Origin of the sequence: Bacillus sp. XT-2, from assembly GCF_025696525.1 — a bacterium.
In the GTDB taxonomy this organism is placed as follows: Bacteria; Bacillota; Bacilli; order Bacillales; family Bacillaceae; genus Bacillus; species Bacillus halotolerans.
Genome location: NZ_JAHVOC010000002.1, coordinates 460,191 through 575,533, shown reverse-complemented (window position 1 = coordinate 575,533; position 115,343 = coordinate 460,191). Strand labels below are relative to the sequence as shown.

At 41.0% G+C, this 115,343-nt stretch carries 110 protein-coding genes and 2 pseudogenes (2 of these 112 cut by a window edge); 36 read left to right on the top strand and 76 right to left on the bottom strand.

Features of this window, described 5'->3' with window-relative positions; all coding sequences use genetic code 11:
- The 28 genes from KXD37_RS09010 to degS form a co-directional block, all read right to left on the bottom strand.
- On the bottom strand, positions 1-34 hold the 5' portion of the coding sequence (locus tag KXD37_RS09010; RefSeq protein WP_101864698.1) for a S41 family peptidase. The gene continues 1,409 nt to the left of window position 1, outside the view; 34 of the gene's 1,443 nt are visible here — the first part of the coding sequence; its start codon is at positions 32-34; the stop codon falls past the left edge of the window.
- A gap of 142 nt (positions 35-176) precedes the next feature.
- Positions 177-1,067: a permease-like cell division protein FtsX gene (gene ftsX, locus KXD37_RS09005; protein ID WP_024123007.1), complete on the bottom strand. Its 891-nt coding sequence runs from the start codon at positions 1,065-1,067 to the stop codon at positions 177-179.
- Complete coding sequence (gene ftsE, locus KXD37_RS09000; RefSeq protein WP_010332047.1) at positions 1,060-1,746, bottom strand: cell division ATP-binding protein FtsE; 687 nt, start codon at positions 1,744-1,746, stop codon at positions 1,060-1,062. The genes ftsX and ftsE overlap by 8 nt, the downstream gene beginning before the upstream one ends.
- 232 nt (positions 1,747-1,978) lie before the next feature.
- On the bottom strand, positions 1,979-2,317 hold the full coding sequence (gene cccB / locus KXD37_RS08995; protein WP_106019632.1) for a cytochrome c551: 339 nt from the start codon (positions 2,315-2,317) through the stop codon (positions 1,979-1,981).
- 48 nt (positions 2,318-2,365) lie between these two features.
- Positions 2,366-3,211: a YitT family protein gene (locus KXD37_RS08990; RefSeq protein ID WP_024123009.1), complete on the bottom strand. Its 846-nt coding sequence runs from the start codon at positions 3,209-3,211 to the stop codon at positions 2,366-2,368.
- Positions 3,212-3,382: 171 nt separating this feature from the next.
- A protein-coding gene (gene prfB, locus KXD37_RS08985) for a peptide chain release factor 2 (RefSeq protein WP_099043490.1) occupies positions 3,383-4,484 on the bottom strand; the annotation gives its coding sequence in 2 pieces (ribosomal slippage) (positions 3,383-4,411 and positions 4,413-4,484; 1,101 coding nt in all).
- Between the two features lie 68 nt (positions 4,485-4,552).
- Positions 4,553-7,078, bottom strand: coding sequence for a preprotein translocase subunit SecA (gene secA, locus KXD37_RS08980; RefSeq protein WP_103671263.1), 2,526 nt, complete (start codon positions 7,076-7,078; stop codon positions 4,553-4,555).
- 168 nt (positions 7,079-7,246) lie between these two features.
- Positions 7,247-7,816 (bottom strand): ribosome hibernation promotion factor, encoded by a 570-nt coding sequence (gene hpf, locus KXD37_RS08975; protein ID WP_044159437.1) that lies wholly within the window; start codon positions 7,814-7,816, stop codon positions 7,247-7,249.
- A 191-nt stretch (positions 7,817-8,007) separates the two neighbouring features.
- A complete protein-coding gene (locus tag KXD37_RS08970; RefSeq protein WP_024123013.1) occupies positions 8,008-8,385 on the bottom strand; it encodes a hypothetical protein in 378 nt (125 codons plus the stop codon).
- A gap of 9 nt (positions 8,386-8,394) precedes the next feature.
- Positions 8,395-8,736 (bottom strand): flagellar protein FliT, encoded by a 342-nt coding sequence (locus KXD37_RS08965; protein ID WP_024123014.1) that lies wholly within the window; start codon positions 8,734-8,736, stop codon positions 8,395-8,397.
- Positions 8,733-9,134 carry a flagellar export chaperone FliS gene (fliS, locus tag KXD37_RS08960; RefSeq protein WP_024123015.1) on the bottom strand — a complete coding sequence of 134 codons (402 nt, stop codon included), beginning with the start codon at positions 9,132-9,134 and terminating at the stop codon, positions 8,733-8,735. The genes KXD37_RS08965 and fliS overlap by 4 nt, the downstream gene beginning before the upstream one ends.
- Positions 9,135-9,155: 21 nt before the next feature.
- Positions 9,156-10,652 (bottom strand): flagellar hook-associated protein 2, encoded by a 1,497-nt coding sequence (locus KXD37_RS08955; RefSeq protein ID WP_106019633.1) that lies wholly within the window; start codon positions 10,650-10,652, stop codon positions 9,156-9,158.
- A 17-nt stretch (positions 10,653-10,669) separates the two neighbouring features.
- Complete coding sequence (flaG, locus tag KXD37_RS08950) at positions 10,670-11,002, bottom strand: flagellar protein FlaG (RefSeq protein ID WP_105954013.1); 333 nt, start codon at positions 11,000-11,002, stop codon at positions 10,670-10,672.
- A 229-nt stretch (positions 11,003-11,231) separates the two neighbouring features.
- Positions 11,232-12,146, bottom strand: coding sequence for a flagellin Hag (gene hag / locus KXD37_RS08945; protein ID WP_106019634.1), 915 nt, complete (start codon positions 12,144-12,146; stop codon positions 11,232-11,234).
- 146 nt (positions 12,147-12,292) lie between these two features.
- The gene (gene csrA, locus KXD37_RS08940; RefSeq protein ID WP_010332059.1) at positions 12,293-12,517 is read right to left on the bottom strand and encodes a carbon storage regulator CsrA; all 225 of its coding nucleotides are present in this window, start codon (positions 12,515-12,517) and stop codon (positions 12,293-12,295) included.
- Positions 12,511-12,942 carry a flagellar assembly protein FliW gene (gene fliW / locus KXD37_RS08935; protein ID WP_263463487.1) on the bottom strand — a complete coding sequence of 144 codons (432 nt, stop codon included), beginning with the start codon at positions 12,940-12,942 and terminating at the stop codon, positions 12,511-12,513. Before fliW ends, csrA begins: the two co-directional genes overlap by 7 nt.
- A gap of 20 nt (positions 12,943-12,962) precedes the next feature.
- Positions 12,963-13,538, bottom strand: coding sequence for a DUF6470 family protein (locus KXD37_RS08930; RefSeq protein ID WP_024123021.1), 576 nt, complete (start codon positions 13,536-13,538; stop codon positions 12,963-12,965).
- Positions 13,539-13,584: 46 nt separating this feature from the next.
- Complete coding sequence (gene flgL / locus KXD37_RS08925) at positions 13,585-14,481, bottom strand: flagellar hook-associated protein FlgL (RefSeq protein WP_106019635.1); 897 nt, start codon at positions 14,479-14,481, stop codon at positions 13,585-13,587.
- A gap of 9 nt (positions 14,482-14,490) precedes the next feature.
- A complete protein-coding gene (flgK, locus tag KXD37_RS08920) occupies positions 14,491-16,014 on the bottom strand; it encodes a flagellar hook-associated protein FlgK (RefSeq protein ID WP_095712911.1) in 1,524 nt (507 codons plus the stop codon).
- An 18-nt stretch (positions 16,015-16,032) separates the two neighbouring features.
- Complete coding sequence (gene flgN / locus KXD37_RS08915; protein WP_106019636.1) at positions 16,033-16,515, bottom strand: flagellar protein FlgN; 483 nt, start codon at positions 16,513-16,515, stop codon at positions 16,033-16,035.
- A 15-nt stretch (positions 16,516-16,530) separates the two neighbouring features.
- Positions 16,531-16,797: a flagellar biosynthesis anti-sigma factor FlgM gene (flgM, locus tag KXD37_RS08910; RefSeq protein WP_106019637.1), complete on the bottom strand. Its 267-nt coding sequence runs from the start codon at positions 16,795-16,797 to the stop codon at positions 16,531-16,533.
- A 79-nt stretch (positions 16,798-16,876) separates the two neighbouring features.
- Positions 16,877-17,296: a TIGR03826 family flagellar region protein gene (locus KXD37_RS08905; protein WP_024123026.1), complete on the bottom strand. Its 420-nt coding sequence runs from the start codon at positions 17,294-17,296 to the stop codon at positions 16,877-16,879.
- A gap of 73 nt (positions 17,297-17,369) precedes the next feature.
- Complete coding sequence (locus KXD37_RS08900) at positions 17,370-18,092, bottom strand: phosphoribosyltransferase family protein (RefSeq protein ID WP_127696434.1); 723 nt, start codon at positions 18,090-18,092, stop codon at positions 17,370-17,372.
- Positions 18,056-18,352: a late competence development ComFB family protein gene (locus KXD37_RS08895; RefSeq protein WP_024123028.1), complete on the bottom strand. Its 297-nt coding sequence runs from the start codon at positions 18,350-18,352 to the stop codon at positions 18,056-18,058. The genes KXD37_RS08900 and KXD37_RS08895 overlap by 37 nt, the downstream gene beginning before the upstream one ends.
- 56 nt (positions 18,353-18,408) lie before the next feature.
- Positions 18,409-19,803 carry an ATP-dependent helicase ComFA gene (comFA, locus tag KXD37_RS08890; protein ID WP_106019638.1) on the bottom strand — a complete coding sequence of 465 codons (1,395 nt, stop codon included), beginning with the start codon at positions 19,801-19,803 and terminating at the stop codon, positions 18,409-18,411.
- Positions 19,804-19,909: 106 nt separating this feature from the next.
- A complete protein-coding gene (locus KXD37_RS08885; protein ID WP_106019639.1) occupies positions 19,910-20,755 on the bottom strand; it encodes a DegV family protein in 846 nt (281 codons plus the stop codon).
- A gap of 96 nt (positions 20,756-20,851) precedes the next feature.
- Positions 20,852-21,541: a two-component system response regulator DegU gene (degU, locus tag KXD37_RS08880; protein ID WP_003219701.1), complete on the bottom strand. Its 690-nt coding sequence runs from the start codon at positions 21,539-21,541 to the stop codon at positions 20,852-20,854.
- A gap of 82 nt (positions 21,542-21,623) precedes the next feature.
- Positions 21,624-22,781: a two-component sensor histidine kinase DegS gene (degS, locus tag KXD37_RS08875; RefSeq protein ID WP_024123030.1), complete on the bottom strand. Its 1,158-nt coding sequence runs from the start codon at positions 22,779-22,781 to the stop codon at positions 21,624-21,626.
- Between the two features lie 216 nt (positions 22,782-22,997).
- On the opposite strand from degS, the gene KXD37_RS08870 reads away from it, so the two are divergent.
- Both KXD37_RS08870 and KXD37_RS08865 read left to right on the top strand, forming a co-directional pair.
- The gene (locus KXD37_RS08870) at positions 22,998-23,651 is read left to right on the top strand and encodes a YigZ family protein (RefSeq protein WP_044159478.1); all 654 of its coding nucleotides are present in this window, start codon (positions 22,998-23,000) and stop codon (positions 23,649-23,651) included.
- A complete protein-coding gene (locus KXD37_RS08865; protein ID WP_024123032.1) occupies positions 23,651-24,829 on the top strand; it encodes an LCP family protein in 1,179 nt (392 codons plus the stop codon). The genes KXD37_RS08870 and KXD37_RS08865 overlap by 1 nt, the downstream gene beginning before the upstream one ends.
- Positions 24,830-24,900: 71 nt before the next feature.
- On the opposite strand, the gene KXD37_RS08860 is transcribed toward KXD37_RS08865, so the two are convergent.
- The 12 genes from KXD37_RS08860 to KXD37_RS08805 form a co-directional block, all read right to left on the bottom strand.
- Entirely contained in the window at positions 24,901-25,977 is a 1,077-nt protein-coding gene (locus KXD37_RS08860; RefSeq protein ID WP_151174552.1) for a glycosyltransferase family 4 protein, read from the bottom strand.
- Between the two features lie 143 nt (positions 25,978-26,120).
- Positions 26,121-27,311: a teichuronic acid biosynthesis protein TuaH gene (gene tuaH / locus KXD37_RS08855; RefSeq protein ID WP_106019940.1), complete on the bottom strand. Its 1,191-nt coding sequence runs from the start codon at positions 27,309-27,311 to the stop codon at positions 26,121-26,123.
- Between the two features lie 28 nt (positions 27,312-27,339).
- Positions 27,340-28,098, bottom strand: coding sequence for a teichuronic acid biosynthesis protein TuaG (gene tuaG, locus KXD37_RS08850; protein WP_151174554.1), 759 nt, complete (start codon positions 28,096-28,098; stop codon positions 27,340-27,342).
- 23 nt (positions 28,099-28,121) lie between these two features.
- Positions 28,122-28,802 carry a teichuronic acid biosynthesis protein TuaF gene (gene tuaF / locus KXD37_RS08845; protein WP_024123035.1) on the bottom strand — a complete coding sequence of 227 codons (681 nt, stop codon included), beginning with the start codon at positions 28,800-28,802 and terminating at the stop codon, positions 28,122-28,124.
- A 29-nt stretch (positions 28,803-28,831) separates the two neighbouring features.
- On the bottom strand, positions 28,832-30,298 hold the full coding sequence (gene tuaE, locus KXD37_RS08840; RefSeq protein ID WP_255002066.1) for a teichuronic acid biosynthesis protein TuaE: 1,467 nt from the start codon (positions 30,296-30,298) through the stop codon (positions 28,832-28,834).
- Positions 30,299-30,382: 84 nt separating this feature from the next.
- The gene (gene tuaD / locus KXD37_RS08835; protein WP_024123037.1) at positions 30,383-31,768 is read right to left on the bottom strand and encodes a UDP-glucose 6-dehydrogenase TuaD; all 1,386 of its coding nucleotides are present in this window, start codon (positions 31,766-31,768) and stop codon (positions 30,383-30,385) included.
- A 61-nt stretch (positions 31,769-31,829) separates the two neighbouring features.
- Complete coding sequence (gene tuaC / locus KXD37_RS08830; RefSeq protein ID WP_106019642.1) at positions 31,830-32,999, bottom strand: teichuronic acid biosynthesis protein TuaC; 1,170 nt, start codon at positions 32,997-32,999, stop codon at positions 31,830-31,832.
- Complete coding sequence (gene tuaB / locus KXD37_RS08825; protein ID WP_106019941.1) at positions 32,996-34,447, bottom strand: teichuronic acid biosynthesis protein TuaB; 1,452 nt, start codon at positions 34,445-34,447, stop codon at positions 32,996-32,998. The genes tuaC and tuaB overlap by 4 nt, the downstream gene beginning before the upstream one ends.
- A gap of 49 nt (positions 34,448-34,496) precedes the next feature.
- Complete coding sequence (locus tag KXD37_RS08820) at positions 34,497-35,153, bottom strand: sugar transferase (RefSeq protein WP_024123040.1); 657 nt, start codon at positions 35,151-35,153, stop codon at positions 34,497-34,499.
- A gap of 223 nt (positions 35,154-35,376) precedes the next feature.
- Complete coding sequence (locus tag KXD37_RS08815) at positions 35,377-36,864, bottom strand: N-acetylmuramoyl-L-alanine amidase (protein ID WP_105954026.1); 1,488 nt, start codon at positions 36,862-36,864, stop codon at positions 35,377-35,379.
- Positions 36,865-36,953: 89 nt separating this feature from the next.
- Positions 36,954-39,107, bottom strand: coding sequence for a SpoIID/LytB domain-containing protein (locus KXD37_RS08810; protein ID WP_151174556.1), 2,154 nt, complete (start codon positions 39,105-39,107; stop codon positions 36,954-36,956).
- A 27-nt stretch (positions 39,108-39,134) separates the two neighbouring features.
- On the bottom strand, positions 39,135-39,458 hold the full coding sequence (locus tag KXD37_RS08805; protein ID WP_105954028.1) for a hypothetical protein: 324 nt from the start codon (positions 39,456-39,458) through the stop codon (positions 39,135-39,137).
- A gap of 214 nt (positions 39,459-39,672) precedes the next feature.
- Between KXD37_RS08805 and KXD37_RS08800 the strand changes: the two genes are divergently transcribed.
- Entirely contained in the window at positions 39,673-40,593 is a 921-nt protein-coding gene (locus tag KXD37_RS08800) for a LytR family transcriptional regulator (RefSeq protein ID WP_059353638.1), read from the top strand.
- 40 nt (positions 40,594-40,633) lie between these two features.
- Here KXD37_RS08800 and wecB read toward each other — a convergent pair whose 3' ends face one another.
- The 4 genes from wecB to KXD37_RS08780 form a co-directional block, all read right to left on the bottom strand.
- Positions 40,634-41,776 carry a non-hydrolyzing UDP-N-acetylglucosamine 2-epimerase gene (gene wecB, locus KXD37_RS08795; RefSeq protein ID WP_151174557.1) on the bottom strand — a complete coding sequence of 381 codons (1,143 nt, stop codon included), beginning with the start codon at positions 41,774-41,776 and terminating at the stop codon, positions 40,634-40,636.
- Between the two features lie 22 nt (positions 41,777-41,798).
- Positions 41,799-43,709 (bottom strand): glycosyltransferase, encoded by a 1,911-nt coding sequence (locus KXD37_RS08790; protein WP_106019646.1) that lies wholly within the window; start codon positions 43,707-43,709, stop codon positions 41,799-41,801.
- A 115-nt stretch (positions 43,710-43,824) separates the two neighbouring features.
- Positions 43,825-45,348: a glycosyltransferase gene (locus tag KXD37_RS08785; RefSeq protein ID WP_106019647.1), complete on the bottom strand. Its 1,524-nt coding sequence runs from the start codon at positions 45,346-45,348 to the stop codon at positions 43,825-43,827.
- A gap of 38 nt (positions 45,349-45,386) precedes the next feature.
- Positions 45,387-47,402: a glycosyltransferase gene (locus KXD37_RS08780; protein WP_106019648.1), complete on the bottom strand. Its 2,016-nt coding sequence runs from the start codon at positions 47,400-47,402 to the stop codon at positions 45,387-45,389.
- Positions 47,403-47,716: 314 nt separating this feature from the next.
- On the opposite strand from KXD37_RS08780, the gene galU reads away from it, so the two are divergent.
- Positions 47,717-48,595, top strand: a complete 879-nt coding sequence (galU, locus tag KXD37_RS08775; protein ID WP_044159515.1) for a UTP--glucose-1-phosphate uridylyltransferase GalU — start codon at positions 47,717-47,719, stop codon at positions 48,593-48,595.
- 38 nt (positions 48,596-48,633) lie between these two features.
- Here the strand turns inward: galU and tagH are convergent, their stop codons facing one another.
- From tagH to tagD, 8 genes are all read right to left on the bottom strand, one after another.
- Complete coding sequence (tagH, locus tag KXD37_RS08770; protein WP_106019649.1) at positions 48,634-50,217, bottom strand: teichoic acids export ABC transporter ATP-binding subunit TagH; 1,584 nt, start codon at positions 50,215-50,217, stop codon at positions 48,634-48,636.
- A gap of 19 nt (positions 50,218-50,236) precedes the next feature.
- Entirely contained in the window at positions 50,237-51,064 is an 828-nt protein-coding gene (gene tagG, locus KXD37_RS08765; protein ID WP_059353643.1) for a teichoic acids export ABC transporter permease subunit TagG, read from the bottom strand.
- A gap of 174 nt (positions 51,065-51,238) precedes the next feature.
- The gene (locus KXD37_RS08760) at positions 51,239-53,329 is read right to left on the bottom strand and encodes a CDP-glycerol glycerophosphotransferase family protein (RefSeq protein WP_106019650.1); all 2,091 of its coding nucleotides are present in this window, start codon (positions 53,327-53,329) and stop codon (positions 51,239-51,241) included.
- Entirely contained in the window at positions 53,322-54,485 is a 1,164-nt protein-coding gene (locus KXD37_RS08755) for a glycosyltransferase family 2 protein (protein WP_106019651.1), read from the bottom strand. The genes KXD37_RS08760 and KXD37_RS08755 overlap by 8 nt, the downstream gene beginning before the upstream one ends.
- Before the next feature lie 25 nt (positions 54,486-54,510).
- Positions 54,511-56,595 (bottom strand): DUF6270 domain-containing protein, encoded by a 2,085-nt coding sequence (locus KXD37_RS08750; protein WP_106019652.1) that lies wholly within the window; start codon positions 56,593-56,595, stop codon positions 54,511-54,513.
- Position 56,596: 1 nt separating this feature from the next.
- Positions 56,597-57,946, bottom strand: coding sequence for a glycosyltransferase family 2 protein (locus KXD37_RS08745; protein WP_223255264.1), 1,350 nt, complete (start codon positions 57,944-57,946; stop codon positions 56,597-56,599).
- Positions 57,947-57,982: 36 nt separating this feature from the next.
- Complete coding sequence (locus KXD37_RS08740) at positions 57,983-59,167, bottom strand: CDP-glycerol glycerophosphotransferase family protein (protein ID WP_106019654.1); 1,185 nt, start codon at positions 59,165-59,167, stop codon at positions 57,983-57,985.
- 100 nt (positions 59,168-59,267) lie between these two features.
- The gene (tagD, locus tag KXD37_RS08735; RefSeq protein ID WP_059353647.1) at positions 59,268-59,657 is read right to left on the bottom strand and encodes a glycerol-3-phosphate cytidylyltransferase; all 390 of its coding nucleotides are present in this window, start codon (positions 59,655-59,657) and stop codon (positions 59,268-59,270) included.
- A 517-nt stretch (positions 59,658-60,174) separates the two neighbouring features.
- Between tagD and KXD37_RS08730 the strand changes: the two genes are divergently transcribed.
- From KXD37_RS08730 to KXD37_RS08705, 6 genes are all read left to right on the top strand, one after another.
- Positions 60,175-60,948, top strand: a complete 774-nt coding sequence (locus tag KXD37_RS08730; protein WP_105954037.1) for a WecB/TagA/CpsF family glycosyltransferase — start codon at positions 60,175-60,177, stop codon at positions 60,946-60,948.
- 95 nt (positions 60,949-61,043) lie between these two features.
- A complete protein-coding gene (locus tag KXD37_RS08725) occupies positions 61,044-62,201 on the top strand; it encodes a CDP-glycerol glycerophosphotransferase family protein (protein WP_106019655.1) in 1,158 nt (385 codons plus the stop codon).
- A gap of 88 nt (positions 62,202-62,289) precedes the next feature.
- Complete coding sequence (locus KXD37_RS08720; protein WP_059353650.1) at positions 62,290-63,003, top strand: 2-C-methyl-D-erythritol 4-phosphate cytidylyltransferase; 714 nt, start codon at positions 62,290-62,292, stop codon at positions 63,001-63,003.
- Complete coding sequence (locus KXD37_RS08715; protein WP_059353651.1) at positions 63,000-64,025, top strand: ribitol-5-phosphate dehydrogenase; 1,026 nt, start codon at positions 63,000-63,002, stop codon at positions 64,023-64,025. Before KXD37_RS08720 ends, KXD37_RS08715 begins: the two co-directional genes overlap by 4 nt.
- A 3-nt stretch (positions 64,026-64,028) precedes the next feature.
- Positions 64,029-65,198 (top strand): CDP-glycerol glycerophosphotransferase family protein, encoded by a 1,170-nt coding sequence (locus tag KXD37_RS08710; protein WP_106019656.1) that lies wholly within the window; start codon positions 64,029-64,031, stop codon positions 65,196-65,198.
- A gap of 18 nt (positions 65,199-65,216) precedes the next feature.
- Positions 65,217-67,076, top strand: a complete 1,860-nt coding sequence (locus KXD37_RS08705; protein WP_106019657.1) for a CDP-glycerol glycerophosphotransferase family protein — start codon at positions 65,217-65,219, stop codon at positions 67,074-67,076.
- Positions 67,077-67,117: 41 nt separating this feature from the next.
- On the opposite strand, the gene KXD37_RS08700 is transcribed toward KXD37_RS08705, so the two are convergent.
- Both KXD37_RS08700 and manA read right to left on the bottom strand, forming a co-directional pair.
- Positions 67,118-69,760 (bottom strand): glucosaminidase domain-containing protein, encoded by a 2,643-nt coding sequence (locus tag KXD37_RS08700; protein WP_263463486.1) that lies wholly within the window; start codon positions 69,758-69,760, stop codon positions 67,118-67,120.
- 131 nt (positions 69,761-69,891) lie between these two features.
- Positions 69,892-70,842 (bottom strand): mannose-6-phosphate isomerase, class I, encoded by a 951-nt coding sequence (gene manA, locus KXD37_RS08695; RefSeq protein ID WP_127696419.1) that lies wholly within the window; start codon positions 70,840-70,842, stop codon positions 69,892-69,894.
- Between the two features lie 266 nt (positions 70,843-71,108).
- Here manA and KXD37_RS08690 point away from each other — a divergent pair, with 266 nt between their 5' ends.
- From KXD37_RS08690 to KXD37_RS08680, 3 genes are read left to right on the top strand one after another with little or no spacing between them, the layout of a single operon-like run.
- A complete protein-coding gene (locus KXD37_RS08690) occupies positions 71,109-72,560 on the top strand; it encodes a spore germination protein (protein ID WP_127696418.1) in 1,452 nt (483 codons plus the stop codon).
- A gap of 5 nt (positions 72,561-72,565) precedes the next feature.
- Complete coding sequence (locus KXD37_RS08685) at positions 72,566-73,672, top strand: spore germination protein (RefSeq protein ID WP_106019660.1); 1,107 nt, start codon at positions 72,566-72,568, stop codon at positions 73,670-73,672.
- Positions 73,669-74,793, top strand: coding sequence for a Ger(x)C family spore germination protein (locus KXD37_RS08680; protein WP_106019661.1), 1,125 nt, complete (start codon positions 73,669-73,671; stop codon positions 74,791-74,793). The genes KXD37_RS08685 and KXD37_RS08680 overlap by 4 nt, the downstream gene beginning before the upstream one ends.
- A 46-nt stretch (positions 74,794-74,839) precedes the next feature.
- On the opposite strand, the gene KXD37_RS08675 is transcribed toward KXD37_RS08680, so the two are convergent.
- Positions 74,840-76,213: a sugar porter family MFS transporter gene (locus KXD37_RS08675; RefSeq protein WP_095712878.1), complete on the bottom strand. Its 1,374-nt coding sequence runs from the start codon at positions 76,211-76,213 to the stop codon at positions 74,840-74,842.
- 330 nt (positions 76,214-76,543) lie between these two features.
- Between KXD37_RS08675 and KXD37_RS08670 the strand changes: the two genes are divergently transcribed.
- Together KXD37_RS08670 and KXD37_RS08665 are read left to right on the top strand one after the other, a co-directional pair.
- Positions 76,544-77,512: an LCP family protein gene (locus KXD37_RS08670; RefSeq protein ID WP_069486829.1), complete on the top strand. Its 969-nt coding sequence runs from the start codon at positions 76,544-76,546 to the stop codon at positions 77,510-77,512.
- Positions 77,513-77,667: 155 nt separating this feature from the next.
- The gene (locus KXD37_RS08665) at positions 77,668-78,528 is read left to right on the top strand and encodes a Cof-type HAD-IIB family hydrolase (RefSeq protein WP_103671240.1); all 861 of its coding nucleotides are present in this window, start codon (positions 77,668-77,670) and stop codon (positions 78,526-78,528) included.
- A 35-nt stretch (positions 78,529-78,563) separates the two neighbouring features.
- Here KXD37_RS08665 and KXD37_RS08660 read toward each other — a convergent pair whose 3' ends face one another.
- From KXD37_RS08660 to pgsB, 5 genes are all read right to left on the bottom strand, one after another.
- Positions 78,564-79,805, bottom strand: a complete 1,242-nt coding sequence (locus tag KXD37_RS08660) for a C40 family peptidase (protein WP_106019662.1) — start codon at positions 79,803-79,805, stop codon at positions 78,564-78,566.
- A gap of 158 nt (positions 79,806-79,963) precedes the next feature.
- Entirely contained in the window at positions 79,964-80,131 is a 168-nt protein-coding gene (gene edmS, locus KXD37_RS08655; protein WP_010332114.1) for an extrachromosomal elements maintenance protein EdmS, read from the bottom strand.
- 14 nt (positions 80,132-80,145) lie between these two features.
- Positions 80,146-81,288 (bottom strand): capsular polyglutamate synthetase PgsA, encoded by a 1,143-nt coding sequence (gene pgsA, locus KXD37_RS08650; RefSeq protein ID WP_101861396.1) that lies wholly within the window; start codon positions 81,286-81,288, stop codon positions 80,146-80,148.
- Positions 81,289-81,306: 18 nt separating this feature from the next.
- Positions 81,307-81,756, bottom strand: coding sequence for a poly-gamma-glutamate biosynthesis protein PgsC (pgsC, locus tag KXD37_RS08645; protein WP_010332116.1), 450 nt, complete (start codon positions 81,754-81,756; stop codon positions 81,307-81,309).
- A gap of 14 nt (positions 81,757-81,770) precedes the next feature.
- Complete coding sequence (pgsB, locus tag KXD37_RS08640; RefSeq protein ID WP_019715925.1) at positions 81,771-82,952, bottom strand: poly-gamma-glutamate synthase PgsB; 1,182 nt, start codon at positions 82,950-82,952, stop codon at positions 81,771-81,773.
- 798 nt (positions 82,953-83,750) lie between these two features.
- On the opposite strand from pgsB, the gene KXD37_RS08635 reads away from it, so the two are divergent.
- The 8 genes from KXD37_RS08635 (at position 83,751) to KXD37_RS08600 (ending at position 90,511) form a co-directional block, all read left to right on the top strand.
- Positions 83,751-84,740: a LacI family DNA-binding transcriptional regulator gene (locus KXD37_RS08635; RefSeq protein ID WP_106019663.1), complete on the top strand. Its 990-nt coding sequence runs from the start codon at positions 83,751-83,753 to the stop codon at positions 84,738-84,740.
- Entirely contained in the window at positions 84,733-85,614 is an 882-nt protein-coding gene (rbsK, locus tag KXD37_RS08630) for a ribokinase (protein WP_151174573.1), read from the top strand. The genes KXD37_RS08635 and rbsK overlap by 8 nt, the downstream gene beginning before the upstream one ends.
- Positions 85,611-86,006, top strand: a complete 396-nt coding sequence (gene rbsD, locus KXD37_RS08625; RefSeq protein WP_263463485.1) for a D-ribose pyranase — start codon at positions 85,611-85,613, stop codon at positions 86,004-86,006. The genes rbsK and rbsD overlap by 4 nt, the downstream gene beginning before the upstream one ends.
- Positions 86,007-86,020: 14 nt before the next feature.
- Complete coding sequence (locus KXD37_RS08620) at positions 86,021-87,502, top strand: sugar ABC transporter ATP-binding protein (protein ID WP_106019666.1); 1,482 nt, start codon at positions 86,021-86,023, stop codon at positions 87,500-87,502.
- A gap of 1 nt (position 87,503) precedes the next feature.
- Entirely contained in the window at positions 87,504-88,475 is a 972-nt protein-coding gene (rbsC, locus tag KXD37_RS08615; protein WP_024123073.1) for a ribose ABC transporter permease RbsC, read from the top strand.
- An 11-nt stretch (positions 88,476-88,486) separates the two neighbouring features.
- Positions 88,487-89,404: a ribose ABC transporter substrate-binding protein RbsB gene (gene rbsB / locus KXD37_RS08610; protein ID WP_106019667.1), complete on the top strand. Its 918-nt coding sequence runs from the start codon at positions 88,487-88,489 to the stop codon at positions 89,402-89,404.
- Positions 89,405-89,512: 108 nt separating this feature from the next.
- Positions 89,513-90,049: an SH3 domain-containing protein gene (locus KXD37_RS08605; protein WP_095712870.1), complete on the top strand. Its 537-nt coding sequence runs from the start codon at positions 89,513-89,515 to the stop codon at positions 90,047-90,049.
- 165 nt (positions 90,050-90,214) lie between these two features.
- Positions 90,215-90,511, top strand: coding sequence for a DUF3892 domain-containing protein (locus KXD37_RS08600; protein ID WP_024123076.1), 297 nt, complete (start codon positions 90,215-90,217; stop codon positions 90,509-90,511).
- 41 nt (positions 90,512-90,552) lie between these two features.
- Here KXD37_RS08600 and KXD37_RS08595 read toward each other — a convergent pair whose 3' ends face one another.
- The 3 genes from KXD37_RS08595 to alsS all read right to left on the bottom strand — a co-directional run bounded on the left by KXD37_RS08595 (position 90,553) and on the right by alsS (position 93,721).
- Positions 90,553-91,080 (bottom strand): NAD(P)H-dependent oxidoreductase, encoded by a 528-nt coding sequence (locus tag KXD37_RS08595; RefSeq protein WP_044159591.1) that lies wholly within the window; start codon positions 91,078-91,080, stop codon positions 90,553-90,555.
- Positions 91,081-91,178: 98 nt separating this feature from the next.
- A complete protein-coding gene (gene budA, locus KXD37_RS08590) occupies positions 91,179-91,946 on the bottom strand; it encodes an acetolactate decarboxylase (protein WP_024123078.1) in 768 nt (255 codons plus the stop codon).
- 62 nt (positions 91,947-92,008) lie between these two features.
- Positions 92,009-93,721, bottom strand: a complete 1,713-nt coding sequence (alsS, locus tag KXD37_RS08585) for an acetolactate synthase AlsS (RefSeq protein ID WP_024123079.1) — start codon at positions 93,719-93,721, stop codon at positions 92,009-92,011.
- A gap of 157 nt (positions 93,722-93,878) precedes the next feature.
- On the opposite strand from alsS, the gene alsR reads away from it, so the two are divergent.
- Positions 93,879-94,787: an acetoin biosynthesis transcriptional regulator AlsR gene (gene alsR, locus KXD37_RS08580; RefSeq protein WP_059292399.1), complete on the top strand. Its 909-nt coding sequence runs from the start codon at positions 93,879-93,881 to the stop codon at positions 94,785-94,787.
- A gap of 210 nt (positions 94,788-94,997) precedes the next feature.
- Complete coding sequence (locus tag KXD37_RS08575; RefSeq protein ID WP_106019668.1) at positions 94,998-96,326, top strand: arsenic transporter; 1,329 nt, start codon at positions 94,998-95,000, stop codon at positions 96,324-96,326.
- A 65-nt stretch (positions 96,327-96,391) separates the two neighbouring features.
- Here KXD37_RS08575 and KXD37_RS08570 read toward each other — a convergent pair whose 3' ends face one another.
- The 3 genes and pseudogenes from KXD37_RS08570 to cotH form a co-directional block, all read right to left on the bottom strand.
- Positions 96,392-97,069: a DUF2642 domain-containing protein gene (locus tag KXD37_RS08570; RefSeq protein ID WP_106019669.1), complete on the bottom strand. Its 678-nt coding sequence runs from the start codon at positions 97,067-97,069 to the stop codon at positions 96,392-96,394.
- 62 nt (positions 97,070-97,131) lie between these two features.
- Positions 97,132-98,378 (bottom strand): annotated as a pseudogene (locus KXD37_RS08565) (spore coat protein CotH).
- Between the two features lie 127 nt (positions 98,379-98,505).
- On the bottom strand, positions 98,506-99,594 hold the full coding sequence (cotH, locus tag KXD37_RS08560) for a spore coat protein CotH (protein ID WP_106019671.1): 1,089 nt from the start codon (positions 99,592-99,594) through the stop codon (positions 98,506-98,508).
- 138 nt (positions 99,595-99,732) lie between these two features.
- On the opposite strand from cotH, the gene cotG reads away from it, so the two are divergent.
- The 7 genes from cotG (at position 99,733) to KXD37_RS08525 (ending at position 106,122) form a co-directional block, all read left to right on the top strand.
- Positions 99,733-100,320 carry a spore coat protein CotG gene (cotG, locus tag KXD37_RS08555; RefSeq protein WP_263463484.1) on the top strand — a complete coding sequence of 196 codons (588 nt, stop codon included), beginning with the start codon at positions 99,733-99,735 and terminating at the stop codon, positions 100,318-100,320.
- A 163-nt stretch (positions 100,321-100,483) separates the two neighbouring features.
- On the top strand, positions 100,484-101,104 hold the full coding sequence (locus tag KXD37_RS08550) for a flavin reductase family protein (RefSeq protein ID WP_106021939.1): 621 nt from the start codon (positions 100,484-100,486) through the stop codon (positions 101,102-101,104).
- A 224-nt stretch (positions 101,105-101,328) separates the two neighbouring features.
- On the top strand, positions 101,329-103,419 hold the full coding sequence (locus KXD37_RS08545) for a BglG family transcription antiterminator (protein WP_106021938.1): 2,091 nt from the start codon (positions 101,329-101,331) through the stop codon (positions 103,417-103,419).
- A gap of 11 nt (positions 103,420-103,430) precedes the next feature.
- Positions 103,431-103,697, top strand: a complete 267-nt coding sequence (locus KXD37_RS08540; protein ID WP_024123087.1) for a PTS sugar transporter subunit IIB — start codon at positions 103,431-103,433, stop codon at positions 103,695-103,697.
- Positions 103,698-103,730: 33 nt separating this feature from the next.
- The gene (locus tag KXD37_RS08535) at positions 103,731-104,993 is read left to right on the top strand and encodes a PTS ascorbate transporter subunit IIC (protein ID WP_263463483.1); all 1,263 of its coding nucleotides are present in this window, start codon (positions 103,731-103,733) and stop codon (positions 104,991-104,993) included.
- 15 nt (positions 104,994-105,008) lie between these two features.
- Positions 105,009-105,707, top strand: a complete 699-nt coding sequence (alsE, locus tag KXD37_RS08530) for a D-allulose 6-phosphate 3-epimerase (RefSeq protein ID WP_188323342.1) — start codon at positions 105,009-105,011, stop codon at positions 105,705-105,707.
- Positions 105,708-105,780: 73 nt separating this feature from the next.
- A complete protein-coding gene (locus KXD37_RS08525; protein WP_095712858.1) occupies positions 105,781-106,122 on the top strand; it encodes a DUF4181 domain-containing protein in 342 nt (113 codons plus the stop codon).
- A 4-nt stretch (positions 106,123-106,126) separates the two neighbouring features.
- Here KXD37_RS08525 and ggt read toward each other — a convergent pair whose 3' ends face one another.
- Positions 106,127-107,704 carry a gamma-glutamyltransferase gene (gene ggt, locus KXD37_RS08520; RefSeq protein WP_106019677.1) on the bottom strand — a complete coding sequence of 526 codons (1,578 nt, stop codon included), beginning with the start codon at positions 107,702-107,704 and terminating at the stop codon, positions 106,127-106,129.
- A 213-nt stretch (positions 107,705-107,917) separates the two neighbouring features.
- On the opposite strand from ggt, the gene chrS reads away from it, so the two are divergent.
- From chrS to KXD37_RS08505, 3 genes are read left to right on the top strand one after another with little or no spacing between them, the layout of a single operon-like run.
- Positions 107,918-108,394 carry a chromate efflux transcriptional regulator ChrS gene (chrS, locus tag KXD37_RS08515; RefSeq protein ID WP_024123092.1) on the top strand — a complete coding sequence of 159 codons (477 nt, stop codon included), beginning with the start codon at positions 107,918-107,920 and terminating at the stop codon, positions 108,392-108,394.
- Between the two features lie 13 nt (positions 108,395-108,407).
- Positions 108,408-109,001 carry a chromate efflux transporter subunit ChrB gene (gene chrB, locus KXD37_RS08510; RefSeq protein ID WP_024123093.1) on the top strand — a complete coding sequence of 198 codons (594 nt, stop codon included), beginning with the start codon at positions 108,408-108,410 and terminating at the stop codon, positions 108,999-109,001.
- The gene (locus KXD37_RS08505; RefSeq protein WP_263463482.1) at positions 108,998-109,534 is read left to right on the top strand and encodes a chromate transporter; all 537 of its coding nucleotides are present in this window, start codon (positions 108,998-109,000) and stop codon (positions 109,532-109,534) included. Before chrB ends, KXD37_RS08505 begins: the two co-directional genes overlap by 4 nt.
- Before the next feature lie 25 nt (positions 109,535-109,559).
- Here KXD37_RS08505 and KXD37_RS08500 read toward each other — a convergent pair whose 3' ends face one another.
- Together KXD37_RS08500 and KXD37_RS08495 are read right to left on the bottom strand one after the other, a co-directional pair.
- Positions 109,560-109,784, bottom strand: coding sequence for a hypothetical protein (locus KXD37_RS08500; RefSeq protein WP_059292391.1), 225 nt, complete (start codon positions 109,782-109,784; stop codon positions 109,560-109,562).
- Entirely contained in the window at positions 109,781-110,326 is a 546-nt protein-coding gene (locus KXD37_RS08495) for a flavodoxin family protein (RefSeq protein ID WP_263463481.1), read from the bottom strand. The genes KXD37_RS08500 and KXD37_RS08495 overlap by 4 nt, the downstream gene beginning before the upstream one ends.
- A 122-nt stretch (positions 110,327-110,448) precedes the next feature.
- Between KXD37_RS08495 and KXD37_RS08490 the strand changes: the two genes are divergently transcribed.
- The gene (locus tag KXD37_RS08490) at positions 110,449-111,330 is read left to right on the top strand and encodes a LysR family transcriptional regulator (protein ID WP_106021933.1); all 882 of its coding nucleotides are present in this window, start codon (positions 110,449-110,451) and stop codon (positions 111,328-111,330) included.
- A gap of 89 nt (positions 111,331-111,419) precedes the next feature.
- On the opposite strand, the gene KXD37_RS08485 is transcribed toward KXD37_RS08490, so the two are convergent.
- The 7 genes and pseudogenes from KXD37_RS08485 to KXD37_RS08450 form a co-directional block, all read right to left on the bottom strand.
- Positions 111,420-112,136, bottom strand: a complete 717-nt coding sequence (locus KXD37_RS08485; protein ID WP_106021932.1) for an endonuclease V — start codon at positions 112,134-112,136, stop codon at positions 111,420-111,422.
- A gap of 78 nt (positions 112,137-112,214) precedes the next feature.
- Positions 112,215-112,708: pseudogene (locus KXD37_RS08480) on the bottom strand (hypothetical protein).
- Between the two features lie 104 nt (positions 112,709-112,812).
- On the bottom strand, positions 112,813-113,466 hold the full coding sequence (locus tag KXD37_RS08475) for a hypothetical protein (RefSeq protein WP_059335106.1): 654 nt from the start codon (positions 113,464-113,466) through the stop codon (positions 112,813-112,815).
- Positions 113,467-113,555: 89 nt separating this feature from the next.
- Positions 113,556-114,107 carry a hypothetical protein gene (locus KXD37_RS08470; protein ID WP_059335368.1) on the bottom strand — a complete coding sequence of 184 codons (552 nt, stop codon included), beginning with the start codon at positions 114,105-114,107 and terminating at the stop codon, positions 113,556-113,558.
- Positions 114,108-114,147: 40 nt separating this feature from the next.
- Positions 114,148-114,510, bottom strand: a complete 363-nt coding sequence (locus KXD37_RS08465) for a hypothetical protein (RefSeq protein ID WP_059335107.1) — start codon at positions 114,508-114,510, stop codon at positions 114,148-114,150.
- A 269-nt stretch (positions 114,511-114,779) separates the two neighbouring features.
- Entirely contained in the window at positions 114,780-114,989 is a 210-nt protein-coding gene (locus KXD37_RS08455; protein WP_059335108.1) for a hypothetical protein, read from the bottom strand.
- Between the two features lie 204 nt (positions 114,990-115,193).
- A protein-coding gene (locus KXD37_RS08450; RefSeq protein ID WP_106021931.1) for a hypothetical protein crosses the window boundary here: on the bottom strand, positions 115,194-115,343 show its 3' portion. 354 nt of this gene lie beyond the right edge of the window; 150 of the gene's 504 nt are visible here — the last part of the coding sequence; the start codon falls outside the window, past its right edge; its stop codon occupies positions 115,194-115,196.

Here is a 115,343-nt window from a genome sequence, read left to right as displayed (position 1 = left end):
CCGCCGCTATCACAGCGATTATTTTTTGATTCATCCTTTACTCCTCCTGTATGCCAGACTGTCTTTGCAAAACCTAGAGATAGTATATGTAAAGGATGGAGATTTCATGTAATCATAGAAGAAAAAGAAGGCAAAAGAAAAAAGCCGTCCCGCAATCGGGATGGCTTTTCTTATGTTTATACCCGCAAAAACTTGCGGATGGAAGTCAGACTTCCCCATACTCCAATCACTGCGCCAATTGCAATTAATACAAGCGAGACTTGGAATACAAACGGATTATATGGAAGAAGAGAGACAAATGATCCTTGAACCTTCGGAACGACCCATCCGATAACATATTGATAAGTGCTCAATACAAGCGCGATCGGAATGACTGAACCGAATACGCCGAGCAGCAATCCTTCAAGGAAAAACGGCCAGCGGATAAACCAGTTCGTCGCACCAACAAGCTTCATGATTTCAATTTCTTTTCTTCTTGCAAAAATCGTAATTTTGATGGTGTTGGAAATTAAGAACATCGCCGTAAACAATAAGCCGATAATTAACGCGATTCCGATGTTGCGGGAAACGCCGACCACTTTAAACAAACGGCTGACCTCTTCTTTTCCGTAAGTAACTTTGTAAACATGATCCATTTTTTCTATCTTTTTCGCGACACTTGGGGTATCATGCGGATCGGTCGTTTTCACGACAAACGCGTCATTCAGCGGGTTTTCCTGATCCTGCATCGTCAGGGATTTTCCGCTGTCTCCAAAACTGTCAACTAACTGGTCAAGCTCTTTTTCTTTAGATGAAAAAGTGACACTTTGAATGCCGTTCAGGTCTTTTATCTCGTTCTGCAGCTTGTCCTGTGCCTTCTTATCTGCAGTCAGATCAACCAATACCTTGATTTCGACTTCTTTTTCAGCATTCGTAGCCATGTTATTCAAATTCAGCATAATCACTAAAAACACGCCGACTAAAATCAGCGTAACGGTTACTGCACTAATGGATGCAAACGTCATCCATGTGTTTCTCCCGAGAGATTTAAAACTCTCACGCAAATGGCGCCCGAGAATTTTAATCATAAGAACCATACTCCCCTCTTGACTCATCACGCACAATGATACCATCTTCGATTGCAATGACACGTTTCTTAATGGTGTTTACGATTTCTTTATTATGTGTCGCCATTACGACTGTTGTTCCGCGGTTATTAATCTCCTCCAGCGTCTTCATGACTTCCCAAGACGTATCCGGATCAAGGTTTCCCGTAGGTTCATCTGCAATGACAACATCAGGGCTGTTCACAATTGATCTGGCTATAGAGACACGCTGCTGCTCCCCGCCTGAAAGCTGGTCAGGGAATTGTCTCGCTTTATGCTTCAGCTGCACCAAATCAAGCACTTCAAGCACCCGTTTTTTAATGACAGACGGCTGTTCTCCAATTACTTCAAGGGCAAAAGCCACATTCTCAAACACAGTAAGTTTCGGGAGAAGCTTGAAGTCCTGGAAGACTACACCTATTTTACGCCGCACGAAAGGAATCTCTTTTTCTTTAACTGATGCGAGATCTTTATGATTGAGTAAAATTTGCCCTTTTGTCGGCTTTTCTTCTCTGTATATCATTTTAATAAAAGTAGATTTACCCGCTCCGCTCGGTCCGACAACATAAACAAACTCTCCGGGATGAATGGTAACTGAAATCCCGTTTAGCGCCTTTACACCGTTCGGATAGGCTTTGTATACTTCTTTCATCTCTATCATGAAATCACCTAATCTTTTATATCATTTTATGTCGCACGGTCATACTCTTCGAAAGCATTCGACAGTTTATGACCCATTCATTTGTAAAAAGATGAAAAATCTGAAAGTTTGATTTTCAACACACTTCATTATACGTCAAATTTAGACATAATACTATTACAGTTTCTTTTCATTCATCATGATTTCGGCATAAAAAAATCCTTGCCTGAATCGCGGCAAAGATTTTCTCCTCTTACTTTTTCTCTGACAGCCATTTGGCAATTGAAGCGGCTTCCTTATCATCTACAAGCCCCTTCGGCATATTGCCCCGTCCGTTTTTAATAATGCTTTCAATTTTTTCTTCGTTGTATTTGCCTCCAACCTCTTGGAGATTAGGTCCTGAGACACCTTCTAAATCCTTGCCGTGGCAGCCTACACAGCTCTGCTGATATAATTCTTCCCCTTCAGACGCAGAGGCTTCTGTTTTGCTGCCGTTGTCTGTCTTCTCTTCTTTTGCATCGTTAGAACCGCAGGCAGCCAGCAGGGCAGAAATGGCAAATACAAGCATTAGTATCGATAGTTTTGATTTCATGTTGAGAAGCACAACTCCTTTACGATCTCTTCCATATTATAACCCCGTTTAAGCGCGTTTGAAACCCTCGCCCAGCACCTCGCTTGCATCTGCTACAATCACAAAAGCAGTCTCATCAATCTGTTTGACGATTTGTTTCAATTTCGTGAATTCAGTTTGGCCAACCACGCACATTAAAATCGGTCGTTCATCGTCAGTATATCCGCCGACTGCAGAAATTTTCGTAACGCCTCTGTCAATTTTTTTAAACACAGCTTCCTTCACGGCCTGTTCCTGTTTTGTAATGATAAGCGCCATTTTAGAGCGGTTGAAGCCAACTTGGACGACATCAATGGTTTTGCTTGATACATACACCCCAAGCATGGCATACAGTCCCTGCTCTATATTAAATACGATCATCGCCGTAACAACAATCAAACCGTCAATGATCGCGAGACAGGTCCCTAATGAGAGACCTGTGTACTTATGAATGATTTGAGCCGCTAATGCCGTTCCCCCGGTTGATCCTTTGCCTAAGTACACAATGCCGATTCCAATCCCGATGCCGACGCCGCCAAAAATCGCCGCCAGAAGCTCATGATGTGTAGCAGGCTGAATGTCTCTCGTCAAAAACACGACAAGAGGCAAAAAGACAGAACCTGCGAGTGTCTTGAGTCCAAATTTACCGCCAAGCAAAATGATGCCGGCAATAAATAAGGGAATATTAATGATCCACTGCACATAGGCCGCTTCAAAACCATATGACTGTAAAATGGTACTGATCCCGCTGACACCGCCTGCGGCTATTTTGTTAGGAAGCAGAAAGACATTAAAGGACACTGCTGTAATTGCTGCCCCTATCAGTATGTATACATAATCCCTTATAACCCGAAGACTTTTATTCCGTACATCCATCATTACAACCTTCCTCCGTTTCTTCCTATGCTCTCCGATAGCATTTTAATCCTTCCCCGATTAGATGTAAATAACACCCAAACACAGTGGTAATATGCTAAAGCAGCAGTGAAAGCAAGGATATGCAGGCAATAAAAAAACACACCTGTAGACACCAGGTGTGTTTCCTGCTTACGAAAGTTTAGAACGAAGGTATGCGTCAATAAATACGTCAATATCTCCGTCCATTACGGCTTGAACGTTACCCATTTCTGTATTGGTCCGATGGTCTTTTACCATGGAATACGGATGGAATACGTAAGAGCGGATTTGGCTTCCCCAGCCGATCTCTTTTTGCTCACCGCGAATTTCGTCCAGCTCGGCCTGCTGTTCTTCAATTCTGCGCTGATACAGCTTTGCCTTCAGCATTTTCATCGCTCTTTCACGGTTTTTAATTTGTGAACGTTCTGTTTGACATGTCACAACCACGTTTGTCGGCAAGTGGGTAATCCGAACAGCTGAGTCTGTCGTGTTGACGTGCTGTCCGCCTGCTCCGCTTGCACGGTACGTATCAACTTTAATATCCTCCGTACGGATATCAATATCGATCTCATCGTTGAATTCAGGCATAACTTCACAAGATACGAATGAAGTGTGGCGGCGGCCTGATGAATCAAACGGAGAAATCCGCACGAGACGATGGACGCCTTTTTCCGCCTTGATATATCCATAAGCGTTGTGCCCTTTAATCAGTAATGTGACTGACTTAATACCGGCTTCATCACCAGGAAGGTAATCGAGCGTTTCCACTTTAAAGCCGCGGCGCTCAGCCCATCTGGTGTACATTCTGAGAAGCATAGAGCCCCAATCCTGTGACTCAGTACCGCCCGCACCCGGATGCAGCTCCAAAATTGCGTTGTTTTTATCATACGGCTCACTGAGAAGAAGCTGAAGCTCAAACTCATTGAACTCCTTCGTTAAAGCCTTTAGCTCTTTTTCAAGCTCAAGCTGAAGATCTTGATCCGGCTCTTCTTTCAGAAGGTCATGAGTCATTTGCAGTTCTTCATGGGATTCATTCAATTTTTTATAGGAATTGACATAATCCTTTAAACCATTTGCTTCATTGATGACCGTTTGAGCTTTCTGCTGATCATTCCAGAATTCCGGATCAGCCATTTGCTCATCTAGCTCAGCAATGCGGGTCTCCTTTGATTCGAGGTCAAAGAGACCCCCTAAAGTCCGCTAAACGAGAAGCCATATTTTCGAGCTCAACTCTGATTTCTGATAATTCCATTCCATTCACCTCATTAAAAGATCCGCGGGCGCTCAAGGCGCCGCGGTCAGCAAACTTGCCCGAACGAACTATTCAGTCCGGCCGCAGCAATTTTTATATTTTTTTCCGCTTCCGCAGTGGCATGGCGCATTTCGGCCGATATCAACCACTTTACGAACCGGCGCTTTCTTTGCTTTTTTGTTTTCATCGCCTTCTTGCGGCTGATGAGCCGTGGTTTGGCCTTGTACAACCTCTTCACGCTCCAGATTATTTTCAATCTCAGCCTTCATCACAAATTTGGCAACCTCGTCCTCGATGGATTCAATCATATGCTCAAACATCGCAAAGCCTTCCATTTGATACTCACGCAGCGGATTTGTTTGCGCGTAAGCACGAAGGTGAATCCCTTGGCGAAGCTGATCCATTGCGTCGATATGATCCATCCATTTTGAATCGACGGCGCGAAGCACGATGACTTTCTCAAATTCGCGCATTTGTTCCTCGCCGAATTTTACCTCTTTGTCATTATATTTGGTCTTGATGCGATCCATAATGAGCTCAAGCATTTCATCCGGTTCTTTGCCGAAGATGTCGCTCTTTTCAAGCGCGCCTTCGTCAAGGTAAGTGGTGTTAACAAGCTCAACAAGACCGTCAAGCTTCCACTCCTCAGGAAGCTCTTCTCTTGGTGTATAGGCCGCAATTGCCCGCTCGAGAGAAGATTTGATCATATTTTCTACGATTTCACGCAGGTTTTCAGAGTCGATGACTTCGAAACGCTGCTTATAGATAACCTCACGCTGCTGGCGGAGAACATCATCATATTGAAGAAGCTGTTTACGTGAATCGAAGTTATTTCCTTCAACGCGTTTTTGAGATGATTCAACCGCGCGGGATACCATTTTGCTTTGAATCGGAGTGGAGTCATCCATACCAAAGCGGTCAAGCATTGCCATTGTCCGCTCAGCACCAAATCTGCGCATCAATTCATCTTCCATAGAAAGATAAAATTGTGTGATCCCCGGATCACCCTGACGTCCTGAACGTCCTCGCAGCTGATTGTCAATCCGGCGTGATTCATGGCGTTCCGTTCCGACAACGGCTAGTCCGCCAAGCTCTTTTACTCCTTCGCCAAGCTTAATGTCTGTTCCGCGCCCCGCCATGTTTGTCGCAATCGTCACAGCGCCTTTTTGACCGGCCTCTTCAATGATTTGCGCTTCTCGCTCATGGTTTTTGGCGTTTAATACCTGATGCGGGATACCCTTGTTTTTGAGCAGCTTTGAAATCAATTCAGACGTTTCAACCGCAACTGTACCGACAAGAACGGGCTGTCCTGTCATATATCGCTGGGCAACATCTTCTGCAACGGCCTTAAACTTCCCTTCCATTGAACGGTAAATTAAATCAGGACGGTCATCACGAACAACCGGCTGGTTTGTCGGAATCGTCACAACCTGCATGTTGTAGATGTTACGGAACTCCTCTTCCTCTGTTTTAGCCGTACCCGTCATACCGGCCAGCTTTTCATACATCCGGAAGTAGTTTTGGAACGTAATCGTCGCCAAGGTCATGCTCTCATTTTGAATTTCAAGCCCTTCCTTCGCTTCGATCGCCTGGTGAAGCCCTTCGCTGTAGCGGCGGCCTTTCATTAAACGACCCGTGAAAGAGTCAACGATGACAACCTGACCGTCTTCTACTACGTAATCAACATCCTTCTGCATGGCAACGTGCGCTTTTAAGGACTGGTTGATATGGTGGTTGAGCGCCACATTTTTCACATCAAACAGGTTGTCGATGCCGAACGCTTTTTCAGCCTTTGTCATTCCTTCTTCTGTGAGCTGTACACCTTTTGTTTTTACATCATACGTATAGTCCTTCTCTGCTTTTAACGTGCGTACAAAAGCATTTGCCTGTACGTACAGTTTTGTCGATTTTGCAGCTTGTCCTGAAATGATAAGCGGTGTTCTCGCTTCATCAATCAAAATAGAGTCGACTTCATCAATTACCGCAAAATGAAGCGGACGCTGCACCATTTGCTCTTTATAAAGAACCATGTTGTCGCGCAAATAATCGAAGCCGAGCTCGTTGTTTGTAGAATAAGTGATGTCAGCCGCATAAGCTTCCCTTTTTTCATCTTTCGACATTGAGTTCAAATTCAGTCCGACAGTTAAGCCGAGAAACTCGAAAATTTTCCCCATTTGCTCTGCGTCACGGCTCGCCAAGTATTCATTGACTGTCACGACGTGCACGCCTTTTCCAGATAAGGCATTTAAATAAACAGGCAGAGTAGACGTTAATGTTTTACCTTCCCCTGTTTTCATCTCCGCGATATTTCCGTCATGAAGAGCCACGCCCCCCATAAGCTGGACTTTAAACGGGAACATGCCGGTTACGCGGCGAGAAGCTTCCCGAACCACTGCGAATGCTTCAACAAGTAGATCATCAGTTGTCGCCCCTTTTTCAAGGCGCTCTTTAAATTCAATTGTTTTATGTTTCAGCGCATCATCTGAGAGATTTTCATAGTCTCCCCGAATCGCATCAATATCGTTAGCTATTTTTTCGTATCTATTCAGCGTACGTTTTGTTGGATCAAACATTTTATTTAAAATTCCAAGCATTTATAACGCTCCTCTATCATCACATGCCTGTTTGACAAGCATGTATAAATAATTTACTAGTCCATGTATACCTCTCATTATCATATCATACCTTCTCTTATTTCCAAAGAATTTGCAAATAAGAAAAAACAAAAACCTTCCGCGAAAATCACGGAAGGCTGCTCTTCATTATTCAGTCGGTTCAATCAGGCCATATTTCCCGTCATTTCTGCGGTACACGACGTTTGTAAGGTTTGTTTCCGCATTTGTGAAAACAAAGAAGTTATGGCCGAGCATATTCATTTGTAAGATCGCTTCTTCATTATCCATCGGCTTTAAATTAAAGCGCTTCTGACGGACGATTTCTAAGCTTTCATCTTCTTCTATTTCGTCCTGAACCGCAATATCTGTATCAGAGCCGAGGCCGTTTGCCACTGAAGATTTCGGAAGACCCTGCTCACGGAATTTGCGGTTTACTTTTGTTTTATGCTTACGGATTTGACGTTCCAGCTTGTTTGTAGCGAGATCAATTGCATTGTACATATCCTCGTTATGCACTTCAGACCGAAGCGCCAGATCTGTCATCGGAATCGTAACCTCAACCTTGGACTCCTTGTCATTGTAAAACTTCAAGTTGACGTTCACATCGGCATTTACACTATGCTCAAAATAACGCTCCAGCTTGCCGATCTTCTTCTCGACATGATCCTTTAACGCGGGTGTCACTTCAATATTTTCTCCTCTGATGTTATAGTTCATCAAAGAACGCCTCCCTTTTATTAAGGATATGTATCTATTTCTCCTTTACCCTTTACAATTCCTGCTGAAACGTAAACCTTTTGTGAAAATTCAGTGAACTTTGTCGAATTATGCCGTTTTATGCTAATGTTTCTATGGTTACGGGAGGTATATGTATATGCTGGCAATAAGAAAAAATGCCTTACACAAAGTCAATTAATCACAAAGGGCTCCATACATCGATGAATGGACAGCATCCATTTCCTATAGTGAATCAGAAAATGTCCTTTTAAATACTCGCAGAATTCATGAGAGGGGAATGAGAAAGAAACCAATTGATCAAATTCTGCAAAAATCTCGTCAAAAGCCTTAACGCATACTTCTGCGCACCGTGTGTTCATCACGAAAAGAAGAGTTGAATGGGTTGAATCCAAATAAAAAAAGGCTTGGATCAGATCTTGGTAGATCCGATCCCCTTCTGTTTTTGATAAATTCTGTTCCGCCTCTATCAAATAGCACAGCCCTTCCTCAATTGTAAAAAGAAGATGATAATAAGCTGATAAAAGCGTATAATCCTCAATGCTCTTCAAGGCACTCACCTATTTACGCTTGTCATAATATCTGCCGTCAATCGTGATGTTGTTATAAGGATTTAAATACGTCGTATGCATCGCACGTTTTCTTTTCACCTGCTGAAGTTCTGCTGCGATTGACTGCTTCAGTCTTTCCATTTCCTTCACAATAAGCTGATCCCATGTCAAGACAAGCTTCATCTGCTTTCGCTCTTCTTCTGAAAGCGGAAGAGATATCCCCTGAATAAGTTCAGACCGTTTAGACACAAAGTCTTCAATTTGCTTTAAAAGTTCATCGCTTTCCGGTGTATTTTGTATGTGTGACAGCATACTCTCCGTCTCAGTGTATAGTTGATCTATGTTTTTCATGCGATCCCGCCTGATCCGTGCCGGTCCTTCCGTTCACTTTGCATGGCTTGTTTCCAAGCATCGCGAAAATCTTTTACATAGCCCTCTACCTCAGCCAGCATGCTCGTATCATTTTTGATATTTGCCTGTACCAATCTTCGATACATATAATCGTACATCGCACCCATTGAACCGGAAAGCTCTATGTTGCGGTTAAGTGTACCATTTAATTCCTGAATGATATTTTGCGCTTTAATCAGATTTTCATTTTTACCTTCCATATCATTATTCTCAATGGCCTGAGATGCAAGTTTTATAAATTTCAAACAGCCATTATACAGCATAAGGGTCAGCTCCCCGGGCGTAGCGGTATTCACTGAATTTTGCTGATAAGCTGCATAAGGATTTTGGATCGCCATGTGTCATCCTCCAAATTACATTTATTGTACAAGTAGCTGTGATAAATAGGACGCTTGTTCGTTCATTTTTTGAATCGCAGAATCCATTGCACTGAATTTTTTATAATAACGGTTTTCTACTGTGTTCAATCGGTCCTGCATATCGGTGATTTCAGTACTGATGGAACGCAAATTTTTCCCAATTAAATAGTCGCTTGCTCCCATTGTTGAATTGCCGGCTTTTGCTTCAATGCTTTTCACTGTGCTTCTCAGTGTGTCGCCGATACGTTTCATAATACCTTTATCACTATAGTTGCTTTCGCTCGATCCGCTCGTAAACAAATTAGCAACACTTTGCGGATCTTCTTCTATTTTTGCTTTTAGTTTATCCTCGTCTATTTCTAAATGACCCCGTTTGAGATAAGCGCTTGAAGTGGTAATGCCGAATTGTGTCAATTGATAGGATTCACCATTCGCATTTACTTGAGAATAAAAATCAGTCCGCAACTGGTTTGTTCCGGTGCTTATACTAGTATCATTTCTAAGCAAACCGCTCTTCGCTTTCTCTTCCCAGAGCTCTACTTCTTTATCAGACATTGCTTCTTTTTGCTCACTCGTCAGCGGCGTATAGTCTCTGTATTTCGTTTCTTGCAGCTTTTCATTCAGACTGTCAACCAGCTCATTATATTTATCTACAAAATCTTTAATTTTGTTATAAATACCGTCAACATCGGTAGAAACAGATGTAGTAACGGGACCTGTTGCAGCGGTTGTATTTTTAATTGAGTAGGTTACGCCGTTAACCGTAAAGTTGTTTGTCAGCTTCTCCATTTCAAAGCCATTAATCGTGACTTTTGCATTTGTTCCTTCTTTGTAAGCAGTGAGCTTATTATCAGTATCTAATGAAAAGCCCAGCTGGCCAGACATAAAGTCTGCCGTTGCCGCGTCTGCTGCCTGTATGCTGCCTCCTGCGCCTGTCGCTTTTGAAGAAAATGCAATCGTTTCTACATACTCTGTGCCATTAAAAATTTTATCTTTAAATGCGGATACTCCTAAATCCGAGCTGTTAATCTTAGAAATAACGTTATCAATTGTATCGGCACTCGTCACACTTATATTCACTGATTTCGCTGCTGTCTCGCCAGGGGCAACCACGTTAAACGTCAAATTATAATCGCCCTGTGTGTATCCCGAATAATTGCTTGCCTTATATGTTGCGGCAGTTGCCAAGCTTGCTACTTCGACAGTAGAGGAAGAGTTCGGCGCGCTTGCACTTCCTGTAGCAGTCAGAACAGATTCATTTGAGCTTGTTACAGTTTTGCTCTGATACACACTCGGATATGTCATTGTATTTTTAGACATATAATCCTGCAATTCTTTTATTTTTGAGTTGACTTCTCGATAGCTGTCACGCTGCCATTCAAGGAGCTGCTTTTTTTGCGTCAGTTTATCAAGCGGCACTCTTTCTGTCTGCATCAGCTTTGATACGATATCATCTATATCCATACCTGACGCCAGACCTGTTATTCTCGTGACCATTTCAAACCACTCCTAATCTACTTTTTTTCATCAACAAATAACCCAAGAAATTCAGTCATAGCCGCATAAAAATCAAGCCATTGTTTGGGCGGAATCTCGCGGACAACTTCATTTGTAGAGTCTTCTATTACCTTTACATAGTATTCGTTTAGTTTTTCATGGAGCTCAAACTTCAAGTGGACTTGCGAAGGTTCCAAAAGCTTGTTCGTTTCTTCTACCATTTCAGTAAGGTCGGTATATGAAACTTGATGAACGGGAACCTGACTCTTCTCATTATCTTTTTGATTATGTATTTGAGTATCATAACGATCCCAAACAGGTTGTAACGTAGTGAGTCTTTCAATGTTCAATTGATCATCCCCTATGTCCCAATCTATCGTTTATATCGACTAAGTCGAGATAAGATTACACATATTTATGGAAAAAAACTCATCTGTTTTAGAATTCTTGTTTGGAAATACTTTTATAGGTTAGTGGAGAATCCGATTATTATATCACGAGTTATAGACAGCCAGGGGGAAGATTTGGAGTTAGGAATATAAAAAAAGACCCCGGCAAACGCCAAGGTCTTTTTCAAAATTAACGTAACAATTGAAGTACGTTTTGCGGCTGTTGGTTCGCTTGAGCAAGCATAGCTTGAGAAGCTTGAGAAAGAATGTTGTTCTTTGTGAACTCGCTCATCTCTTTAGCCATGTCAACGTCACGGATACGAGACTCAGCAGCTGTCAGGTTTTCACCAGAAGCGCTTAAGTTGTTGATTGTGTGCTCTAGACGGTTTTGTACCGCACCAAGTTTAGCACGCTGAGAAGAAACTTGGTTGATCGCTTCATCAACAATTTTCAATTGATTATCGAAACCAATATCAGTTGCATCTGCTTTATTATCAGCGAATTTTGTTACATCAAGATCATTAACAGAATGGAGAGCTGCAATTGAACCATCAGCTTCTTTAATTCCAAGAGCATCAGCACCCATATCCTCAATATTTACAGAGATTTGCTGTGTAGCATTTGCTCCGATTTGGAAAATCAAGTTCTTTTGATTTGCAGGAGTAGCTGCGTCAACTTTGTAAGTGCCATCTAGCAATTTCTTACCGTTGAATTCTGTACGATTTGAAATACCATCGATTTCATCTGTTAAAGCTGAAATTTCATCTTGGATAGACTGCAAGTCAGTTGCTTTGTCCTGAGTCCCAGTGTTTCCTGCTTGAACAACTAGTTCACGAACACGTTGAAGGATAGCATGAGTTTCAGTCAATGCACCCTCAGCTGTTTGGATAAGAGAGATTCCGTCTTGAGAGTTTTTAGAAGCCATTTCAAGACCTCTAATTTGCCCTCTCATTTTTTCAGAGATCGCAAGACCTGCTGCGTCATCTCCCGCACGGTTGATACGAAGACCAGAAGAAAGCTTCTCCATGTTCTTTTGGCTAGCACCGTTGTTTGAAGACAAACGGTTTAGTGTGTTAAGTGCTGCGATATTGTGGTTAATTCTCATTGTTTTGTTCCTCCCTGAATATGTTGTTAAGGCACGTCCTTGTGCCTTGTTTTTTTGTAACTGGCGGAGTGTTTGCGTCTCCTCCCGGCTACATCATTAATATCGGATTGTCTCTGATTTTGTTAATACAAAAATAAAAAAAATCCTCACTTTTTTTGTGAGGATAATGCGGAGATCACATCGCTGGATAACGCTGCCGCACGGTTATTTTCTTCCTGAATGGTCAAGTAAATTTCTTTCCTGTGAATATCAATATGCTTTGGGGCTTCAATTCCAATTTTCACTTGGTCACCCTCAACCGCAATCACTTTTACTTCAATATCAGCACCTATTTGAATCGCTTCGTTTATTTTCCGCGATAAAACTAGCATGATTCTCCTCCAATCGGATGCTTTGTCGTATATGGGGAGTCGTGTAAAACGATTTGCTTAGCCAGCATGTTCTTGCGATTCACAATAATAGGAGCTAATAAATTAGCAGTAGTTTTTTCGAATGGCTCTGCCATGGTCAATAATGTCATGACTTCTACGTCTTCAATATTATCGATATCCAAAAGTTCAGCAGTTGATTCATCAAGGTCAAATTCATAATTCTTAAAAAAGATAAACGGACTTACAACGATGAACGCAAGATTCTCTGAAGTGACGGACTGCAGCGCCACGAATGGAGAGTCTTCTGAAAGCGGAAGAATGACGAACTGTTTTTCTTCTAAGAAGCCTGGAATCCCGTTTTCAAAAAGAATGATTTGTTCTTCTTTTACATTCATTTGGCCATGGTATTTAGTATGAATGATCATTGTTCACGATCCTTTTCTTTTTACTTTTCGAGTGATTCTTTTAGGTTTTCTACCTCTATATTTAAATCAGGGTATTGGAGCATGTCAACCTTAACGTTTCCCGGCATATATTCAACAATCGGCTTATGCGGTTCAGCCTGAATAACAGGCTTTCGCGGCGTAATCTGAATATCAAGCTGTGACGGGGTATATTGTATTTTCACCCTTGAAAGAGAAGGAGCGTAATGTTCGCCTAATTGAATTTGGTGCATCTCAGAGTTTCTCTTTGCTTGTGAAGCGACTGGGTTCCCCTTATTTTCAATTCTCATAAGCTCGTCGCCTTCTTCTGCAGTACGGGCTATCCCTTCCATTACATCCTCATGCCCTTGTTGGGCAGCTTCTTCGATTCTTTTGAATACATGCTTTCTGTCTAATTCTTCCCATGCTTGCGTTTGGTCAATCGTAAGTTTTCCAGGTGTCACCGATATTTCCATTTCCGCGCTTGGCTGTTCAATCTCCAGATCGGCTTGCGGCTGCTCCATTTTTAAGCTGGCGGGCGTCGTTGTTAAACCAATTTTCCCTTGAACACTATGCATAATCAATCTGGGAATTTGCATCACTCTACCTCCTAAACTATAAAAAAAGCGAACTCCTGAGAGCCGCTTACTTTAAAAAGTCGATCAATGTAGGCTGAACAATTTGCGCATTTACAGCCAGAGTAGCCCTGTGCACGCTTTGCTGCGCAATAAATTCAGTTATTATTTCTTCCAGTTCTACGTCTTCATTGTCTGACAACACTTTTGTAGCTGTTTCTTCTTGAGCTGAAAGTCTTGTATTAATCAGTTCAAGACGATTATATCTCGCTCCAATATCAGATCGTTCTGAACTCATACCGTCAGAAAATTGATCAATATCATCTAAAACGCTGTCTATACCGTCCAAAGAACCTGAATTAAGTGCTGTCTCAAATGAATTTAGCATTTCAAACACATTTTGTCCGCTTCCAGAAGTACCGCCAAAGGCTGCCTTCGGATCTGAGTTTACCTTTAATGACATATTATCCGATATATTGACAATAACGTCAGCCGTATCAGAAATCGTATAAGTTCCGTCACCGTTGTCTTTAACTGGAGGTGTATCTGAATTAGTGCCATTGAAGATATATCTGCCGTTCACTTGTGTATTAGCAATATTTAAGAGCTGTTCTTTTAATTGTTTTACTTCTACACCAATAGCTTGCAATTCTGCTCCACCATTTGTGTCATTCTTAGCTTGAACAGCTAACTCTCTGACCTTTGACATAATGTCAATTCCTTCAGTAATGTTTGTTTCTGTGTTTTCAAGCCAAGTAAAGGCTTGAGAAGCATTACTTTGGTATTGCTGAACTTGAGATAACTGCGTATTGTACTTTAAGCTTTTCATAGCTACTACAGGATCATCGGAAGCTTTTGAGATTTTTTTTCCGGAAGAAATCTGTGATTGAAGTTTATCCAGCTTTGAGTAGCTTGAACCGATATATCTCAATGAGTTTTGCTGAATCATGCCTTGTGTTACTCTCATTTGATCTACCTACCTTCCCCCGACACCCATGCCATTAATTACTTTATCAAGGATTTCGTCTTGTAACGTTACCATTCTTGCGGCAGCATTGTATGCGTGTTGGAATTGAATCATATTGGTCATTTCTTCATCTAAAGAAACAGCGCTCATTTGCTGACGGTTTATGTCTGCATCATTCAGCTGTGTTTCTGTATTAGATGCCAGCCGATTCGCCTCTTGAGCTTTGATCCCCAGCTCGCCAATGAGACCAGCATAATAATCTAGCACACTCGTTTCTTTTCCGTTAATGGTGATGTCCCCAGTTAACACATTTGCTAAATTCGTTGCGTTTGAATTATCGTTTGCTGCTCCAGTAAGTGAGAAAGCGATATTCGCGCCTTTTGAATCTTTTATGCTGTCAGTGACTTTAATCTTACCTGCTGCGCCTTTTGCCGGCTCAGTTTCACCCCCGGTAAAATCAAAAAAGTCCCCGCCTTGTTCACCGCTCTCTGTCAGACCATTTCGGTGTACTTCATTGAAAGCTTTTGCAAATTCGAGCGCCATATTATCAAGATCTGAAAGCATCTCCGGATATATGCCCTTTTCTTTGCCGTCTGCCGTGACATATCCATAAGACTGTATAAATCCTAACAGTGATCCATTGCTGCTGAACGACTCAGCTTGAACCGCAGTGTCTCCAATTGAAATGCTTGTCACTAAGCCCGTTTCATTATCATAGTTAGCTTTCAGCTCTGAAACCTCATAATTTTTTCCGTCCAGAACAGTTCCCAGCGACTGTTTATTTTTATCCAGGATTTCGATCGATACAGTTCCTTCCGAAGAAGCAAGCGCATTCCCGCCTGATTTGTTGTAGCTCACTTTGACATCAACAATTGAAGATAATTTATCAATCAGCAAATCACGTTGATCGTATAAACCATTCGGAAGCAGACCGACTGGTTCTACCTGTGCAATTTGCTTATTGAGACTGTTTAATTGAGATAGCAGTGAATTAACATCTAGTACACTAGTATCTAGTTCTGCTTTTAAATTTGATTGAACTTTTGTAAGGGACTCAGAAATATGATTAAACGTATCAGCAACAGCCTGTCCTTTTTGAGAGACAACAGAACGCGCACTGTCCTCATTTGCATTATTGGATAGTTCTTGCAGAGAATTCCAAAATGAATTTAGCACACTGTTTAATCCGCTGCCACCAGTCTCATTCATAATCCCTTCCATTTGGGACAGGGCTTTAGCCTTCGTGTCATAATATCCAGAACTGCTGTTTTGGAGGCGGTATTGGTAGTCAAGAAAGATGTCTCTGATTCTTTCAACTGACTTGCCTTGTACACCCGTTCCCATTTGTCCCGCAGTTTTTTCTGCATTTTTTGATACAGCAGGGAAATAGTCCGTTGCCTCTAATGAGACTCGCTGTCTTGTATAACCATCAGTATTGGCATTTGCCACATTATTTGCAGTAGTGCTTAACGCTGCTTGCTGAGCGCTTAACGCCCGCCTTGCAGTTTCAAGACCCATAAAGGTAGATGTCATATTCTGAATTCCTTTCTGCTAAGCTTTTGAATCAAAAAGTTTCATCCGGCTGCTCTTTGGAAGCTCAGCTTTAATTGATTTGCTGTAATTGAAATTATTTTCCTTAGGAACCAGCATATCGTACGAAATAGAGATGAATTGCAGCGCGTCTCTCGTCAACTGCCTATTCATCTCATTCACTTCTTTCAGATGTCCGAGAACGTTAGAAAGAGCTTCATATAGTTGTTCCAGCTCTTCCTTTTCACTGCCTGAAGTTTTGGCGATACAAGCAGAAATGGTGTTATTTTCGCTGAATCCGAGAAAGGCGGAAGTCGCTTTGATCCGGTCATCTTCTGTCTGCCCGATAGCTTGAATATACTTTTGTTCCTTTGTCAAAATGTTAGAAAGCTCTTTTGTTTTGCCGGCTTTGAGCGCTTCCGTCTTTTCCTCAGACAGCGTGAGCAGATGCTCATGCAGAACGCAAAGTCGCTTCAATTGTTCAATAATTGGCTTTGCTGACATGGGCTTTCTCCTTTTTTATTGCTTTTTATAAAAATTAATCATATTTTTCGCTATATGATTTGCGTCTACTTTGTATGACCTGTTTTCAATTTGCGCTTTAAGCTGCTCAATTTTTTCCTGGCGTGAACCAGTGACTGCGTCGGATGCATTTTGCAGTTCCTTAGCCTGTGATGAAATTTCAATTTTATCTTTAGGCTGTGCAGCAGTTTTTTGCACCGCTTGCTTTTCATAATTTTTTTGGTATGGATTAACGGATTGTGTTCCAAATTGATTGATTTTCATAGGATTCCTCTCGCTTTCCGTTGCAGTCTTTAAACAATCTAACCCTTTTATCGACTGCGTTTTCAGTTAGTTTAGGGAATCAGCTGTTTTTGGTATTATAGGCATAGTATGTGTCTTTTTTACTATTTTCCCGTTCTGTTTTCAATGCGGATTCTTGGTTCAGATGATCTATTTGATCCTTTATATCGGACTGGCAAGCCTTGCAGAACTTGCCTTCCCTAATCGATGTCCCGCACCTTTCACAAGGGTATGCCAAATTCGGCAGATGAGTAATTTGGATTCGCTTTTGCCTGATGAATTTTAAAATCAGCTCTTCCTCCACACCTGTTTCCTCAGTTATGCGGCTCAGTGTTGATTGCCTGTTTTCCTGTTTCCTTAAAAATTTATACACAGTCTCAAATGATTTTTCTTCTTCCTTAATACACGCCTGACACACGGTTTGCAGCTTTGTTTTTAAAAATAAAGCATTGCATTTCGGACAATTCGCCAGTTCACCCATCATGTTTACTCCTTATTCATTAATATGCCTGCAGTAATTTCTAGACATTATATCGGCACAAAAATTGAATCATTTAGCTTCTCACTAAGGTAAAAGATGACACAGAACCAGCTTTGCCTTTCTCCAATAAACAGCGGGCAGCATAGTGCAAAGTGGCGCCCGTAGTATAAAGATCGTCGATTAAAACGATATCCATACCCTCAACGGAGCTGTTTTTTGTTTCAAAAACATGCTCTGAAAGCAGGCGCTCCGTTTTCTTTTTCTTAGACTGCTTTTCATTATTCAGGCGGATGAGAGGATTGAGGATGGGCCGGTTTAAGCATTCAGCAAGCATTTGTGACTGGTTAAAGCCGCGTTCTGCTTTCCGTTCTTCGCTTAACGGAATGGGAACGAGCACAAGGCGTTTATCTGGGTAGACAGCAGAGAATTCTGAGGAAAAGTCATTTTTAAAAGCGCTTATTATCGCTGCATCTCCCCTGAATTTCATTCGGGCGAGCGTTTCTTTCATCATGTCATTATATAAGTAAACAGAACGGTTTTGACTGAGCCTTAAGCCGTCATCTATTCTTGATTTCCATGCCTCGCAATCCGCACACACTTCATGAGCGGTTTGAGGCCTGCCGCAAAGCGGACAGATAGCCCCTTTGATGATCTGTAATTTGTTTCTGCAGAACTGACAGACCCTGTCGTCAGGTTTTAATAAGAATAGTGAGCACCATGAAACAGCTTGAGAAAATTGTGAATCACATAATAGACAGATCAGTTTTTTAGAGCCTCCTCCTGTCTCGTTTCGCATTGATCACTCGGATTCTCCGATACCACAGCAGCTGCTTCAGCCAAAATCACAAGCATAGCCGTGTTTTTCTGTTTATCTACCAGCTCAGCTTTCGTATATGCAATCTTTTTTAAATCAGTGACGTAAGCTGGTCTTACTTGGTTTAAAGAAAGTGCAAGTACATCATTTTTGCATACTTGGCAAGTGCAGGTCATATGAAGCTGATCCATATATCGGTCAAGAAGTTCTTCCATCATGATTTCTTTTGAATTGACAAGCATTTTTACAGCTCCTCATTAGTTATATGAGTATACTGTATCATGTTTTTAAATATTAACTAGTCTATCAATTTATTTTTTAAAGCCAATTCATTCATTATTTTTATATGTTTTCTTGCCTCAATCATACTCTTTGTTTTTCCGAAGTGAAAATAAATGACATCGCCGTCTGCATGTTCTTTATGCCGTCCTGTCCTTCCCGCGATTTGCACAAGCGCGCTTTCCGTAAAGATGGGCGATTCTGCCCCTAAGATGCCTGTTTGGACCATAGGAACTGTGACACCTCTTTCCAATATTGTTGTTGTGATTAACAGATCAAACTGACCGTCTCGAAATTGCTGCACTTTTTCTTTTCTGAGCTTATCTTCCGCATGTACAGCCGCTGTTCGATAATTCATGTTTTTAAAACAGGAAGCAGCTTTTACCAGAACAGAAATGGAAGGAACAAATAAAAAAACGGGCTTTCCTTCTTTCACATGCTGTTCTATCCATCTTTTTACCGCATTTGGGATTTTGTTTCGGGTTAATTTCTTTTTCCAGTTTCCGCACCACTGAAAGCGCGGTTCAGGCAATGGCTTCCGATGGTATCTGGCCGGTATGCGAACGGATTTTAACTCACCTTTATACGTTTTTCTTTTTAATTCTTTAGGAGGTGTTGCGCTTAGATAAACAAGAGTGCTGTTTTTCTTTCTCGCTTTTTGAACAGCGAATTGAAGAGTTTGATCAGCGGAATATGGAAAAGCATCCACTTCATCAACGATCATGACGTCGAATGCGTCTTTATAACGCAAAAGCTGATGGGTTGTGGAAATCATAAGCGGAGATAAACGCCCTTTGTCATCACTTCCTCCGTATAGAACTGAAATATCAGCACCCTGAAATGCAGCCTTCAGTCTCGGAGCAAGCTCTAATACAACATCGGTGCGCGGGGTCGCAATACAAACACGCAGTCTTAGATTTAATGCCGATTCTATACCCGGGAATAATAATTCAGTTTTACCTGCGCCGCAAACAGCCCAAATAAGGAGCTCTTCTTGCTTCGAAATTGCTTCAATTAAGACGTCAGCGGCCTTTTGCTGTCCGCTTGAAAGCTTTCCATCCCAAGTCAGTTTTATAGGCTTCCAGTTTGCCTCTGCCTCCTTGCACCAGGAATATAAAGAAATATCCTCACTCACTCTGCCCATCATGACACAAGAGCGGCAGTATACTTTATCTTCTCCTGATGAATGATACGAAGAAAAATACTGTTGATCATTTTGACCGCATCTATTGCATCTATATCCCCATTTATTTTTTGATATAGACTCCTCGGCAGATATATAACCATGCTCGATATGCCAATCAATGATCTCGTCAGAAAATGGGATTTCTGTTTTAAGCAGATGACGGCCCTGAAGCTGCTGCTGCAGTTCTTTAGAGAATGGGCTGTTCGATTCTGATGTCTTAGTCTGCATAGTACGGCCTCCTTGCGAGATATTATGCCGGAATGAAAATATTCTGTCTAACAGCTAAAAAGAGAATATAAAAAAATCTCCGCTTCTAAAACGGAGATTTCATCATTTATTTAAAACACCAGCAGATTCCTATTGCACCTTCACCAAGATGAGTGCCTATAACCGCACCAAAGTAGCTGTTATAAAAATCAACATGCGGATATTTTGCAGAGAGCTCTTCAATAATACTCGATGCTTCTTCTTCTCGATTAGCGTGAATAACGGCAGCTTTCATCGGCATGCCCTTACTCGCGTCTTCATCTAAAAGCTCGTAAATCCGCGAAATTGCTTTTTTGCGTGTGCGGATCTTCTCAAAAGGCACAATTACCTTATTGTCAAAATGCAGAATAGGCTTTACCTTGAGAAGACTCCCAATAAAGGCTTGAGCACTGCTTAATCGTCCGCCTCGCTGAAGATGAGTTAAATCATCCACCATAAAATATGCCCGAACGGTTTTTTTCATTTCTTCCAGTTCTTTTATAATGTCTTCCGGCGATGACGCTCCATTTCTGATCAATTCAGCTGCTTTCAGAGCATAAAAACCTTGAGCCAGACAGCTGATCTCTGAGTCAAACGGGTATACTTCAATATTATCGACCATTGTATTCGCTGCAGCTGCACTGCTGAACGTTCCGCTAATTCCGCTAGAAAGATGAATACTGATCACCGCATCATATGACTTGCCGAGCTCTTCATACAAAGCAACCAGCTCGCCGATCGCAGGCTGAGAAGTGGATGGAAGCTCTGTATGCTTTTTCACTTCTTGGTAAAAGCTTCTCCAGTCCATTTCTGTTTCTTCATGATATGTTTCATCCCCAAAAACAACCTGGAGAGGAATCATGTGTATATGATTTTGTTCACGCATTTCTTTTGGAATATATGCCGTACTATCTGTTACTACTGCAATATTCATAGCTTCGTTACCTGCCTTATCAATTTATGACTCTATTGTAAGGGAAACAGAAGCCTAAAAAAAGACCTGCCTCAAAAAGGCAAGTCCAATTTCATGCTATCTCATTTCTACCCAACCATTTTTAATGGCGACCACCACGGCTTGCGTCCGGTCGTTTACATTCATTTTTTGTAAGATATTGCTGACATGGTTTTTAACAGTTTTTTCACTGATAAACAATGATTCACCGATGCCGCGGTTGCTTTTTCCGTCTGCAAGCATTTGCAGCACTTCACATTCCCGTCTTGTTAAAATATGTAATGGTCTGCGAATCTCTGGATAGACCTCATGCTGAGGATGAGCAGAAACTCCGCTTGTTGCAAGACGTCGGAATTCGTTTACGAGGTTGTGAGTAACCTTCGGGTGAAGGTAAGAACCGCCCTCGGCAACTACTTTAACCGCTTCAATTAGTGTATCAGCATCCATCTCTTTCAGCAGATAACCTCTTGCACCTGTTTTCAGGGCATGTGTTACATAATTCTCGTCATCGTGAATTGATAGAATAATTACTTTAGATTCAGGATACAGCTCTACAAGCTGCTTTGTAGCTTCCACGCCATTTACGTTCGGCATATTGATATCCATGATCACGACATCAGGATGATAGTGCTCAACGATACGAGCCGCTTCATCTCCGTCGTCTCCTTCCGCTACCACTTCAAAGGTAGGTTCAAAATCCAATATCCGCTTAACACCTTCACGAAATAACTGATGGTCGTCGATAATAACAATGTTTACTTTAGTCACAAGCCACGCCTCCTTGTATTATTGTTCTATATACTCTGGTATTCGGTCAATATGCCTTTTGGCTCTATTTTACAAATCATAGTCAAAGAGATAACGGAACCTTAATCATGATAAATGTCCCAAGACCTATTTTTGAATCTATAGTCATGGTCCCTTCCAATAAATCTACTCTTTCTTTCATTCCAAGCAAGCCGAATGATTTGTTTTTCTTCTCTTTCGCTTCCTTCAGGTCAAATCCTTTGCCGTTATCTTTTATCATTAAAATCACAAAATCCTTTGTAATCTCAACTTTGACTGTAATTTCTTCAGATCCAGAATGCTTTAACGCATTGGATACAGCTTCCTGTGCGAGTCTGAAGAGCGCAACTTCAAACTGAGGCGCGAGTCGTTTGTCCTCCGTATCGCCGATGCACTGAAAATGTATTTTCACCTTACCGTTATATTCTTCGGTTGTATATAGATATTTCCGCAAAGTTGGAATCAGGCCTAGGTCATCAAGGGCCATCGGTCTTAAATCATATATAATCCGTCTCACTTCGTAAAGAGCATTCCGCACATTTTGGCGGAGATTTTTGATTTCCTGGAATCCGTCTTCAGCGCCTCGGTCTCTGAAAATCCGTTCAATTAATTCCGATCTCATCATAACATTTGCCAGCATTTGTGCAGGGCCATCATGAATTTCTCTCGAGACTCTTTTTCTCTCTTCTTCCTGCGCTTCAATAATTCTCAAGCCAAAATCCTGTTTTGCCTGCGCATCAGCAAGAAGCAGCCCAACCTCCCGAAGATCCTGATTCAGATAGTTCAGCACGACCGTAATCTGGCTCACTAGTGATTCTGAGCGTTCGATGATTTCCTGAAGGCCTAACAGTCTGCGTTCCAAATCGTCCCGGCGTTCGCGCAATTGCTTTTCACGCTGCTGGATCATCGTCAGTTCTACTTGCAGCTTATGGGCTTTTTCATAAGCGTTGCGGATTTCTTCTTCACTGAATCTATGAAAATTGCGGCTGACCTCGGATAAACGGTTTCGCGCATGGCGGGTTTGCACTTCAAGTTTATCACCAAGCTCGATGACTTCATAAACCTGCTGTTTAATTTGTTTCAGTTCTTCGACCAGCTGTTCATACTGCTGGCGTGACTGCTCCCCGATTTGAAAAACCTCATCCTTGCTCCCGTCAACGGTTTTCAGCATCTTCATCAAAATAGAGTCCAGAACTTTGGAATCCATCTTTGTTTTATTCATAATTTCCCTCCGTCACGGTGTTGTCATATATTTTTATTATAAATGTAATTGATCTGCAAATTGTGTCGAATTATAATGAAAGAATGCGTATATTCTAGAAAAAAACAATTTTATGTACCTTCTTACTCTTTATGATAACAAAATACGCACAAAAATTCTAAAGACTGTACGAATTTGTATAGGCGGTCTTTTATGCTTAGCAGGGGGTCAGCAAGCATGCTGCACAGCTATTTTACTGTGAAAGAAGCAGGAGAACACGAGATTGTTATAGAAAAATCGCGTTTTATCTGTCATTTAAGCCGTGTTTCTACCGAACAAGAAGCACAGGAATTTATACAGAAAATAAAGAAACAGCACTGGAATGCAACTCATAATTGCTCAGCTTACGTAATTGGCGAAAACGATCATATCCAAAAAGCCAATGATGACGGAGAACCGAGCGGCACCGCAGGAGTACCTATGCTCGAGGTGCTAAAAAAACGCGGACTTAAGGATACTTGTGCTGTCGTTACGCGTTACTTCGGCGGCATAAAGCTGGGAGCAGGCGGTTTAATCCGCGCTTATGGGAAGTCAGTGTCTGAAGGATTAAACCATATAGGTGTTGTAGAACGGAAGCTTATGAGGGTTATGCATACTTCCGCAGATTATACTTGGCTTGGCAAGATTGAAAATGAATTAAGGGAATCACCTTTTCTATTAAAAGAAATTCATTATGCAGAAAACGTAGAATTCGAAGCATATGTAGAAGAAAAAGAAACACAATCGTTTTCTGAGTGGATGACAGAGTTAACAAATGGAAAAAGTGATATTACAGAGGGAGAGTTGACGTATCTTGAAAAAGCCGTCAATCACATAAAGGAGACTGAATAATGGCTGAACGCGTTAGAGTGCGTGTGCGCAAAAAGAAAAAGAGCAAACGCAGAAAAATTTTAAAAAGGATTATGTTGTTGTTCGTCCTTGCATTATTGGTAGTTGTAGGTCTCGGAGGATATAAACTATATAAAACCATTAACGCTGCGGATGATTCATACGATGCGCTTTCCCGCGGAGATAAATCAAATCTTCGCAGTGAAGTTGTAGATATGAAGAAAAAACCATTTTCTATTTTATTTATGGGAATCGAAGATTACGCGACAAAAGGACAAAAAGGGAGATCTGACTCTCTTATTGTAGTTACCCTTGATCCAAAAAATAAAACCATGAAAATGCTGAGCATTCCGCGCGATACACGTGTGCAATTAGCAAGTGACACAACCGGCAGCAAAACAAAGATCAATTCCGCTTACAGCAAAGGCGGAAAAGATGAGACTGTTGAAACTGTTGAAAACTTCTTGCAAATCCCAATCGATAAATATGTAACAGTCGATTTTGACGGATTTAAAGATGTTATTAATGAAGTTGGCGGTATTGATGTAGATGTACCTTTCGACTTTGATGAAAAAAGCGATGTGGACGAAAGCAAACGTATTTATTTCAAAAAAGGCGAGATGCATTTAAATGGTGAAAAAGCCTTGGCGTATGCCCGCATGAGAAAGCAGGATAAACGCGGAGATTTCGGCCGTAATGACAGACAGAAACAAATTTTAAACGCGTTGATCGATCGGATGTCCAGCGCAAGCAATATTGCAAAAATTGATAAAATCGCAGAAACAGCCAGTGAAAACGTAGAAACCAATATTCGCATTACTGAAGGTTTAGCCTTACAGCAAATTTACAGCGGCTTTACCAGCAAGAAAATTGACACGCTGTCAATTACTGGTTCTGATTTGTATTTAGGGCCTAACAACACGTATTATTTTGAACCGGATGCTGCGAATCTGGAAAACGTCAGAAAAACGCTTCAAGAACATCTAGATTATGTTCCTGATACGAGCAGTTCAAGCACTGACAGCTCCAGTACCGATGGCTCAACATCAGACAGCACTGGCAGTTCAAGCACTGACGGAAGCACTGCAACAGACGGCACTACGAGCGGAAGCGGCTACACAAATGACAGCAGCACAAGCTCAAACGGCACAACAAATTCAACAACTGACTCATCATATTGAAAAAAAGCCCGGTCCTTTAACGGATCGGGCTTTTTTGCGCAGAAAAAACACCGGCTCATAGAACCGGTGTTTTAATTTCTTTTCACAAGACGTTTATAGAATTTTGTAAATGGCTTAAAACGTTCATTCACGAGTCCCGTAACTTCTGCTATTATTTGCATAAATATAATTAAGATAAAGATAATAAACAGGGAAAGCCAAATTGTAGCGCTTTTCAGCACGATTGCACTGATGCTGAAAATAAATCCAATCAGATAGATGACAATGACCGACATCCGATGTGAAAGGCCAAAGGCCATCAGCCTGTGGTGGATATGTGATTTATCGGGCGCCGAAATCGGCTGTTTGTTTAGTATCCGTCTTATGATTGCAAATGTTGTGTCAAAAATCGGCACGCCTAATATAATAATCGGAATGACAATACTGAACAATGTTACGCTTTTATACAGCCCTAACAATGAGAGAATGGAAATGACATACCCTAAAAACAGTGATCCCGTATCCCCCATAAAGATTTTTGCCGGATGAAAATTGTAGAACAAAAATCCGAGCGTACTTGCGATAACAACTAATGAAAGTGACAGAATGAGTACTTTTCCGCCAGATAGCGCCATAACTGCAATCGTGGACAGGCCGATAACAGAAAGACCTGCTGCAAGGCCGTCCAATCCATCAATCAGGTTCATCGCGTTTGTGATGCCGACAATCCATAATACAGTCAGCGGATATGCCATCCAGCCCAATTCAAATCGTTCAGCTAAAAAAGGCACTGAGAAAAAGTCCATTTTTAAGCCTGTGCTTACAATCATAATAGCTACGCCTAATTGAATGATAAATTTAACTTTTGCGCTTAATTGATATTTATCGTCAAGAATTCCCAACACAATAATGATAAATGCCCCGACTGTGATAGCCGTCATTCTTGTTTCTGTGTATATACCGGATACAAGCACACCTGTAACCACCCCGATAAATATGGCCAGCCCGCCCATTCGGGGCATGATTTTATCATGTACTTTTCGATTGCCGGGCTGATCAACTGCACCTATTTTAATCGCAATCCTTTTTACGATTGGGGTTATGATTAAAACCGTTAGCAGCGAGACAATAAACGCAACAACAATGCGAATCATGCGTTCGTCAAGCATAAAGAAGTCTCCTTTGGAATTATATGAAGTCTTTATTTATATAGAGAACCGTTCCTTCCATTATACCTTCTCCTTAGTTATTATAACAAGCTTCATCAAAAAGAAACACGTATAATCAAAAAACGCGCATCCCAATTAAAGGACTACGCATGTTTTTGAATGCCTGTATATTTCATGATTTGTTTGAATAAAACATTCCAGTCTTGTGTGCGGGCAATGTTTCGCCGCATCTCTTTGTATGTCTCGTCTCCGTCTTTTTCAAGCACTTTCTCGCACGCAGCTATAAAATCATTATGGTCATTGCCTTCCATATATTCGTAAATATACGGTTTTTGCATTTTAGAAGTTGACGGAAGGTTAGAGCCGACGACCGGCTTTCCTGCTGCTAAAAATTCAAATAGCTTAAGCGGGAAAACCGCTTGGTTATAGGATGACTTTTTATAAGGCATAATACCGACATCAATCAGTTCCATAAAGTGCGGAACTTCTTTCGGATCTGCCGGCCCCGTCCATATCACATTGGAAAGCTTCAAAAGCTCTTGAAACGCTGTGTCACCATTGGTGGCGTCCGGGCCGACCCATAAAAATGTCCAATCAGGTTTTCTCAGAGCTGCTTCTTCAATCAATTTAAAATCCAGCTTTGGTTTAATCCCGCCGATAAACCCCAGTACAGCCCCTTCTCTTCCCTGCAAGATGCTTCGATCGGGAACCGCTTTATGTTCTGAAAACAGGTCATATTCAACACCGTTTTCAACGGTATGAACCTTTTCTTGTCCCGCTGTCAGCTTTTTGTCAACTTCATTGTGCAGGTACTCCGATGAACAAGTAATGGAATCGGCACGCTCGATAATTCGCAGCTCCGCTGTTTTGATGACTTTCCGCCTGAACTCGGAAAGCATATTGGAACGTCCGCTGATCGGCGCCGCCCACAAGTCACTGCAATCATAAATCACCTGATCCCAAGGATACAGGGAAGACAGCAGCGGGAATCCGGGAAACGTGTACCATAAGCAGCAGCGTTCACCTCTGGCTGAAGCGGATTTCAGCTCTTCTAATAAAGGTGAGAGCTTATGCTTATAAAACACATCGGTATACCGTCCGAAGCGAAACATTTTCTTTTGCAGTAAGTCCTTTACGGCAAACTGCCGGATGCCGGATTGAACTTGCTGCAATTCCATCCTTTGGGTGCGCGGAGCCGGGCAGACCCAGATGACTTCCTTTGTTTCTTCCTGAGCAGCTAAAAATTCAGCCAATCGATGCCGTCTGTACCTCAATTGATCTTTTCCCCATTCAGCAGTAGCCACGATGACGTGAATCATTGCTTTTGTTTCCACCTTCATCACCTTTTCTCTCTGTTTGCGGTTACAGTCTTTTTTTCACCGCGTTTTTCGCATATTGAACAAAACACCATGTCGCTTTCATTAAATGGAGCCGTTCGATCTCTCTGTAGACAAACCATGTTTTTTTTGCAGCCTTCCATTTGTTGCTTGAAATCGAATTATTGACAAGCCGGTATTCAGCTAAACACTCATTCATTCCGTAAGCTGTAAAACCCTTTTTTAAAAGAGACAGCCATGTTGCCAAGTCTTGCCTCGTTCTAATATTCGGCATTTGGATCTGTCCCGTCTGTTTCCTGTCAATCATCACCGTTAGACAGCCGATAATGGTATTTTTAAGAGCATCATCATATGTCAGGCTTTCGGGAGCATGAATGAATTTATCCATCGGCACCCCGTCCTGCGACATTAAACTGTAGCCTGTAAAAGAAAACGCACAGGACCGCTCCATCATAAAATTAAGCTGCTTTTTCAGTTTGTCTTTTTTCCATTTGTCATCACTGTCCAAAAATGCCACATAGCGTCCTTGGGCATGTTCCAGCGCTTTATTTCTTGCTATCGCGGCTCCGCTGTTCTCTTCCAGAAAGATTACATGAATTCTTTCATCTATCTTCTCATACTGCTTTAAAATGTCGCGTGTGCCGTCCGTTGAGCAATCATCCACGATAATCATTTCCCAATGAGGGTGGCTCTGATCTAACACTGAATGAATCGTGTCTTCAATATAGTCACGCGCATTATAAGAAGGTGTAATGACAGATACGAGAGGTTTCCAGTTGGTCATGATCACATCTCCATCGTATGATTTTAAAAGGACTCTCTGAAAAATTCAGGAATGACAACGAACATAAAGGCAATCGTTATGCCGATCAGAACACCCAGAACCGCTTTCTTTTTCGGGGACATTCCTCCGCCTGATGCCTCACTTACGGTTTCAGAATCAACGGCACTGGCCGCTTTCAGATTAAGCTGTGTGTTTTTCAGCTCATACAAAAATCTTTCTTTATCCACCTTGGAATCCTCGCTCACCGATTCACCTTCCAGCGCGTCTATGCTGCGGCGGATGACGGCTTCTCTTTCCTCAAACAGCTTTTGGTCGTTTTTGAGAAAGGTGGAGGAAACAGCATTTAACACCGATTCAGTTCTTTCCTGATCCTGGTCGGCATAGCTCAAAGACAGTAAAGACTTAGACTCCGATTTCACGGTGAGCTTCTCTTTGATCTCCGCAAGATCTTCATCTTTTTCGTCAGGAAGCGCCTCCTTCAAAAAAGCATCACTCCTCAGCAGGAGCGGAATCTCTTCTGTACTGTTATAAACCGGATGATCATAGCTCCCCACAGCTAAAGTAACCTCAGCTGTGTAACTCTTTTTATCCGCGATTTGGGACGGCAGTATATATCCCGCCGCACCTAAAATAAGCGGCACTAATATAATCCAGATGATATTTTTCTTTATGCGCCGGGCTAATCTTATCACTATATCCTTCATATAAGTCTCCCTGCTTTTTTGTAGTCTGTTTACCGGTATATGGGCTCAAGCTGCTGCCTGGATCGCCTTAAGACATTCACCGCGGCGATGACGAGCGCCAGAAATACCCAATGGAAAAATAAATTTGAGACAGAGCTTGGGCTGATGCTGGATACCAGAAAACTGACCATAGCTGTGATGAGCCCTTCTGTGATCAGTCTTGACTGATTTTCCATTTTTCTTTCATAAAACTTGTAAAGCACCCATATCAGGTATAAATAAATGGCCAGATAGCCGAGCATGATAAGCAAGCCGAAGTTTGCCAGAATCTCTACCAGCCAATTGTGCACCTCTGTCACATTATCAGTATCATATAAAGCATGATGCTCAAGATAATAAGACACATTTCCTGCGCCCACTCCGAATCCGTATGAGTCAAGGAAGAAGTGCCATGCGTTTTTTAACAGATTGGCCCTGGCCACATTGGACGGGAGTGTCTCTTGGAATGAATGAGACGTCTGAGGAGCCAGAAACAGCTTCCAAAACACTGCGAAAATCCGGCTGGCAAAAAGAGCCGCAAAGACCGCAATTCCTGCTGCCGACAGCCAAATAGCGATTTTTTTCAGAACAGGCGGCAAGACAATAAAAATGTAGACGGCTATTCCCGCAAAAACGCCCAGCAGGCTGGCTCTGGAACCAGTCGCAAAGATTAAATACAATGCACCAAGCGAGAGCACAAGGCCAATTCCCTTTAAGTAACCGTTCTTTATGTTTTTCACCATTGCGATGTAAAAAAAGAAACTGATCGACAAAAATGTCGCAAAATCATTTTGATTAAAAAAGACTGAGGTCGGATAATGCTGCTTATATTCCGGTCCGCTGTACAAAGTCGAACTCGGGAGATGATGATGCGTGATATGATTGTAAAAACCGATGATCATCAGAAATACCGTCATCACCAGCCAGATGGAATAAATAATCATCAGACGTTCCATTTTTTGCACATACATCACAATAAGATAAATAAAAAATATCCCCATCGCCAGCAGGGCTAAATATTTCAGACCGTCTGTAACTGATTTGGCCCATAGCAAGGAAATAAGGCCATATAAAAACCAAAAGGCGAAAAAGAGCAAAATTCCTTTTACTTGCAGCCCGTTCCACCTTTCAATATGTGTTCGGCTCCGCAGTACCCCCACAAGATGGAGGCAGCCGGCTGCGATGAGCAAAAGCCGATAAAGAAACAAACTAAAGAATCCAAGATGAATCGCGAAAAAAGCATTATTTAAAAAAGTGCAGGCAATCAAAATATAGATGACGGCCATAAACAGCTGTTCTTTTGTTGTAAATGATGCTGCAAGCGTCAGCGCAAACAGGCCGATAGCCAATACAGCGAGAACGGCAGCCATCTGCGTAAGACCTGTATCTGTGCGGATGGCTCCCAGCAATAGGACGATCCCCAATATGACAGCGGCCAGTAACGCAAGCGTATGAACCGCTGAACGTTTGATACTCACATGCTTAACCCCTTTCCTGATGTTTCAGGAGCCGGCGGCCGAGCCTAAGCAGCCGGCACTTCAAACAAGTAACCCTTTTTCTTTTTATAAATTGACACTCCCCAAATCCTTAGCCAGTTCTTCCATTGGCAAAGCCGGAAAGTAGCGGTCGGAAGGTTCTGTTCCCCGAACCGCAGGACGGCCGATGGAGTGATAAATGTATCCCGCAGCCTGCATTTCTTCGAGTGAAAATATATTTCTGCCATCGATGATGATTGGCTGTTTTAAAAGCATTTTTGCTTTTACAAGCTCCATTTCTTTTACTTCCGGCCAATCGGTCAAAATAAGGCATGCGTCGGTTCCCTCCATCGCAGCATACACATCTGTGTAATACTCGGTCTGGTCGCCAAGGACTGCTGATGCCTCCGGAATGGCAATCGGATCATATGCTTTCACTTGTGCGCCCAGCTGCTGCAGCATTGGAATGATATCGAGAGCTGGAGCGGACCTCACATCGTTTGTATTCGGTTTGAAGGCCAATCCGAGCACGGAAATTGTTCTCCCTTTTATGCTTCCCATCACAGTTAAGAGCTTATCTACAATGTGAACGCGCTGCTTTTCATTTGTCTCAATGACGGCTTCTATGAGCTTAAATGGATATCCGGCCGTTTTGGCAATTTGAAGCAGTGCGGTTGTATCCTTAGGAAAGCAGGAGCCGCCAAACCCAATACCCGCTTTCAAGAACTTTCTGCCGATCCGGCTGTCGAGCCCGACGCCGTCAGCAACTTTTGAGACGTCCGCGCCGACTCGCTCGCAAATGTTCGCGATATCGTTAATAAACGAAATCTTTGTAGCCAAAAATGCATTTGCAGCATATTTAATCATCTCTGCACTTTCTAAATTCGTTTTAATAACAGGAGCATGAAAAGGCTGATGCAGTTCCTCTATGATGGAAGCGGCTTTATGACTGGTTGATCCAATGACGGCACGCTCCATATTCATCGTGTCATGAATCGCTGAGCCCTCCCGAAGAAATTCAGGGTTGGATACAACATCAAAGGAGCATCTTCCCTTCGAAGCTTTTTGAACGATAGATTGAACCAGTTTTCCGGTACCGACTGGGACTGTGCTTTTATTGACAATGATTTTGTAGCCGGTGAGATGTTCACCGATCGTTTTCGCAGCCGCTTTGACGTACGTTAAATCAGCTTCGCCTGTTTTAGACATCGGGGTTCCGACTGCAATATAAATAATGTCTGAAGCCCGAATGGCAGACGGAATATCGTTAGTAAAAGACAGACGCTGTTCTAATACATTTTTTTCAACTAAATCTGCAAGTCCTGGTTCATAGATTGGGATTACTCCATTTTTCAGACTTCTGATTTTTGATTCGTTGATATCACAGCAAATCACTTTATTTCCGATTTCCGCAAAGCAGGTGCCTGATACGAGTCCTACATATCCTGTTCCAATGACAGCAATTTTTTTCACAGCCCTCATCCCTCTCCTGTAAATTCATGTTCCTATTTATATTGGTCGCAGTTACTTACGATTAAACAGGTGTTTTCAGAACCATCTGATACTGATCATGCAGCGCTCTGGCATTTTTCCCGGCGTCATATTGAGTGTGAATGATTTGATATAATTCATCTGCCACATCCGGCTGCCATATTTGATCTTGTGCGTATAAAGAGATCGTGTTTGCTAAGGCTTGAGCTGATTTCGGTTCAATCAGCAAATCCCGGTGCTTTCCGAATAATGAAGCCACTCCACCGACATCTGTACAGATGACAGGGACCCGCAGTGCCAGCGCCTCGATCACAACTGTCGGCATTCCTTCGCTATAAGAAGGGAGCACAAACATATCTGCGGCGAGCAAATACTCTCTCACCCTGTGATTCGGCACTTGGCCTGTTACAATATGTCCCTTTTGCATCAGCAAAGATTTTGCGGGGCCGTCTCCCACAAAAACAGCTCGAGGCGCTTCCTCCATCATCTCAATGGCTTCTGACAATTCAAAAATGCCTTTTTCCTTAACGAGCCTGCCCACATAGACAGCAAGGCGCTGGTCAAGCGGGAGCCCGAGGTTTTTTCTGATTTCTTCTTTTGTCTGATCATTTTCCTGAAAACGGCTGAGCTGTATGCCGATCGGCAAAACCGTACTGTCAAAGCCAGAAAGTTTTTTGGTTTCTTCCTGAAGCTTTTCGCTGACTGCAAGAACTGCGGATGCGGAACCAACCGCAGTTTTGAAGGCTTTAAACGCGCCTTTGCTGTAGTGAGGATAGACATTCACATCACTGCCATGCAAAGTCAAAATATACGGAATCCCGATTGTCTTTGACACGACTGCCGCAGCCCCGCCCGACGGCATAGCAAAGTGCGCATGGATCAGATCAGGGTTCAAATCATGCTGTTTAATGGTTTTTAAAACAGCTGCCCCAATGCGCCGGTGTGGCTGAGCCCATTTCAGCTGCCCGGGAACAGCGGGATAGAAAGGCCGGTAAACCGGGATTCCTTTTCGTATCTCATATTCTGGTCTGGGATCCTTTTTTCGGTATGCCTTTTTCAGCATACGGACAGGCGCAGGGTGAAAAGGTCTTGGGCATATCACGGTGATATCCAGCCCGAGCTTCAGCAGCTCTTGCACCTGTGTTTCATGAAACACACCCTCGCCGGGTTTCAGACTGCTTGGATATACGCTTGTGATCCACAAAATCTTCATGACAAACGTCCTTTTCTTAGTAGTTTGCTTTTCATCTGGGGGTACGCTTTACCCAAAAGAAAGAGATAGCAGAGCGCCCCGGCCGCCACCGAAATTGCCAGCCTCATTTCCGCCTGCATGCTGAAGCGTTCTGTTCCTAAACTCGCGCCGAACGCGACAACGGCCATACCCGCTGTGATCAGAAACGGCTTCATAACGGCTTTAAAATAAGCTGAAAGATTGAGCTTAATGACATATGCCAGCAGCCAGCGACCGATTAGAAAATTGAAAACGCTGATGACGGCATATACCCAAGCGACAGTCAGAAGATTTCCCGTCTGAACAGCTGCAAACAGCGACAAACCATACAGCAGCATGACGCCGGAGTCCCAATAAAAAGCCAAATCCGCTCTTCCTTTAGCAAGAAGCACAGAACCATTCGGATTCATCAGCACCCTGAGTATCCCGACGATGGCAAGAACATTCAGAACAGGGACAGCAGCAAGCCATTTTTCTCCGAAAACAGCTGCGATAAAGGCGTCTGATACGGATACGAGCCCGATTAACAGCGGGAACGATACAAGCGCAAGCATTTTTGTCATATTCAGAAAGCCTTCTCTGATCACGCTGTTTTCGTATTTGTTTTTGGCGAAAATGGGAAACGCGACCCGCGTCACAATCGGATTAATTTTCAAAACCGGAATGGTGACAATCTGGTAGGCAAGATTATAAATGCCCAGCGCTTCGGCACCGATAAACCGGCCGATTAAGATCATATCGATGTTCGCTCCCAGCCTGTTCACAAGACGGGATGAAAGCTGAAAGGCTCCAAAGGAGAAGAACTCCTTCATTCCCCTTAGATCAAAAACAAAGGATGGGCGCCATTTTTTTTGGTATATAGCCCAGAATAAAATCCCTTTACTGGACTGCAGCAGCACCTGAGAAACCACGTACGCCAAAATCGCATCCGTCATAAAAACCGCTATCGCTAAATATCCGAAGGACAATACATTTGAAAAAATCTCTATTTTGCTTAACGTATTAAATTGCAGCTCCTTCTGCAGCATATACTGGTACTGCTGTCCGATCGGAGCTATCAAAAACATAATCCCCAAAATCCTGATGAGAAACACTAGCTCTTCTCTTTGATAAAATCCCGCAATGACGGGACTGCACACATATAAAAGCACAAACAGCAAAATGCCGGTCATAATGTTCAGCCAATACAATGTTGACAGCTGGCGCTCCGTGGCGTCATCTCTTTGAATTAACGCGGCGCCAAATCCCATATCAAGCACAATCTGGGCGAATATTGTAACCGTTGTGATCATGCCGACGAGTCCAAATTCCGTTAAGGTCATCATATTTCCAAGCAAGGCAAACTGAACGATTTGAATGATTGTAATACAGATTGTTGAAACACTTGTCCACTTTGCGCCGCTCATGATTTGTTTTGTAATACTTGGCATCATATTCCCTACTTCTTTTTAAGCTCAGTTTGATGGCGAATGCAGATGTTTATCTTGCACCATCACCTGTCAAGACTACTTTACAAGTTTTTAACATAATTTTTAATTCCAACATGAAAGTCAGATTGCGAATGTAATATAAATCAAATATAAGCTTTTCCTTCGGCGTCATGTCGTAACCGCCGTTCACCTGCGCCCAGCCGCTCAATCCCGGTTTGACAGCCAGACGCTGTGTAAACCCCGGAATCTCATTCTGGAACTTTTCCGTAAACACTGGACGTTCCGGGCGAGGTCCAATCATGCTCATATCGCCTTTCAGCACATTAAACAGCTGAGGAAGCTCGTCAATTCGCGTTCTTCTGATAAATGCTCCAATTCGTGTCACCCGCGGATCCTGCTTCTGCGCCCAAACCGCCCCAGACTTCTCGGCATCTATTTTCATGGAACGAAGCTTATAAAGCTTAAAAGGTTTCCCGCCTTTTCCTACACGCTCCTGCGTATAGATGGCAGGCCCCGGCGTCTCCAAACAAATCAATATTGAAAATACCGCAATCATTGGCAGCGCAACTACCAATCCAATCAGCGCAAACCAAATATCCATCACGCGCTTTACTGCCAAATAACGAGCCGTTTTTTCTGATAATGCAAATGATGCTTGTTGCACTGAGAATTCGCGACTCACATTCATGCTTTTTTCTGCACCCACTGACACACACCTCACGATTTGTTTGGGATGTTATGATGACCTATGCCAGTCAGTTTAGCAGACGGATGTTAATTGGTTGTAAATGGATTGTTAATGTTTATTTGAATGTTTTGACTTTTGTTTCTTTATTGTAAATCTATTTATTTCCACGTTTAGAGAAGTCTATAATAAATAAATGCACAAAAAAACAGATTAGTCTGCTGACTAATCTGTTTGCTTATTTCTAATAATAGCCGATAATTCCCTCATATATCGCTTGCGCTGCTTTTTCTTGGTATAAAGCACTCTTTAACTTACTAGCGTCATTTGCATTTGATATGAATGCCAGCTCCACTAAACTGCTTGGCATCGTCGACTCTCTGATCACATGGAAGTTTCCGATTTTCACGCCGCGGTTTTGAGTATTCAGCGCTTTATAGAGCCGGTTTTGTATTTCTGTCGCAAGGCGTTTACTGTTGTCTGACTCATACTTTGTATAATAGTATGTTTCTGTTCCAGTAGCAGCCGGGCTCGCTGAATTGGAGTGAATACTTACAAACAGGTTTGCATTGTTGCTTTTGGCTTTTGCAACACGTTCAGAAAGCTCTAAGAATACATCCGTTGATCTGGCCATAATCGGTATAGCTCCGCCTTTAGAAAGTTTGCTGTTTACGAGCTTTGCAACGGCAAGGTTAACGTCTTTCTCCTTTAATCCGTTCCCGACCGCTCCGCTGTCGTATCCTCCGTGTCCAGCATCTACAAATACCTTTTTACCTACCATTACATTTTTCAGCTGGTTGACAACATTTGTTGTAACTGAAATGGTTCCCCCAAGTACAGTGAACGTATTCTTGCTATTTGACCCAATGGCTGCTCTTGTAGCAGTCGGCAGTGAACCGGCATCCGTAAATAACATCGGACGATTTTGCTTGGCCGCCAGGACAGAACCCGCTAAAGCATCGGCATATGTATAGCCATTGCTGACAAAAGCGGCTTTTGATGAAGAATAATACTTTTTCGCTATGTTTGCAGCGACCTCGAAACGGCTGTTTCCGCCGATTCTTGTTGGAGAAGGAAGCTGGCTGTAAACACTTTTTGAGACACTGATTTCACCACCGACCACAATAGTCGATGACGTTCCTTTACTGCTCATCGCATTTTTTGTCGGTGTCGGGATTGAGCTTGCCGTTGTTAACAAAATCGGAATTCCGTTGCGTGCAGCATAAGAACCGATTGCCAGACTGTCAGCATATGCCGTTCCATTGGCGATGACTGCTTTAGAATTTGAAGACAATTTCTTAGAGATGTTTTGGGCAACCTCATAGCGGCTTCTTCCGCCAATACGTTCCACTGTGGAAACACCCAGGTTTTTCATTTCATTTACAACATTGTTGGAAACACTGATCGTTCCGCCAATTACGATGACCTTGCTCGGTTTGAGCTGGCTGATTCTGTTTTTAGTCGGCGCAGTCAGTTTAGATGATTCAGTTAATAGGATAGGAGCATTGTATTTATAAGCCAGAGGAGCTGCAGTTAATACATCGGCATAGGCTGTTCCGTTCGCCACAACAACTGTGCCCGCGCTGCTCCAGCCTTGTTTTGAAACATTCACAGCAACTTCATATCTGCTTGCCCCATCCAGTCTTGTGACAGAATTGGCCGCAAAAGCATTTGGTACAAACAACACGACTCCCAATATCAGGATTGGTATGCTTTTAAGAAAGATCCGCAAAGATAGTCCCTCCAAAGATTGATAATGATTCAAACATCAAATAACGAACGAAGGAGGCAGCAGCGCCTCCCTGAACTTCTATCAATCTATTAATAGTTTGATAGAATCGTTCCCGGATAGTAAAAACTTAAAATCGTTGTATATGATTGCCCGGCAGCAGCTCTGGCATTGGCCCCGTACTGACTCATGCCTATACCGTGTCCGTAACCTTTACCGCTAATGATAAAAGCACTTGTATTGCTTGAGACAGACGCATATGTACTCTTCATATTTGAAGCGCCAAGCATTGTTCTAAGCTGTGTCGTCGGTACAGAAATTGTCGCTGTTTTTTCACTCAAACTTCCATTCGAAAGGATGTAACCATTTGATTTCTCTTTTGCGAAATATGAAAATGTTACATCTGCTGTTTCCGGACGCTGGCCGGCTGTTTTTGCCGTGCTGAATTTCACACTGGAAATTTTCGTGATTTTGATAGACTCGGCACTGCTGTATTTATTTTTAATAAACCAGCTTTTCAAACCGCTTAAATAGGCAGAGTTTGTTTCATTTTTAGAGGTCCACCACGATCCCGGGCTTTTCAGATTCAGACTGCTTTTATCAAGCTGGGTTTTGTTTAATGACAGGGACCAGCTGATTTGCGGGTCGTACGTATCTTTTTTGGCGATTAAATAAGGAAGCTGGCTGCTCCAGACCTCGCTACTCGCTTCTGTATATCCGCCGTTACTTGATGAATACGTAGCTGAAATCAAATTCCCATTGTATTTCAAGACTTTTCCTCTTGTGGATTCTACCACTTCAGAAGTCTTCGAATTCCAGTCATAGCCGCCGTATACCTGAAAAGCAGTAGTATCCTTCACTTCTTTTCCGGCCGAGCTGATGGAATAGGTTCTCGCTGCGACAGCTTGAGCCTTTAGCGCCTCTTTCTGCCAGCTTGCCGGCATTTCGTGCGGAACAACACCCTTTAAATAATCCTCAAAAGGGATATCCACGTTGATCGGGCGAACGTACTTGCCGGACTCAATCGTAAATTTCATGTTTCCGAGATACGGCGTTCCATTCAAGCTAATAGAATTTGTTGTTGCGTATTTTTTAGGCTTTGCGGTAAAAGAAGTACCTAAAGTTTTAATGGCAGTGCTGTTTTTATAGAGTACTAGGTTCCCGCCGGACAATTTAACTGAATACCCTGTCCCCGCAAAGGTATCAGCCAGGTTATTTTTCAGCGAATCACTGATGGAGATGCTTCCTCCAAGCAGAGCAAATGACTGTGTCCCTTTTTCCGCCACTACATCAGCGACTGGTGACGGCAGGCTGCCGGATTCAACAAGCAATAAAGGACTTCCCTGCTTTGCTGCAAGCACAGACCCCGTCAATGCATCCGCAAAGGTTTGGCCGTTCGACAAGAAAACCTTTGTTGCTTTCATATTTAATTCTTTTACGATATTGGAAGATACTTGATAACGGGAAACCCCGCCAATCCGTTTCACAGTCGCTTGTTTTTTTAATGTCGTTTCCACGCCAGTGCTGACACTCAACGGACCGCCGACGATTGTAACCTTGCTCGGAATTTTATAGTCGCTGCGGATGTTATTGTCTCCCGCAAGTAATATCGGATAACCGTTCATTGCAGCATATGGCGCAATTGACAGGGCGTCTGTAAAGACCATGCCGGTTGCCACTACAGCTTGACTGTAATTCCCCATGCGGTCGGCGATGTTTTTAGAAACCTCATAACGGGTAGCCCCGCCAATCCGATCAATAGAACCATATTTTTTCAATGTGTTTTCTACATTTTTAGAAACGCTTATTGTCCCGCCAATAATGAGGATATTATCAGGGTTTAATTTCGCAATTTCGCTTTCTGTTTTAGGTGTTAAAGAATTCGCATCTGTTAACAGAATCGGAGCATCGTATTTTTTAGCCAGCGGTGTTGCTGAGAGCGCATCCGCAAAGGCATCTCGGTTCACAATGACTACAGTTGTAGGGTTTGTCCAGCCCGCTGAAGCAACATTATTGGCAACATCAAAACGAGTAGCTCCCCCATACCGCTCTGTATCTGCAATTCTTGAACCAGAGATCTCATAACCGCCTGTTATATCCACATCCAGACTTGACTTACTGCCTACATAATTACTCAGCTTTACCGAAATGGTTTTATCAGCGGCTTTTGCAGACTGCATAAATGCCGGACATGCAAAAGCCGCTGCAGTGACTGACGATAGAAGCAAAAGCTTCATTTTTTTCAAAACATGTAAACCCCCTAAGAAGTTAAATTACTTCGTCTCTAAATCTTTAAGCTCTAGGACGCCATTTGTTCCTTTAGTATATTTGACAACAACTTTTTGTCCTTCTGAAATGCTGTTCATTTTGTCCTGAAGGTCTGAACCAACCTGAATCGAAGTTTCTTTACCATCAATAGTGACTGCAATCGTATGGCTGTCTGCTAAACCGGCAAACGTGCCTTCCTTCGTTACAGTCTCTTCAGCAGCCGAATCCTGGCTTTCTGAATTTGTCTCTGAACCTGTTTTGTTCTCAGCTGTGCCACAGGCAGATAAAAGAAGCAGCATTGAGAACATTAAAATAGCGATTTTTTTCATTCCTATATCACCTCTCCTCTTTTTATCGACAATTTTAAGCTTATTTTAAGATTTCTTTCAAAACAACGAAAATTTTTTGCGGATTTTCTTAAATTACCGAAACATTTGTTACAAGCCGTCGTCTATTGTAAAGAACCAGACAAATTTTAGTTGTTTTCAAATATTAAGAAACTTATAATCGAACTAGATTACAAAAAAGTGAGGACATTATTTTATGAGAGTTGAAAAAAGAAAGAAAAAGAGAAAGGTTTTACTTGTCATTTTAACCATACTGGCAGTGTTCGTCCTCTGTACAGGCGGTTATGCATACTACTTATGGCATAAAGCCGCTTCAACTGTGGCAAGTATTCATGAAAGTATTGATAAATCCAAAAAGAGGGATACAGAGGTTAATATCAATAAAAAAGACCCGTTTTCTGTTTTAATTATGGGGGTGGATGAACGTTCCGGCGATAAAGGACGCGCCGACACGCTCATTTATATGACCGTTAACCCAAAAACGAACACCACAGATATGGTCAGTATTCCCCGTGATACGTATACAAAAATTATCGGAAAAGGCACGATGGATAAAATCAACCATTCGTACGCATATGGCGGCACACAAATGACAGTTGACACGGTTGAGAACTTCCTCGATGTTCCGGTCGATTATTTTGTAAAAGTCAACATGGAAAGCTTTAGAGACGTGGTTGATACACTCGGCGGCATCACAGTTAACAGCACATTTGCGTTCAGCTATGACGGTTATTCATTCGGCAAAGGAGAAATCACACTGAACGGAAAAGAAGCATTAGCGTATACACGAATGAGAAAAGAAGATCCAAGAGGAGATTTCGGACGTCAGGACCGTCAGCGCCAAGTGATCGAAGGAATCATTAACAAAGGGGCAAATATTTCTTCCGTTACAAAGTTTGGAGATATGTTTAAGGTCGTTGAAAATAATGTGAAAACCAATTTGACGTTTGATAATATGTGGGATATCCAGTCCGATTACAAAGGCGCCCGAAAACATATCAAGCAGCACGAACTGAAAGGCGAAGGCACAAGAATCAATGACGTCTATTACTATAAAGCAGATGAGAGCGAGCTAGCTGACATCACAAATGAACTGAAAGAAAGCTTAGAAAGCTAAAACAAAAAGAAGCTTCGCACCTATGTGCAAAGCTTCTTTTTTATTTACCCGTAAAAGAGTCCGGATGTTCATTCCGATATTCGTAGTGAAACAGCAATTCCTCTACAATCCGGCGGGAAGCCTGTCCATCACCATACGGATTTGAAGCATAGGACATTTTCTGATACTCATCGGCGTCAGTTAAGAGCTCTTTTGCAAGCTGATAAATGTTCTCCTCATTTGTCCCTGCAAGTTTAAGCGTCCCTGCTTCCACTCCTTCAGGGCGCTCCGTCGTATCACGAAGCACAAGAACCGGTTTCCCGAGCGATGGCGCTTCTTCCTGCACTCCGCCGGAATCAGTCAAAATGAAATGGGATTTTGCCGCAAAGTTATGGAAGTCAATCACTTCTAAAGGCTCAATCAGATGCACTCTGTCAGAGTCGCCAAAATGCTTTTGAGCCGCTTCCCGGACAACAGGGTTAAGGTGCACAGGGTAAACAACCTGTACATCATTATATTCCTCTACAATTCTGCGGATGGCCTTAAACATGTTTTCCATCGGCTCACCTAAGTTTTCACGGCGATGAGCGGTCAGCAAAATCATCTTATCCTCACCAACCTGGTCAAGGACAGGGTGTGAATAACCTTCCCTAACTGTTGTGCGAAGCGCGTCAATCGCTGTATTGCCCGTTACAAAAATAGAATCGGCCTTTTTGTTTTCTTTTAACAAGTTGTCTCTTGCCTGTCCTGTCGGTGCAAAATGCAAATCAGCAATAGCACCGGTCATTTGTCGGTTGAGCTCTTCCGGAAACGGAGAATATTTATTGCCTGTGCGAAGACCGGCCTCCACATGCCCGACAGCAATTTGATGATAAAACGCGGCAAGGCTTCCGGCAAATGTCGTCGTCGTATCACCGTGGACAAGCACAATATCAGGCTTGATGTCTTTAAACAGCTCGTCCAATTTCACAAGTGCATTTGACGTAATTTCTGCCAGCGTCTGCCGCTCCTTCATAATGTTCAAATCGAAATCAGGCTTAATCCGAAACGCTTCAAGCACCTGATCCAGCATTTGTCTGTGCTGGGCAGTCACCGTTACATAGGACTCTATTTCAGGGTATTTTTTTAATTCAAGCACGAGCGGCGCCATCTTTATCGCTTCCGGCCTGGTTCCGAAGACGGTCATGATTTTTAGTTTTTTCATAATTGTCACCTGGTTTCTTTGTTTAACGGGCTGTTAGATAGAATTTGGATTGGTCTGAGATGATTACATAATCAACTTTCTTTTTCAGCTTAAAGAAAAGCAATTTCTTTTCCACTTCCCCAGAACAAAAGAAAGCGGAGTAACGTTTATCAAGCGGCTTTAATAATGTCTGATATGAATTGATAAAGATTTTCATATATCCATGCTTCATCTCACCTGGTTGAAATTTATGCTGAATATGACGACGTTTAACTTTGATTATCGTTCTGTTTTCATCAATTACTATTTCTTTGACCGGCACCAAAAATTCCTGATGATCTACTTCAAACAATAGTTTAGAACTTGAAGGGAAAAACAGCTGTTGATTTGGAAAATCAATCGCCAGCAGTTTGTTGCAATCTTCTTTTGTAAATTCAACTTGAAGAGCTCCTTGCCTTTTTAACTCTAATGACAAATTGTCATAGTGCTTCGTAAAATATGGCCGCATGCTATACGCATATAGACCGTTATTACCGACATATTTAGCATGATTTCCATAAGGGTAGGGATTTCTATTGTGTCCTATTCGAGCACGCTTTGTATATCCATTAATTGATGATTCAATAAAGAAATCCCAAATCCCGATATCTGCTTTATCTTTTGCCATATCATTAAAAGGAAAAGAAAAAACAAAATGAGACCCCTCTGTTTTTGTGGGAATAAATCTTTTCTCTTCCTTACTTTTGCGATGAACCCATACTCCCACTAATCTTTGTTCATCTGATTGATTCTTGAGCGCCGAATGATAAATGGAGCCGCTAATGACGAAGTACTCTTGCTGAATTTTCATTTCATTCACGAAATGAATAAGTGTATTTTTATAATTCATAACAAGAGCTTCTTTAGAAAGATTATATTTCCAGACACTTGGGTAATTTACAATGATGTTCTTACCTTCAACTTGGGCAAACTTATGAATATTAGCTTCTTCTTGTTCTAGCTGTTTAAAACCATAAAAATCATTTTTTCTTATAAAGAATAATCTTAATCTTATGTGATTCAATAAAAGGTTATCTATACAAGGTAAAATATTTTTTTGTATAAATAAATGTAAATGGTGCATCCAATTTTTTTGTTCTTCTTCACTTTCAATAACAGAAGTAAAATCTGTTGTTCTGGAAAATTGAAAATGACGGTTTAGAAATTTAGCAGTTAATTGCTTTTTTCTTTCTTCACTCAGACTGCTTTTTTTAATAATACTAATGATCGCTTCCATAGCTCCGTAATAATCTTTCGGTGGCACATAGGCAAACGTCATATGATTTCCTTCTCGTGATACAGCATAATAATAGTTATAATCAGCTAATACAGAAATAGTCTGAGCATGAACATAAGCATTCATGACAAATACCTGATCTTCTGTTGCTTGAATATCAGAAGGAAATGTAATATTGTTCTCTCTCAGCATAGAAACTCGAAAAAGTTTAGTCGGTCCCATAGAGTAAACAAGATTGGAATCGACAAGATCTACATTGGGATTCGTTTCTTTAAAGATAGAGACAGGAACAGGTCTTCCGTTAACCCCTTTCATTTTTCCAAGAACAATATCGGAATGGTTTTCCTCCGCATAATTATACAGTCTTTCAAGTGCTTCCTCACCCAAATAATCATCAGAATCAACAAAGAAAATATACTTACCTTTTGCAACATCTATTGCTTGATTTCTCGGTTTCCCAGGTCCGCCAGAATTCTCAGTTCTTTCAATCACTTTAACGTGAGTATATTGCCGGCCGTATTCTTTAAGGACCTCTGCTGTTCTATCTGTTGATTTATCATCTATACAAATAATCTCGTATTCATTATCAGCTAGAGACTGGTTGACTAAACTTTCAATACAACGGCCAATAAAAGGTTCTGAATTATAACATGGGACTGCTACAGATATTTTTAACATCATCTATCATCCTTACAAGTTCATATACTTAGCTGTCTTATTTCTATGATAACATGTTCTTTGGCATAATGAACTCATATGGAGAACAAATCACTGCAGTATCTGGCCGGAACTATTAGCCAATATGCTCAAATACTTGCTCCCATCTCTCGATTAGCCGGTCTTGACTGTAAAGAGATTCAATGGTATTTTTCCCATTCTCACCAAATTCAAGTGCTTTTTGAGGATGTTCATACAAATAAATGATGCTCTCTGCCAATTGCTCTACATTCCCGTATTCAACGATTAATCCGGCACTATTTTGTGCAATCAATTCTCTTGGACTGTATTTGACGTCAAAACTGATAACCGGTGTTCCACAAGAAAAAGATTCACAAATAGCTAAGCTAAACCCTTCAAATTTAGAAGTTAATAATGTTGCCAATGCCTGTTTATATTGTTTGGCCGGATCTGAAGTATATTCATGAAGTACCACATTAGTTAGCTTTTTCTTTTTGATAAGCTCTTCATATTGAGGTTTATGCGGGCCGCTACCGTAAATATTCAACACGATATTAGGATGTGTTCCTTTTACAATGTCCATTGCTCCAATTGCTTTTTCAATACCTTTCTCCTCATGATACCTAGCAATCATTACAAATTCATTTTCCTTCTTTTCCGTTTTTTCAGGTATATTTAGCTTTCTCGGCGCATGGGGGATAACGAAAATATTATCTTTTGCTTCGAAATCTTTTAGAATATCTTCTTTTTGTTCATGGGTTAATACGATTAATCCATCATAATCTTTTATATGCTCCATTACATACTTATGGTTTTTTCTTACCGGACTGCCCAAGGTATGCGGGAAATCCAGATGATTTGAATGAACACAGTAAAGCCTTTTCGCTATACCCGCTTTCATTGCATTCACTTTTGACGCGCTACCTACTCCATCACAAATAATAATCGGCATATTTTCTTTTTCACAAAGCTGTTCTAACCAAAATGTATGAAAAGCATGATTATCCTTAAATTTTTTCACTTCAGGTGACTGGCGGCTGAATAACGAAATACCTTCGAGTTTTTCTGCATTATACCATTCAGTTAAATAGCAGAATCCATCACGCGCCAAATATCTTATTTGATTAGGTTTACCTGTTTCTGGAGAGAAAATAATTTCTCTATCTACCCATCCATCTTTATCAAATTCTTCTTTCCTGATCTTATATCTATTTTCATTATAGTAGTCGATTGATATCAGATTCTCATTTTCATCCCATTTTTTCTGTTTTATTAACAAGCCCCTTAAGAAATAATCAGCTTCTTTTTTCTGTTCATAATGGGTTGAGTCAACGTTAAAATTCGGTTCATTTACAAGCGAGGAGAGTTGAATATGCTCTTTTAAATCATGAGCAGCTTTAACATCCAGATGCTGATCCTTATAAAATTGATATACGTTTAGAATACGTACATTGGGATGCATTCTTCCCTGCAGTTTAAGCTGCTGTTCGATCTCAGGATAATTATTTTTTTTATCAAGTGTTACTAAGTCAATGTGATACCCCTTCTCTGTCAACACATAAGAGCGGGATAACATTGCACTTGTAATCCCGCCTTTGTCTACATCGATTTCATATAGCAGTGAAAAAATCCTTCTCATTCCCGTTCCTCTCTTTCCGCGGAACTTATCTTTACAAATTATCTTTTAAAAATAGCTAAGCCCGCCGGCTGTTTCACCCGAAAGCTTAAATTATGATAGGTTTCAGTGAAATAAGGCTGAACATGAAAACCTTTCACTTTGTGAGCGGTAAGTTTTTTCAGATCGTCTTTTGAATAGCCGATTCTTTTTTCAAAATAACTGTTATCCCATTCGATCCCTAATGATACATCCAAAACGCCCGATGTACTCACCAAATTCTCCAGATGGAACATACCAGTTACCAATAGACGATTATCATGATCTCTTTCTGCTGTTGCCGCAACCACATCAAATTCTTTCGTATCGCGATTATAGACCTTAAAATATACATGATAATGCTGTAATGATTCAGTTGGAACCTGACCTGTAAATGAGGCAAATCCTTTAACCTGAAATTGATTTTTATCTTCCCAATCGTAGTCAGTTAAATGAAACTCCATATTTGATAAATTATTTCTTAGTGGTTTGTTCTCTATAACTTTGTAAAACATATCTCTCCATCGCTGCATAAACGCCTGTTCACTAAATTTATCAGCGCTTTTATACGCATTTTCACTCATAGCCTTGATCATTTCGGGCTGCTGCAGCAATTCTGCCATTTTTTGACCCAGCTGTTTTATATTTTTGTCCTCTACTAAAAATCCATTTTCGCCATCGTTAATCATATCGCTTGGACCATATTTTAAATCATAAGAAACTACCGGACATCCATTTGCCAAGCTCTCCAGCACTACTAGACCAAAGCCTTCATAATCACTGGACAAAGCCGAGAAAGCGGCTGTTTTAAATTCAGCTTTGGGATTCTCCGTAAATCCTTTTAAAAATACATTCTGATGAAGATTTAATTCTTCAATCAATTTTTGCAGTTCTTTTTCCAATTCACCAAATCCGTAAATCTCAAGACGCGCGTCAGGAACTTGTTTTGCAGTGATTTGAAATGCTTTAATTGCATGGCTGAGATTTTTTTGCTCATGATAACGAGCCAGCATGACCACACGTTTAAGATCTCTATCACTAAAATCCGCTAGCGTATCAGGCTTTTTGTGGGCATGAGGAATCACAAAGTAATTCGAACGGTCGCCGAATCTTTTAACTATATCAGTTTTTTGTTTTTCAGTCAGGAATATTACTGCATCAGGATGGCTCATATTTTCCATAACAGGTCTGTTGCCGAGTCTCAAGACAGAATCATAATGATGTGGAGCTCTCACATGAATATTGTGAGTTAAAAATACTTTATAAATATGAGGATTTTTATAAGCCATTGTAATTGGATCTGTTCCCCGCTCTTCTCCAATAAGAAAAGTTCGTTTTTCTCCTATAATTTGATCTAGAAAATAATGCTGCAATTCCATATTAGATGAAAAGACAGCAAGAAAATCTCCATTTCTGTCAAACAGGTTAACACGCTCCACCTTAACTGATTTCTTATCCTTTGTCATGGTGAGCCATTTGCTCATGTAACAAGTACCATCATTTCGCAAGAACAGTTCCTGTCTTGGCTTGTTATATTCTAAATCCATATATGTAACACGGTGTACATAACCGTCTTGGGTGTACTCTTCACGTTTGGTCCTTTTTCTATTTTCATTAAAATAATCAGCCAAAATCAGGTTTCCGTCATCAGCAAAACGTTTATAATGCACATAAAGTCCATTCTTATAATAACGATAGGCGTTTTTCTCCGGATCCTTATGATGTTTTAACCCATCTTCCTCAACGGGATGTTTGATTGCGGGCAGTTTTTCTTCCTCATCTCCTTTAAAATATTCGTAAATATTAATAATAGAGATATCATCGTTAATTTTTTCTCTTTGCTTTAAACTTGAAATAATATGTTTATAATTTGGATCATAATTAAAGCTAACGACTTTCGTAGGCTGACCAGCATATTCTGAAAATAATCTTCCTCGCTGAAGCATCGCTTCAGTCAGTCCGCCAAATGTTTCCCTCACCGAAGATGTTGTAAAGATATATTGTGCTTCAGGGAGTCTCACATTCATTTTTAAGTCCATGTATTTATCCTCCAATAGTAAAGTCCATTAGTAATATTATATACAATTTAGTTTTGATTACTATCCTTTTTGTTACAGTACTTACATGTATTTTATAAGCAGAATGCCGCTTTAAAATAACACTATCAATTCATCATGATACTTTTCAAGCTTTAAAACGTTCCTGTTATTCCTTGTTTAATTTGGTTTTTTCTTATATGATTAAATATGTTTAACTAAATTGAAAATTGGGTAATCAAGTGAAAAGAAACAAGACTCAGATTGGACAGAATAATCTGAAGGTCAAAATCATAATTAAGGAAGGTGCTTTGAAAGTGAAAAAAGTACGTAAGGCCATAATCCCTGCAGCCGGTCTCGGAACGAGATTTTTGCCGGCTACGAAAGCAATGCCGAAAGAAATGCTTCCTATCGTAGATAAGCCAACCATTCAATACATAATTGAAGAAGCTGTTGAGTCCGGTATTGAGGACATTATTATTGTAACAGGTAAAAGCAAGCGTGCGATTGAGGATCATTTTGATTACTCTCCTGAGCTTGAAAGAAACCTTGAAGAAAAAGGAAAGATTGAGCTCCTTGAAAAAGTGAAAAAATCTTCCAATCTGGCTGACATCCACTACATCCGTCAAAAAGAGCCTAAAGGGCTTGGACATGCTGTGTGGTGCGCGCGTAACTTTATCGGCGATGAACCTTTTGCGGTTCTGCTTGGAGACGATATTGTTCAGGCGGAAAAACCAGGATTGCGCCAGTTAATGGATGAGTATGAAAGGACACTTTCTTCTATTATAGGTGTTCAGCAAGTGCCTGAAGAAGAAACTCACCGCTACGGTATTATCGACCCGCTGACAAGTGAAGGACGCCGTTACCAGGTGAAAAACTTTGTTGAGAAGCCGTCTAAAGGCACAGCACCTTCTAACCTTGCCATCTTAGGCCGTTACGTATTTACGCCTGAGATCTTTATGTACTTAGAGGAGCAGCAGGTTGGCGCAGGCGGAGAAATTCAGCTGACAGACGCCATTCAAAAGCTGAATGAAATTCAAAGAGTGTTTGCTTACGATTTTGAAGGCAAACGCTATGATGTTGGTGAAAAGCTTGGCTTTATCACAACAACTCTTGAATTTGCGATGCAAGATAAAGAACTCCGCGGACAGCTCGTTCCATTCATGGAAAACTTATTAAACAAAGAAGAAATCTAAACAAAAAGGCTATTGGACATTCATCCAATAGCCTTTTCTTATTTCGACATTAAAGTCAACGTATGCTCTTCATTATCAACTGTAAAGATCTGATTTGCTGTATTCACAAGAAAACGATTCTTGCTGCTGTCATACAATACATCACCATCACTTAATGATAATGACGCTGGAGTAATGGGAGAAATGTTGTGAAAGATAAGCTGTGAAGCTTTATTATTTTCCAATACATAGCTGATCTTTTCATAATCAAAATCCAAAGTCTTTCTGCCGTCAGCTGTTTCTCCTTCTGTAAAGCCGTTCAATTTCGATTGAATACTGTCACTGCTGTCTCCGAGGAACTTCAGGAAGTATTCATAGGAAGCTGCTGCGTTTTGCTGGACATGGGGTGTAAAAGCAGAAGCCGGCAATTCCGCCTTCTTCACATCAGTCGCAACAGCATTCTGCTTCACAAAATAAGAATGTCCGTGAAACTTAACCTTTGCTGCTTGTTTACCTTTTGCGCTTACCGTCACTGCAGTACCGAAAGGCAGTGTAACACTGGCCTTCTTTTTCAGATCTTGGTCTTTATAGACTGTCACTTCTTCATCAGCTATAAAGCCTTTTTTATTCATTGCAGTTAGGCTTTCCTCCATCTTGCCCTTTGCATCGCTATGATGATTCTTGACTTCATTCTGCGGAATTGCGCCAAACGAAGCAATCGTTCGAAGCGGGGCATCAAAGAACATCGTGCCCGCAACAAAAACTAACAAGATAGATAAAATCGCAATTTGTACTGCGTTGGCCAGTGATTTTGGCTTTTTCTTCTTTTTGCGGAAACGGGCAAAGGCTTCAGGATCTTCTTTCTTGCGCTCTTCCGTCTGCTCTTTTTTATATGTTTCTTTTTCTTTTTTCGAGAGCTTATTAAACCAGTCAATAAATGCTTTGTACTCTTTCACAACGGTTTTTGTATCATCAAACATCCGAAGTTCGCCGTAATGCATCCAAGCAACGCGGTCACACATTTTCTCAATCTGGCCGATGGAATGGCTGACAAAGAAAATGGTTTTTCCTTGTTTTTTAAACTCATTAATTCTGTCTACACATTTCTGATAAAACGTTTGGTCTCCTACGGAGAGCGCTTCATCAATAATTAAAATATCCGGATCAATATGAACGGAAATCGCGAAACCGAGACGCGATTTCATCCCGCTGGAATAGTTTTTAACCGGCTGATTAATAAAATCGCCAATCTCCGCAAATTCAACGATACTGTCATACATGTCATCAATTTCTTTATTTGTTAGACCCATCATCAAACACTTGAGCCGGACATTGTCCCGACCCGTTAATTGATTATTTAAACCGGCCGCAATCGCAATCAGCGACGGCTGGCCGTTCATTTCAATTTCACCGCTGGTCGGCGGAATAATTTTAGCCAGCAGGTTAGACATGGTCGATTTCCCCGACCCGTTTATCCCTACAAAGCCGATTGTTTCTCCCTCATACACGTCAAAGGAGACATTCCGCACAGCAAAAAAACCATTATCCTTAGCCGGAAAAAACAATCCTTTAATCTTGTCCGATTGTTTTTTATACAAATGATACTGCTTTGAAACATTTCGAAACGAAACTTTTAGTTTCATCGTACAATCTCCTTACGTATTAAAGAAAGTCAACAAACTTGTCTCTGAATTTCATGTGCAGGATAGAACCTACTGTTAATAAAAGAAAAGTGAACAGCCAGAAATACAGCGTGTATTTCATATCTTGGAAAAACCATTTCCCGTCTAAGAAGCTGTTCCGGAATCCTTCTATCAAATAATAAATCGGATTCAGTTTAAGCACAGGCAGAAGGTTCGGATGATTTTTTCCAAGCTGCTCTGATATATTCCAAAAAATCGGAAGCAAGAAGAACAATAATCTGGTAACGGCCTGCAGCAAAAATTGATAATCTCTGACAAGCACACTGATTGTAGAGTTAAACAAACTAAACGAAAACATAAATACAATCATGCAGATTAAATAGTAAATATATTGTATCCAATGCAAGCTTGGGTAAATACCACTTGCTAACAGAACTATGACATAAACACCCATCATCACAAAATAACTAAATAAATTTGAAGCAATCACGACAGATGGCAGCGAACTGATCGGAAAATTCATTTTCGCAACCATATTGATCCGCTTAAACACACTGTTTGATCCATCAAGAATCGTCGGACTAATAAAAAACCATGGAATCAAACCAGCCAGCATCCAAACAATAAAAGGCACTTCTCCGATACCCGTTATAATCGGCTTACTGTTACGAATTCCCATGCCAAATACAAACCAGTACGCCAGCATTTGAATGAGGGGATTTAAAAACTGCCATAATACACCAAGATAATTCATCTGATACTGAGACTTTGTCTCATACGAAGCCAAGCGCAAAATTAAAGGAAACGATGTCACTTGCTCTTTTACGATTCTTACTAATGCATTCATTGTTTATCTTCCTTAGACTTAAATGATTTTTGGGATCTTTCGGTTAAAGAAATTTGAAAGCACCGATGAATATTGTAACAGATAATAAGTTTTTTTTCACATTGCAGCAATCTAAAATTTAATGTATAGAAAAAGCCGACAGATATACTCCATCGGTCTTTTTCATAGTTCTCATCAATTTGCTTTTTTTACAGATTTTAGAATCTCATTGAAGATTCGTTCATTGTTTTGATCATCTTTAAATTTAAAGATCTTTTTAGAGCTCTCTTTATATTGCTTATCTATTATAAAATCTCGATTACAAATCTCAATTATGTTATTAATAACAGCTTCTTCTTCTGATGCCACTATACCAATGTCTTCAGATTTAATTTCATTTACTCTGATAGAATGATTGTCATAAGGATCAAATTGGTAAAAAACAACTGGTTTATTCATAAACAAAAAATCTGCAGAAACGGATGAATAATCTGTAACCAATAATGAGCTTTCTTTAATCAAATCAGATACTACTGCATTATTTTTTGTTAAAATTTCAATTTGCGGATGGTCAACATTGAAATTTTCTATATACTTTTGCATTTGATAATGCATATAAAACTTGACCTTAATACCCTTTTCCTCTATCATATTGAGAAATTTTTCATTTTTAAGTAAACTTTGGTATGCTACAAAGTACTTAGATTTCAAGAAGTTATGCTTATTCATTTGAACTAAACTTCTTCTCCAGGTCGGCATAATTAAAATCTGGTCTTTATTCGATTTATTTTTCGCTAATTTATCGAATCTTGAAAGCCCGGTTACGATAACTTCATCACTATTGTAACCTAGAGTATTAAGGATAATTTCTTTTTCTTTTTCTGAACTGCTAATAACAAGATCTTGATTATACTTTTCTTTATGCAAATAGGGTGAAATGTTATACATGATTAAGCCGTGCTGCAAACAGATATTATATTTTTCATTTAAAATTCTTTTATAATATTTGTTATACACTTTTGAAGGCCATGGATATAAACCTTCCTGAAACGTCCATGCACTTATATATGCGTTTGCTAAAAACATAAATAATTTATGTTTAAAACTAGAATGATAAAGTATATTTCCTAATCGTTCTACCTTTTCAGCATGCGGAGATCCTTTATCAATAATATAAAAGATCTTTTTATCTGGGTGATTTGTTCTGCAATACTCAAAAAAGGAATATCCATTGTCTTCAGCTTGATCATATCTCTCCCCGACTAACCATACATCTTTTCTATATATCAGCTTCACTATATATGCAAGAAAAATAAGAAGATATTTATTTATCAGGTGCTTTATATGACGATATTGATACTTTAAATCTCTCAATGGCTTCGTTAATTTCCAAGATAACGATTTTTCAAATAACGGAACTCTCGCAAAATAAGATTTATAAGTTCTTGATTGATTGAACCAGTGTCTTTTACTTTTTAACAACTTCATAAACTCTGTTGCTTCATAATAACAGTCTTTCTGGATCAATTTAAAAAAAGTTCCATAACCTACTTCATTGAAGTCATAAATATCTTCTACACTAACAACTTCACTTACCTTTTTTATTGTATCGTATGCATCACTGTGATCTTTATCTAATAAATTATTCAAAAAAACATTGGAATCTGCATAAGACATTAATGTTTCTAGTATCAAAAATCCGTATGTCTCTAAAAATTGCTTATTTTTCATACTGACAATGTTTTTTAATGAATTGATAGTGCATTGATAACTATATTCTATTAATTCATTATCTACAAAACACTCGCCTAAAAAATCCATTTCAATGTTCATTGTATCTTGCTCAAAAAAGAATTGAATTAAGTTGTCACGATTAAAAATATTTGTCGAAAAGAAATAAGTATCAATCAAATATTGTTTTTTCATTATCCTCGAAGCAATAATATTTTCAAATTCATTGTTATTAAACAATTTATTTGCGCTTATTATAGGTACTCTATTTGTATTCATCTTTTCAGTAAGACTTTTCAATAAACCTGAATCATAACGATATTCTATGTTTGAAAGGAATACATACTCTCCCTTAATCAATGAAATATCAAAATTTTTATTACTAATTAAATATACATTTTCATCTAGATTTTGATCAGCTATATCAGTTTCTACAACGAAAAATATCTCCAAACTATTCCAATTCATACTTTGACCTTTAACAAAGTCAATATATGTTTGTATTAAGCTGTTATCTTGAGTGCCAACAGGAATCAATAATGTAGTCTCAATCACTAACCAATTTCTCCTTAATTTTATATTTCAACTTGTTTGTTTTAATTTTGTTTCTAAAAATTTTAGTTATTCTCCATGAAAGTGAGTTTTTTATGGCCTGCTGCCGCTTAAACATTTTTTGCAATTCTATTCCTGTACTATACCACCATCTTCTTGAGACGATCATAGAATTGTATTCCAAAGCTTCTAGTAAGAAGTTTTTTTCAATCAAACTAAGCAAAGGTTTTTCAATAGAAAAATATTTTTCAGTAATATCAGGGTTAAATCCTTGTACAACAGGTCTAATCATTTCTAATATTTCAAGTCTTTCAGCTACAGGAACTTTGTTAAATTCAGGATCACAGATTTTCCACAAAAGAGACCTGAAAGCATTTATTTGAAAATAAGAGTATTCTTTTTCATTTAGAATTTTTTTGATTTTCAATGCAGCTGTTACATCATTTTTAAGGGTGTTTTTAATATTTTGCTGTGTCAGGGATAGATTGTTTGCATCATTTCTTGTTCTATAGTAATAAATATATTCAGGTATATAACTAAACTTTTTTGCTTTTGTGAAGAGAGCCATATCATAAATTTTATCTTCCCCATTCCTCATACCCTCTGGAAATAATATATTATGCTCTCTTAAGAAACTTGTTTTTACTAATTTTAAATAGACAGCTGTTTTCACTTGAAGGAAGAACGGAACAGTCTCTATATTTACATCATTATAATGCTTGTGCATAAAATAATTTTTAAATGTTATGTGCTCATGTGTTTTTCCATTTTCGTCATTAAAGCTTAGCATTTTGCCCATAACGAAATCTGAATTATTTTTTTCCATGACCTTATATAATTTTTCATAAGCATCTGCTGGAATGTAATCATCAGGATCCAAAAATATAATGTATTCACCTTTAGCTTCGTTAATCCCAATATTTCTTGGCTTTCCTGGCGCTCCGCAGTTTTCGGTTAAGTGAATCACTCTTATATTTTTAAACCGTTCCGCATATTTATCTAAAATGGTGGCGGTGCCATCTGTTGAACAATCATTGACCAAGATAACTTCTATCTTCTCAAATCCTAATGTCTGACTAATTATAGATTCCAGACATTCTTCTACATATGCTTCTACGTTGTAAACAGGTAAAACTACACTGATTAATGGATAATCCAACTTAATTTCTCCTTATTAAATTCATTTATTGTTTAGATTTTAGTTCAGTTTGAATATCTTCAAGCACAATTGAATTTAATCTATCCATAAATTTTTTGTAATATGCTGATTCATAGTGAGAAAACGACTTTCCGAAAGGGTATCGCTCATCACCTATAAAAGGTGTATTTGTCAGGTCAATAATATTAACATTAGGTAACATATTTTCAAAATAGTTATCAACTTTATCCCAAAAATAATTATTTCTTTCAATTAGTTCCTGATCTCCAAAAAATTTAATTTCACCATTTATATCTCTATATTTATAAGTAAAACGCCCTTTATTTAGAATAATTTTAGATTCAGGTAAAATCTCTGTTACTTTAGCAATAAAATCGTTAAGTGCTTTTTTAAAGACTTCAAAATATTTGCTATTATCATTATGATTAATAATAACAGAATTTTTTAAATTCTTAAAAAAATGACTTTTTTCAATTATAAAACTTGCACTGGCATATTGGTGTTCACTGAACTGAATAAGTGATTTTGCAGCATCAGAGTAAAGGTCAATAATTAAGTAATCAGGCTGAGATGCCTTTAGTTTTTCAAAAAAATCTTTTTTGAAATCTGTCTCAACAAAGTTTATATCTTGATCTTTTATATCTTTAAATTCTTCCTGATTAAAGGCGATCGGTTTAGAAACCAAGCTTACTATTGATGAGTGGAACTGAGTATAAACACACTCATAAATCTTCTTATATCCAGGGTTGAAATACTCTCTGGAGTTAAAAGGGTTTCTGCTGAAGCAAGTACCCATCACAGCAATTCGTATCGGTCTAGTCCCTACTGTTTGCCGGTCTGAAATAAAAAGCGAAAGATTAGATTTCCCATTAACAAAAAACTTGCCCTCGGAATTTTTTAAGCACCTTGAATTTGTTTTAAAATAGCTAAATGAATAAGATGTTTCTTTATTTACTTTAACTTCATTTTCTATAATGTTACTTTCTTTGTCTAACCTAATAAAAGCATCCCAAACGTCGTTTCCTTTAAGGTAAGACTTAGACAAAATATTCGATTTTATTATTTTAGATATAAACTGACCTTCATTAAATTCTATTGGAAGAGCTATCTCGTCATAATATTCAACTTCTTTTCCTAGGACTCTTCTTCTTTTTAATACAAAAGACAGATTTGAATGCAAGTTGTAAGCTAAGCTATCTTCTCCCACTTCCATAAAAAACTTCAAATCATCCCCAGTGTTTTCCACTCTGATTAAAGTTGGACTGAAGTTGTTATTTATTGTCTCAAAGGAAAGTTGACTTTTAGGATTTATATTAGCCTTTAAAGTATAAAACTCGTTAATGTTATAATTATTTTCAAGAAGCACTTCTATTAAAGAGCTATCTACATTAACTTTTAAATATATCTCTTTTTGATTCGATAACAACTTATTATCATTATCTTTAGGAATTTCTGCTTTTATAAAAACATCAAAAAGTTCATCATTTATTAACAAATCTTTTGGGATAGAGAAATATAGCATTTCTGATATGTTTTCTTCTTTTGCTATATTTATTTCATTTGAATAGAAATATAGACTAGGTTGATCCCGTTTTAGAAGAGATAACGACAATTGTCTTTTTGATAAACGATCATAGTCTGCCCCAGTACACTCAATTTTCAAATGAAAATGATTTGCATCTTGTTTAAGATTCTTTAAAACGGGTACAAATTCGATAGGCCTTATAAAAAACGCTAAAGATTTGTCTTTAGCAATATAGGGCCTAACTTTAAAAATAGAATGTTGATGAGGAACAAAATAGGCATAAGTAGTTTTTTCAGAGCTATTAAACTTCAATGGTATATTTTCTAGTGTGGTTGCCATATAAATTGACCAATAGCTTTCGCTTACATTACAAGAAGTAAAAACTTCGTTAAGATTAACGTATAACCATAAAGAGCTTTTATTTATGTCTTCATATTCAAGTTTAATCTGTTCATGAAGCTCCGTATCTCGACTATTTTCCTTTTTTCCGAAGTAAAAATCGTTAGAACCTTCATATCCATTACGATCACAAAGAATCTTCAAACTTCCCCTTTTTTCGTCATATATTACATCTAATATGTTCATGTCATTTGGCCTTTCCGAAATATGCTTTTTTAGTACGTAATATTTTTTTACCGAGGGATTTAAATATATTGACTTCATTTAAAATAATATTAAAATTTTTCCCCTCTAGGCCTATTGAAAATTTTAATATCCAAATAGGAAGTTTTAATTTAAAACCAGCATATTTATAATCTCTAACTTTATTACCCCATATTTCTATTTTCTCATCAAGTAAAATTTGCTTGGCATATATTTTTTTATGAAGATACTTAAGATAAATTCTGTCTTCTTTTTTCATTTCATAAAGCTCATTAACAAAGTGACCTTGTAAAACTAAATAAACCCCTCTAAATTTAACATCATTGATTGTTACGTTTTTATCTGCTAACTTATCAATACTAGAAGAGAAGGAATATTTTTCTTGTTTATACTTTAACAAAAGTTCTTTATAGTAACTATTCATGTCCTGTTCTACAATATACTTAGATTCTATTTGGCATAAAATATTTTTAAACTCAATAATAAACTGATTAAAATCTTCTGTATCCATTATTTCAATAGCTGAATCTCTATTATTTGGATAAAGGTATAATTTAATATGGTAAGCTGTTAGATATTGTACATACGGAAGTATCTCCCCATAGATTTGTTTAGACCATTTAAACAAAACAAAGTATGAATTTTTCAAAAAAGCTGTATAACGTTTTTGTGATAGCCAAGAAGTATCAACTAATGAATTTTTCTCAGTTCTTTTTCTATAAAAATACTTTCCATTTGCTACAACCCCGTAACATGATTCATTTAATATTAGTTTATTCATAAAAAGGGCATCTTCCCAAAAGTCTAAATTTTCGTCGAATGTTGAGCCGTATTTATTTATAAGAGCTTTTTTAAAAAAGCTCCCCCCTATGAAATATTGAGGAGCATCATATTCATTTAAAATGTCAATTACTCTATTCCCTTTAAGAAAACGGTAATTTAACTTGTGTTCGCCTTCTCTGGAGCCAAAATAGTATATTGGTAATACGGCAATATTTACATTACGTCCTGTTGTCTCAAAAAAATCCTTTATATGGTGGAGCGCCCCACTTGATAACTTATCATCAGAGTCAAGGAATCCGATATAATTAGATGTTTCATTCACTAATCTTAGTCCAATATTTCTCGCAGCAGATGGACCAGCGTTATTTATTCTTTTATAATCAATATTATTAGGAAACTTTTTTTGTAACTCTTCACAAATTTTTTTACTATTATCCGTGCTACCATCATCAACTAAAATCAATTGAATATACTTTTCGAAATCAATTGTTTGATTGATGACACTATCTATAGTTTCAAGTAAATACTTTTCCGCATTATATACTGGAATAATTAATGAGAATATACCACTTACCTCCTTCCCGCTCTATAAAATACTTTCAATAACTCTCTTGGCCGCAAAACCATCTTCCATAGAGCAAAATTCCTCGTAAAAATGATTATATTCTTTTGGTAAAGAGGTATTATTTATAACGTATTTCAACTTTAAAAATAGATCTTCTTTATTTTCTACTATTTCACCTGGAGCATTTTTCTCCAGGTCGAAATAAAAACCTCTCAGTATATCTCTATAGTTCTCCAAATCATACGTATAGAATAACATCGGCTTTTTTAGATTACTGAAATCAAAAAATACAGACGAATAGTCAGTAATTAAAATGTCACTTATCAAGTATAAATCTCTAATATCTTGATATAGCGAAACATCTTTAACAAAATGACTGTATTTTTGTAAATCAAAATTTTCTCGGACCAAATAATGCATTCTCAATAAAAAAACAGCAGAGTTCTGAAATTCATTCTTTAATGCTTCTAAATCCAGTTGTAAATTAAATTTATATTTACCTACGCCATAAAACTCGTTATCTCTCCACGTAGGTGCATATAAAATGATTTTTTTATTATCGTCAATATTTAATTTTCTTTTAATTTTTTTGATAATCACATCTTTATTTTTTGCATATAATACGTCGTTTCTAGGATAACCAGACTCAATAATTTCTTTTTTAAACTGAAAAGCACTTCTAAAAATCTCTGTAGAGTAAGCATTAGGGGAAATCAGATAATCCCATTTACTAGCCTCTTTTAGAAAGTTTTTTTTATATTGCTCAGTCGTCGTGCCTGGCATATGTACTTCGTCCATGTCATTTGCGAGTTTTTTTAGGGGGGTTCCGTGCCAAGTCTGCACATATGTGGTGTTTCTCGGTTTTGGGATCCATAATGGCAAGCGGCTGTTTGTTATCCAATATTTCGCTGTAGCCATATACCATAGCCATTTTAGAGAGAATCTTCTTAAATAATTTACATCCAAATTCTCAAATAAATCCTTGTTTCTTTTATCTATACTCCAGAATAATTGGTAATCATATTTATCTTTATTTTCCTCAAGGTATTCAAATATTGCTCTTGGGTTACAGCTAAATTGTTTTCCCGAATAACTTTCGAAAATTATTAGCCTTTCGTTTCTGGGCAATAGCCCAATTATTCTAAAAACAATTGAGTATACAACGACCAATAGACTTCTATATTTTTTAAAAATCATTGATTTCATTTTAGACTCCTTAAATATCAAACAATTAAATGTTTCTCTCCGTAAACAAGAAAAAAAGAAGCAACTGAACATTACTTCAAGCCTCTTTTAATTAGTACTTCTATAGACTAGCCATGTCTTTTTTGATTTGAGTAGTTGAAATGCCCTCTGTTCTTGGAAGGTATATGACCTCGCAATATTCCTTTAAGAAATCAAACTTCCCTTTCCAGTCATCACCGATGACAAACGTATCAATTCCGTACTTTTTGATATCTGAGATTTTTTGTTCCCAGTTTTTTTCTGGAATGACTTCATTCACAAAATCGATTGTTTCTAAAATGAGTTTTCTATGTTCATAAGAATGATGCGATTTTTTTTGTTTTTGCAAATTAAACTCATCTGTAGACAAGCCTACGATTAAGTAATCTCCGAGGTCTTTTGCTCGTTCAAGCAGCTTCATATGTCCATAGTGAAATAAATCAAATGTTCCGTACGTTATCACTTTCTTCATTAGATAACATCACCTTCCAACCGTTTTCAACTGAGAGTGCCAGATAAAAACCAAAAAACTTAACAAACTGTTTATAATTTCGACATAAATTTTACGTACCATTAATAATGAACAATAATAGCATAAGTTCCTATAAAAGTTAAGGCTCTTTAAAAATGTCAATTGCTAATAATATTTGGGATAAATCTATGCTGATGTATAAAATTTACAGGTCTAATGCCTTATCTCATTTCATTATACCAAGCTTTCGTTTATGGAAACATCGATTCTTTTGTCATCAATTTGAGTGAAACGATTTGCTTTGTGTTACGTCATTTATTTTGTACACCCTCCTCATATTAATTCATCGTCAAAACGTGAAGGAATTGTAATGTGAATGTTAAAAGTTCCTAAAGATTTTTGTGGTATGATAGGGTAAGATGTTTTCAGGTAAAGTGATGAATTATGGTCTTTACACAAACTATACGAATGACACATGTTTTTTATAGACATATAGATGAAAAGGAGGGTTGACATAATGCAAACGAAACCCATTAATCAATTAGATTTTGTAGACGGTGAATTGTCTTCATTTGTATCCCATTTGGAAACTTCATATTTGGATCAGGCCAAAGGAGCGTTTATTGTTACGGCAAATCCAGAGATCGGGTTTGAAGCGATGCAAAATCCGCGATATGAAACAGTTCTTTCATCTGCTGATTTTATTTTGCCGGATGGTATTGGTGTTGTTATGGTCTCCAAGTTAATCGGAAGACCTCTTCAATCCAGAATAGCCGGCTATGATTTGTTTACGTCCCTGTTGGATAAGGCTCACCAAAAGAAAAAGCGTGTTTTCTTTTACGGTGCAGCAAAACATGTTATTGAGCAAACAATCGAACGAGTCCGCCGTGATTATCCTGGAGTTGAAATTGCCGGATACTCTGACGGCTATGTCAAGGATCAAAGTAAAGTGGCAGATAAGATTGCTGCTGCAAAGCCGGATATGGTGTTTGTCGCGTTAGGTTACCCTGTTCAAGAGTTCTTTATCCATAAATACAGGCATTTATTCCCTCAAGCTGTAGCTGTAGGGCTCGGCGGCAGTTTTGATGTGTTTAGCGGCAATGTAAAAAGAGCGCCGTCGTTTTTTATCCGTTTTCACCTTGAATGGATGTACAGGCTGATCACCAACCCTTCGCGCTGGAGAAGAATGCTGAGCATTCCTAAATATGTTACAGCCGTGCTGAAGCATGAACGAGCTTCAGCCAAGCCGCAATATACAGGGCAGGTTAAAGATCAATCACGCCATTTGTAAACGGTCTTTAAAGGAGCTATGGTTTAAATGAAATATATAAATCATTCGCTGTATCAGCGGATAATCTTTGACAGCCCATTAGAGCTGATGACAGGGTGAACCCTCAATCTTTGTTTGCGTTTTTTTATTCTTTGTTCATAAGAGTCATTGGCGCTTTACTCTTTTGGGTAAAACCGGGGAATCAACTGACCCTGCTTGTCTCTTTTCCTGATAATGCCCGTGCTCTGTTAAAGGAATATCAGGAGGGACAATATTCCTTTAACATTAATGTGCTGCTTACCCAGCACGCCAAATCACTGGCGGATGAATTCCCGGCACTCTCCGTCTCAGTTATTAATGAAAAACACCCGCTTCATATATGTAAAGCGGTCTTTTCTATGCTGAGCAGTAAAGCCGTGGTTGTTGATAACTATTTTGTTCTAACAACTGTTTTGGCCAGCCGGCCGGATATTGAGTGCATACAAGTCTGGCATGCGAACGGGGCGTTTAAGCGCTTTGGGTTAAAGGATATCAATACTCAGAATCGTTCCCGGTCTGACGTGAGACGCTTTCGTAAGGTATATGCTTCATTTGACCGGATTGTCGTCGGTTCTGAACACATGGCCGACATATTCAAGGAATTTTTCGATATCACAGAGGATAAATTTCTTCGATTTGGCGTGCCATTAACTGATGCTTACTATGAGGCCGGCAAAAACGGTCATGAACTAAAATGCAAACACCATCTGCCGGCAGGAAAAAAAATCATTCTGTATGCCCCGACTTTCAGGGATCATCAGTTTGAAAGCTTTTCGCTGCCATTTTCAGAAAAACAGCTGGCATATGATTTAAAAGGAGAATTTTTGCTTGCGGTAAAATTGCATCCTGTTATGAAACAATCTGCAGATTTACCTGTCAATAATGAGTGGATAAAAGATGTATCAGATCTCCCTCTTGCAGACCTTTTAAAAATGAGCGATCTGTTAATATCGGATTACTCTTCAGTTCCTTTTGAATTTGCTCTGTTGGACAAACCCATTCTGTTTTATGCGTATGATATGGTTGCTTACGACAAAACACGCGGTTTGATTAGAAATTATACAGAGATGATACCTGGGGTGCCTTGCATTGATTCAGAAATGCTCCTAGAACAGATGCAAGATATAAACAAGCTTCAATCTGAAGTGGAGCGTTTTTCCCATGAATGGAATCTGTACTCTAAAGGAAATGCCAGCAAGCAGCTTTTACGCTATATAAACGAGAAATCATGCTGATCTTTATATATAATAAAGATCGGTATTGCAAATAATATGAAAACCCTTTATAAAACATTATGAGTTGTGGTAAGGAAGGAGTCATTTTATGATTTATGCTGAGATTCTAGCCGGTGGAAAAGGTTCCCGCATGGGAAATGTCAATATGCCAAAACAGTTTTTGCCGTTAAATAAACGTCCTATTATTATTCATACGGTTGAAAAATTTTTATTAAATGACCGTTTCGATAAGATTTTAATCGTTTCACCTAAAGAGTGGATTAACCATACAAAAGATATTTTAAAGAAATTCATTGGAAACGATGATCGCCTTGTCGTGGTGGAAGGCGGAAGCGACCGCAATGAATCAATTATGAGCGGTATCCGTTACATCGAAAAAGAATTTGGCATTCAGGATGATGATGTGATTATTACCCATGATTCTGTGCGCCCATTTTTGACTCATCGTATTATCGAGGAAAACATTGATGCTGTTCTTCAATATGGCGCTGTCGACACAGTCATATCAGCCATTGACACAATTATCGCTTCAGAAGACCAAGAGTTTATCTCTGATATTCCTGTACGCGATAATATGTATCAGGGACAAACACCGCAAAGCTTCCGCATCAGCAAATTGGTCGAACTTTATAATCAGCTCTCAGATGATCAAAAAGCCGTACTGACTGACGCTTGTAAAATCTGTTCACTAGCTGGTGAAAAAGTGAAGCTGGTTCGCGGTGAAGTCTTTAATATTAAAGTAACGACACCATATGACTTAAAAGTGGCAAATGCCATTTTACAGGAGCGAATTTCACAATGATTAATCAAACGTATCGTTTAGTTTCTGCCCGACAATTTGAAGTGACGTATAAAGATAAAGTTGTCCATTCAGATAAGGTCGTCGTCCGGCCTACCCATTTATCCATCTGTGCTGCCGACCAGCGTTATTACACTGGTTCCCGCGGCAAAGAAGCCATGGATAAAAAACTGCCGATGGCCCTGATCCATGAAGGAATCGGAAAAGTGATGTTTGATCCGACCGGCACTTTTAAAGTCGGAACACGGGTTGTCATGGTGCCGAATACACCGGTTGAAGAGCATGAAGTGATTGCGGAAAATTATCTGCGGTCCAGCAGATTCCGTTCCAGCGGTTATGACGGTTTCATGCAGGATTACATGTTTATGGCCGCGGATCGGCTCGTTGAACTTCCGGACAGCATTAATCCGCATGTAGCAGCTTTTACCGAGCTAATCACCATTGCAGTCCATGCGCTTTCCCGATTTGAACGGATGGCGCATAAGAAGCGTGACACATTTGGTGTCTGGGGAGACGGAAACCTCGGATTTATCATGACGCTTCTTTTGAAGAAGAAATACCCGGACAGCAAAGTGTTTATTTTCGGAAAAACGCCTTATAAACTTGATCATTTCTCTTTTGTTGATGCAGCTTATCAAATCAACGACATTCCTGAGGATGTGAGAATCGATCATGCCTTTGAATGTGTAGGCGGACGCGGCAGTGAAAGCGCGATTGAACAGATCATCGCCCATGTTCATCCTGAAGCATGTGTAGCGCTCTTAGGCGTATCGGAATACCCAGTTGAAATTGAAACAAGAATGGTGCTTGAAAAAGGGATTACGCTGATCGGCAGCAGCCGCAGCGGACGCGAGGATTTTGCCCGTACTGTAGACTTTTTAGCTCAATACCCAGAAGTCGTTGATTATTTAGAAACATTAGTCGGCGGACGCTTCCCGGTACGCAGTATTGAGGAAATTACACACGCATTTGAAGCAGATTTGACTTCATCTTGGGGAAAAACTGTTATTGAATGGGACATTTAAACAGTGAAAACATTCCTTACACGAATTATAAAAGGAGTATTCGGCACTGCTTATAAACTATTGAGCGCTTTATTACCAGTACAGCATAACAAAGTTGTCATCGCTTCCTATCGTGAGGATCATTTAAGTGATAATTTCAAAGCAGTCTATGAAAAGCTGGAGCAAGATCCGTCTCTTCGTATTACCCTGCTATTTCGCAAGATGGATAAGGGGTTGATCGGACGAGCTTCGTATTTGCTTCATCTTTTCAGCTCTTTATATCATCTTGCCACATGCCGTGTGCTGTTGTTGGATGATTATTATTTTCCTTTGTACGTTGTTCCCAAACGAAAGGAAACAGTAGCCATCCAGCTTTGGCATGCTTGCGGTGCGTTTAAAAAATTTGGCTACAGCATTGTGAACAAGCCGTTTGGACCTTCTTCCGATTACCTGAAGATCGTTCCTGTGCATTCTAACTATGACTATGCGATTGTCAGCGCACCCGCTGCCGTTCCGCATTTTGCTGAAGCTTTTCAAATGGAGCAAGAGCAGATTTTGCCGCTTGGTATACCGAGAACGGATTATTTTTATGATCAGGAACATATTCGCACTGTTCAAGATCAGTTTGATCGGGCTTATCCTGAACTTAAGCATAAGAAAAAGCTTTTGTATGCTCCTACCTTTCGAGGCAGCGGACATCATCAAGAGGGTTACGCTACCCCGCTTGATCTGCTACAATTAAAATCAGCGCTAAACCATAAAGATTATGTCGTCATGCTCCATCTTCATCCGTATATGCGCCAGCACGCGCGTACGGAAGAGGATGATTTTGTGCTGGATTTATCCGATTCGTACTCTTTGTATGATTTGATGGCAATCTCTGATGGACTGATAACCGATTATTCTTCAGTCATTTTCGAATACAGCCTGCTGAAGCGTCCGATGTATTTTTACTGCCCGGATTTAGAAGACTATTTAGAAGAACGTGATTTCTACTATCCATTTGAATCATTTGTGCCTGGGCCGATTTCTAGGGACACTACATCGCTTGTTCGAGACATCGAGAATGTGCATGAAGCTGATACGAAGCGGATTGAAGCTTTTTCACAGAAGTTTATTACCCATCAAGACGGCAAATCTTCAGAGCGGGTAGCCGATTTTATTTCATCATTTTTAACATCTGGTGCCGATTAGGAGAAAGTGAGGTACAAAGTGAAGCTTGCCAGAAAGATTAAGAACAGACTTTTCAGATCAAGAAAGAAAGTGAAAAAAGAAAATACAGCTCTGGTCGTTCATCCAACAGATAACAGAGTCTTTTCTCTTTTTGATAAAACGAAGCGTGTCGAAGAAAATCAGCAAGTGCCTGTCAGAAAAATTTCTGAGTTTTCTTGGAATGGGTCGATCCTTAAGATTGCGGGTTATATGTATATTAAGGGTCTGCCTCTGCAAAAAGAGGATCAGGTCCGCAAACGTTTATTATTGGTGAACAACGGTGTTTTATTCACAGCTGTTTCGTTGCGCGATTGTCCTGTAGAGCAGTTATCGATCAATACTTCAAATGTGCCTGAAGCCTATAAATGGGCAGGATTTTCACAACAGATTAACTTTTCTAAATTGATGAATGACAAGCCTCTGCCACAAGGCGAGTATAAGCTCTTTCTCGAAATCGAGGCAGTCGATGACCAAAATATCAAACACCAGGAAGTGCATACGGTCGGAAATGTTAGCAGTTTCCTCTCTAATGATGTATATGCGACAAAGATGGAATTTCATTCAGCTAAAAAGCTCATGAAGTTTAATTTGATCGTGAACTATGATGAGAGCGAAAAGACGATTAATTTGTCTTGCAACAAACTGCAGGAAATTGATCCGAGCCTTTTGGAGCTTGATACCGGAAAAGAAGCAAACCGCTTTTTGCGCAAGCTGAATACGAGCTTGTTCCATTTTGCTTATGATGTGTTCCGCCTGCTTCCAATTAAGTCGAACAAGATCGTCTTTGCTTCCGACAGCCGTCTTGATTTGACAGGCAACTTTGAATTTGTTTACGAGGAACTGCTGAAGCGGGAAGAAAACTTTGATTTTAAATTTTTCTTAAAGAGCAGCATACGTGACAGAAAAAGCCTGTCTGAACTAATGTCAATGGCTTATCATTTTGCGACTAGCAAGATCATTTTTATAGATGATTTTTATCCGATTATTTATCCGTTAAAAATCCGTAAAAATGCTGATCTTGTCCAGCTGTGGCATGCTGTCGGCGCCTTTAAGACATTCGGCTACAGCCGAATCGGACTGCCGGGAGGACCGTCACCGCATTCGAAAAACCACAGAAACTACACGAAGGTTATTGTCAGCTCTGAAAATATACGGAAGCACTATGCAGAGGGCTTTGGCGTGGACATTGAGAATGTGATTGCTACCGGTGTTCCGCGAACAGACTTCTTCTTTGATGAAGCGAAAAAAGCATTTGTGAAGGAACGTCTTTATACGGAATATCCATTCCTTAAAGATAAGAAGGTTATCCTCTTTGCGCCTACTTTCCGCGGAAATGGACAGCAATCAGCCCATTATCCTTTTGAGGTACTTGATTTTGACCGTCTGTATCATGAATTAAAGGATGAATATATCTTCTTATTTAAAATACATCCGTTCGTTCGGAACGACGCCAATATCCCTTATCAGTACAGCGATTTCTTTTATGATTTCTCTTCTTTCAGAGAAATCAATGAGCTATTGCTTGTGACGGATGTTCTGATTACGGATTATTCTTCAGTATGCTTTGAGTATGCTTTATTAAATAAACCGATGATCTTCTTCAGCTATGATGTTGATGATTATATTCGGAAACGTGATTTCTATTACGATTACTTTGACTTTATCCCAGGCCCGCTTGCGAAAACGTCTGATCAAATGATTTCTATTATTAAAGAAGAGAAATATAACTTCGATCAAATTGATTCATTTGTACATTATTTCTTTGATGATCTGGATGGGAAAGCAAGTGAACGTGTGATTGATCAAATTGTTTTCCCTCAGGAAGAGGAACCGTTAGAGGATAAAGTTCTTAAAAGATAATAAAAAAACACCTTTTGCTGCGGCAAAAGGTGTTTTTTTATTTATTGATACTCCGGAACATCATAATACAGTGTGTATCCATCCAGTAATGAATACAGGCTGTACATGCGGTTTACTTGTTTGTACGCCCAGCCGATATCTGTTGCATATTGGTGTGCAGCTGTAGCTGACCATCTCATCTTGTATAGCGTGTCTTGATTGTAGGCTGTGTTATGAATGTAGGATGAGCCTATGAACTTGGCGCCGCCGATAATGGCGGCTTCTGGTGTGAACCAGCCTTGCTCGTATGCGTATTTGGCGCCGTAGTAGTTCGGGTTGCTATCGTATGCGCCGATTCCGTACATGTTATAAACGGTTCTTCCGTTATAGGTTAAACCATTGGCCAAATCGGATGTTCCGTTTCCTGTTTCAAGGAGAGCGTGTGAGATTAAATATAGCTCGTTGATGCTGTACTTAGTTGCAGCATCGATAAATGCCTTTGCTTTTCCTGTCAGAATGCCTTTGCCCGCAAGCACTTTCTGATTGACCTCGGCAACGCTGAGGCCGGCTGTCTGTGACAGCTTAAGAAATTGGAAGTAGTATTTGCTGTCCATGGAAAAGTTGTTTGGGTCAACGTATTGTCCTACTTCATCACTGCTAGCGTTTCTCCACCCCATATTGATTTTGGCCCAGCCGTTTGTCTGGCCGATGATTTTCACTTTATCGCCTTTTTTTAATTGGCCGATGACGTTCGTCGGACTGACTGCCGGCGTTGACCGGATGTTGAGTACATCAGCTGTAACCGTAGAGGTTGCTGTATTGATATACTCGAGGGATACGTAAGCTGCACCGTCGGTTTGCGGGCTGACTTTCATTTGTTTTTGAACCATATCACGAAGCGAGAGATTATAATTCGTTTTCATGATTTGCGGACCGTTTTTTATTTTTACAATGGATGATGTCCATCCATATAATTTTTTCAGCTTCGCTGATGCCGCTGAAGCTGCGCTATTGCCTGTGAATTGCTCGTTAAGGCTAATTTTATAAAGCGTGTTGCTTTTGGTCGTGTAGTTCGCGCTTAACTGCTGAGCTTTAAAATAGTTCAGTCCATTGTTCAATGCTGTTTTGCTGCTGAGCTGAGATGTCAGGATTTTGTATTGTGTATATGCTGTCGCGCCTGTTTTCGCGGCTGTGCCAGAGGCGTTATTTTTTTTGAAGAAAGCAAGTACACGATCGATGTCCTCTTGGCTGATGATCGCCTCAGTGATGATTTGATATTTACTTCCTGCTGTCTGACCCGTTTTTTTGCTTGCGGCTGAAATCTGATTTGATTTAAAGAACGTGATGGCTTCATTGACTTTTGCCGCATCCAGCAGAGATTCAGTTGTAATTTTAAACGTGTTGGCAGTTTGTTTTTTTACTGTTTTTGCTGCAGCACTTAGCTTATACTTCTTTAAAACGTTCAAACCTTTTGTAACTTTTGCTTGGTCTGTTGTTTCTTCAGAAATGAGCTGATATTGGTTTTCGGCTTTTTTTCCAGTCGCTTTTTTCGTTGCCTTTACTTTCTTCTGTGTGAAGAAATTTGCAGCTTTGTTGGCCTGCTGCTCACCTAAAATCTGTGCAGTCGTAATTTGATAGGCAGATGATGTTGCCGTTTTTTTCACGGCAGATGACGTGTAATGCCATTTTTTCTTTTTGAAAAATGCGTCGACCTTTTGAAGCTGCTGTTTTGTCAAATTCTTCATGTTTACCGTATATGATGTGCTTTTGCCGACCTTTTGATAATATCCGGACACCCCAGTGTTTTTCTTGATTTGGCTGATGGCATCCTTCACTGTATTCAGCCCTTTGAAATAAGCCGATTGGACATTGTATACGTCTGCTGTAGTTTTTTGATTGATTGACTTGTAGCTTCCCGTAATTCCGGTGCTTTGTTTCAGCTGCTGTAACAAAGTCTTGGCGTTTGCTTCACCTGATATAGAGGCTGTTGTAAACGTGTAATAGGCTTGGCCTTTCGCTGTTTCTTTTAATGATGCCTTCAGTCCTGATTCTTTTTGGAATGTGTTTTTGACTTGGGCAGCCTTGCTGTCTCCGATAATAGCACCTGATTGAATGCTTGTTACAGACACTTCATGAGTAACGGGCTGGTACGTGCTTTTTATCCCCGTTTTCTTTGTCAGGCCTTGGATAAGCTCCTTTACCTTCATCTCATCTGCTATTTCCGAGGTAACCACGTTCATGTAAAACTGGGCTGTGCCGGACATCTTCACAGCGCCGGATACCCCTGTTTCCTGCTTAAGCTTGGCCAGCAGGGTGTTGGCCTGTTTTTCACTTGGTATTGCGCCGGACGTGATGGTCATATACGGCTGTTTGCTGCCGACTGGACTGGATGTGCCTGTAATGGCTGTCTGTTTTGTCAGTCCGCTCAGCACGGTTTTAGCTTGTGCTTCGCTATGTATGCCTGTAGCGGTAATTTGGTAGGTTGCTGTTGTTCCTGAAGCCTGATAGGAGGCATCCCAGCCTGTGTCTTTTTCCAATTTGGCGGCGGCCTGAGAGGCTTGGCTTTCTGTACTGAATGTTTTTGCCGGCTCCACCTTATAAATCGAGTAGTCCGTATACGCTGCAGCCTGTGCAGAGCCGGTTATGGTAAAAAAGGCAAGGGACGCGGCGGACAGAAGCATCGGTGCGATTAATCTCTTTTTCATTCCTTCTCCTCTTTCTTATTCAATGAGTATATAAAACTAGTTTATTTATCGGCACGCGTATGCTCTATTTATAGGTCAATCCATTCCATTTTTGAAAAAATAAAAAACTTAATCTCTAAGTGAGATTAAGTTTACATGTGTGACACAATCAGTGTGCATGTGCCTTTAATTGTGAAGTCGGACATATTGTAAGGCAAAATAAAGTGATCGCCCTTTTTAAGCGGGCATGTTTCGTTTCCATACGTAAGCGAACCGCTTCCTTCTATTACACTGCATATCAAGAAGCTCTCATCCTGCGAAAGCTCAGCCTCTCCATTAATGTCCCATTTATAGACGGAAAAGTATTCCCCTTGGACAAACGTTTTAATTGTTATTCCTTTTCTTGATTCGGTTGATTCATCTATATATCCGTCCACATGGGGAACGGTCGCCGCGTTAATGGCTTTTGCAAAATGAAGCTCCCTTGGCTTGCCGCTTGTTTCGAGACGGTCATAGTCGTAGACCCGATATGTGGCATCTGAATTTTGCTGGGTCTCTAACACAAGCGTCCCTTTGCATAAAGCATGTATCGTACCGCTCGGCACATAATAGAAATCACCCGGCTTAATCTTGATTCTTCGCAGCAAGCCTTCCCAGTCACCGCTGTTAATCATTGTGACAAGCTCAGTTTTTGAACGCGCCGTATGTCCGTAAATGATTTCTGCGTTTTCTTTGCAGTCAATAATATACCAGCACTCCGTCTTGCCGAGTTCTCCCTGTTCGTTCTCTCCAGCGTAATAATCATCGGGATGGACTTTAATCGACATATCTTCTTTTACGTCCAGCAGCTTCGTCAGTAACGGGAACCGGTCTCCCTCCACGCCTCCGAACAATTCCCGGTGCTCATCCCAAAGCTCGGTCAATGTCTTTCCTTTATACGGGCCATTCGCAACAGTGCTCGGTCCTTTTGGATGAGCGGAAATGGCCCAGCATTCCCCTGTTGTTTCTGATGGAATGTCATACCCGAAGACATCGCGTAAAGCGGTGCCGCCCCAGATTCTTTCTTTAAACACTGGCTTGAAAAAAATCGGTGATTGCGTCATGATCCGTACCCCTCCCCTTTAAATGGCTGATCATTATTTTCCCGATGCGTGCCCCTTACAAACGCCCCTATGTCTGTCTGCTTTTCAATGACAACATATGTACAAAGCATTATGTATCAATGACCCCTTTTGAGAAAACGCTTCCTTTTTATTATATCACTTTCACAAGAAGGTTTGTTTCAGCCTTTTCCTTATGAAGAATAATTCTCCTTTTTTGATACAAATTAATAAAAACCGTCAATATGTTTTTATAAAGGAGAGAAACTATGCAAATCGACTCTGATCTCCAGCACAATGTAGAAACATTGAAAAAAAAATTGGGGCAAAACGACGATATCATGTTTTATACGTTTTCTTTCGGAGACAGCAGACAGAAGGCTTGCCTGCTGTATATTGACGGTTTGACAGAAAATAAGCTTCTGGCGCAATACGTCATTTCTCCTTTACAAAAAGAATCGTTAGCTCAAAAAGAAGGCTTGATTGAAGATTTATCCGCTTTCTTTTTCGGCTATCATCACAGCGTTGTTTCTACAATAAAAGAAATACAGCAGCTCATTTTTTCCGGACATACCATTTTGCTGGCCGATGGTTACAGCGCGGGGCTGGCATTTGATACGAAAACGTTAATGACGCGCAACCTTGAAGAGCCTTCCTCAGAAATCGTGGAACGCGGGCCGAAGATTGGCTTTATTGAAAAACTGCGGACAAACACGGCACTTTTGCGAGAGCGGACGAGTGACCCTAATCTCGTAATAAAAGAAATGACAATAGGCAAAAGGACGAAAAAAAAGATAGCTGTCGCTTATATTCAGGATATTGCACCTGATTATGTCATAAAAGAAGTGTTTAAACGGCTGAAATCCATCACGACAGATGATTTGCCCGAATCAGGCACACTTGAACAGCTCATTGAAGATGAACCCTTTTCAATCTTTCCCACGATTTTAAGCACTGAACGGCCTGATCGTGTAGAAAGCTCATTGTTAGAAGGACGGGTCTCCATATTAGTAGATGGTACACCATTTGCATTGATTGTACCGGCAACGGTGGATGAATTTATTCATTCACCGGATGATTACAGCCAGCGCTGGATTACAATGTCTCTTATTCGTTTGCTTCGTTATTCAAGCATCCTGATTACCATTTATTTACCCGGCTTATATATTTCTCTCGTTTCCTTCCACACCGGTCTTTTGCCGACGAGAATGGCCATTTCGATTGCGGGCAGCAGGCTGAATGTGCCCTTTCCGCCTTTTGTCGAAGCCTTTATTATGATATTTACGATAGAACTGATCAGGGAAGCCGGTTTAAGATTGCCAAAACCGATCGGGCAGACGATTGGGCTTATTGGAGGCGTTGTCATTGGACAGGCAGCCGTACAAGCGCAAATCGTCAGCGCACTGATGGTCATAGTTGTATCAATTACCGCATTGGCATCCTTTACTGTTCCTTCATACGCCTATAACTTTCCGCTGCGGATTATTCGCATTGCGGGTATGATAAGTGCCGCGATGCTCGGCATGTATGGCGTCATCATGGTCTTTCTGTTTGTGATCGGCCACTTGATGCGACTGAAAAGCTTTGGCCAAGATTACATTATTCCCATAATGGCACAGCCCGGACAAGATTTAAAGGACACTGTGATTCGCATCCCTACCCTATTTTTAAAAAGGAGACCTACCCGTAAAGACACAAAAGATAAAAACAGACAAAGGTGATGGCTATGATGCAATCAGAGGACAAGCTTACATTTATGCAGACGCTTATTATGGTAAGCAGTACAATGATCGGTGCCGGTGTCTTAACCCTTCCCCGCTCAGCCGCTGAAACCGAAAGTCCGAGCGGATGGATTATGATCCTGCTTCAGGGCGTTATTTTTATTATTTATGCTCTGCTATTTTTGCCTTTTCTTCAACGAAACAGCGGGAAAACAATTTTTGAGCTCAACAGCATTGCAGCCGGAAAATTTATCGGTTTCATTTTGAATTTATTTATTACCCTTTATTTTATCGGTATCGTATGCTTTCAAGCCCGGGTCTTAGGAGAGGTTGTCGCATTCTTTCTATTAAAAAACACGCCGATGGCGGTTGTCGTCATTATTTTTCTGGCGGTTGCCATCTATCATGTGGCCGGAGGTGTTTACCCCATTGCGAAGGTATATGCGTATATCTTTCCTATCACTATTATTATTTTTCTGATGCTTCTGATGTTTAGCTTTCGTTTGTTTCAGTTAGATTTTATCCGACCCGTTTTTGAAGGCGGTTACCAAAGTTTTTTCTCTTTATTTCCTAAAACCCTTTTATATTTTTCAGGATTTGAAGTCATTTTTTATCTCATTCCCTTTATGAAAGATCCGAAGAAGGTTAAAAAAGCTGTCGCTTTGGGCATTGCAACCTCAACTGTTTTCTACAGCATTACTTTGTTTATTGTCATTGGCTGTATGAGTGTGGCTGAAGCTAAAACAGTGACGTGGCCGACCATTTCACTCATCCACGCATTAGAAATCCCAGGGATTTTTATTGAACGATTTGACCTGTTTTTACAGTTGACTTGGACAGCTCAGCAATTTGCATGTATGCTCGGCTCTTTTAAAGGCGCGCATATCGGATTAACAGATGTCTTTCACCTAAAAAATAAAAACAATCCGTGGCTGCTTGCTGCACTGCTGGCTGTTACATTTTTCTTCACAATGCTTCCTGACGATCTTAATGCCGTGTTTTATTACGGTTCACTTCTCGGATATGCATTTTTAGGTGTCATTATCATACCATTTCTCATCTGGTTTTTGAGCTGGGTACAGAAGAAGCTGGGGAGGGGTCAGCTGCAATGAAAACAATAATAAAGCTTGCAGCAATGTTTCTGATGCTGCAGCTGCTCTGCGGATGCTGGGATGTCAAAAATATTGAAAAACTGTCTTTCGCCAGGGGACTTGCTATCGATGAAACTGATGACCATCAGTATAAATTAACCTATCAAAACCTTCTTCCCCAAAGTGAAGACAGCCAAGCATCAGGAAAACCGGAATTTGTCAATGTGACCTCCCGCGGGAAAACCATTCTCGAAGCGGTCAGTGATGTATCCATCAAGGACCCTCCTATCTATAGCGACCATTTAAAAGTGATTCTTTTGGGAGAAAAGCTAATGAAAAATCAAAATATGGATCAAGTGTTCAACCATTTTATCCGGGATGATGAGCTGAGGCGAAGCAGCTATTTGATGGCAGCCAGAGGGGAAGCTGGAGAAATTTTCACGGAAGGAAGTCCAAAGCAGCAGCTGCCGATGCCTTCCGAAAAGCTGATTGATCTGACAAATAACAGCGGATATAACGGAAAAATTATGATGCCGCTTCGGATCGGAAGAGCTTCTATCTATTGCCAAAACGGCTACAGTTTTCTCATCCAAGCCGTGAAAAACCAAAAGGGAAAAGCAAAGTATGACGGGGCTGGCATTATTAAAAGCGGCAGCAATAAACTCGTCGGATTTCTTTCAGCGGATGAAACACAAGCGCTGACATGGGTAATGGGGACAATCCAAGGCGGCGTCATGCCGGCGGAAGAAAAAGGACATCCGATTACATTTGAGATTAAGAAGTCCAAATCAAAAATCAAACCTGCCATTCAGAATGGAAAGCCTGTCTTTCATATTTCAGTCAAAACAACAGGCATTCTGACAGAAGATCAGAGTCCAAGAGAAAACTCTTTTAGCGAGAGCTATTTGCGCAAGCTGGAAAACATTTTTGAGAAAAAGCTGAAACACGATATCAAGCAGATTATGGATCAGCTGCAGCATACGTATAAAGCAGACCCTATCTTTTTATCTGACTACGTTCGGATTCAATACCCGGATTACTGGGATAAAGTAAAAGGGCATTGGGATGAAACGTTCACTGAGGCAGAGTTCACATACGATATTTCGTTCAAAATCATTAATTTTGGAACAGTTGGAAGGTAAGCAGCAAAAAGGGTGTGCCTATTGGCAGCACCCTTTTGAATATGATTTACGTTCCCGCTGTCTGCTGTTTACCTGCCGATCCACTCTGGCCGTTTTTATCGCGCAAATCCTGCTCGATTTCTTCAAGGCTTTTTCCTTTCGTCTCTGTTACTTTAAACCGGACAAATAGAAACGCCATAATGCCGATCGCAGCATAAATCAGGAATAAATAGCTGATGCCGATCGCTTCCATTAAAATTGGATAGGTTAGTGAAACAATCAAAGTTCCAGCGTGCAGCATCAAGGTAGAGACTCCAGTACCGATGCCTCTCACATGAAGCGGAAATAGTTCAGGAAGCATCACCCAGACAACCGGGCCCCAGCTGACGGCAAACACAACGATAAACACGCCTAAGCAAATGACTGTCGTCCATGATGCGGCCGGGGTGTTATCGAAAAAGAGATTCACCATAGCCAGGACAATCAAGCTGATCACCATGCCGGCATTCCCGAATAACAGCAGCGGCTTTCTGCCGATTTTATCAATGATTTTAATGGCGAGAAGAGTCATAAGAACATTCACTGTTCCGATTCCGACCGTTCCTAAAATAGAGGCGGAGTTTCCGAACCCGACGTTTGTAAAGGTCTTCGGCGCATAATAAATGATTGTGTTCGTACCGATAAATTGCTGCAGAAACGCCAGTCCCAATCCGGCAATCAGCGCCGGGCGCACCCACGGATCGAACAGCTCCTTCAGACCGCCTTCGTCCTCTTTTTCCGCTTCTTTAATATCATGGATTTCCTGATCAATATCCTTTGTTCCCCGCAATCTTTGAAGAACTTTCTTCGCTTTGCCCTCTTCACCATTTGTAAACAGCCAGCGCGGGCTCTCAGGCATAAACAAAATACCAATGAGCAGGAGCAATGATGGTACGGCAGCCAATCCAAGCATCCAGCGCCACGCTTCCGCATCGGCAAATATGTAATTGACGATATAGGAAAGCAGGATACCGACCGTAATCATCAGCTGGTTGAGGGACGAAAGCGCACCCCGTTTCTCTTTTGGCGCCAGCTCAGACAAATACAGCGGCACGATCGTTGTCGATGTTCCGACTGCCAGTCCCAGAATGATTCTAAAGAGCACCATCACTCCTGTATTTGGCGCAAGCGCAACTCCCAATCCTCCTATACAAAACAGCAGCGCGGCAGCCATAATCGCTTTTCTCCTGCCAAAACGGTCCGTCAGCTTGCCAGCCGCTCCGGAACCGAGTATTGCTCCGATTAATAAAGAGCTGACAACAAGTCCCTCTGTAAAGGCGTTGAGGCCTAAATCCTTTTTCATAAATAAAATGGCTCCCGAAATGACGCCGGTATCATAGCCGTATAAAGCGCCACCAAGAGCGCCGAAAAAATAAAGCCATATATTTGACTGCTTCTTCATAGAAATGACTCCCTTTCTCCAATCAGTGATCCAATGGTACTGTCCACGGAGTTTTTTAGAAATCTTTTAGCCTATTTTTCCGGCAAGTAAACCTATGCAGACGTACAGACATCCAATATCCATTAATTTACTGGCGTTTTTTTCAACTGCACCGAAACATTTTTTTCCCCAGTGGCGTCCAATAGAAGGTGATTCAGCACATCATCATAAATCTCTAAAAACAAAAACATATAAATATAGGAATTTTTATCGAATATTGTCTTATCAGCAGTTGCCCTACGGCAAAATGAATGGTACGCTTCAAATATTAATGAAACGTGAGGTATTGATATGGAAGAACGATCACAACGTAAGAAGAAAAAGAGACGCCTACGAAAATGGGTGAAATTATTAGCCGGTGTAATGGCTTTTCTCATCATTGCCGCAGGTTCTGTCGGCACATACGCTTATGTCAAACTGAACAACGCTTCTAAAGAAGCTCACGTCAGTCTTGCCCGCGGAGAACAATCTGTAAAACGGATTAAAGAGTTTGATCCTGGAAAGGATTCTTTCTCTGTATTGCTCTTAGGGATTGATGCCAGGGAGAAAAACGGTGAGACGGTAGACCAGGCCAGAAGTGATGCGAATGTACTGATTACCTTTAACCGCAAAGAAAAAACAGCCAAAATGCTGAGCATTCCGCGAGACGCCTATGTGAATATTCCAGGCCATGGCTATGATAAGTTTACGCATGCCCACGCCTATGGCGGCGTAGATCTAAGTGTGAAAACAGTTGAAGAAATGCTTGATATTCCCGTTGATTATGTAGTCGAAAGCAACTTCACCGCGTTTGAAGACGTGGTAAATGAGCTGAATGGCGTCACAGTCAACGTAAAAAGCGATAAAGTCATCCAGCAAATCAAAAAGGATACAAAAGGAAAAGTTGTCCTTCAACAAGGCACACACACGCTCGATGGAGAGGAAGCGCTGGCTTACGTAAGAACACGTAAAGCTGACAGTGACCTTTTACGCGGACAAAGACAAATGGAAGTGCTGAAAGCCATTATCGATAAATCAAAATCACTTAGCTCCATTCCGGCTTATGATGATATTGTGGATACAATGGGAGAAAACTTAAAAATGAATCTATCTCTTAAAGATGCCATTGGCTTGTTCCCGTTTATCACTTCACTGAAGTCGGTTGAATCCATCCAGCTGACAGGCTATGACTATGAGCCTGGCGGCGTCTACTATTTCAGATTGAATCAGGAAAAACTGCAGGAAGTGAAAGAAGAGCTGCAAAACGATTTAGGTGTATAATGAACGGGATGGCGTGCAGCCATCCCGTTTTACATATTTCATTGTTGAAAAATAGGATCGTAAGGTTTAGCCTTGTCCTATATGGTTTATGTTTCGTATGAAAGCTGAACATACTACACGAAGCAGCTTCATTATTAAGGAGGTTTCCCCTACATATGAAATTAATAGCGATTGATTTAGACGGTACATTGCTGAATAAGGAAAGCATCATTTCTAATGAAAACAGAGCGGCTATCAAGCGGGCGCTTGATGCGGGTATCCTCGTTACCATTTGCACAGGAAGAGCAACGTTTGATGTTAAAGCGCTGCTGGAAGGCTTGGATATCCCTATCATCGCGGCAAATGGCGGAACGGTTCATGACAAAGGCTACCGCCTGATCAGCCGGACATTAATGGATCAAGAGGCCGGCAAAGCGATCGCTGATTACCTGCTCTCAAAAAATATTTACTTCGAGGTCTATACAGATGACCATCTGCTTTCTCCTTTTGACGGCGAATCTAAGCTTCAAGCAGAGCTTGACATTTTAAGGAGCGCCAATCCAGATGAAAACATGGATGAATTGTGGAAAGGGGCCATGACCCAGTTCAAGCAGTTCGGCATCAAACCGATCCCGCATATCGAATCGATTTTCGACGGCGGCGAAAACATTTACAAGCTCCTTTGCTTCTCCTTTGATATGGAAAAACTGAGACATGCGAAGGAAGAACTGAAGCATCATAAAAAACTGGCGCAAACCTCTTCCGGAAAGCACATTATCGAAATTCTCCCGGCCTCTTCCGGCAAAGGGCGCGCGCTGACTGAGCTTGCCGGCAAATACGGAATTGAGACGCAAGATATCTATGCGATTGGTGACAGTCCGAATGATTTATCCATGTTCGAAGTGGCAGGACACCGAATCGCCATGGAAAATGCGATTGATGAACTGAAAGAAAAAAGCACTTACGTGACGAAAAGCAATGATGAAAATGGTGTGGCCCACTTTATAGATCAGCTTCTATCCGGCCAATATGCATAAAGAAAAGACTCCAGAGATTCTGGAGTCTTTGTTTTTTATTGCACCCGAATACTTCCCGCGTATTTATCTTTCCAATACATGCTCGTATTCATATTGGTAATGGTTACACCATTTGTTAATGTGACATGAACGACTTGGCCATTTCCGATATAGATGGCCGGGTTTAAGCTTGTTGATTGGAAAAAGACAATGTCTCCCGGCTTCAGGTCAGCCTTATCAACCTTTGTTCCCGCTTTATACTGGCTCGTCGCGTATCGGGGCAGTGAAATGCCTGCCGCTTTCTGGTAAACATATTGGATAAAGCCAGAAGTATCAAATCCTGTTTCTGGAGAAATCCCGCCCTTTTTGTAAGGAACTTCCCCGATATAGAGCGTCGCCTCCGACACAATCGGATTTTCTTTCGGAATTGTCAGGTTGTTAAACCGGCGGATGCCTGTCATCTTAGATTTCCAATAATCCTCTGATAAGTAAGAAATGGTTACTTTTTCAGACCGGCTCGCCTGAATGAACCTTCCGCCTCCTGCATAAATGCCGGCATGCGAAATTCCTGTTTTATACGTATTGCTGAAATAGATGACATCACCGGGTTTAATGTTCTGAAGCGCCACCTTCTCGCCTACTGCCCACTGCTGCTCTGCTGATCTCGGCAGATAGATGTCAAGCGCCTGTTTAAAGACATATTGCACAAGCCCTGAGCAATCGAAGCCCTCTGACGGTGTGCTTCCGCCAAAAACGTACGGAATGCCGAGGTATTTTTCGGCCTCCTGCACAACAGCCACATCAGCAGTCTCCGGATCGGCAGCGACTCGTTTCGCCCCAATGTAAGAGCCGCTCCAATAGCTGCTTTTTTTGTAATTTGTGACGATAACCCCTTTTGATAGAGTGCTGTGAATCATTTGCCCGTCTCCAATGTAAAGAGCGGCGTGTGTCGGTGCAGTCCCGCTGCTTCCCGCTTTTTTGAAAAATAAAATATCACCTGGTTTTAGATCTGCCGGCTTTACTGCCGTTCCGACTTTTGACTGGTCGTTCACAGATCTCGGCAGATGAATATCAGCCTGACCGAAAACATATTGAATCAATCCAGATGAATCGAAGCCTTCTTTCGGAGTTTCACCGCCGTATCTATACTTATACCCAAGCAGTTTCTTTGCTTCACTGATGATCAGGTCAGATTTTGCATCAGCCTCCGCAATATCCGCTTTTGTCATAATAGGAACCAAAAAACAAATCATAACGGCCACAAGCAAAAACTTCTTCCAGTTTGCCAGTGTGTTCACTTTTATTATCTCCTCCTCTATTTGCAGTTTTAACATCGGTATTTTTCTAGATATGTTAAGAGACTTTTTCATATTTTTACAGAATGAATATGCTGGCTTTCAAAATGGCAAATAAAAAAAGAGAATGTCTCGTAAGACATTCTCTTTTTTTTTGTGTGTTATTTAGCGGCGTTTGCCGTTTCTTCCTGCTGTTGAATTTTATGAATTTCTGTATCGATTTTCTGCTTTTCCTGATCAGTCAGCTGATCATTGAATTTGAAAGCTGACATAAACATAAACACGACTGCAACGGCAACAAACGGCCAGATGGCTTTGACAAATTTCATCTTATATCACTCCATTATTTAGATTTTAGTTTGTCACTGTGATCGACATCAAAAGTCAGTTTTCCGTCTTCTACTTTCCATGCAAAATTAGAGTCTTTCGTCAGTTCGCGAATAATTGTTTTCTGTTTCAGACTGCCTTTTTTAACCGGGGCAGGTGTCGCTTCATGGATATCAATCGGCGTTACCTCAAAGTGTCCCGTTCCGTTTTTCTTCAAATGATACTGCACCAGCGCACTGTCTCTGGTTCTTGTCCAGCCTTGGTCAAACACAAAGTTCCCCAGACTGTAGAAAATGACGGTCCCGTTATAGACTTCGATCGGTTCAAGGACGTGCGGGTGATGGCCGACGATGATATCGGCACCTGCATCAGACATAGCTCTTGCCAATTGGCGCTGACGGTCATTCGGATCATTATCATACTCTTGTCCCCAGTGTGACTGTACAACTACGACATCAGCATGTTTTTTCGCTTCTGAAATCATAGGGATAAAGACTTCCGGATCTGCGGGAAGCACGCCCGGTGTATTCTTTTTAGCCGCGAAACCTTTGCCGGATACATCCGTGAATCCAAGGGTTGCGATTGTTACCCCATTTACTTCTTGATATGAGATATTCTTTTTCGCATCGCTCAAGCTGTATCCAGCCCCAACGATATCGAGGTTATGGTTCGAAAATTCTTCAAGTGTATCTTTCATGCCCTGTGCGCCGTAATCCATGGCATGGTTATTCGCGCCGTTAAGGACCGTGAAATTCATATCCTTCAGGACTTTTACGGATTCCTTGTTTGTCTGCAGATGAATTTCTTTTTCTGCTTCTTTATAGTTCTTTTTATAAGTTACCGGGTTTTCAAAGTTTCCGGCTACGTAGTCTGATGCTTTAAAGATAGGCTCAACGTATTGAAAAATACTGCTTACCCCTTTTTGTTCCGTTACTCTCTCAACATAGCGCCCCATCATAATATCGCCTACAAATGAGGCTGAAAGAACGTCATCTGAATAGGTTTTAACCTTTGGCGTCTCTGCTTTGCCTGCCCACATAAAAGCAAACATGAGGACAAAAACGATCGGAATCGCGATAAATACGTGCTTATTGGTTTTCTTTTTTTGCTGTTTTGTCAGCTTCAGCAGCTTTTCATGAAAGCTCAGTTCTTTTTTCATCGTTTGACACACCTTACATTAAATTAAGTAGTAAACAAACATGATAGCAAAGGTCGCTCCGCTTAATAGCAGCGTGCTTCCGAACGTAATTGTTAATCCTTGTTTCTGAATGGTATTGGCAATTAAACCTGGCACGATAATGCCGATTCCTCGAAATTCTGCGATTTCAAATGGTACAATCGGGTATAGAAAATCAAAGGCAATTTTCAGGACGATCCCTGTGATCAGCATGGCAGCGAATTTTCTGCGTCCATACAAAATCATAAACTTGGATAAACCGAATTTCACAATGACATAGGTGAGCAAACTGACTAATAATACGAGTAAAATAAAGACCGGCTGATTAAACACAAGTCCTAAATACCCCGGTACAACAAGCCCTGCCGGCACAATCCCTGTTTTTTCCGCAAAAATTAAACTGAGTAGTACACCTAAAATTAGTGCAATGTATAAATCTGATCCGAACATGTCTGCATTTCCTCCTAGCTTACGAGCTGCTTAACCTTATATTCGTGGATTTTTTCAATTAACGGCTCTGCGGCACCATGAATGTTGCCGACGCCATATATGACACGGTTGTGCATTCTTTTCTTTAACAATTCCATAATTTCTTCCGTTGATTTGTACTCTAGATCATGCAGTTTGTCTGCAGGAATTTTACCTTCTTCATAAGCTTTTACGATTGGTTCTGTTGTTTCACCGATTAAGATCAGTTCACTTGCTTCAATATAAGGCAATACGTCATTTGCGAATTGCTGTGTCCGATCCACACGGTCTGCGCGGCAGTTCATAATGATGATCGGATCATCGGTCGGATAACCGATTTCTTTTACACGTTTCCATATATTCAAAGTAGAAGAAGCGTCGTTTGCGGCAAACCCATTAACAAAGTGCCCAGGCTCGCTCGGACTGATCAGCGGAAGAATTCTCATTGCTCCCGGATCTGGCGGCGCATTCAGCATTCCTTTAAACGCTGTTTCTTCATCAATGCCGAGTGCTTGAGCTACACCCAATGCGAGAGAAGCGTTATCAGGGAATACCATATATTCAAATTTACGAAGATATTCATCAGTAATTTTCGAGTTATCAGCAATGATGACTTTTGTGTTTCGCTCTTTGGCTTTTTGTTTAAAGAACTCGGTATATTCACTATCTGTAATGACAAGATGGCCATTATAAGGAATAGTAGCGGTAAACGCTTCTGCAATTTCATCAAGCGTCGGCCCCATGACATCCATATGATCTTCCAGCACGTTTACGATGACACCGATATTAGCTTGAAGAAGTTCTTCCTGAAAGATAATTTGATAGTCCGGATTAACGGCCATACATTCACTGACGAGGGCGTTGGCTCCTCTTTCTACCGTTTCTCTCATGACTTCTTTTTGTTCGCCGATATTCGGTCCCTGAGGTTTCCGTTTAATCGGCTTTTCCTCCGGTGTATCCCAATAGATCATTCTTGCATCCGTTCCTGTCGTTTTTCCGACAGTTTTGTAACCGGCTTCTATTAATATTCCGGTTGTCAGCCTTGTCACAGTGGACTTTCCTCGGATGCCGTTAATATTCACTCGAACAGGGAGGGCATCAATGTTTTTCTGATGTCGCCGTTTTTCTAATATTCCGATGACCAGTATGACAGCACAGGCTATAATGAGTAACCACATTGCTTATCGACATCTCCTTCTATATTGTTGTAAATTCATTCATCAGTATATAGAATCACTATGAATTCTCAATCGGCATTATGTAACATAATCTCCCCTAATCTACTGAGCCAAACTTCTCTTTTGAAAGAGATTTTGTACCTACAAAGTGTTCTCTATTTTTGGAAATCGACAGGACTTACATCTTATCGATTTTTTTAATACTAAAAACGAATGCGCTTTCATTTACCAAATGATTTCCTTCTGGACGTTTAGTCACACCTTGAATGTTCAGTTTAATATGCATTTCAAATCAATCTTTTTTCAGGCCCGGTATATCAGGCTTTTGCTGATACAATGCGTGTTTCCGGTTCTTATGAACATAAAATTATTTCTGCCTGTTTCTTAAGGATAAGGTCATAATGTCATCCTTTCTGCACGGAATAGACAATATTAGGCCCATTCCAAATTGACTAATGGCCCCTGCAATAAAAACGGCAAACAAACAGGTCCAGGTTCTCTAACATAATTAAACATTTTCTGGGCGGATAGTCTAATCTGTTTCACCCTATTTACAGGTCTAAACGCATGACTTTGAAACAATTTTAATAAAACTTAATATTCGTTCATGAAATGTTCATCCAGATTTGTGAAGACTTTGTCAAAAAAAGCGTGAATATCTTTAAATTCTCATATTTATACACCATTTACAGTTCGGTTTGCTATATCGCCATGTTTTATTTTTTTCTTATTGCCAATAAAGGAATGTTCATGATAATCTATCTATGTAAACGGTTACACAAATGAGGAGGAGCTGTGTTGGCTACAATTAAAGATGTCGCGGGAGCCGCGGGCGTCTCAGTTGCAACGGTCTCCCGCGTCCTGAATGACAACGGCTATGTCCATGAAGAAACGAGAACACGTGTGATGGCCGCCATGGAGAAGCTGAACTATTATCCGAACGAAGTCGCCAGGTCTCTTTATAAAAGAGAATCCAGGCTGATCGGGCTTTTGCTTCCGGACATTACAAACCCTTTCTTCCCCCAGCTTGCCCGCGGCGCGGAGGATGAATTGAACCGGGAAGGCTATCGGCTTATTTTCGGCAACAGTGACGAGGAATTAAATAAAGAACTTGAATACCTTCAAACCTTTAAACAAAATCATGTCGCAGGTATTATTGCTGCAACAAATTATCCGCATCTTGAGGAATACAGCGGCATTGATCAGCCAGTCGTTTTCCTGGACAGAACGCCTGAAGGCGCTCCTTCTGTATCCAGTGACGGACATACCGGAGGAAAATTAGCAGCGGAAGCAATTGTTCATGGAAAAAGCAAACACATTACGCTCCTGAAGGGCCCTGCTCACCTGCCGACTGCCCAAGACCGCTTTCACGGCGCTTTAGAGGTATTACAGCAGGCGGGTGTTGATTTTCAGATCATCGAGACGGCGTCCTTTTCTTTTAAGGATGCACAGGCACTGGCAAAGGAGCTGTTTGTCTTATATCCTGAGACAGACGGGGTAATTGCCAGTAATGACATTCAAGCAGCGGCTGTTTTGCATGAAGCTTTGCGGCGCGGGAAAAAAGTGCCCGGGGATATTCAAATTATCGGCTACGATGATATTCCCCAAAGCGAGCTGCTGTTTCCGCCGCTGTCAACGATTAAACAGCCGGCATATGACATGGGTAAAGAAGCGGCTAAACTTCTTTTGAGCATCATAAAAAAACAGCCTCTCGCAGAAACGGCGATTCAAATGCCCGTCATGTATATAAGAAGAAACACGACAAGAAAGGAAGAAAACGATGCGTAATATTTGTGTAATTGGAAGCTGTTCTATGGATTTGGTGGTCACCTCAGACAAACGCCCAAACGCGGGCGAAACCGTACTGGGTACTTCATTTCAAACTGTGCCGGGCGGTAAAGGTGCGAATCAGGCTGTTGCCGCCGCCAGACTCGGCGCCAATGTTTTTATGATTGGCAAGGTTGGTGACGATCATTATGGAACAGCCATCATGAATAATTTAAAAGCAAACGGTGTTCGCACCGACTATATGGAACCGGTTACACATAAAGAAAGCGGCACCGCCCACATCGTGCTTGCCGAAGGTGATAACAGTATTGTCGTCGTTAAAGGTGCGAATGATGAGATCACCCCACCTTATGCGATAGACGCTCTTGAAAAGCTTGAAAATATCGATATGGTTCTGATTCAGCAGGAAATCCCGGAAGAAACGGTTGATGAAGTGTGCAGATACTGCCATTCTCACGACATCCCGATCATGCTTAACCCGGCACCGGCCCGCCCGCTGAAGCAGGAAACCATTGACCATGCCACCTATCTTACGCCGAATGAACATGAGGCGGCGATCTTATTTCCGGAGCTGACGGTTTCTGCAGCATTGGCGCTTTATCCGGCGAAGCTCTTTATCACTGAAGGCAAACAAGGCGTGCGCTATTCATCCGGCAGCAAAGAGCGGATCATCCCTTCCTTTCCTGTTGAGCCTGTCGATACAACCGGGGCGGGTGATACGTTTAACGCGGCTCTTGCAGTGGCCATGGCGGAGGGAAAAGATATTGAAGCTGCATTACGGTTCGCAAACCGCGCCGCCTCCCTATCTGTATGTTCTTTCGGCGCTCAAGGCGGAATGCCGTCCAGAAAAGAAGTAGAGGAGCTGCTGTCATGAAAAAACACGGTTTACTGAACAGTCATCTTGCCAAGCTATTGGCTGACCTTGGCCATACTGACAAAATTGTTATCGCTGATGCAGGGCTGCCCGTTCCTGACGGCGTGCTGAAAATTGATCTCTCACTGAAGCCGGGTTTCCCGGCTTTCCGGGATGTAACCGCAGTGCTGGCAGATGAAATGGCGGTTGAAAAAGTAATTGTCGCATCCGAAATAAAGGTATCCAATCCAGAAAATGCGAGTTTTATAGAAACCCTTTTTTCTGAAGAGGCAGTTGACTGCCTTCCCCACGAGGAATTTAAGGAGCTGACTAAAGAAGCTAAAGCTATCATACGAACAGGAGAATTCACACCATACGCCAACTGCATCCTGCAGGCGGGTGTGCTTTTCTAGAAAGGAGGACCGATATGCAAATCGAAATGAATGACATTCATAAAGCATTCGGAAAAAACCAGGTGCTTTCAGGTGTGTCCTTTCAGCTCAAGCCCGGCGAAGTTCACGCACTGATGGGAGAAAACGGCGCCGGCAAGTCCACCCTGATGAACATCCTGACTGGTCTGCACAAACTGGACAAAGGACGGATCACCATAAATGGTAACGAGACGTATTTCTCCAACCCAAAGGAAGCCGAGCAGCACGGAATCGCCTTCATCCATCAGGAACTGAATATCTGGCCGGACATGTCCGTACTTGAGAATCTATTTATCGGAAAAGAAATGTCAACGAAATTTGGTATTTTACAAACCGGAAAAATGAAAGCGCTAGCAAAGGAACAATTTGATAAACTATCCGTCTCTCTTTCACTTGATCAAGAAGCGGGTGAATGCTCCGTCGGACAGCAGCAGATGATTGAAATCGCAAAAGCGCTCATGACAAATGCCGAGGTGATCATTATGGATGAACCTACCGCGGCTTTGACTGAACGGGAAATCAGCAAGCTGTTTGACGTCATTACGGCTTTAAAAAAGAACGGTGTTTCCATTGTATACATTTCACATCGAATGGAAGAAATTTTTACGATTTGCGACAGAATCACCATCATGCGTGACGGAAAAACCGTTGATACAACAAACATTTCAGAAACAAATTTTGACGAGGTCGTGAAAAAAATGGTCGGACGTGAGTTGACGGAACGGTATCCTAAACGCGTCCCTTCACTCGGAGACAAAATATTTGAGGTGAAAAACGCCTCCTCAAAAGGAAGCTTTGAAGATATCAGCTTTTATGTCCGTTCCGGTGAAATTGTCGGCGTTTCCGGTTTAATGGGAGCCGGACGAACCGAAATGATGAGAGGACTGTTCGGCATTGACCGGCTCGATTCGGGTGAGATTTGGATTGCAGGAAAAAAGACTGCTATTAAAAATCCGTATGATGCTATGAAAAAAGGGCTCGGTTTTATTACGGAAAACCGCAAGGATGAAGGACTGCTGCTCGACACATCTATTCGGGAAAATATTGCGCTGCCCAATTTGGCCAGTTTTTCTCCAAAGGGCATCATTGATCACAAGCGGGAAGCAGAGTTTGTAGACCTTCTCATAAAACGCCTGACCATCAAAACGGCTTCACCAGAAACGCACGCGCGCCATTTGTCTGGCGGCAACCAGCAAAAGGTCGTGATTGCCAAGTGGATTGGCATCGGCCCAAAAGTGCTCATATTGGATGAGCCGACAAGAGGCGTGGATGTGGGCGCGAAACGGGAAATCTATACGCTGATGAATGAGCTCACTGAACGCGGTGTCGGCATCATTATGGTGTCATCAGAGCTGCCGGAAATACTCGGGATGAGTGACAGAATCATCGTCGTCCATGAAGGCAGAATCAGCGGAGACATCGAAGCGCGTGAAGCGACACAAGAACGAATTATGACACTTGCCACGGGAGGGCGGTAACATGAAAACGGAACAACTGAAGCAAACAAAACAAAAACAGATTCACTTCGATGGCGTCATGCAGAAGCTCGGCCCGTTTCTCGGTTTATTTATTCTCGTTATGATCGTATCGATTTTAAACCCGAGCTTCCTGGAGCCTTTGAATATTTTAAACCTGCTTCGGCAGGTGGCAATTAACGGATTGATCGCATTCGGCATGACCTTCGTTATTTTAACTGGCGGCATTGATCTTTCTGTCGGGGCTATTCTCGCCCTGTCCAGCGCCTTAGTCGCGGGTATGATTGTATCTGGTGTCGACCCGATTCTCGCCGTCATCATAGGCTGTCTGATCGGCGCTCTTCTAGGGATGATCAACGGACTGTTAATCACAAAAGGGAAAATGGCCCCTTTTATCGCGACGCTTGCGACCATGACTGTCTTCCGCGGACTTACTCTTGTGTATACAGACGGAAACCCGATCACAGGGCTTGGCACTAACTATGCCTTTCAGCTGTTCGGCCGCGGTTATTTCTTAGGAATTCCAGTACCTGCAATTACAATGGTTCTCGCCTTTGTTATCCTTTGGGTGCTGCTTCACAAAACGCCGTTCGGGCGCCGGACATACGCAATTGGCGGCAATGAAAAAGCGGCACTCATCTCAGGCATAAAAGTCACACGTGTAAAAGTCATGATTTATGCTTTAGCCGGTCTATTATCCGCCCTTGCCGGCGCGATTTTGACTTCCCGTCTCCACTCAGCACAGCCGACAGCTGGAGAATCATATGAACTGGATGCCATCGCGGCGGTTGTCTTAGGCGGAACGAGTCTTTCCGGGGGCCGCGGGCGCATTGTCGGAACGTTAATCGGGGTGCTGATTATCGGCACACTCAATAACGGACTCAACCTGCTTGGCGTCTCATCATTTTATCAGCTGGTTGTTAAAGGGATTGTCATTTTAATCGCGGTATTATTAGACCGCAAAAAGTCAGCATAGGAGGGTTTTACATGAAAAAGGCTGTATCCGTCATTTTGGCGCTGTCACTGTTTGTATTGAGCGCCTGTTCGCTTGAGCCTCCCCAATGGGCGAAGCCGTCAAACTCAGATAATAAAAAGGAATTTACCATCGGCTTGTCGATCTCAACGCTTAACAATCCCTTTTTTGTTTCTTTAAAAAAGGGAATTGAAAAAGAAGCGGAAAAGCGTGGAATGAAGGTCATCATCGTCGATGCACAAAATGATTCCTCCAAGCAGACAAGTGATGTGGAGGACTTAATTCAGCAAGGCGTTGATGCCCTGTTAATCAATCCAACTGATTCTTCGGCTATTTCAACGGCAGTAGAGTCTGCAAATTCGATTGGTGTGCCTGTCGTCTCCATCGACCGGTCAGCTGAACAAGGCAAAGTAGAAACCCTCGTGGCTTCAGACAATGTAAAAGGCGGAGAAATGGCCGCAGAGTTCATCGCAGACAAGCTTGGAAAAGGTGCTAAGGTGGCGGAGCTTGAAGGCGTTCCGGGTGCCTCCGCTACACGGGAACGCGGTTCAGGCTTTCACAAAATCGCAGATCAAAAGCTGGACGTTGTCACAAAACAATCAGCTGACTTTGACCGCACTAAAGGCCTGACTGTCATGGAAAACCTGCTCCAAGGACACCCGGATATCCAAGCGGTTTTCGCTCATAATGATGAAATGGCGCTTGGAGCTCTCGAAGCGATTAACAGCTCCGGCAAAGATATTTTAGTCGTCGGTTTTGACGGAAATAAGGATGCGATTTCTTCGATTAAAAACGGTAAGCTCTCAGCCACTGTCGCTCAGCAGCCTGAATTGATCGGTAAACTGGCAACGGAAGCAGCGAATCAGATTTTACATGGAAAGAAAGTAAAGAAAACAATATCAGCGCCTCTGAAACTGGAAACGAAAAAATAATGCAAAGGATCAGATCTTTATCTGATCCTTTTTTATGTTTAGCAACCGGCCAAAACGTGAAAGGAATAATAGAAATGATTATTTCTCTTATGTGAGGAGAGGAACGCAATGAACAAACCCACGAAAGTACTGTCTACACTTGCACTTGCAGCCGGAATAACTGCGGCTTCTGCAGGCGGCGCAAACACAATTCATGCACAACAGCCAGAAACAAACGTAAGCATTGATGATTTATACAGCTATCCGATTGATTCCTACTTGGTTTCAGCAGAGGCTCTGAATGTCAGAACAAAGGCCTCCGCTTCAAGCGCTAAAGCCGACACCCTTCATCTGGGCGACAGCTTAAAGCTCATTTCGTTTTCAAACGCTGATTGGGCAAAGGTTCATTACAAAAACGGAAAGACAGGCTTTGTCTCTACTCATTACATTGTAAAGGCAGCGACAACGGTAAAAACCAAAACAAAGACGAAAGCATATACATCCGCTGAAGGAAAAAGCATCAAGACACTCCCGGCTAACACAAGCGTATCTTTTTTAGGCTGGAGTAAAACAAAAAAAGGCGGCTTTGACTTTGATTGGGTCTATGTAGATTACGGCGGTAAGACAGGTTATATCAAAACAAAGGACCTGCAAATGACAAAATAACCGAAAGGGATTCCGTTTACAGAACGGAATCCCTTTTTTCTTCGCTAATTATGGATTGAATTGTCGCATTCAAAATATTTCTCAGGAAATATTGTCGTATGCCGTGTCGAAATCTATACATGATCAACAGCATTTTTGTTTACGTTAAAGGATGGAGGTGGAAAAATGGATCAATTTGAAGCTGCATATGAATCGTATAAATCCAAACAAACAAATATCGATCAGCCAGTTGATACGTCCGGAAAAGAAGAAATTATCGCGGTCAGAAGAAATGAGGAAGACAATATTATCGCGGTGAAAACGAACACAGGAAGAGAACTGGACTATCCCACTGCGCTATCAGAAGCAAAAGCGGGAAAGATCGCTCACGTTGATGTATTTCATAAATACGGACGTGACATTTTAAGAAGTGAACCAGACGGCATAAAGGATAATAACCTATCTGAATTACCCGATTTTTAATAGAGAAAGCCCTGTCCCATTCCGGACAGGGCGTTTCTTTTTTAAGAAAAAGGCTGCTGGATATAATCAGCTAACCGTTTTGCACTGATCGCAATATCCTCAGCATTGGCGTATTTCACGCCATAAAACACATATGGCGGGAGATATGTCATGCCAATCAGATTGCTTGTCGCCTGAAACGGCTTCAGGAGCTCACTGATCGAATAATGATTCCCTCCGCCCGCCTGATACTTTTCCGCTTCGCTTCCTGTGGAAACAGCCAGCATCAGCTCTTTGCCATGCAGAGCTTTCCCTTCTGACCCGAAGGCCCAGCCGTATGTCAGCACAAGATCCTGCCATTTTTTAAGAAGCGGCGGTGAGCTGTACCAATAAAGCGGGAATTGGAAAACAATCCGATCGTATTGCTCGCATAGCTGCTGCTCTTTGGCAACATCAATGGCTTCATCCGGATATTCCTTATAAAGCTCCCGTACAGTGATATTGTCATGTTTACTTAATTCCTCTGCCCACGCCTTATTGACGACTGAGGTTTCCATTTGAGGATGAACAGCCAAAACCAGTATTTTCAATGAGACCCACACCTTTATCATTTTAATGTTATTTTAACTAAAATCAGGTAAAGTGCCAAATAAAAAGCAAGCCCTGCACATGTGCGGGCTTGCTTTTTTTATTCTGGGCTTCCTTCAGTCGTTTCGATATCTTTGGCGAAATCCGGGTTATCCAGATTGGCATTAAAGAAATCTGGTGTATTTGGAAGTCTGAGATTCATGTTCATTTTTTGAGAAATCGTAACCGTGCAATCCTCAAGCACATAATCAAAGACGTGTCCGCCTGAATTTCGTCCTTCGTCAATGAAGTGCAGGTGATAGCCAGAAACGGCGATTCCGTTCGCATAAGCAGGAGTCAAGAAACCAACGATTGTGCCTCTGATGTTGTCGAAGTTGAAAATCGGCTGTGTTTTAACCGCTTCAATCATTGGCACATATGGTTTTTCTTGCAGTTCTACCGTTCTTGTCTGCACTTTTTTAAACAATCCGTCAATACGGATGGCATAAAATAGGTTTTTACTTGGCAGAATGCTGTTGATTTCTTTTTCAAATTCTTCACGTGTCATTTTCGCATCAATTTTGTGCGTCATATCCGGTGTAAAGAACGTAAATGAGCAAAACGGAGAGCGGTCTCCGCTTTGCACAGGTGTCGCAGTGCCGTCGGAACGAAGACGGTAAAATTCGCCGTCAAATCCAATCAGCTCTCCATCAAGCTTGTTAAAAGTCCCGATACCGAAGTCTCCGTATTTCGGAATATCTGACAGTTCAAAATCGCCGTCATATACTCCGTCTAAAAGAGAAGTCATTGTTGATACTTGATAAATTTGGCTAACGGGCTGTTCTTTTTTGCCGCGGCTCAGCATTTGAATGTTGCTTTCTTGTTTCATATTCCCTTCACTCCTTTAGTAATGTGCTGTTCTTCGAAAACAGTGTCTTGGTGCGCAGAGTGCTAGAGAGCTTTTGTTTTCATCAGTTCTCCAAATTCTTTTGGGAGCTTGTCACTCGCTAAATTAACGTTATCACTGTAGTCAACTGGGACATCAATGATAACAGGGCCTTCAGCATTCATGGCTTGACGCAGAACATCTTCCAGCTGGTCTGGTGATTCGACACGCAAACCGGTTGCCCCGAAGCTTTCCGCATATTTCACGATATCGATGTTTCCGAACTCGACTGCAGATGTACGATTGTATTTTTTCAATTGCTGGAATGCAACCATGTCATATGTGCTGTCGTTCCATACAAGGTGTACAATTGGAGCTTTTAAGCGCACCGCTGTCTCTAACTCCATTGCCGAGAATAAGAAACCGCCGTCACCAGAGACAGAAACGACTTTTTCTCCCGGTTTCACCAATGAAGCACCGATTGCCCACGGAAGCGCAACACCAAGTGTTTGCATACCGTTACTGATCATTAATGTTAACGGCTCATAGCTGCGGAAATAACGGGACATCCAAATCGCGTGTGAACCGATATCGCATGTCACTGTGACGTTATCATCGACTGCATTTCGTAATGCTTTAACGATTTCAAGAGGATGCAGTCTGTCTGATTTCCAATCTGCAGGCACCTGCTCTCCCTCATGCATATATTCTTTTAGATCAGAAAGGATTTTTTGCTCACGTTCCGCAAAATCCACTTTTACAGCATCATGTTCGATATGATCCAAAGTAGATGGGATATCCCCGATCAATTCAAGCTCAGGCTGGTAAGCATGATCAATGTCAGCCAGAATCTCATCCAGATGGATAATCGTCCGGTCTCCATTGACATTCCAGAATTTCGGATCGTATTCAATTGGGTCATAGCCGATTGTCAGAACAACATCAGCCTGCTCAAGCAGCAGATCGCCCGGCTGGTTGCGGAATAAACCGATACGGCCGAAATATTGATCCTCTAACTCTCTTGTAAGAGTCCCGGCAGCCTGATATGTTTCTACGAATGGAAGCTGAACCTTTTTCAAAAGCTTGCGAACCGCTTTAATCGCTTCAGGTCTTCCGCCTTTCATTCCGACTAAAACAACAGGAAGTTTTGCTGTTTGGATTTTTGCGATAGCCGCACTGATTGCATCATCTGGTGCAGGGCCAAGTTTTGGCGCTGCCACTGCACGCACGTTTTTGGTGTTTGTGACTTCATTCACAACATCTTGCGGAAAGCTCACAAAAGCGGCCCCAGCCTGACCTGCTGACGCTGCTCTAAATGCATTTGTAACAGCTTCCGGTATGTTTTTTACGTCTTGAACCTCTACACTGTATTTTGTAATCGACTGAAATAACGCCGCATTATCCAATGATTGATGAGTCCGTTTTAAACGATCGGCACGGATAACATTCCCAGCAAGCGCAACGACAGGGTCACCTTCAGTGTTTGCAGTCAGCAGTCCCGTTGCCAGGTTAGAAGCACCCGGTCCTGATGTGACTAAAACGACTCCCGGTTTTCCAGTTAAACGGCCTACAGCCTGCGCCATAAATGCCGCATTTTGTTCATGCCGTGCAACAATGATCTCAGGCCCTTTATCTTGTAAAGCGTCAAATACCGCATCAATTTTTGCACCTGGAATGCCAAATACATGTGTGACACCTTGCTCCACTAAGCAATCAACAACAAGCTCCGCCCCTCTGTTTTTCACAAGGGATTTTTGTTCTTTTGTTGCTTTTGTCAACACCCTCACTCCTTATTATGCATTTTAAACATAAAAATTTAAATAAATCTTGTGATACGTTTCACTATACACTCTTTGGAAATTGACCTCCAATATCAATTCGACTTATGATTAATATGTATTACGAATTATTAACCTAAGAAAGGAATGCATATTGATGGAGCTTCGCCACCTTCAATACTTTATCGCAGTTGCCGAAGAGCTTCATTTCGGGAAAGCTGCGCTTCGGCTGAACATGACACAGCCTCCTCTCAGCCAGCAGATCAAACAGCTGGAGAAAGAAGTCGGGGTGACGCTTCTGAAGAGGACAAAACGATTTGTGGAGCTAACCGCAGCCGGAGAAATATTTTTAAATCACTGCCGCACGGCTTTGATGCAAATTGATCAAGCGATTGAATTGGCACAGCGGACGGCTCGCGGCGAGCACGGCCATCTCGTTATCGGTTTTGTCGGATCAGCTACATATGAATTTCTGCCGCCGATTGTCCGGGAATATCGTAAAAAATTCCCATCAGTAAAAATAGAATTACGTGAAATATCCTCGTTTAGGCAGCAAGAGGAGCTGCTAAAGGGCAACATTGATATTGGTATACTTCATCCTCCTTTACAGCACACAGCATTGCATACTGAAATCGCCCAAAGCAGCCCTTGTGTTTTAGCTTTGCCTAAACAACATCCGTTAACATCTAAGGAAGCCATTACAATTGAAGATTTGAGAGATGAACCGATTATTACTGTAGCCAAGGAAGCATGGCCTACTTTATACGTTGATTTCATCCAATTTTGTGAGCAGGCTGGCTTTAAGCCAAACATTGTACAAGAAGCGACTGAATATCAAATGGTCATTGGATTAGTCAGCGCCGGCATCGGGATTACATTTGTACCTTCCTCAGCTAAAAAATTATTTAACTTGGATGTGACTTATCGAACAATAGATAAAATACAGCTGAATGCCGAATGGGTTATCGCCTATCGCAAAGACAATCAAAATCCGCTTTTGAAGCAATTTATTAATATTTCAAATTGTCAGCAGTTAAGAACTAAAGAGAGTGATGCAAGTACCTGAAATGATACTTGCAAACTCTTTTTTCTTTTGGGATTCTCATGGAATTTTAATTAATATAATATAATCGCTTAGTACAACTTCATATCAGTATACGTATACATACAGTACAAATAGTTGGCAAGGATACTAGTAAGCGTATGACAATCGTTTGATTTTAGAATGATAGTTAGAGAGGTGAAATATATTACACAGTTCACGAGTATATTAACATTGCTCGCTTTTTTCATAACAATGATTTTTATTTTCTGGAGACCGAAAGGATTAAATGAAGCTATCCCCGCGACAATAGGCGCTTTAATGGTGTTATTATGCGGAAGTGTGTCATTGACCGACTTAGGTGAAATAGGATCAAAAGTCACGGGTGCATCGGTCACAATTCTTGCCACTATGATCATGGCCATTGCATTAGAAAGTTTTGGGTTCTTTTATTGGGTGGCTGCAAAGCTGCTCCAACAATCCAGGGGATCAGGCATCAAGCTTTTTTGGTTAACCAATTCACTTTGCTTTTTAATGACCATTTTCCTAAATAATGATGGGAGCGTTTTGATCACAACCCCCATCCTTTTGCTGGTTTTAAAATATTTAGGTTTGAAAAAACATCAAAAAACCCCTTATCTCATAAGCGGCGTTTTAATAGCTACAGCCTCCAGCGCACCGATCGGCGTAAGTAATATTGTAAATTTAATTTCTCTCAAAATGATTGGAATGGATTTATATTTGCACACTGCCATGATGTTTGTCCCTAGTATGATGGGACTCATTTTTATGGCTTGTCTACTGTTTATTTTCTTTTATAAACGTCTTCCTAAAAGCCTGCCGGATATACCGAACCATTTTCAGTCTCTGCGACACAGAAGGTACCATCCCCTTCATTCGCCATCAGCTCCGATACCGGAACGAAATCAAACAAAGATAATGTTATTTGTACTCGCATTTGTTTTTCTCGTCAGAATCAGCTTATTTGCCGCGTCATATACCGGTATCTCCGTTCCTCTTGTCGCTGTCATCGGATCAATTATCCTTTTGGCCTGGAGATGGGTTTATTTCAAAACCTCTCCCAGAGACTTGCTCTTCAAGGCACCTTGGCACATTTTTATTTTTGCTTTTACTATGTATGTCCTCATTTATGGACTGCACAATATAGGATTTACTGAATTAATTGTAAATCATTTCAAACCGATAGTTTCTGGAAGCCTCTCCTACGCTACTTTTGTATCAGGTATCTCTACCTCTGTTTTTTCGAATCTATTCAACAACCATCCGGCTTTAATGATCAGTACTTTTACTTTAACAGAAATGAGCCTGAATCCTTCAACAGCAAAAATCATCTACTTGGCAAATATTATTGGCAGTGATATTGGTTCCTTATTATTACCTATAGGAACATTAGCAACACTTATTTGGATGCATATTTTAAAACAGCATGATGAAAGTATTTCTTGGGGTGAATATTTAAAAACAACCATTTTAATCATTCCGCTGACTGTTCTTTTTACGTTAACATGTTTATATTTTTGGATCAGTTGGTTATTTCTTTAGCAGTGTATGAAATAAAAAACTGCCTTCTGCTATTCGAGGGCAGTTTATTTTCAGTAGAGGCTACGCTAGGGGAGATGCATTGTCTTTAGATGATTTAACTTCCAAATGATTGACTTTCCACTTGCGTTAATCAGCTCAATGATATTATTAGATACATCTTTTAACAGACCGACTTTTTCTGGCACTTCCCCCATATCAAATATAACCAATTGGCCAGTATATTTCTTGATCTGCTCCTCAAAATTACGTACAAGTGAAACACTGGAAGGTACGACAGGCAATTGAGAGTTGTCAAGAGTGTACGGCGTTTGCTCTGTTGAATAAGGGGTAAACCACTTTAAGTGATGCATAGATATGAAAAGTGTTTTAAATACAGGTGAAAAAAATACAATATAATCATTTAAAACACTTGTAACATATCCATGTATCGACCGATCCCCAGTTACATAAACTTCAATAAATTTGCCTTTCACATTGTTTAATGTGTTTCTGTAAGAAAAACTATTATTTTCCGCCTGCATTATTGTATCTTCCGGATCTCTTAAAATTGGTTTCCCAGTATTCGTATTTATTATTGCTTTGTTCATTTGATGGAGATGCAGCAAAGGAATATAAAGATAATTGCAGCCATTAAATATAACAAAAATATCCTGTCCAATATCTATAAGTGTGCCAACAAATCTTGTATCTCCTGAAATGACAACATCAACATCTGTGTCAAGAAATTGATTCAAACCTTTCACCATTCTCCCCCTTTAATTGAATGAAAAAGGGCATCACTTTATTGATGCACCTTCATTATCTATTAAAATTTGCGCTTCCAATGATAGTCTATCGTTTTGACAATCGTTTCATAGCTATAATCTTCCTTTTGGCTTCCGGTGCTATGATAATCTGAAGATCTTGGTGACCGATATGATTTGGATGAACTTTTGGTGTCTGATGAACGATCATATGTTGATGATTGATAATCTGAAGATCTTGATGACCAATATGATTTGGACGAACTTTTGGTGTCTGATGAATGATCATATTTTGACGATTGATAATCTGAAGATCTTGGTGACCGATATGATTTGGACGAACTGCTGGTATCTGACGAACGATCATATGTTGACGATTGATAATCTGAAGATCTTGATGATCGTTTATTTGATTTGGACGAACTGCTGGTGTCTGATGAACGATCATATGTTGATGATTGATAATCTGAAGATCTTGATGATCGTTTATTTGATTTGGACGAACTTGATGAGCTATGTGATTTTGAAGATGTTAACGAATTACTGTCCCCCTCTTCTTCTTGTTTTTGTTTCTGGTCTATATCATTTTTGCTTTCTTCTTTATCATCATGTTCTTTCTTTTGATTGTTAGAGCCTTTTGGGCCTAAGCTGATGCTCTTGATATGAAAAGGATATATGCGAAGCACTTCTTGATTTTTCACTAAAGTATAATGACCATCCGCATTATCTACGAGGATACCTTCAATTGCTTCTGGTCCTCCTCGATTAATCGAAACCCATTTATGAGTTAAACTCTTAAAAACTTCGTTTAGGTTATCAGCTTCCAAGACACTTGGCGTATGTCCTTCTTTATTTAAAGCGGACTCATGTTTACTTATGCTTTTGATGTGATGAATATTAAAATAAACTACTCCATCCTCACTTGTGTTTAACGCAGCGTAATCATCTCCTAGCCACACCAAACTTCCTTTTTTAGATTCCGGACCACCTTGATTTAATTGAACGGATTGGTTCATTAATTGTCCGATTAAGCTGTGAAAATCATCAGCATCAGCCATTTCTGCCGTCTCAATTGTTGTTGTGCTATTATTGGTATCCTCTGTAATACTTTTTACATGATCCAATTGATAATAAATGGTTTTTTTTCAGTTTGTAAAGCGATATAATCTGATTTTACAGCTACCAATTTTCCTTTTTTAGATTCGGGACCTCCTCGATATACAGTGACAATTTTATCTTGCATTGAATGCAAAAAATGATAGTAAGATATATCATGATTTGAATAATTTTTAGTTCTCCTCTTGCTCATTCATTACCCTCCTAGTCATTTATACATAGATGATAAATATATTGCATATATACGTGTCACAGTTATTTCTTGAACTAATTCAATAGCCTAATTGTCTGATTTTCAGCGAATACCTATAATCATGGATTCACAAAATACTTAAATTGCTTTTGATGTATTGTGAACGATTTTTAATATACTCAAAAATCACTTCCGGCTCACGGTCAAAACGTTCAATATCACTCTTTTTATATGGGTCCATCAGGACAAACGGCCTGATTTGATCATAAAGCGCCAATATTTTTGGTTTCATATATTCAATGGTAAAGAGAGATCGGAGCGTTTTTTCTAACAGATGCTTGTAGGACCTGCGAAAATCGGGTTCATCCAAAATGCGAGCGGTTAATGTATTAAACCCTTGAATTCTTACGTAATCTGCAGCCATCCGCCCCCCATGGATATCCCTGCCCCAGGTTGCGTCATAGTCCCAAGGAATCACTTCAAATAATCCGGTTTCCCCGCTTCTATACAAAGCGTAATTATGGACAAACCCGTCATAGTTTGAGGTGAACACAATGCCAGCCAGCCAGCGCAAATACTTATCAATATTCACATGCTTTGTCACTTCTGTTTTAAATTGGGCTTTAGGGACAGTATTAATTTTAAAGATCATATCCTGCAAATAAAAATCATCTTCCTCAGTCCCCGTCTTCTTTTCATACCCATGCTCAAGCGACTTCTTCGTTTCCCTCTCCAAATCACTCACGAGAGAAAAATTAGCATCATCATCTACCGCGTAAAAAATCGCTCCGTCCGCCAGCTTCCTTTTCCTTAAATAATATTCATCCACGGATTCAAGCTCAAGATACACTCCTTCATTCTTTCCATTTACCTTTAAAAACACAAATTCTGCCCTTGGAGACAGCGTCCCCAGCTCTGAGAAAAAATCGAGAGACAATTTGTTTCTTATCATGGAAGGATCTTTATATTCCGCATTCAAGTGAACCTCGCGGGCGCCGCGAAATGTTTTCGGCTGATAATAGGAAATATGGTACGACTTCTTTTTGAAATCTCTAATATGAGATCCGCGATAAGCGATGTCGATATCAAATCTTTTCTGATTCACTTTCAACACAGCCGGAACCGGTTCATCGTCCCATATATCCTTTTTTAATTCCCGTAAGTCTTTTGGATGAATAAACAGCTGATAAAGAGGCAAATTTGATTGATTCTTCATCCGTAGTCCCCCTTCAAAATTAGGCTTTTATTTTTGTGAGATCTCAGCGGAACACTTATACACTTTTTACAATCGTGCGTACTATGTGTGTAGTAAGGATCTTCATCCTTAAACAAATTAAAAAAAGGAGGATTTCAATTGGGCCACTATTCCCATTCTGATATCAAAGAAGCGGTGAAATCCGCAAAAAAAGAAGGTTTAAAAACTTATTTATACCAAGAGCCTCGTGGAAAAAAACGCAGTCATAAAAAGTCGCACCGCTCTCACAAAAAATCTCGCAGCCATAAAAAATCTTACTGTTCACACAAAAAATCTCGCAGCCATAAAAAATCTTACTGTTCACACAAGAAATCTCGCAGCCATAAAAAATCTTACTGCTCACACAAGAAATCTCGCAGCCATAAAAAATCTTACTGCTCACACAAGAAATCTCGCAGCCATAAAAAATCTTACTGCTCACACAAGAAATCTCGCAGCTACAAAAAATCATTCTGTTCGCACAGAAAATCTCGCAGCTACAAAAAATCATTCTGTTCGCACAGAAAATCTCGCAGCTACAAAAAATCATTCTGTTCACACAGAAAATCTCGCAGCTACAAAAAGTCGTACCGCTCTCGCAAAAAACACTGGAAAAATGATCATCATCGCAAAAAAGATGATTACGACAGCAAAAAAGAGTTCTGGAAAGACGGCAATTGCTGGGTAGTCAAAAAGAAATATAAATAATGAAACTGTCATCATAGGCTCCGGCATACGTACGGTAGCCTATTTTCTAATTCCCCTATATCAGTTATATGTCATGACATAGCATATGCAACCCGCATCATTTGGTTTCCTTGAATGGATTTCGTTATAATCATGGTACTCTTACAATAAAGGCGGTGTTGTTGTGTACATATTTCAAGCAGAAGAGCTTAGTGCCAAAGAGACGTATAAGCTGCTGTCAGGAGCCGTTATTCCGCGCCCGATCGCATTTGTTACAACACTTTCTTCAGGCGGGGCAATCAATGCGGCACCTTTCAGTTTCTATAACGTGGTCAGCTCAGATCCTCCGCTACTCAGTATTTCTGTTAACCGATCAGAAGGCCGGCAAAAAGACACAGCCAGAAACGCGATAGAAAACGGTGAATTTGTCGTCCATGTCAGTGATGAAGCCATCATTGAAGACATCAATGAAACGGCGGCAAGTTTAGGGCCGGACGAAAGTGAAATGACACGCACCTCTCTCCATTGTGTAGAGAGCACGGCTGTTTCGGTGCCCGGCATTCAAGAAGCCCGCATTCGTTTTGAATGCAAGCTCGAACGGCATATCACCTTCGACAATGATCATGGTGTGACCACGGCTGATCTGCTTATTGGCAGAGTTGTCTGTTTTCACCTCGATGAGAAGGTGTATGACGCAGAAAAAGGGTATATTTTGACGGACGAATTAAAGCCGGCTTCCAGATTAGCCGGAAACCATTATGCAAAGCTCGGTGAAGAATTTACATTGATTCGTCCGAGTTCATAAAAGGACTATTTATATAGAAGAAACTAGTCAAAAAGACACCGTTATTCAAAAAAGCCGGCGCAGCATGTGTCTGGCTTTTTTTGTTTGTAGGAATCACATTTGCACAAACCGTTTGCACTGATTTGGTCTTATAAATTCAGATGCTCCCCATTACAATTGAAATAAGCCCGCACGAAGAGAAGGACGGCAGACTGATATCACCTGCACATAAGGAGCTGATGGGCATGCCTTTAGACCAAAGAAGATCAGCCATTCTTCATCAGGTTCTCAACACAACCAGCTATGTTACTTGCGGCGAATTAACGGAGCAATTAAAAATTTCAAGGAGAACACTGTATTATGACATTGAAAAAATTAACAGCTGGCTGAAAGAGACCGGACTGACACCGATCAAAAGAAGGCGTTCAGCAGGATTTTATTTAGAAGACCAAACGAAAAAAATGCTGACATCAGAAATGAAAACGCTGACAAATTCAAGCTATGAATATTCTCCCTCAGAAAGGCAGGCAAGAGTGATCCTGCGCATTTTAACGAGAAACAGACGGTTACTTTTGCAGAACTTCATTGACGAAAATCATGTCAGCCGCAACACCGCTATTCAGGATATGAAGCATATTCGCGAAAAGCTGAAGACATTCGGCATCGTTCTTTCCTTTACCAAAGAAAAGGGGTATTTCTTCTCAGGAATAGAGCAGCAAAAACGAAAACTGCTGGCAGAATACGCAAATCAGCTCATGCAAAAAAGCAGCAGCACTGAGGCCGTTACCGATCTATGTCCCGATCCGGCTGCTTGTGAACAGCAGATCCAAACCATGCGGTCTATGCTGCTGACTTTCGAAAAGCTTCTTCACATGAAATTTGCTGATCATGTTCTCGCGGGCTTAAGTGTGCACTTTACGTTATTTCTGATCAGATTAAAGGCGGGAAAAGAAATCACTCTAGAACAAGAAGAGCAATACGCCATCAGGCAAACGAAGGAATATGAAGCGGCCGTTCGGGCGGCGGCGGCCGCGGAACTGCCGGAAAAAGCCTTTATTTCTGATCAAGAGATGTGCTACTTCACGATCCATCTGTTAGGGGCTAAAATCAGTCAGTTCCCCGCTTCAAGTCTCATTGCAGGTGAGCTGGATGCGATACATGATATCGCGGACAAAATGATTGTCGATTTCCAGCGTTACGCCTGCGTGCTTTTTCAGGACCCGGAAAATCTAAAAAAACATCTGGTGCTTCATTTGAAATCAGCTTATTACAGGATTAAATATAATATCACCCCTCATGAGAGTGATGTAGCTGCCTCCATCAAAACGAAATACAGTGATATTTTCTGCTTAACGAAAAAAGTCGTTCATCACCTTCAAAAAGAATTAAGAAAACCTGTCAGCAGTGAAGAAACAGCTTTTATCGCCATGCATTTCGGAGGCTGGATGAAACGTGAAGGGGTCGCGCCCTCACTTAGAAAAACAGCGGTTATTGTCTGCCCGGGCGGCATCGGCACTTCAAAAATTTTACAGAGCCAAATAGAAGATCTTCTGCCGAATGTCGATATTCTGAAAACCGTATCAAGCCGTGTCTATGAAACAATGACGCTTGAAACTGATGTCCTGATCTCAACTGTTCCGCTCCCAGACAGAGGGGTGCCTGTGCTCATCGTTAATCCCATACTGAACAGCAAGGAAAAGATCAGCCTGCTGAAAAAAGTAGATGCGCTCTCAAACAGCGCTCCCCATTTCCATCCAAGTGTTCATGACATCATGGGCATCATCGAAAAACATGCAGAAGGCATTCATAAAACAGAGCTGATGCAAGAACTGACCGAGTATTTAGGACAGCCGCACAAACATGAAAAGGAGGCGAACCGCAAACCAATGCTTGCTGAATTAATGACACCTAACCATATAACGATGGCCGACTCTGCCCCCTGTTGGGCGGATGCCGTCCGCATGGCGGCAAAGCCGCTTTTGGATGACGGGTCTGTTACCCCGCAATACGTCGATGCCATGATTGCCACGATTCAGACACTGGGCCCATATATCGTCATTACGCCGAATGTAGCCATCCCGCACGCGAGGCCTGAAGACGGTGTGAATCGAATCGGCATGAGCTTTCTGAGACTGAACCAAGCCGTTTCCTTTTCAGACCGGCCCGAGCATTCAGTCCAGCTGATTATCGTGCTAGCGGCAATCGACAATGACACCCATTTGAAAGCCCTCTCCCAGCTCACGAATATGCTGGGTGATCCCGAAAACATTCAATTGCTGATTAACGCTCAATCGGCAGAAGATGTGCTGCCAATGATTCAAAAATACTCAAACTAGGAGTGATTCGAATGAAAAAAATCTTAATTGTTTGCGGAAACGGACTTGGATCAAGCTTTATTGTTGAAATGAATGTGAAAAAAATCATTGATGAACTGAACATCAGCGCTGATGTTACACATACAGACCTCACTTCAAGCAAAACGGAGCAAGCGGATCTGTATCTAGGATCAGCCGATATTGTGTCAGGTCTTGACGATGGAACTCGTAATGTTGTCGGACTCAAAAACCTGCTGGACCAGAAAGAAATCAAAGAAGCCATCCTTACCAACTTGTAACACACAAAAACATAGACGACGGGGGTGCATCTGATGCTTGATTTTTTGATTAACGATTTCCTGGGAACTCCTGCTATTTTAATTGGACTTTTTGCCTTAGCCGGTCTGCTTCTGCAAAAGAAAAACGCTGCGGATACCGTATCGGGCACACTGAAAACGGCAATGGGATTCGTCATTCTCAGCGCCGGGGCGTCGATTGTCTCAGATTCACTAGCCGTGTTCAGCAGCATGTTCGAAAAAGCATTCCACATTAAAGGCGTCGTACCAAATACAGATGCAATATCCGCCATTGCTCAAAAAACGTTTGGTACGGAAACGGCACTCATTATGATTTTCGGAATGATTGTTAACATATTGCTGGCGCGTCTCACGCCATTTAAATATATTTTCTTAACCGGCCATCATATTCTCTACATGGCTTCATTGATCTCCGCCGTACTGATTACCGGCGGCATCAGCGGTGTTCCTCTCATTGCTGCGGGCGCCATTATTCTTGGGGGGCTGATGGTGCTGTCACCCGCCATCCTTCAGCCGTACACAAAAAAAATTACAGGAAGCGATGATCTCGCTCTCGGCCATTTCGGTTCTGCAGGCTATTTTATTGCTGGATTCATCGGCAAACATACGGGCAATCCATCTCATTCGACTGAGGATATCAAAGTTCCGAAATCATTAGGATTTCTGCGGGATACGTCAGTCTCCATTTCTTTAACGATGGCACTCCTTTTCTTTATTGTCGCTCCTTTCGCCGGAAAGGATTATATTGAATCATCGTTGAGCGGCGGAAGCCATTTCCTCGTTTACTCCTTTATGCAGGCCATTACGTTCGCTGCTGGGGTATATGTCATCTTGGCGGGGGTTCGGATGGTAATCGCGGAAATTGTCCCTGCTTTTAAAGGCATCGCTGAGAAGCTAGTGAAAGGCGCCAAACCCGCTCTTGACTGTCCGACGGTTTTTCCTTTTGCGCCAAACGCTGTGATTATCGGATTTTTATCCAGCTTCCTGGCAGGTATTGTTTCTATTTTTCTTCTTCCGGTCTTCGGTCTCAGTGTTATTGTCCCGGGACTTGTACCGCATTTCTTTACAGGAGCCGCTGCGGGAGTTTATGGAAATGCAACCGGCGGAGTGCGGGGGGCTGTACTCGGTGCGTTTGCCAATGGCATTCTCATTTCTTTTCTGCCTGCGCTTCTTCTGCCGGTTCTTGGCTCGCTCGGATTTGAAGGCACGACTTACGGCGATTCAGACTTCGGCATTATCGGGATTCTTCTTGGCTGGATCATACAATTCTTCAATTAAAGTGAGGTATGCGTCATGAAACATTTATTTTCACCTTCTCTGATGTGTATGGATTTAACAAAATTCAACGAGCAGATCACCATTCTAAACAGCCGTGCCGATATGTATCATGTTGATATCATGGACGGCCATTTTGTCAAAAACATTACGCTGTCTCCATTTTTCATCAGCCAGCTCAGAACGATGACAGCTCTCCCGATTGATGCCCACCTGATGGTTGAAAGGCCGGAGGATTTTATCGATATGACAGCAGAGGCCGGCGCTGATTACATTAGCGTTCATGCCGAAACCATTAACCGTTCGGCGTTTCGGCTGATACACAAAATCAAAGATCATGGCGCAAAGGTCGGGATTGTATTGAACCCGGCCACTCCGCTAGATTGGATCAGCCCTTATGTGCATTTGATTGATAAACTGACGATTATGACCGTTGATCCGGGTTTTGCCGGGCAGCCGTTTATCGCAGAAATGACTGGAAAAATCCGTGCGGCTAAAGAGTGGAGAGAAACAAATCATTATACGTATGCCATTGAAGTTGACGGCTCCTGTAATGAAAAAACCTTCCGCATGCTTGCGGAAGCTGGGAATGACATTTTTATCATCGGCAATTCAGGCCTCTTTGATCTCGATGAAAACACAGAAATCGCATGGGATAAAATGAAAACCATTTTTCAGCAGCAGACACATCCTGTAAAAATGCAACACCCGGAGTAATCCCCGGGTGTTTTTCTATGAAACATTTTCTCTCCCACGAACGTATAAAGAGATGAGTTTAGGAGGGATTGGTATGAGTACTCATTTTTGGCTGTTATTTCTGGTCATGGTATCGTTCAGCACAGCACTGCAATTTCTTATCAAAAAAAAGTTCGGTATCCATAAATCAGGCTGGCTGTACAAGCCAGTCAGCAGCACACAGAGATTAATAGAAATCTTTTTACTGATTTTGTTTGTTTTTTCTATGATCTTTTTCCCTGTGGGATATATGCTTCTTTTATTTTTTATTTCGATTGATTCTCTACGCTTTTTTATAGAATGGAGGTATAGACCTGAAGATAAACAATATATGTACCACCTGATTGATGCGGGCCTGTTTCTTGCTCTCTTAATATACATATGTATATTTTTCTAGCTTGTCAAATCCCAACAGCCGCCCCATCCCCCCTTGGATCGGCTCCTCCCTGGAGAAAGCCCTCCTCATCCACTGCGATTGCTGCGGCATGGCCCATCAGCGGGTCATAATCACTGACTGTCTCCACGAGATGGCCGCTTTCTTTTAGCATGTCGACTGTCTCCTCTGCGATTCTGTTCTCAACTCTGAGACCTTCATAATCCTCGCCCCACGTTCTGCCCCATACCCAGCGCGGTTCGCTGATTGCCTGCTGAGGATGCATTCCATAGTCCAGCATTCGGGTGATAATCGCGGTCTGAGTCTGCGGCTGGCCTTCGCCCCCTTGCGTACCGTACAGAATCTTCGGTTTCCCGTTCTTACAGACCATAGCCGGCATCAGCGTATGGAAACTGCGCTTTCTCGGCTCAAGTGTGTTGACATGATTTTCATCCAATGAGAAAAATGAGCCGCGATTCTGCATGAGAATGCCTGTATCCCCAGCAGTAACAGCCGAGCCAAATTCAAAGTAAAGGCTTTGAATGAACGACACCGCGTTGCCATCCGAATCCATCACCGCGGCATAGGCGGTATCACTGCCAATCGGTCTGCTTTCCGCCGGTTCAGCTATATAACCGATTTCTTCCGCCAGCTGCTTGGCGTAGCTTTTGTCCAAAAGCCTTTCCAGCGGAATATCAGCAAACACCGGATCAGTCAGAACGGCATTCCGATCCAGAAAACTCTTTTTCAGTGCCTCCACGAGCACATGATAATAGGTAAATGAACCATGTTCAATTTGGCTGAAATCATAGTTTTCCAGAATATTCAGCGTCAGTAAACCCGTAAAACCTTGAGAATTTGGGGGCGCCTGATAGACGGTGCCCCCCCGGTAATCACAGGATATAGGCTCCATCCACTCACCCCTGTGTGCTGTAAAGTCATCAAGCGTCATATAGCTGCCATTATGCTGTAAATACGAGACAATCCGCTGAGCGATATCCCCTTCATAAAATGCGCTTCTTCCTCTTTCAGCAATCATGTTCAGACTGTTCCCAAGCTCTTTTTGCACAAACCGTTCACCGGGGACCGGTGCTTTGCCGTTTTTGGTAAAAATATCAGCAGTGTAAGGTGTTGACGCCAGCAGTTCAAGATTCGCCGCTGTATGCCGGCACTGATCTGCAGATACAGGAAAACCATTTTCAGCATAATTGAGCGCAGGCTCCAATACATCAGAAAGCGACATCCGTCCGTATGTCTTCAGCACGGCATCCCAACTATCGACCATTCCCGGCACGGTAATTGCGCTGTCGATCCCCCGCAGCGGGATCTCATTTTTCTCCTTATACACGTCTCTCGTCACATTTTTTCCTGAACGGCCGCTGCCATTGTACACTCTTACCGCCTTTGTTTTTTGATGAAAGGTCAGCCAAAAGGAATCTCCTCCAAGCCCCGTCATATGCGGATAGACAACCGCCAGACAAGCGCTCACGGCGACAGCGGCGTCAAATGCGTTTCCTCCCTTCTCCAGAATACGGTTTCCCGCTTGTGATGCGAGGTAATGCGGACTGACGACCATTTGCTTAGTGCCGATAATAGATCTGTTCATCACAAGTCTCCTTTGCAAGAGATTTTCTTCAGTATAGAGAGCCTGAGTTTTCGCATCTACTGACCCGGAAGAAAAGCTGACGAACTTTCTCCTTTTCGTAAACATAAAAATACTTTATTGTTCATTGTGAAAATAAATTTAAATTAACTCTTACGAAATGAAACTTATATGATAAAATATTGACTAAAAGTCAAACGAAAGCAGGTGGAACAAATGGGCAATGAATATCAAATCCCCAACCTTGTTCTTGATGAGATAGACAAACAGATCCTTACCATTTTGCATGAGGAAGGAAGGATTTCTTATACGGATCTTGGCAAAAGAGTCGATTTATCACGTGTTGCAGTTCAATCACGTATTAATCAGCTGATTGAAGCAGGCGTTATTGAAAAATTCACAGCGGTGATCAATCCAGCTAAAATCGGCATTCATGTATCCGTGTTTTTTAATGTCGAGGTAGAGCCGCAATTCCTGGAAGAAGTCGCTCTAAAGCTTGAAGAAGAACCCGCAGTCACCAGCCTTTATCACATGACTGGCCCGAGCAAGCTTCACATGCACGGAATTTTCGCGAATGATCAGGAAATGGAAGAGTTTTTAACAAAACGGCTGTATCCGCTTCAGGGTGTCGTCAGCGTTGATTGCCAAATGCTGATCAAACGGTACAAAAGCCGTATGGGAATGAAGCTGTAAAGGAGAGAAACGAATGAAAAACCACCCTTATCGGGATATGACGGCCGCAATGGTGCGCACCGGAATCTTAGGCTTCGGGGGCGGGCCATCGGTGATTCCGCTGATCCGCCATGAAGCGGTGAATAAATATAAATGGATAGATGATGATGAATTTGGAGAAATATTAGCCATCGCCAATGCACTCCCCGGACCGATCGCCACCAAGATGGCGGCATATCTGGGATTCAAACTAAAAGGCACGCTAGGCGCAATTGTCGCTACTCTTGCCCACATTTTGCCTACATGCCTTGCGATGGTTGCCTTATTTGCGGCAGTAAACGTCTTAAGCCACTCTGCGGTTGTCGCCGGCATGATTGGCGCCGTGACGCCGGTTATCGCCGTTATGCTCGGTATTATGGCATATGAGTTTGGACAAAAAGCGCTCAAAGGATTTGGCTGGGTCACCGGAATCCTGTTTTTTATCATCGCTTTTATCGGACTGCAATTGTTACAGATCAACCCCGGCATTGTCATTATCATATTCTTAGCATACGGAGCATTTCATTTTAAACTGAAAGACAAAATCACAAATAAACATTCAAAAGATAAAGGAATGTCCGCCTCATGATCATTATGTTTTTATTCACAGCATTTTTTATCGCAAACGTTCTGGGATATGGCGGCGGCCCAGCCTCTATCCCGCTGATGTTTGAAGAAGTCGTAAACAGATGCGGCTGGCTGTCAAACGATCAATTCTCTAACATGCTCGCACTTGCGAATGCATTGCCGGGCCCGATCGCAACCAAAATCGCCGCTTATGTCGGCTACAGTGCAGGCGGCTGGCCCGGCTTTCTGATTGCGCTGATCGCGACTGTTGTGCCATCCGCGTTCGCGCTGATCGTCCTGCTGCGCATCATTCAGCGCTTTCGCCAATCACCTGTGATCAAAGGCATGACGCTGTCTGTTCAGCCAGTTATCGCTGTCATGATGCTTATTCTCACTTGGCAAATCGGCGCAGACGGCATCAAAGCCATCGGCTGGATTCAATCCTTAGTGATTGCGGGCATTTCCCTCCTTTGCATGACAAAATTCAAACTGCATCCGGCTTTCCTGATTATCGCGGCATTTTTATATGGAGGGCTTGTAGTTCCTCATTTATAGAAAAAAGCACCCTCAAAGGGTGCTTTTATTTTGGGCCAGAAATGCCATTTGTCATATAAATTGTTTCTTTGCCTGCATCATTTTTGATCACGTTTTTGATTTGCAGCGTGTTTCCTGACATTCTGGCAAATTGCTTCTCTTGAGATGAGTTTGTTTTGACGTGTATCCATTCCTCAGATCGCGGCATTTTCCAAGATAAAAAGAATCCTAGAATAAGCATTCCAACAATGACGGACAACAGCAGCTTCACACGGCATCACTTCTTTTCAATAGCCTGCCCGCAGTTTCTATTTCCTGCTGATCAAATATAATATCGCCGGGACGATTGCCTTCTCCCAGCACATAGCCTTCAAATGACATTCCCATAAAATCAAAAATGTGACCAAACTGTTCTATCAGCGGCAGCCCCTTTATCTTAGGATTGTCTCCTCCGGCTGCTATCACATATGCCTGTTTTGCCGACATTTGCTCTTTAAAATCAGGAAATCGCGGATCTCTCATGGTCTGTGACCAGCGATCAATGAACAGCTTTAACGTTCCTGACATACCGAACCAATAAATGGGGGTGGCGAATACAAGAATATCGCACACCAATACCCGCTCAATGATAGAATCGTAGTCATCTTGAACAGGACGAAAGCCGCCTTGAGCGTGACGCAGATCCTCAATCGGCTGGATCTGATATGTCCGCAAATGAATGTGCTCCGCACCGAATCCTTGAACAGCCTTCTCCGCAAGAATATCCGTATTTCCGCCAGGCCTCGTTCCGCCATTAATGACCGCAATTTTCATGATGCATCTGCTCCTTTGTTTACGAATGATTTTCTCCATCATATAATGGATTCATTAATCAATACAGATGATTATTTCGATTACTCCAATCGATATAGCCGATTTAGAAAGGACGAGAACATATGGAATTGAAGCAGCTGATCACCTTTATTACGGCGGCAGAACATGTAAACTTTACCCTAACCGCCAAAATGCTTAATTATGCACAATCAAGCGTTACCTCTCAGATCAAATCACTTGAAGAAGAAATCGGGACTCCTTTATTTGAACGGCTCGGCAAGCGGCTCATCCTGACAGAAGCCGGCAAAACATTCAAATCCTATGCGGAGAAGATTATTGCGTTAACAGAAGAAGCAAAAATGGCCGCAAATCAAGTAAGAGAAACAACCGGAACCTTGAAAATCGGAGCGACAGAAAGCCAGTGCACATATCGCCTTCCCCCTATCTTAAAAGATTTTAAACAGGCTTTTCCTCAAGTAAAGCTCATATTCAAACCGTATATTTCCAACGAACAAGCGAAAGAACAGCTCTTACAGGGCCAGCTTGATATTACCTTCATTTTGGATGTGAACCGGACGGAAGACGCACTGCACGTTGAATCTCTGATTCAGGATGAGATCAAAATGGTGGCTGCCAATGACCATCCTTTTCCAGCAGACTCACCAGTGACATTGAAGGATCTTCAAAACGAAACCCTTCTTCTGACAGAGGACGGCTGCTCATACCGCACGCTCTTTGAGGACGCTTTACATGACGCCGGTGTCTACCCTAACAAATTAGAATTCGTCAGCATAGAAGCCATCAAACAATGCGTGATGGCCGGACTTGGAATTGGACTATTGCCTGAAATGACAGTAAAAGACGATATTGCCGAAGGTCGGATGAAAGAACTCCACTGGCAAAACGACTGCCTCGTTTTTACTCAACTAGCATGGCATAAGGACAAGTGGATGTCTGCGCCATTGAAGGCTTTTATCGATTTGACGCGGAAAACATTCAAATAAAACCTCTCTGCAAGGACGACAAGGTTTTTGATAAAGCAGGAAAGCACACAGCATACAAAAAAACACTTGATGGCTTAGAGCCCCAAGTGTTACCCGTGATTTTTCTGATAAAACGTTCGTAAGACATGTGTTTCAAGGTCAGCCAGGCGGACAGGAATCGGCAGCCTGCTTTCTTTATTAAGCAGGCTCATCGTGATTTGATAGCTGCTTTCTAAATCAATGTTATTTCCGCAAGACAAGAAAATAGGCTTCACGTCCCGCCGCGTCCGCAGCGCCCGGCCATATACCTCACCGTCAATGATAATATCTGTGTATGAACCGACTTCATTTTCAGGCATTACGAAATCACAGCTTCTGATTTTGAGATAGGTTTTCGCAATCCCAATTGTCGGCTTATTGAGAAAAAAAGCCGCATGGGTGGCAACGCCCATATGGTTGTAATGCAGATACCCGTTGCCATCAAACAAAAACACATCCGGTTCTGTCTCCAGCTTTTTGGCCGCCTCGATGATCAGCGGCAGCTCGCGAAACGCAAGGAAACCAGACACATACGGCACACTGATTTTCCCCATGCTGTGCACTTTTTCAATGACTTCTTTTGTATCAGCGTCAATGACGATGATACAGCACACTCCATACGGTTCTCCGTCCTGTTCCCAATAGGCAAGGTCGACGCCTGCGCAGGTTTTGATCGAGTCTGGGGTGATGGAGGGTGATAGGTTGATTTTATGTATAAGGGATTGTTGTGTTTGAACAAAATCCGATTCATCTTTTAAATGAAAATCGTGAATTTGATGTACTTTCATTTCACTTGTTTTCCTCTCTTAAAATAGTCTTTTCGCTCAATCGTCCTGCGTTTCGATACAACCATAGACTGACATTCTTTATTGCTTATAACCTTTTTTCAAGGCGATAAAATTCCCATTAGGATAATTTCTATCCCAACCACATGGAAAATAACCCGCTTTATAAATTTTAAAAAGCTTTTCAAAAAAATTGTCTATTTTCCCGTTTATTGCCCTATTTATAGCACAATTATTTAGGTCTGCTACGATCTCTTCAAAAAAAGTATTAAATTCAGTCGCAGCACTTCTGACATTTTCAGAAAAAATCTCTAGTAATATGTCTAAATTTTGTGGTTTTTGATCATGGCTAATTCATAATATTTGTCCCATACTTCACTCATTTCATTTTCTTTTAGATCATTCCACGTATATTCATCTTCATCAAATACATCTTCATAAGCATAGTATTTCGCTTTATCTTTATCATTAATAATTTTAGTAAAATAAGAAATATCATCTGATGTAACTACTTAAAAGGTTTTGGAAAAAACAATAACTTCTTTTACTTTATTATGATAACGCCCGTATTTCATTACTTATTATACCACCTTACCTAAAGAACAACTGTATCATTACCGCTTTTCCCCAGTATCTTTTTCCGTTCTTTCATTTACGGTTAAATTGAAAGCAGATAGTATTAATATTCATTTTTAATTTCTTTCATAAAAATATAATCTAATTGTTTACTTAATTCTTTAAGCTCAGTACACCTTACCTCTTCTAGTGAATTGTCCCAATCTTCGTTTTTTATAAGTTCAATGCCATAGCTTCCGGTTGGATCCCCTTCTGGGTACCACCCTACGTCAAGCAGCAATTTTTTTGTCTTATGAGAAATCTGTAGGAGGTCTTGATTAAAGTCAAATAACCAAGCATCATCATTTGCCTCTAGAGTCTCAGGATCAGTATCTTTTAATGTAATATAATCAACAGTCCAACCAGCCGGTATCTTTAGCCTTAAGAAATTGGGAACCTGTTTAGTTAGCGGCTTCAAATCCTCTAAACCCCCGCTTCCCACACTCCAGATTTGATATTCTAACTCTTCTAATAATTGTTCTATTTCATCAAAAGAGTCTTCTTCATAAATCTTATCCTTTTTTAAGCTAACAATTTTGATATGATATTGATCACTTTCATAAATTACCTTAATTAAGGCGTTACGTTTTTCATTTTGCAGTATTAGTAATTCACATTTTTCTTCCATTATTTTTTCTGAATTTAAATTGTTCAGTACTACAGACCAGCCATCACAGATTTTTAATGGCTGTAATTGAGAAATATGATCTCTGTCCATCCCGCTTCTCCTTGTACTTCGTTGGCCTATCTTTAAAAAGCTTCATTATTGTAAAAAAACTTGCCGATGACAACACGGCAAGTTTATGACTATAGCAATTCTAATACATCAGTAAACAAGGCATCTCCTAATGTTAATCTCCTGTTGAAAGGCTGTATATGTGGCAATTCACTCCACTCATACACAGTATCGTAGTAATCATACAAATAACTGAGTTCGATAAACCCTTTCTTTTGCATTATTTTATTGATATAGTTCGTTCCCTGAATGAATTCTAAAGATTCAGCGGTCCCTACAATATCATAAGCGCCATCAATTAAATCGTGTCTTAGGGAATAACTATAATCTAGTACATAAACAGGAACCAATTTAGATACTTTCATATTGATTTGCTGTTCTAGATGAAATCCATTTTCCCCAGAAAGGTCTTGCATGTGGATATTGATTTCTCCAGAAGGATTGTATACATCTCTAACTTCAATTTTTTTCAAACCTTTTATTTGACTAAATTCATCAGGCGCTTTTATTTTCTCTGCACATTTGTTCTTATACCATTCGTCTAATTCCCTATTCATAAATAGACGTTGAAGCAACTCACCAATTTCAGGATATTCATTAATAAATCTGATTCCATGTTCCATAATAGTAACCATTCCATCCATTAATCCATTTGTTATTTAACTACTTCCACCAAGTAGTTGTTACTTGTTTTAAATGATATTCAATATATAAAATCACTTTTTTATAGTCGTCTGATGAAAATTCTTTAATAGGCTCCTCCCAATCATTATTTTTGACTATTAAAACCAGATAGTTACCTTCAGGAGAAATGTCAGGAACCCAGCCTAAATCAAGCGTTATTGAGGATTGTTCATGATAAAGCTGCAACAAACTGTCTGTGAACAAAAACCAGGAATCATCATCCGGTTCTAAAGTTCTTGGATCTATTTCAACAAAATGATTATAATTCACTTTCCAACCTTGTGTTATTCTTAGGGGATGTATATTAGCTTTTGGAACATCTAATTTAATATGTTTTCTCATTAACAAAACCTCTTTAGTTTTGTTTTCAGTCACTTGATATAAACTATTTTCATGGTTTACCTTAGTAAATTCTAGCCTATTTATTTTTTCTCCCTTTAAATTGGGTGTTTATTGTTGAACCTATTCCATGAATACCAGCTTGATGCTCATTTGGGAATTTTGTAGAGTGGACAGCAGCTTTTTTTCTCATCGGTTAACCAGCGTTTCCGTAGCTATCCAAGTGAAGTATAAAAGAGATCTGAAGGCGTTTCTATTTTGCATTAAAACCCTCAAGATTTTTTAACTATACTATTAATTCCTTCAAAAATAATATCTCTCATAACTTCATTATTACTTTTATAATTTCTTTCATTTTTTATTTTATTAAAAACTTGCTTGATAACCCCATCGATCATTATTGTTAACCCTTCAACGTCTTCTTCACCGCCTTCTTTTTTAAACATTTCATTTAATATAATTAACTTCTGTTCTTGCGACATTACATTCTCTCCTTTACATTTTCGAATCATTTTATTTTACTATTGACAAAACTTAAACTTTAATTTTTTTCTCTATAAATCAACAGTTTTGAATTAGTTTTACCATTAATCCTGTAAAAGCTTGATCATTTGTAATGTTTCTTGCTTTCACAAAGTAAAAACTAAAAAGCAGGTACAGTATAACTACCTGCTTTTTAGTTAAATTTAATTACCAGAGTTAATTTCTTTTACAAGGATAGCTTCGTTACCGTACTCTTCAATGTCGGCCTTTAGCCAACTGCTTTCCTCTTCTCTATATTTATAAAATCTAAGTGTCGCAAAACTTTCATCAATACTTAGAATCACAACAAATTT

Coding starts and splice junctions, on each gene's coding strand:
- KXD37_RS08715 (WP_059353651.1), top strand. CDS start 63,000: ATGATTAATCAAACGTATCGTTTAGTTTCTGCCCGACAATTTGAAGTG.
- tagH (WP_106019649.1), bottom strand. CDS start 50,217: ATGAAACTAAAAGTTTCGTTTCGAAATGTTTCAAAGCAGTATCATTTG.
- KXD37_RS08465 (WP_059335107.1), bottom strand. CDS start 114,510: ATGAGAAAACATATTAAATTAGATGTTCCAAAAGCTAATATACATCCC.
- wecB (WP_151174557.1), bottom strand. CDS start 41,776: ATGAAAAAACTAAAAATCATGACCGTCTTCGGAACCAGGCCGGAAGCG.
- cccB (WP_106019632.1), bottom strand. CDS start 2,317: ATGAAATCAAAACTATCGATACTAATGCTTGTATTTGCCATTTCTGCC.
- hpf (WP_044159437.1), bottom strand. CDS start 7,816: ATGAACTATAACATCAGAGGAGAAAATATTGAAGTGACACCCGCGTTA.
- KXD37_RS08490 (WP_106021933.1), top strand. CDS start 110,449: ATGGAATTGAAGCAGCTGATCACCTTTATTACGGCGGCAGAACATGTA.
- flgN (WP_106019636.1), bottom strand. CDS start 16,515: ATGTCAGCAAAGCCAATTATTGAACAATTGAAGCGACTTTGCGTTCTG.
- KXD37_RS08800 (WP_059353638.1), top strand. CDS start 39,673: ATGAGAGTTGAAAAAAGAAAGAAAAAGAGAAAGGTTTTACTTGTCATT.
- comFA (WP_106019638.1), bottom strand. CDS start 19,803: ATGCAGACTAAGACATCAGAATCGAACAGCCCATTCTCTAAAGAACTG.
- KXD37_RS08870 (WP_044159478.1), top strand. CDS start 22,998: ATGCTGCACAGCTATTTTACTGTGAAAGAAGCAGGAGAACACGAGATT.
- KXD37_RS08885 (WP_106019639.1), bottom strand. CDS start 20,755: ATGAATATTGCAGTAGTAACAGATAGTACGGCATATATTCCAAAAGAA.
- chrB (WP_024123093.1), top strand. CDS start 108,408: ATGAAAAACCACCCTTATCGGGATATGACGGCCGCAATGGTGCGCACC.
- KXD37_RS08505 (WP_263463482.1), top strand. CDS start 108,998: ATGATCATTATGTTTTTATTCACAGCATTTTTTATCGCAAACGTTCTG.
- cotH (WP_106019671.1), bottom strand. CDS start 99,594: ATGAAGAATCAATCAAATTTGCCTCTTTATCAGCTGTTTATTCATCCA.
- fliS (WP_024123015.1), bottom strand. CDS start 9,134: ATGGCGATCCAAAATCCTTATGCAGCTTATCAGCAAAATTCAGTGAAT.
- rbsB (WP_106019667.1), top strand. CDS start 88,487: ATGAAAAAGGCTGTATCCGTCATTTTGGCGCTGTCACTGTTTGTATTG.
- tuaF (WP_024123035.1), bottom strand. CDS start 28,802: ATGAAGGATATAGTGATAAGATTAGCCCGGCGCATAAAGAAAAATATC.
- csrA (WP_010332059.1), bottom strand. CDS start 12,517: ATGCTAGTTTTATCGCGGAAAATAAACGAAGCGATTCAAATAGGTGCT.
- ftsX (WP_024123007.1), bottom strand. CDS start 1,067: ATGATTAAAATTCTCGGGCGCCATTTGCGTGAGAGTTTTAAATCTCTC.
- flgL (WP_106019635.1), bottom strand. CDS start 14,481: ATGAGAGTAACACAAGGCATGATTCAGCAAAACTCATTGAGATATATC.
- KXD37_RS08470 (WP_059335368.1), bottom strand. CDS start 114,107: ATGGAACATGGAATCAGATTTATTAATGAATATCCTGAAATTGGTGAG.
- KXD37_RS08930 (WP_024123021.1), bottom strand. CDS start 13,538: ATGCAAATTCCCAGATTGATTATGCATAGTGTTCAAGGGAAAATTGGT.
- KXD37_RS08600 (WP_024123076.1), top strand. CDS start 90,215: ATGGATCAATTTGAAGCTGCATATGAATCGTATAAATCCAAACAAACA.
- degS (WP_024123030.1), bottom strand. CDS start 22,781: ATGAATAAAACAAAGATGGATTCCAAAGTTCTGGACTCTATTTTGATG.
- KXD37_RS08475 (WP_059335106.1), bottom strand. CDS start 113,466: ATGGACAGAGATCATATTTCTCAATTACAGCCATTAAAAATCTGTGAT.
- tuaC (WP_106019642.1), bottom strand. CDS start 32,999: ATGAAGATTTTGTGGATCACAAGCGTATATCCAAGCAGTCTGAAACCC.
- KXD37_RS08675 (WP_095712878.1), bottom strand. CDS start 76,213: ATGAAGAAGCAGTCAAATATATGGCTTTATTTTTTCGGCGCTCTTGGT.
- rbsD (WP_263463485.1), top strand. CDS start 85,611: ATGAAAAAACACGGTTTACTGAACAGTCATCTTGCCAAGCTATTGGCT.
- KXD37_RS08605 (WP_095712870.1), top strand. CDS start 89,513: ATGAACAAACCCACGAAAGTACTGTCTACACTTGCACTTGCAGCCGGA.
- KXD37_RS08865 (WP_024123032.1), top strand. CDS start 23,651: ATGGCTGAACGCGTTAGAGTGCGTGTGCGCAAAAAGAAAAAGAGCAAA.
- KXD37_RS08670 (WP_069486829.1), top strand. CDS start 76,544: ATGGAAGAACGATCACAACGTAAGAAGAAAAAGAGACGCCTACGAAAA.
- KXD37_RS08965 (WP_024123014.1), bottom strand. CDS start 8,736: ATGAAAAACATAGATCAACTATACACTGAGACGGAGAGTATGCTGTCA.
- tuaB (WP_106019941.1), bottom strand. CDS start 34,447: ATGCCAAGTATTACAAAACAAATCATGAGCGGCGCAAAGTGGACAAGT.
- KXD37_RS08905 (WP_024123026.1), bottom strand. CDS start 17,296: ATGGGTGAACTGGCGAATTGTCCGAAATGCAATGCTTTATTTTTAAAA.
- KXD37_RS08900 (WP_127696434.1), bottom strand. CDS start 18,092: ATGCGAAACGAGACAGGAGGAGGCTCTAAAAAACTGATCTGTCTATTA.
- tagG (WP_059353643.1), bottom strand. CDS start 51,064: ATGAATGCATTAGTAAGAATCGTAAAAGAGCAAGTGACATCGTTTCCT.
- KXD37_RS08990 (WP_024123009.1), bottom strand. CDS start 3,211: ATGGATGTACGGAATAAAAGTCTTCGGGTTATAAGGGATTATGTATAC.
- tuaG (WP_151174554.1), bottom strand. CDS start 28,098: ATGACCAACTGGAAACCTCTCGTATCTGTCATTACACCTTCTTATAAT.
- alsE (WP_188323342.1), top strand. CDS start 105,009: ATGAAACATTTATTTTCACCTTCTCTGATGTGTATGGATTTAACAAAA.
- KXD37_RS08485 (WP_106021932.1), bottom strand. CDS start 112,136: ATGAAAGTACATCAAATTCACGATTTTCATTTAAAAGATGAATCGGAT.
- KXD37_RS08540 (WP_024123087.1), top strand. CDS start 103,431: ATGAAAAAAATCTTAATTGTTTGCGGAAACGGACTTGGATCAAGCTTT.
- KXD37_RS08535 (WP_263463483.1), top strand. CDS start 103,731: ATGCTTGATTTTTTGATTAACGATTTCCTGGGAACTCCTGCTATTTTA.
- KXD37_RS08740 (WP_106019654.1), bottom strand. CDS start 59,167: ATGAAATCAATGATTTTTAAAAAATATAGAAGTCTATTGGTCGTTGTA.
- pgsB (WP_019715925.1), bottom strand. CDS start 82,952: ATGTGGTTACTCATTATAGCCTGTGCTGTCATACTGGTCATCGGAATA.
- KXD37_RS08690 (WP_127696418.1), top strand. CDS start 71,109: ATGCAAATCGACTCTGATCTCCAGCACAATGTAGAAACATTGAAAAAA.
- secA (WP_103671263.1), bottom strand. CDS start 7,078: ATGCTTGGAATTTTAAATAAAATGTTTGATCCAACAAAACGTACGCTG.
- alsR (WP_059292399.1), top strand. CDS start 93,879: ATGGAGCTTCGCCACCTTCAATACTTTATCGCAGTTGCCGAAGAGCTT.
- KXD37_RS08730 (WP_105954037.1), top strand. CDS start 60,175: ATGCAAACGAAACCCATTAATCAATTAGATTTTGTAGACGGTGAATTG.
- KXD37_RS08785 (WP_106019647.1), bottom strand. CDS start 45,348: ATGAGAAGGATTTTTTCACTGCTATATGAAATCGATGTAGACAAAGGC.
- KXD37_RS08750 (WP_106019652.1), bottom strand. CDS start 56,595: ATGAACATATTAGATGTAATATATGACGAAAAAAGGGGAAGTTTGAAG.
- KXD37_RS08780 (WP_106019648.1), bottom strand. CDS start 47,402: ATGGACTTAAAAATGAATGTGAGACTCCCTGAAGCACAATATATCTTT.
- KXD37_RS08455 (WP_059335108.1), bottom strand. CDS start 114,989: ATGTCGCAAGAACAGAAGTTAATTATATTAAATGAAATGTTTAAAAAA.
- flgM (WP_106019637.1), bottom strand. CDS start 16,797: ATGAAAATCAATCAATTTGGAACACAATCCGTTAATCCATACCAAAAA.
- KXD37_RS08680 (WP_106019661.1), top strand. CDS start 73,669: ATGAAAACAATAATAAAGCTTGCAGCAATGTTTCTGATGCTGCAGCTG.
- KXD37_RS08720 (WP_059353650.1), top strand. CDS start 62,290: ATGATTTATGCTGAGATTCTAGCCGGTGGAAAAGGTTCCCGCATGGGA.
- hag (WP_106019634.1), bottom strand. CDS start 12,146: ATGAGAATTAACCACAATATCGCAGCACTTAACACACTAAACCGTTTG.
- rbsK (WP_151174573.1), top strand. CDS start 84,733: ATGCGTAATATTTGTGTAATTGGAAGCTGTTCTATGGATTTGGTGGTC.
- KXD37_RS08955 (WP_106019633.1), bottom strand. CDS start 10,652: ATGGTCACGAGAATAACAGGTCTGGCGTCAGGTATGGATATAGATGAT.
- pgsA (WP_101861396.1), bottom strand. CDS start 81,288: ATGAAAAAAGAACTGAGCTTTCATGAAAAGCTGCTGAAGCTGACAAAA.
- KXD37_RS08805 (WP_105954028.1), bottom strand. CDS start 39,458: ATGAAAAAAATCGCTATTTTAATGTTCTCAATGCTGCTTCTTTTATCT.
- KXD37_RS08545 (WP_106021938.1), top strand. CDS start 101,329: ATGCCTTTAGACCAAAGAAGATCAGCCATTCTTCATCAGGTTCTCAAC.
- chrS (WP_024123092.1), top strand. CDS start 107,918: ATGGGCAATGAATATCAAATCCCCAACCTTGTTCTTGATGAGATAGAC.
- KXD37_RS08895 (WP_024123028.1), bottom strand. CDS start 18,352: ATGCTTGTCAATTCAAAAGAAATCATGATGGAAGAACTTCTTGACCGA.
- edmS (WP_010332114.1), bottom strand. CDS start 80,131: ATGAAATTTGTCAAAGCCATCTGGCCGTTTGTTGCCGTTGCAGTCGTG.
- budA (WP_024123078.1), bottom strand. CDS start 91,946: ATGAAACAAGAAAGCAACATTCAAATGCTGAGCCGCGGCAAAAAAGAA.
- flgK (WP_095712911.1), bottom strand. CDS start 16,014: ATGACATCTACCTTTATGGGTCTTGAAACTGCAAGGCGGGCGTTAAGC.
- KXD37_RS08860 (WP_151174552.1), bottom strand. CDS start 25,977: ATGCTTGACGAACGCATGATTCGCATTGTTGTTGCGTTTATTGTCTCG.
- pgsC (WP_010332116.1), bottom strand. CDS start 81,756: ATGTTCGGATCAGATTTATACATTGCACTAATTTTAGGTGTACTACTC.
- ggt (WP_106019677.1), bottom strand. CDS start 107,704: ATGAACAGATCTATTATCGGCACTAAGCAAATGGTCGTCAGTCCGCAT.
- fliW (WP_263463487.1), bottom strand. CDS start 12,942: ATGATCATTCATACTAAATACCATGGCCAAATGAATGTAAAAGAAGAA.
- KXD37_RS08700 (WP_263463486.1), bottom strand. CDS start 69,760: ATGAAAAAGAGATTAATCGCACCGATGCTTCTGTCCGCCGCGTCCCTT.
- KXD37_RS08495 (WP_263463481.1), bottom strand. CDS start 110,326: ATGAAAATTGCGGTCATTAATGGCGGAACGAGGCCTGGCGGAAATACG.
- KXD37_RS08525 (WP_095712858.1), top strand. CDS start 105,781: ATGAGTACTCATTTTTGGCTGTTATTTCTGGTCATGGTATCGTTCAGC.
- rbsC (WP_024123073.1), top strand. CDS start 87,504: ATGAAAACGGAACAACTGAAGCAAACAAAACAAAAACAGATTCACTTC.
- KXD37_RS08620 (WP_106019666.1), top strand. CDS start 86,021: ATGCAAATCGAAATGAATGACATTCATAAAGCATTCGGAAAAAACCAG.
- KXD37_RS08790 (WP_106019646.1), bottom strand. CDS start 43,709: ATGTTAAAAATATCTGTAGCAGTCCCATGTTATAATTCAGAACCTTTT.
- tagD (WP_059353647.1), bottom strand. CDS start 59,657: ATGAAGAAAGTGATAACGTACGGAACATTTGATTTATTTCACTATGGA.
- ftsE (WP_010332047.1), bottom strand. CDS start 1,746: ATGATAGAGATGAAAGAAGTATACAAAGCCTATCCGAACGGTGTAAAG.
- manA (WP_127696419.1), bottom strand. CDS start 70,842: ATGACGCAATCACCGATTTTTTTCAAGCCAGTGTTTAAAGAAAGAATC.
- KXD37_RS08685 (WP_106019660.1), top strand. CDS start 72,566: ATGATGCAATCAGAGGACAAGCTTACATTTATGCAGACGCTTATTATG.
- KXD37_RS08665 (WP_103671240.1), top strand. CDS start 77,668: ATGAAATTAATAGCGATTGATTTAGACGGTACATTGCTGAATAAGGAA.